A 112,460-nucleotide genomic window follows, 5' to 3' on the forward strand; every position below is an offset into this window, starting at 1 on the left:
GTAACTATTTGGCCGCCCGCATCAATGAGGCCAAGGCGTGTTTGTTGAGCTGACGGCTTCTGTCGGATCTAGGCGATCATTGTGCCAGGGGAACGTTACCCGATGTGTTAAGTGCAAAGCTGAGCAACCAACGATTCCCACGTTCAATCTTCGAAACCCGGTGTTGGTAGAGATCTGGTCGAAACAGGTATACCCGGCCAAACAAGTTGAAAATGTTCTTTTCGCAGATGAACTCACCGCCTGCTTTGGGCTTTACCAGAACACAATTGAGTTTGTACAGCCGGCCTTCGGAAGTCATGTCCAGGTGCGGTCCCACCTTGTGACCTTCCGGGTAGCGGACGAGGTACAGGTTCAGGCGTTTGGAGCGGAACAAAATCCGGGTTTTGACGTTTGCGGGCATTGAATGTGCGTTCTATCTTGGGAGGGTTGAGCCGTTAGTTTGTGCGGTTTGTCGGGTAGCCGTCAACCGTCGCTCCGAATCGTAACTTTCCTGCTACCAAAGTCCTGGCAGTTTCGTGATTTCGTATCATGTACAGCAAACGGGTGGCTCTGGGAAGGTGGTGTTTAACCAACGAACGGGGGAGATCGTTATGACTCAGTACCAGGGCAGTTGTTTTTGTGGCGCTGTTAAGTTTCAGGTATCTGGCGCACCCGAAGCGATGGGATATTGTCACTGTGATTCCTGTCGTCGCTGGTCGGCCGGGCCGGTGAATGCGTTTTCTCTGTGGCCATACGACAGCTTCGAGGTGTTAGCGGGTGCCGATCACATTGGCGAATTCCATCTCACGGAACAAAGCTATCGCAAGTGGTGTAAAAAGTGCGGTGGTCATGTGTTTACCGATCATCCGGCGTTAAGTCTTATGGACGTCTATGTTGCCAACCTTCCGGACCTGGCGTTTGAGCCCGCGGTCCATGTGCATTACCAGGAATCGGTACTGCCGATTCGCGACGGGCTACCAAAGATGAAGGATGTTCCGGCCGAGATGGGCGGGTCAGGCGACACTTTGCCAGAGTGATTTGATGAGAGCGGGGCGGGTGGCGCATCGAATTTCCACTTATGCCTATATATCCAATTCAATAAGCATGCTAAAACGTCTCGCCCGGTGCTCGCTCGCTTTTTTCGGGCGCCGGGTACTCTTCCATTCATCGAGATTTCAGCATGTCAGACAAGTTCTTCTACAAAGGCCGGCAGGACGCGCGCCAGCACCACACCGCCCATGGTGGCTTCCAGACCAAGGCCAGTCAGAAGAGTGGCAGCAAGAAGTTTCCGCTAACACTGGTGGTTACCAGTGAGGCGCGCAGGCAGGAGGTCGAAGCTCAGGTGGCGGAAGCCAATCTGCATGCCAACATTACAGTGGATGCCCGCGAGGGTGCGGTTGAATCCATCACCGAACTGACGGCACTCCTGAACAAAGGGGCGACGGTGACCACGGCGAAACTGCCTTCCCGCAATGATCCTTGCCATTGCGGGAGTGGTGCCAAGTTCAAGAAGTGCTGTGGTTGACCACGCGTTTCTCAATCGCTCTGTTTCAGACCCATTTCCCAGAAATCGATTTCCAGCCGGGTGGCGTCGCTGAATATCCGGGTAAGCTGCTCGAACCTGGCGGGGGATACATCCGCCAGTCGTTCATCCAGCCACTGGATTTCCGCGTGCATGGCCTGCTGGAACTCGTCGCTTTCATACATGGCGATCCAGGCGTCATACGGGTTTTTGTCTCCCCGAATGGTTTCTGCCCGTTTGTTCAGCCAATTGGCGATTTCCCCGTAGCCCACCATGCAGGGTGAGAGCGCAACATGCAGGTCGAGCAAATCGCCGCGGTTGCCCGTGTCGAGCACATAGCGTGTGTAGGCAAGGGTGGCGCGCGCTTCCGGCAGGTTGGCAAGTTCTGCTTCTGAAATGCCCCATTCCTTGCAGTAGCTGATGTGTAGGTCCAGCTCTACATCCACGATGGCCTGCAAGCCTTCCTTTGCCTGGCGGAGATCCAGCAAGGTTGGGCTTTTGTAGGCCGCCAGGGCGAAGGCGCGGGCAAACTGGATCAGGAACAGGTAATCCTGCTTGAGGTAGTGCTGAAACGCTTCGGGAGCGAGCGACGCATCGCCTAACTGCTTTACGAAACTGTGTTCAATGTAGTCGCGCCATTCTGTCCGGCAAGCCTTCCTTAGGTCTTCGAACTGATACGTCATTGTGAATATCCTTCGTCAGATTGAATGTGTTTGGGTCAGGCAACTCAACGACAAATCCTTTTCCAGCCGATAGGTATCAAAATCCTGCGCCAGAAACAGTTGGCCCTTGTAGTGCTGCATGGCTTCGGCCGCCAGTTGGTTGATGTGGGGCGCGCCTCCCGGCCCGGACTGGTAACGTGAGCTGAAATGGGTCAACACCAGGTTGGGCAAGTGAGCTTGTTGGGCGAATCGGGCGACCTGTTCAGCGGAGCTGTGTTGTGGCCAGGGGCCGACCCGGTCGGCCACGTCCTGGGTATAGGTGGCTTCGTGGATCAGCACGTGGGTGCCGTTGCAGGCATCGGCCAGCAGGTCTGGGGTGTCGTTGTCGCCGGCGACGATCAGGCGGCGGGCCGTGCGGGGAATGTGTGTGTAATCGTCACTTCTGAGCAGGCGGCCATCCTCCAGCGTTATATCGTTGCCTTTCTGCAATTCGCCCCAGCCGGGTCCGGGCTCGATGCCTTCCGCGCTTAATTTGTCCCGCAGTAGTTGTCGCTCCAGGCTTTGCTCGGTGAACACATAGGCGCGGCAGTCGACACGATGGGACAGTGCCACATTGGTAACCCTGACGTGCTCATCCTGCCACTGGAAATCCGATGCTTCGGAATCGATAAAGTTTAGCGAGTAGCTGAGACTGGAGTCGCTGTTTGCGAGCACTGCGCTGATGAAGCGTTGTACCTGGGTGGGGGCAACGATGTCCAGCGGTTCCGTGCGGCCAAGCATGGAGGCGCTGGTGAGCAGCCCTGGAAGGCCGAACGTGTGATCGCCGTGGATATGGGTGATAAAGATGGCGCGCAATTGCACAACCGAGTAGCGGGTGCGAAGCAACTGGTGCTGCGTGCCTTCACCGCAGTCGATCAAATACCAGGGTTTGGGACCGGAGTGACACAAGGCCAAGCCGCTCACATTTCGTGACCGTGTCGGGGTGCCGGCGGATGTGCCCAGGAAGGTGAACTCCATTGTTAATCCGCCCATTGCCAGGGTGGCGCATCCAACAAACCCTGCCCCAGGACGATGGTTTCGCCAAGGTCCTTGTTCAGGGCGATGGAGTTACAGTCGCCATCCTGTTCCAGAGTTGCCACCAAACGTGGTGCGTGGGAAACGACCCACACCTGGGTTTCACGTGATGCTCGATTGATCAGGCGCCCCAAGGCAGGCAGCAAGTCCGGGTGCAGGCTGGTTTCCGGTTCATTAAGCACCAATAGTGACGGTGGTCTTGGCGTGAGTAGTGCGGCTACCAGCAACAGGTAACGAAGCGTGCCGTCCGACAGCTCCGCCTGGTTTAAGGGGCGCAGCAACCCCTCCTGCAAAAACTGCAGTATGAAACGGTTGCCGGAGTCTGCCTCAAAGTTGATGGTTGCCCCGGGAAAGGCATCCTCAATGGCATCGTACAACGCCGCCCGGTCGCCAATCTCGTGGATGGTCCGCAGAGCCGCGACCAGGCTATGGCCGTCGTGATCAAGCACCGGCGTTCGCGTACCGATTTGGGGAGTGCGGATGATGGACTGGGGATCGGTTCGGAACTGGTCGTAGAAGCGCCAGTTGCGGATGGTTTGCCGGACAGCATGAACCTCGGGCACAGCCACCGGATCGCTGATTTCGTTGAGGATGCTTTCGTAGGTGTTGAGGTGGGCGTTGTAGACTTCCCATTTACGACCGTTGCGCACTTTCACCACAGGCCCGACCCGGTCAATCAGGCAACTGCTGGGACGGCAGACGTCTCCCGCCCAAATGCACTCGCGCTTGATTTCCGGGTCAAACTGAAACATGGACGGGTCCTGGTAGCCCGCAAATCCCTGAGGGGCGGGCATACCCAGTGAGATGGCGTAGCCGAAGTCTTCACCCACGAAGCCGAGTCTGAGCCGGCTGTTCTGTTTTTTGGCAGAGCCCTGTACGGGATCGACACCGTCTTTCATGCCTTTGGTAAAGGTCTCCGGCCCTGCCCAGAACGTGTAATCCAGCCCGCCTTCCTGCGCGATCGACGAGATTAAGTTGCCCTTTGCGGTTTCAGCCAGTAACCGCAGAGACTTGTAAAGGTTGGATTTGCCGCAGCCGTTGGGCCCGGTTACCACATTGAGGCCGGTCAGGGGCGCGACGATACTCTTGAGGCTGCGGTAGTTGGATACGGCAAATGCGTTGATCATAATCTCAAGATCACTGAGTTTGGTAAAAAAGTCTCGTTATCTCAAGCGCTCTCAGCCGCTTGAATTCGGTTTCGGCCGCTCTCTTTGGCTTTGTAGAGTGCGGCATCGGCGGCAAAGACCAATTCTTCGAGACTGCTCTTGTCATCGGGAACGATGGTGGCGCAGCCCACGCTGACGGTGATGCAATCTCGCGCCGTTGAATGGTCGTGCCTGATGTCCAATGCTTCGATGGCAACGCGGGCATTTTCAGCGACCTGTATCGCACCATTTTCGTCAGTATTGGGGAGTATCAGAATGAACTCTTCTCCCCCGTAGCGCGCCACCATGTCGGTTGAGCGCTGCAGTTGCGCCTGCAGTGTCTCGGCAACCCGGATCAGGCATTCGTCACCCATCTGGTGGCCGTAATTGTCGTTGAAGTGCTTGAAGTGATCCACATCGAGCATAACCACAGATAAGGGCTGGGGCTGCCTTCTCAGGCGCAGCCAGGTGTCTTTGAGGTAGGCGTCACCGGAACGCCTGTTAGCGACGCCGGTCAGGCCATCGCGGTCGGCCAGGCGTTGCAGTTCTTCATTGAGTTCTTCCAGCTCTGCCGTGCGTTCAACCACTTTCTCTTCCTGGAGCCGGGAATGGTCCTGTACCTGGGTGTAGAGCCGGGCGTTTTCGATGGCGACAGCCGCCTGGGCGGAGAGCAGTTGAATCAATTCCACCCGGTCGTCGGTGAAGACGGCGTCGGTCAGGTTGTTCTCCATGTAGACCGCCGCCTCAAAACGTTCCCGCACGATGATAGGGACACACAGTACTGATCGTGGATGCAGGTGAACAGTGTAGGGGTCGTTCACAAACGGGCCGTCGGCCATGGCATCGTGCAGGACCACGGCTTCGCCCCTTTGAAACACCTGGCTGATCACGCTCATTGGCAGGGCGAGGGCCTTGCCCTGACGATCGCTGAGTGTTGAGTGGGTAGGGATCTCAACCTGTGGTGACGGCTGCTCTGGCCGGATTATGGCCTCGACACTGAACGCACCACCGGCCCGGACAATCAGGCAGCCCCATTGCCCACCGGCATTTTCCAGCAGAATCGCCAGGGTTTTCTGCAACAGCTGGTCCAGCACCATCTCGCCGGAGATCTCACGGGAGGCTTTCATAACCGATGCCAGGTCGAGACTGGCCAAATGGCTTCCTGGTGGGCTGAGGTGGGCCTGAACCCACTGACGAAGCACCGGGAACTCGTCTTCCAGCTGTTCTACCTTGCGTTGTGCGCCCCAGCGGTTGTATACCCCGTGGGCACCACGGAGATAACCCTCGGCTGAACGCCGTTTACCCACTGCCAGCAGGTGCCGTGCGGCGCGCTCAAAGGCAGTGGCCTCATCGCGCAGGAAGCCGTTTGCCCGTGCCGTGTCGATGGCCGTGTCATAGAGCTCCAGTGCGGCGTCGTGCCTGCCATCCAGGCGGGCGAGTTCTGCGGTCATCAGCCATTGAAGGTGGCGGAAATTCGCTTCGCAATTGTCCGCCCAACGGGTCATGCGCGCCAGGTCCCGTTCCAGGCGTTCTCGTGTGGCCTGTTGGTCAGCCCTGTTCATGGTGGGGAATAGGGTCGTGAGGGTGAGGTTGGCAACAATGTAGAAACGCACGAGCTGGGGCAGGGACATCGCGGACTTGATTAGCTTGTCCTGCTTTCTGACAAAGTGCAGTGCCTGTTCGTAGTTCCCGTAGAGCAGGTTGATCTCGGCACTGTAGATATGATGATTGGCAATGCCGGTCATGAACTGGCGCGTACTCATTGCCTCGAGACACGCCTGGTCATCAAAATCATCGGTGCTCAGACTGGCCGGTGAGTGGGTGGTGCCAAGAAAATTGCGCTGCATCTGTAGGAAGAGGGAACCGGAGTCCAGCGAATCCTGGTAGGCGCACTCGCGAACGATGTTGAGGTTTTCCTGATGCAACTGGCTTGCGGTTTCCAGATCCATGCCCGGGTCCCAGATCACGCAGTCCTGGGCACTGTAGGCCAGATAGAGCAGGTCGCCGGATTGATAGCCGGCTTCGATGCCCTTGCGGAACCAGGGCGTGAGCGTTGCCCAGTGGTTGCTCCAGTGATGAACGAACATGGCGTATACATAGATAACGCGCGCCCTCAGGCTGAGGTCATCAAGCCGTTCATTGATGGCCAGGCCAACCTTGGCGTACTGATAGCCCAGGGCGGGCTCGTCCAGCTCACCACACAAAAGCATGCCGTAGGCGGCATAGGCAAACGCCGATTCCGGGCAGTTGCCCCGATGCAAAGCCAGGTTAACCGCTTTTAGCACCAGGTAGCTGAACAGCTTGCTGCCGGAGAGAAACGCGGCCGCAAAGATTTCCATCAGCAGACGCATGGCGGTCAATGTGGCTGGGTCTTCGATGACAGGAGCATCAACCAGGTCGGTGATTTCGCGGCCAGCCAGGTTCGTCAGTACCCGTTGGCGTTCGACATCGATATCGTGCTGGCTGGGGTGTTCGGTGAAATTGACACCCAATAGTGCCAGCCCCTCAATGGCAGCGTGAATAGACGCCTCCATTCTACCCAGCGTGGCATTCTGCCGGGTACGTATGGCGAGAATGTCGGCGCGATGCAGCCGGGAGTCCGCATGGTCCAGCATCTGCTCCAACCAATGGTCGGCCTCTTCGGTACGTCCGGTGAGGTAGAGGCAAAGCTGTATCTCTGACGCCAATGTGGCCATCAGTGAGGGCATCTGTGACCAGGCGTCGTCTGGCAGCAATTCCTCGGCGACCTGCAAGTAGTCGAGTGCCTGTTGATAGGCCGAGGTTTGTCGGGCGCGACTGCCGGCACGAAGGTTGAACTCGGCCAGTTGAAGGCGTTCTGACCCGGACTGGATCAGCGCGCGCCCCTGATTGAGATGATTCACGATATCAATCAATTGGTCATCGGCGACCTGCCCGCCGCCGTGTTGTAACATCAGGCGCCCGACCGTTAGGTGTACCCTGGGGAGCTCGTCGGTCGCAATGAGGTTGTAGGCAGCCTGCTGCACACGGTCATGCTGAAAACGATAGCTGGGGTTGAGCACCCGCTCTTCGTCCTGGTGTCTCGCCAGGCGATAATCACTGTGTAGCGGCAGCACGGTGTACTGTTTCAACGCCGGCAGAAGGGCCCGGGCGGTTTCCGCAACGGTATGCTCGTAGATGGTGGCGAGCGTTTGCAGGGTAAAGGTATTCCCGATGCTGGCGGCCAGTTGAAGTACGTTCTGTGTTTCGTCCGGGAGCTGTCGCAGGTTATCCAGCATGAACTCAACCACGTCATGGCTGGTTTCATCCCAACTGGCCCTGTCGAGCTGCCAGTGCCATTGGCCACTGCCCGAATCTGACCAGATTGCCCCCTGGGCATGGAACTGTCGCAGCAACTCGTTGGTAAAGAAGGGGTTGCCCTGGGCGCGGTGAAACAGCATCTCGCTCAGTGTGCGGCTCGTTTCCGGCTCGCAACGCAGGGCATCGGCCACCATTTGGTCCACCGACGATTCATCAAGCGGCCCCACAGGGATCTGATGAATTCGCCGATGGTTGTTGAGGTCATCCAGGAGCAATCTGAGCGGGTGCCCAGGGCCGACTTCATTGCTGCGATAGGCGCCAATCAACAGCAGGTGGCTCTGGTCCCTGGAGGTGACTATACGGCGTATCAGGTCGAGGGTTGGGGTGTCGCTCCACTGCAGATCGTCCAGGAACAGCACGACCGGATGGCCTTCGCCGGCAAACACTCGCAGGAATGCGGTCAGTACCAGCTGCAACCGGTTACGGCTCTCTGAGGGTGGCAGCTCGGTCACAGGGGGTTGTTCGCCGATAATCAGCGCCAGCTCCGGTACCAGGTCGATCACCAGGGCGCCGTTGGGCCCCAGCGCACCAAGCAGTTCGGTGCGCCAGCAGTCAAGCTGGTTGTCGGGCTCTAGCATGATTTGCTGCACGAGGGCACGAAAGGTGGCTGCCAGTGCTGAGTAGGCTTCGCTTTGCTGGAACTGGTCGAACTTGCCCTGGACCAGGAAGCCGCGTTCGCGGATCTGGTAGCGATCAATTTCGTTGACCAGTGCCGACTTGCCAACGCCGGAGTAGCCGTGAACCAGGCAGAAGCGGGATCGTCCCTCCACCGCCTGCTCGAACAGGCCCAGCAGCTCCTGCAGCTCGCGCTCACGGCCGTAAAGTGCCTGGGGAATCAGAAACTTCTGCAGATGATCCTTTTCACCCAGTGTGAAGGGCAGCAGTGGCAGATCCTGTTCTATCGACGTGGCGCAACGGGATAGGTCGTGCAGCAGGCCCAGGCTGCTTTGATAACGTTCTTCCGGGGATTTGGCCAGAAGCTTCAGCACAATGTCTGAAAGGGCCTCGGGTATGTCCTCAAACACGGTGTGAGGCGCCGGAGGCAGACGACTTATGTGGCTGTGTACCCACTCCAGGGTATTGTTGGCTGTAAACGGAGGTTGGCCGGTCAGAAGTTCAAACAGCAGCAAGCCGAGGGAATAGTAGTCCGAGCGGTAGTCGAGGCTCCGATTCATGCGCCCGGTCTGTTCCGGCGACATGTAGGCCAATGCCGCCTCGGGCTGATTGGGCAGCTGTTTGGCCTGCCGCTCCTGCCCCAGCTCCGATGCTATATTGAACCCCGACAGCACCAGTGCGCCACTTCTTGAGTCAAACAGGACGTTATGGGGTGTCAGCGACTTGTGCACGATGTCCTGTGCGTGGATGTCGCTCAGAATCTGTACCAGGGCCTGGGCTATTTTCAGCGCCTGGGGCAGGGGCGAGCGTCTGTTACGGCTCTCGGCCATTACCGAGGCAAGCGAACGCTCACAGGGATCGGTGATGAGCGCCAGGTTCCCACTACCGTGTGGCAGTATGTCATGAACCCTGCGTACGCCTTTCACGCCGTCGAGCCGTGAAGCAATGCTGGCTTCGTGATTGAGCGTGGCCACCTGCCTGCGGTCGGGATATTCGGTATCAAGGGTTTCAATGCAGACGTCTGCACCGTCCGAGAGTCGCCGTGCGCGATAGACCGCCCGGCCTGCTTTTCTCCAGAGGCAGAAGGAGATTGTGTATCCGGGCAGCTGTAATTCGCTCTGCATCAGGTGCCGCTCCTGGGGATCACGCCTGGCAATGGAACACTCGATCGAAGGTGGCGCTGAAGTCCTCTTTGGCGTTGTCCAGTAGGGGTTGGCCATGGCCACAGAGAACGTGTTTGAAGTTCAGTGTTTTGAGGCGGTTAAAATCCTCGGCAGCAGGTTCCGCCGCCTGCAGCCAGACTGGGCCAATGTTGGCGGGTGTGAAGAAGCCCATCTGCTCCATTCGCTGTCGCGAGGCGTCGCAGAAGTGCTCGTCGGGTTTCAGCCAGTTCTGCAGGGCGTCACAGGCTATCAGGATGCCGCCATCCCGCTGGAGGTGGAGTACGCCTTCAGGAAGTTTGGTAGTTTGGAACTGAAATAGCGATGCGTCACTCAGGGGCAGCGTCTGGCCGAGGACGTTTGCCTCTCTTTCAGACCCGCTTTGGTCCTCCGGTTCCAGACCTGGCATCACCCAGTACTGCGCCTGGTAACGGTCAACATAGAACGCATCGTCACGCCCATGCAGAGCGCCAAGCCGAATCACGTCGGTTACTTTTCCCAGTCGGTCCAGTTCCGCCAGGCCGTCATCATCAAGGCGGACCGTATTGATGAGGATCAGCCGTTCACCGTCACGGACGATGGTCATGTTGCGGCTGAATTGCCAATCCAGGTCCATAAGGACGGTTTCCATGGCACCACTGACAAAAAACAGATCCGGCAGGATCTCTTCGATGGCATTGTGTGCCAGGGCTGGCGGGAAAGACGGCATGAGAACTCCTCAGTCTTTATCATAGTTATAGCGGCCGACGTAGCGATACTCTCTGGCGTATTCGTTCAGATAGGCGTTGAGGTATCGCTTCTGGGCCTTGTTGAGGCGTCCGTTCCGGATATCGTCCATGGTTTCATCAACGTTGCTGCTGTCCAGCCGTCTGAGGTGAAAAAGCGTCATGTCCCTGCCTCCAAAAAAGCCTTTGAGGAAGTGGTGCAGAGGCCTCGCCTCGGACATATCAAACACGGCCCCGTAGAGGGCCGTGTACAGCGGCTGTTTTGCCAGCAACGCCCGGTCAAATGTTGGGTAGTCTCCGGGTGGTGCCGCGAACGTTGGGTACTCATCAAGTTGATGAATGGGCTGATTGGCCAGTGACTCCAGGTATTTGCCATCCAGTCCGGCCTGGCGGCCTCCCTCCAGAACGATGTTCAGGTAACGACGGCTTGGTCGGCAGTCGTTGTCGATAAACTGGGGCATGCCCACATAGGTGAGAGCAGAGACTTTCGGGGCCATTGCCGCGCTAGGGTTATCCGGCTCTACCTCGATCTCTATGCGGTTATAGCCATGCCCGTAAGCTTCGGCCTGATCCAACAGAGAAAGCGCCTCGTCCGGGCATTCATGGAGCACGCCGAGAACCCGGTCGTCCGGGTGGCCGGTGTTTTCGATGTTGCCAACACCACCCTCATGGCGGAAGAAGTGCTGCACGTTGAAGCGTAACCGCCATCCGCGCAGCACCGCTTTCGTAGATGCCCGAGGCTCGACACCCTTCGCTCTCAGCGAGAGCATGCTCATGTTGGAGCCAAAGCCAAAGTAGTAAAACATAGATTCAATAGATTACAGGTTAACCTGCCCTCAGGTACTTTTCTATAACCTGCCACGGCAAAGGCGGTGGCAGATTGGCTTATCAGCAATACGGCCAGGTATCGGTTTTCGCGGAGCTACCTTTACCCCGGGATATTGGGGCTTAATGGTAGTCTATATGGCATCATTATTTATGATCTCGCGTTGAAGTTATACCCGAGTATTGAAAGTGCCAAACCCCGTTCCCTTTAGCCTGAAACCATGACCTCTCTTTATTCACTATGATTCAGCATCTCACAGAAGCCCTTGTCCCTCTGCTGTCTTTGATACTCCTCGGGGCCATTCTTGGCCGAAAAACCGATTTTTTTGACGGCAAGGCATTGGCTGGTCTGGTTACCACCGTTGGAATCCCCGCGTTGCTGCTCCACTCCGTATTGAGCATGGATATGGACATTTTAGGAATGGGTGCCCTTGTAGGCATTACCGTGGCCTGGCTGTTCGTCATGGCGATGGTCACTGCACTGTTGCTTACGCTAGCTGGCCTGCCGGTGAGGTCCTATCTTCCGGCGTTGGTGCACCCGAATACGGGCAATATGGGGATTCCGGTGTGCTTTGCGCTGTTTGGTCCGCAGTCGCTTGGGCTGGCGGTGGTGATTTCCTCGGTGATTCAGGTCAGTCATTTTACGTTGGGAATCGGCTGCCTGTCCGGGCGGTTTTCCATCAGGGCAATGCTGAAGAACGGGCCCGTCTTGGCATTGATCGCAGGTGCTTTTCTGTTGGCGACAAACATTCGCCCGCCTGGACCGGTGATGATAACGCTGGATATGCTGGGCTCGATTACCGTACCGATAATGCTAATGCAATTGGGCAGCTCTATTGCCAACCTGCGGCTGTCAGGCGCGCGGGATATGCTAAGGCCTCTCGTGTTCAGTCTGTATCGGCCATTGGGTGGTCTAGCCCTTGCGTGGGTGCTGTTGCTGATTTGGCCGTTGAGCGCCATGGAAGCGCAGGTTTTCCTGATTCAGTGTGCGATGCCGGTGGCGGTAATGAGCTACGTACTGTCGGTGCGCTATCAAGGGCCGTCGCAGGAGATCGCTTTGACTATTCCAATGTCGTTGCTGGTTTCTTTGGGGATTGCCGTAATTTTTGCCCTGTTTGCGTAGTGGGCAGCGCCCGGGATTGCTGCGGCGAACATCAGGTCGGCTTGCGGCTCCAACGTATTGACGGTGCCCAGTTTCCGCAGTCACCCTGAATGAACCGTGTCTACCAGCAATCGTTTGGCCGGGCGGGAGAGTATTCTGACTGATCACACGCCAGAACAATCCGGTGACCGCGCGCCAAGAAGTGCAATGCTTGTAGCGCTTGCAGCCCTTTTCTGGGGGCTTTCGGGTGGTATCGGCGCCATCCTGCTCGCAGAAGGGTGGGGCTCGTTCGTAGTCTCGTTCTACCGGGGGATTGTCGGCCTGCTGTTTGTACTTGTCTGGCTGATTCTATGTCCTGGGAACAGCGGATTGGCCAAGCCGCGGCTCTGGTTCTGGGCGGCGGTGGCCGGCCTTGGCGTGGCGGGCAACTTCTCCTTCTATTTCCTCAGTATCTCCGAGGGCAGCGTTGCCGTCGCGGTGACCCTCATGTATTGCGCCCCGGTGTTCGTGTTTCTGGTTTCCTTTGCCATCGGGCTGGAGCAGCCGACGCCGTTCAAATGCGTGGCCATTGTCATCGTTATTGTCGGCATCGCTCTACTCACGGGTATCTATGACGTTGGCGGTAGCAGTATTACGTGGGTTGGCGTGGTTGCCGGCCTGCTTTCGGGGTTGTCCTATGCATTGTTTATTTTCGGCTTCAAGTTTGCTGCCAGGAACGGCAGCCCTCAGGCTGCTCTGGTGATCGCGTTTGCCGTGCTCGGTATTGTTCTGATCTGGCCAGCCAGCCTTGTGCAGGTCATTGCTGTGCTGGGTGCACCGGAATGGCCGATGTTCATTGCGCTGGGGGTGCTCGGTGGTGGCGTGTCTTTTATAAGCTATATCGTGGGTCTCAAGCACACCGTACCAACCGTCGCTGCCGTTGTAGCGATGGTCGAACCTGTTACCGCTACGCTCTTCGGCATTTTATTGCTCAATGAGAGCTTGGGCGGCGTCCAGTTCCTCGGCATGGGGCTCATCCTGGTCACAGTGACGGCCTTGAGCGTCTATTCGAGCAAGTCCCAGTAGTAATCAACCGGGATTTCAGCGTTCTCTGGCGATAGCCATTTGCCTTCAGAAGCATGAAATCTCGCCCACAATTTGGCGTGCCGTTCGATTAGCTCCTATGTTGTCGGAAAGACTCGGGGAGGAATCGTCATGGAAGCTCTCGCAAAAAAGTTGGGTCTCAGGACCAACCCGACCATCTTTTTCACGTCCGCTGGGATCATGATCCTGTTTCTGGTCGTGCTCCTGATTGCGCCCGGCCCAATCGGAGAGGCCTTCGGAGCGGGGCGTGAATGGATTGTTACCAACCTGGGTTGGTTTTTCATTTTCGGGGTGACGAGTTGGGTAGCGTTCCTCTTGTGGGTTGCGCTCAGCCGATTCGGCGCCATCCGGCTGGGCGGCAACGACGCGAAACCGGCCTACAGTAATATTTCCTGGTTCACCATGCTGTTTGCCGGCGGCATCGGTACCGTGCTGATGTTCTGGGGCGTGGCCGAGCCCATCTCGCACTTTTCTTCCCCGCCGAGGCCGAATGTCGAGCCCTATTCGGTCGAAGCCGCCGACGATGCCATGAGCTTCGCTATCTACCACCTGGGGCTGCACACCTGGGCGATCTTCACCATGCCGGGGCTTGCCTTTGCGTATTTTATCTATCGTTACGACCTGCCGATGCGCTTCAGTTCGGTGTTCTATCCGTTGATCGGCGACCGCATATACGGGCCTCTCGGCAAGACTCTCGATGTGTTTGCGATCCTCGGCACGCTGTTCGGTGTGGCGGTGTCAATCGGGCTGGGCACGCAGCAGATCAACGCCGGGCTGACTGAGTTGTTTGGCATTCCGGATGCGGTAATCACCAAGGTGCTGATCATTGCCATCCTGACGGCCGTCGCTGTGGGGTCGATCGTCGCCGGGCTGGACTCGGGTGTGAAGCGGTTGTCCAACATCAATATCGGTATGGCCGTTGGCCTGATGGTATTCGTGCTCTTCACCGGTTCGACGGTTTTCCTTCTGCGAGCCGTGGTTGAGACGTTTGGCCTCTACATATCGAACCTGCTGCCCATGGCCTTCTGGAACGACACACTTGCAAGCTATACCGGCGACGATGGCGGCTGGGGATGGCAGGGCAGCTGGACGGTATTCTACTGGGCCTGGACGGTGACCTGGTCGCCCTTTATCGGCATCTTCGTGGCGCGGATTTCACGGGGGCGGACCATCCGTGAATTCGTGCTCGGGGTCCTGTTCGCGCCATCAATCTTCACCCTGATCTGGTTCGCCATTTTCGGCTGGTCAGCAATGCAGATCGATGGCATTGGGCCGGAGGCCAGGGAGGCGCTGGGCGAACAGGCGGGGGTGTTGTCACAAGCCGTAGGGGAGAGTGTTCCCCTGGCCATGTTCGCGTTCTTCGAAAACTTTCCGGGGGCTACGTTGATCCAGGGCCTGGCGGTTGTGATTGTCGCCATCTTCTTCGCGACCTCATCGGACTCCGCTTCCCTGGTGGTCGATATGTTATGCACGGGCTCGCCGGACCCGGGCCCCTGGCATCAACGCGTTTTCTGGGGTGTGTCTGAAGGCATGCTGGCAGCGATGCTGATCGTACTTGCCGGTGACGCCGGGCTGACCGCGTTGCAGGAAGTGATCACCGTGGTTGGCCTGCCGATGTTCATCCTCGTATTCGCCATGATGTTTGCCCTGTTCCGCGGCCTGGCCCAGGAGAAACTCAGCGAAGTGAGGGTGGGCAGTCCACCGCGGCCAGAGCAGTTGTGAACTGACCTGAATTGGTTGCTGATCACTGTTGATGGCTGGCCGAGGCCAGCCATCCTGGAGTCAGGAAAGGTGATGAACGTTTTCCATACCGTACACTGGCGTGTCGATGCTCTCTTTTCGGGCTTTCAGTTGAAGTGCGAGATACAGCGAGTAGTGGCGTGACTGGTGCAGGTTGCCCCCGTGGAACCAGAGGGCTTCCTGTTGCGTTGGCTTCCACATATTGCGCAGCTCACCTTCCCAGGGGCCAGGGTCTTTGGTGGTATCTGATCCCATACCCCAGCACTTTCCAACTTTATCGGCGACCTCCTGGGATATTATTCGTGCCGCCCAGCCATTCATGGAGCCGAAGCCGGTGGCGTAAACAATCAGATCGGCCGGCAGTTCGGTGCCATCCGTCAGGGTGACAGATCGGGGGTTGATGCGTTCAATACCGACCCCGCTTTTAAGCTTGATTTCGCCCTGGGCGACAAGTTCGGATGCACCGACATCGATGTAATAGCCTGAGCCACGGCGCAGGTATTTCATGAACAGCCCTGAGCCATCATCGCCAAAGTCCAGCAGGAACCCTGCTCGCTTCAGCCGACTGTAGAAGTCCGCATCCTGTTCGGCGACCTGCTCGTAAACCGGGATGTGCATATCGGGCATGATTTTGAAGGGCACCGACGCAAATGTGAGATCGGCCTTTTCTGTGGTCATGCCGTTCTGTACCGCCTCTTCGGAGTAGAGTGGGCCTAGCACCAGCTCCATCAGAGTGTCGGACTTGATGATGTGGGTTGATGAACGCTGAACCATGGTGACGTCGGCGTCGTTCTCCCATAACGCAGCGCAGATATCGTGTGCGGAGTTATTTCCGCCCAGGACTACGCACTTCTTGCCTTTATAGGCAGCGCCACCGGGGTGTTTGCTGGAGTGGTGTTGCTCGCCTTCAAAACTGTCCATTCCGGGAATATCGGGTATGTTGGGGATGCCCGACATGCCGGTAGCCAGCACGAGCTGCTTGGGGCGAAGGGTGACTTTCTCGCCGTCCCGAACCACCTCCACGACCCATTCCTGACCGGCCTCATCGTAGCGCGCCCCCGTGCACTCTGTTGAGCTCCAGTAGTTGAGCTCCATGATCTTGGTGTACATTTCGAGCCAGTCGCCGATTTTGTCTTTCGGCGCGAAAACGGGCCAGTGGTCCGGGAACGGCAGGTAAGGCATGTGGTCGTACCAGACCGGGTCATGCAGGCAAAGAGACTTGTAGCGGTTGCGCCAGGAATCGCCTGGATTCGGGTTTCGCTCGATCACAATCGTTGGCACGTCCAGTTGCCGCAGACGGGCGGCCAGGCCAATGCCCCCTTGTCCACCGCCGATGATCACGCAGTAGGGCTGGCGGCTGTATCCCAGTTCCTGTTCTTCGTCCTGCTTTGCCTCAAGCCAGGTTTTCCGTGACTTGGTCGCTCCATGCTGAGCGCCTTTGGGTCGAAGAAAGTTTTTCTTCTCGGGAAACTCCTTTAATTCCTGCATGGTGGTCAGCAGGGTCCAGGCACCGCCATCGCGAAGCCGGATGTGCCCTTTACCCAGAGCATCCCTGGTTTCGAAGGTAATCCAGGCTTCGGTCACGCCGTCCTGTTCTGTCGCGTCTTCGGCAACCTTCCAATTGCTGGGGAGGACATGTTTCGAGGTCTGTTCCAGCATGTCGCGGATATGGTCCCGGCCCTCCAGGGTTTTTATGTTCCAGGTTATTGCAACAAGATCTCTCCAGAAGCCGTTTGCTTCAAACAGTTCCGCCGCCCTTCCAGGATCGCTCGACTGCAGTATCTCGCTGAACCCGTCAAGCCACTGCTGAACTCGTTGGGTGGGGGTGATTTGGGTTTCGGTCATCACGGTTCTCCAGATTTCCATTGTTTTTGTTGGCGGGGAGTCTTTGATCCCCGGTGCGTTGTTGAACACGCTAATAGGAACGGAGCAGATGACGTGCCACATCGGTCTCCAAGGGCTTTTTATTTTCCAGGTATCTGAAATAAAGGGGTTTCAGGGATTTTTGTGAAAGGAGGAGGGGGTGGCGGAGCTATGTGGCAGAAGGCCCTGGCATTACGGCTGTAATGCGATTGCCTGTAAATGCGTTACAGGTGTAACGATCACTCAGGCACTAAAGGAGGATGTTGATGCCGGGTAATCCGGTATAGGCTGTCAGAACGACGAAGCAGTATCTCATCGTAAATGACAACAACAATATCAGAGCAATGCAGGAGCTTGGCATGACGATGCAACAGGCACAGCGGCGCCACATAGATACGATTCTAAGTTATACGGATGAAGGCGTGTGTGCGGCTTTATCTCCGGAGTCCGAACTGATTGGTCGCTCATGGAAGCGATGTATTGACGAGTACGGACTGGACCCGAGCCAGCCGCGTCGTGCCCGGATCGTGACTCATCAAACCCTGAGGGAGCATCAGGACTCGGTCGATGAATTTCTCAACGTGGCTCGGGCCGGCGTTGAGCAACTGTATATGAATATCGCAAAGCTGGGTTATGTGCTGTTGTTGACGGATCACCGGGGCATTACCGTGCAGTTTCTGGGGGATCGGCGTTCTGACCAACGTTTGCGTAAAGCCGGTTTGTACCTGGGGGCCGATTGGAGTGAGAAGTACGCGGGCACCTGTGCTGTGGGTACGTGTATTGAAGAGGGGCAGGCCCTGACATGTCACCGGGTCGACCATTTCGATGCAACCCATATAAGCTTGACCTGCACCTCGGCGCCCATTCTTGATCCGCTGGGCAACCTGCTTGCGGTACTCGATATTTCGGCTCTGGATTCGCCTGATCCACACAGCAGCCAGACGTTTGCACTGCACCTTACCCAGCTCTACGCCCGCATGATTGAGGACGCCTATTTCCTCCGCCGTTATCGCAATCAGGCGGTCTTCCGGTGTGATGCCTCGCGGGAGTTTGTGCAGGTAAATGGCCAGTACCTGTTCGCCATTGACGAGGATGGGTGCGTGGAGGCCGCCAATACAGCCGGTCGTTCACTCATGTGGAGCCATGGAAACGGCAGCGATACCAAGCTGACCAGCCTGTTTGAATGCGAGTTAAGGGACATCTGGAGCATCCCTTACGATCAGGATGATCAGGTCAGGGCGTTCAGGCACTGCATCAGTGGCAATACCTTTTTTGCAGCGTTGATCCAGCCTAGGATCAAGTCGACGGCTTCCGCATCTTCTGACGCCCTGCCCACTGATGAATCTGTGCCTGAGCTAGATGCGCTGGCAGCGGATGACCCCGTCATGAGGCGAACTCTTGGTCTTGCCAAACGACTGAGGAACAGAGATGTCGGGCTGCTGGTGCTGGGTGAGACCGGCACGGGCAAGGAAGTGCTTGCCCGGGCAATACACCAGTCCAGCCACCGCTCCCGACGGGCGTTTGTTGCCGTAAACTGCGCAGCCATTCCCGAGTCACTGATCGAGAGCGAGCTTTTCGGGTACGTGGCGGGCGCGTTTACCGGTGCGCGGGCCAGAGGAATGCGGGGAATGATCCAGCAGGCGGATGGTGGGACATTGTTCCTGGACGAAATCGGGGATATGCCCCTGCAGCTCCAGACCCGGCTGCTGCGGGTGCTGGCGGAAGGCGAAATTCTGCCAGTGGGCGCCGACAGTCCCGTGAAAGTGAACTGTCGCGTGATAGCCGCCACGCACCAGGACCTGGGCCAACTGATTGAACATGGTGCGTTCCGCGCTGACCTCTATTACCGGCTGAATGGGGCCACGCTGCGCTTGCCCTCTCTGGGAGAAAGGGCTGACCGACAGCATGTCATTAACCGGGTACTCACACACCTGATCGACCAGGGACAGCTGCCCGATGTTCGAATCCGGGCAGATGCGATGAGTGCGCTGCTTGCCTACGACTGGCCGGGTAACATTCGTCAGCTTGTTAATGCACTGGCGTTTGCAGAAGCTACCTGCGACGATGGACAGATCACGGCCAATGACCTACCAGACGAGTGCTTGAGAGATCCTGCGATCGCGGCAACGAGCGTTGAGCGGGATGTCGACCCCGACGAGAGCGATCCGTTATTGGCGGCACTAAAGAAATACCGCTGGAACGTCTCTGAGGTCGCACGTCGTTATGGAGTGTCACGCCCGACTATCTATCGCTGGATGCAGCAGCAGGCGATTGAGGCGCCGAGGTTCCAAAGCAAAATATAAGTCTACGCTGCATTATATCTGCTTGTAGACCACCTCTGACAACCGGCTGCGGTTGCCATCCGTATCCAGAGTGCGGATAGCAAAGTACCAGGTGCCCTCGGTGAGTTCGTCCACCAGCAACTCGTCGATAGAGGCGTCGCCAATGGCCAGGCTTTGGTCCACGTTGTCCTCGCTGTTGCCGTAAACCACCTCAAAGCCGGCAATTTCGCCCATCGCGAGACTGTCACCATTTTCTCTGGTGAGCGGCGCGGTCCAGCTTAGCAGGGCTGCGTTGGTCGGAACGGTGTCCTCGGGGCTTGGCTCGGGGGCCGGCGGTTCGCTGGTGTCGTTGTCCGTTCCGTTGTCGGCGACAGTATCTCCAGTGCTGTTGTCGTCACTGGTATCGGGCTCTGGTGTATCGACAACGCTTGTGTCGTCTTCGCCGTATACCTCTGCAATGGTCTTGAAGCGTTGTACGTAGCGGTATTCGGCCACCACGAGTCTTTGGCTGATGACGCTCGAGTCCACCTCGGCCTGCAGCTCAGAGGCCTGCACTGCCGCGGCAGACACGAGATCGGCCAGAGCGATGTTTTCGCCGTCGCCCATCAGGCTGATCTGGCCGGTTTCGAGAATCTGGGTTGCCACGTTGTTCAGGACATCGGAAATGTTGTTCCATTGGGCGTTGTTGTTGACCAGGGCAAGGAAAGCCGCATTGGCAACGGCGACCTGCAGGGCATCGGCAGACACGCCGTTAAACTCGTCCAGGCGAGTCAGGTCTGGCGGGTCGAGGCGCAAGGAGCCTGCTGCCAGGCCAAACCAGCCTTCAACCCTTTCATAGGCCCCAGAGAGTGCATCGGGGGAGAGCCCGTTCTCGCTACGCTCAGCCAGCGCCACGGCCAAATGGGTCAGCGGCGTGAGGTTGACGGTCTCCATGCGAAGATCACCGGCTCCGCGCAGACTGAAACTATCGTCCAGCATCATGGTGTCGCCAAAGGCAACCGGCTCGGCGCCGCTGCGTTCGCATTGGGGAACGACGTTGCAAGTCATGCGAGTATTACTGTCAGCGGTAAGTTCTACCAAAGCCCAGCTGTCCGCCTTTCCTCGCAATTGCCACACATAACTACCGTCGTTTGCTGTCAAAACCGGTTTTGCGGCCTGTCGCTGTGGAGCATAGTAGCCGTCTTTGTCGGATATCAGGCGAGTGGCGGTCACCAGGCCTTGTTGAATAACGCCTTTCATGGCGGCGCCGGCAAGCTCAACCGTTTCAGCCGCCGGAGTGGTTGACGCTTCTGACTGTGGTGTCGTGGCGTTGTCTGAGGACGTCATGTCGAGACCGCAGCCCGAAAGCAGAACCGCTAAAGATAGAGTCAGCAGTCCATGCTTCGTTAGATTATTGCCGCAAGTTGACATTGTTTCGCACCAATTCATTGACGAGTTCGGACGAATCTTACAGCGGCATTTTTCGGTTATATGCGGTCTGGTTCAGGGTTTTTCGGGTGAGAATCGTCAGGAAGTTGGCGCTTACAGAGCGATACACGGTGAGACTGAGCGTTACATGGTCTCGGGGCGATTTTGGTTTCTTAAGTTTCTGTTATTTATAACGTTTATACTAACGCCTGTATGGTCAGACCTGTTGATTGGGCGCGGCGCCGTTATTGGCAATTACAAATTTAAACAGCAAATGGCGCAGTGTCTTTCAGAACAGCCCCATCTGTGGCTGGGTGGCGTCAAGGCACAACGCGTCCACTGTAGGCACACGTTTTTTCAGCAACTCATTCCAGAGCGCCGCCAGGGAAAGGGCATCGCCCTTGTTCGGCATGTGCATGAAAATATAGGGACGTTTCCCTTCCTCGATCCACGCAGCTGCGCGCTCAACCCAGGGTGCGAGAAACGGACGGTTGGCCTCCAGGTCGGGATGGCCGACAAAGCGGATCACCGGCGCTGCATCCACAGGGAGCAGATGCACTGGTACTCGCGGCTTTTTGCGCTGTGCATCGCGTGTTTCCTCGTTATCCGGGGTCGCGGCAAAGAGTGCCCGGCTGTCCATGCACACCCGTGCAATGCGGCGTTCTCTCAAGCCACGATTCAGGGCTTTCTCGGCCTCCCCCTTGTCAAAGAACGCACTGTGGCGAACCTCAACGGTGCAGATCAGGGTCGGGGGCAGGGCATCCATAAATCGCCAGAGGTTTTCCAGACGCTCTGGCCCGAAACTGGCGGGAAGTTGCAGAAGGATGGGGCCAAGCACATCGTTGAGTGGCGCAATTATCTCAAGAAAGTCAGATACTTCGCGGCCAGCGCCACTCAGTAGACGGTCATGGGTGATCAGGCGTGGAAACTTCAACAGGAAACGAAAGTCATCGGGCACCTGTGACCGCCACTGTCGGCACTGTTCCTGGCTGGGCGTGGCGTAAAAAGTGGTGTTGCCCTCCACGCAGTTGAGGGCACTGCTGTAACGCGCCAGCGGGCTCTGACCGGGAGGGAGTCGGTCGTTCCAGTCGGGATGTTGCCACTGCGGGCAGCCAAGGAAATAGGGTTGTGCCATGGTCCCGTTTTACCACCGTTGATCAAGGGTCTGCTAAAAATTAGTCTCTGCATGTCACAAACATCAGGGCTGCCCTGGCCTGGATCGAAGCATTGACAAACGTGGCTGACACCGGTGCTCCCAGTCAGGATTCCGAGCAGGGGCGAGTGTATTTCACCGAGAAATAGTTCGTCGACCTGACGTTTCTGATCGGAGCGATCAACGTCTGGAACCCATTGCCATGAATGAACAGCCCGCGCATCAGTTTAATCACTGGCACCATGCCGGTCACTTGCCAGAGTTGCGTGTTTAGGGTGTTACACCGGCGCCACCCCAATGAGCCATTGGTGAGCCCATATTACCAGCACCACATAAACTGCAAGACCGCCAACAACCGCTATGGCATCGTTCGCTTTGCTGGCCGGCAGGGTCGCAATCGGCCGCTGGGTTCTGCGTTTCAAGGAGATCCGATCCACCACGGCCCAGGCCAGGAAAGAGCCGAACAGCAACAGGTCGTGCAGCATCCCGTTCGCGAGTAAGTGAGCCAAAGCCCAGAGCTTGACCGCGACGAGCATTGGGTGCCCAAGTTTTGCCTTGATCTTGCCCGGAAAATAGGTGGCCAGCAGTAGGGGAAAGACCGGAATCAGAAGGAGCATGGCCAGGTGCCGGAGCCAGCCTGGAGATGTGTAGATGACGGTCGGGTCGAGGCGGGCGTTGCCATACCCCCAAACGATCAGAACCAGACCGACCAATGCGGCCAGCGAGTAAAGCCCCTTGAACGCCCCTTCGCCAAGGGAGTTATGCAGGCGATTGCGCAGCGGTTCGTTGACGATGGACAGAGAGTGCACGCCAAGAAATAAAACCAGACCAACGATCAGTGTTGCCATTTACCCATGCTCCGTTGAGAAATTCCAGACAGTATAGTTGCGCAAACCGGGACAGGGCAGCCTCAAGCGTTTATCATCCGGAGCCTGTTTTACCGGATTGAGAAGGCCCCATGAAGTTTCCAAAAGTCACGGTCGTATTGGTTTCCGCAGCCCTGTTGTTCGTACTTTGGGAGCAGACCCGGGAGCGCCCGCAACCCGCGGATGCCCGCCGTTTTGCCAACCTTGCGGATAATCCAGTCGAACTTAGCGTAGCCATGGACTGGGTCGTTCGCCAACTCCCCGTGTTGTGTGAGGACGCGACTGGACAGGATTCGGACTCCGGGGCTCATTCGACGTGCGTCAGTGAAGGGGAGACCCGTACATCGGCCTGCCGACGTGCGGTTTATGATCGTTTTCCGAGTGTGATCGCCTCGGAACAGGTGTTCCGAGATGTCGCCCTCAGCGCGATGAACTGCCTTGTCCCGCAGTCCGGATTGGTTGAATAAGCTTTTAACCAATGACGTACAGGATGTATGGACGGTGTTTTATGCGAGTATCCCGGACGAACACCTGAATCGGCACTATAGTGGGGTAACATCAACACCATAGTGAGTTTCCGTGTTCTGTGGCCAGACGATGACCCGTACTCAATGCCTCGATAGTGTCCTCCGGCTCCAAAGCCGAGCCCTCTTTATTGCTGGGACTCTCTCTTTCAGTCAGATCGCTTGGGCGCAAATTGACACCGACAATTGTATTGTCAGCGAAATCCAGCCGGACGCCATTGATCTTGACCAGCCCCGGGATCAACTGGCTCGCCAGAGCGACTTGGATATTCCGGCAGGTGCCAGAATCGGCCGAATAAACATTATTCGGCGCCCGATCTTCGATACCAGCGATCCGGAACAGGATAACTTTCTTTATCGCACGCTGAACGCTCTAAATACCCCGACCTGGAAATCGGCCCTGCGTGCCCAGTTGGTGTTCGACGAAGGTGACGTTTACCAACCGGGTACGCTGGACGAATCCGAACGTATATTGCGGCAGAGTGAGTACCTGACGGCCGCGTGGATCGGTGTTACCCGCGTTTGCGGGAATGAGCTGGAAGTCACTGTCTTTGCACGTGACACCTGGACGTTACTGCCGAGCGTTGGTGCTTCCAGGACGGGAGGCGAGAATAAAACCAACACCGGCCTTTCTGATCCGAATTTCCTGGGTTCCGGCAAGAGCGTGGGGATTTCCCACAAAAAAGATGCCGACCGCAGCGAGACCAGTGTCGATTTCGATGATCCGAACGTGCTTGGCTCCCATTGGCAGGCAGGCCTTTCCTACGATAAGCGCAGTGATGGGCGCGGTCGCAGTGCGTACCTTGACGTCCATTCTACAGTGAGCTGGCGGAGTGGCGATTTGGCCTGAGTGGTGAGGATGACATTCGCGAACAATCCCGCTATGTGGGGGCGGAGGCAATTGCGGACTATCGGCAGGACCGCGATTTTGCCAGTGTTGATGTCGGCTGGCGACTGGCAGAACGCAATGGCAGCCAGTTAAGGCTGCTTGCCGGTTTTCGCTACGATGCTCGGGCGTTTGAGCGCTTACCGGATGAAACCAATCTGGACCTTCTGCCCGATGATCGGACACTGAGCTACCCATGGGTCGGGTTTGACTACCGTGAGAACCGCTTCCGGGAAATGACAAACCTGACTCGTCTGCAACGGGTCGAGGACGTGCGGGACGGCTTTGTGTGGCGTACCGAGCTGGGGTACTCCTCGCCGGGACTTGGAGCGACGGAAGACCGCGCCGTACTGAATATGGACTTCCGGGATGCTTTGCTGGCCACTGACACCAACTACGCCAGCTACGGGTTCAGTCAGAGCGGCACCTGGCGATTTGACCAGCACCGTTTCGAGAACCTTATCGGAACCCTGAGCCTGGAGTACTTTCATGGCGGGGCAGTGGATTGGAACAGTTGGTACACCAACCTGTCGTTCACGGCAGCGCACAATTTGACCGTGGATCAACAGCTTCTTATTGGCGGTGACAATGGCCTTCGTGGTTATCCGAGCAACTACCAGCAGGGCAACAGAAGAGCGCTGTGGACACTGGAGCGCCGTTACTTCCCGGACTGGCACCCTTTCGAGCTGTTTCGCATGGGGGGTGTGATTTTCACCGATGTAGGCAGAGCCTGGTTTGATGATGGTCGCAATAACGGACCCGATGACGGCGTACTGACAGATGTGGGTTTTGGCCTCAGGTTGGCTTCAAGCCGGATAGAAGTACAGCGAATGCTGCACCTGGACTTTGCCTTCCCGCTGGCGGGAGGCGACAGCGTTGACCAGGTGCAGGTGCTATTGCGGGGGCGGTCGCGGTTCTAGACCGATAGTCATGTTGCCTGTGAGCAGCGATTGGTGAAAACGATCTGATTCTAAAGCGAGGTAGTGCTAAAGACTCATAGAAACGGCTTCTTCGTCTCATAGACTGCACGAGCCATATCGAATACGCTCGTGCTTTAGAACCAAACGCCGGACGCTGGAGAACACCAATGACCTCAGCATCAACAACGCTCAGAGAGCTGAACGGCCTTAGCCTGGCCCCATCAAGTCTTTCCGAATCTGCTCTGATCATGATCGACTACCAGAATACCTACCTTGAAGGCGTCATGAAGCTTGAGGGGGCTGACAAAGCCATGGAAGAGGGCCGGAAACTTCTGGAACTGGCCCGCGGCGAAGGTATCCCGGTGTTTCATATTCGCCACGATGCTGGCCCAGGCTCACCCTATGACGTTAGTGCTCGCATTGGCGCCATTGCTGACGCGGTTGCGCCGAAAGACGGCGAGCCGGTTATTACCAAAAACTTTCCAAATTCGTTTGTGCAAACCGATCTGGATGAACAGCTCAAAGCTAAGGGTATTAAAAACCTCATCCTTGCAGGGTTTATGACGCACATGTGCATCAACTCAACCGCCCATGGTGGGTTCAACCTGGGGTATGCACCTACCGTGGTCGCCAGTGCAACGGCCACCCGCTCCCTGAAGGCGGCAAATGGCAAGGTACTGTCCGCGCAGGAAGTGCATGACGGCGCATTGGCTTCAACGAGGGATCTTTACGCCGCAGTTGTGGACAAGATAACGGATTTACCTGCTTGATTGATCAATGGCTGGGCGCTTGGTGAGTTAGCGAAACACTTGAACGCCCAGCTCATACTAAGAGCTGGGCCAGCCACCCAGGAACAATAAGCCTATGGCTGCAGCAGGTTGCAGAGCTCATCGAGCGCCTTGGGAATTGATTCGGCAAAAGCGTCCATTTCGCTGGCAACCGTATTCGCTGTGCTTAAGTAGATTCTGAGACTGCCTGGCAGTAATACATATCCCACCCCAATGCAGGTTTCACTGGTTGAACCAAACCCAAAATGTTGAATGTGTTCTGAAGGTGCCGAGCTGGTACTCAGGGCGTCTGTTCTCATTGTGAGCCAGCCCGGAGAGTCATAAAGTGCCAGTGGTCGGTGCGCGCCGAGACGCTTGCCATCGCGCTGTTGTATGAGCTGTAGTTCCCATAAAAGCTGTTCCGGTGCGTCACCCATCTGGCAGGATTTTGCTCTTGCGACATGCGCTTTTGCTGCTGCCACTAGTGCGCTGCAACATTCTTCGTCGCTGGTGTCGCAGCTTTCCATAGCCATGACAAGCTGAAGTATTTCAGGAGTGACGACGCGCATGGCCTCGGTCCGCCCATGACGGTACTGACGGGTGGCGATTGACTCGTAAGTGGGCCCGATAAAACCTTTCGCACGGTAATGGGCGAGTTGGAAAGCCAATTGCACCAAAGCATCCGGAGAGACGTGAAGCTGTTTTGCTCGATTGGCTCCAAAAGTGTCCAGTGAAACCGTGGTAGATGTCATGCTAGCTGCGTAATGTGAGAATTCTGTAGCGGCTTCCCGAATGTCTTTTCTCAATGCGTCATTCAGGACGAATTCAACGGGTGATATCAGCGTAGGGGAGCTGTCGTTGTCCTGCCCCAATGAGTTCGATGGGTTTGTAGGAGTCTCCATTAGACTGTCTACCAAGCTTAGTGCGGTCGTGCCATCCAGTTCACAGTGTTCGATGTTGATGCCGGCGTTACCGTCCTCCATGACTACCAGGGATAGAGATTTGTCGAACCAGCGATTACCGCCATTACCTCTGAGCAACTGGTTGCACGCTTCAAGGGTGGTTTGGGGCTGAATGTCGTCCAGGCACAGACAGAACAAGGCACGTTCAATACTGTCCAGAGACTCGCCGTTGATCGGGGAAATGCTCAGCAGCTGTTGCCGACTTTCTGCCCATTCGGCACGGGCTTTGGTCGTCAGATGACCAACCGACATGTCCACAGCTGCATGTGTCTCTGAAGCCGCCAGAATAATCTCGATTGCGGACTGAATCTTACGCTGTGGTATTTGTTGACCGTCGACGTCCAGCACGTCCATTCGAAACATTCGCCCGTAACGGAACACCAGAATATGCCGCGCACTGGACGGCCCCGGCCACTCTGGTGTGTATGGCGCGCGTACGGTATCAAGCGGGTCCCCGGGGATACGTGTGGTTGAAAACAGAAACTGGTGCTGGCGCATGGATAGGGGAGCTCCCCGCTGCATGTGCACCGGAACCTGACCTGAATCAAGCGCTTGTTTATAGGCTACCGCACGATCAACCAGCGTTGCCGCCCGATGAACAGAAGGTTCTCCGGTTTCCTTGAAAAGAAAGAAGAAATTGGCGTTGAGGGCGATTCGGTCACGCCGTCCCAGATATCGGTATTGCCAGAACTTGTCGAGCCAACTGTATACGTCGCTGCGCTGATCGAACGCCTCAAGTGCTGAGTACAGTGTGTGTGAGGGACTATCAGACTTCAGGAATTCTGCCACGGATGTAACGGTTTCCTGATACTCTGCGCTGGTGAGCAAGGGGCGACACCAGTCGAGAAAGTGCTCCGCACTCTGGTGCAATCCAGGAAGTTTAACTCGGGGCAGGTCTGCCTCTTTGGAAAAAGTCCCTGGCATGTTGGCTGTTTTGTCAGGCTTTTGCATTGCTATTCTCTTGTGTCGGCATGGATCGGTTTTTCGTTGGCTGGCATTGAGATATACAGTTCTGCATAGAGCCAACCATCATCCTCAACGCCCCGGTAATCAACGCCTGCCTCCGCCAGCGCGGCAAGCACCCGCGCCTGTTCCTGTGGGACAGCGAATCGACGTTGCCTGAAAACGCCGGCCACTTTTCTGGTTTCGTAGCCCCGTACAGTCAACGCGTCAGCAACCGCTTTGAAAGAGAACATTCTCAGAACAAAGTGCGCCATCCAGGGGCGTTTTTCTCCGGAGGCATCGATAATTCGCGTGATGGTTTTTTCCGTCACATACCCCACACAACCGGTCGATAGAACGATGTCCGTGTTCTCAAGTTGCGCAAGCTGCTCTGCCGTGGGCTGGTCATGCTCAAAGTCCGCGTTTATCACATCGTTTAACAGCCCTGCGTCGATCGCGTACGTTAGTGCCGGGGCTGAGCAGTCGAGACCAATCCATCGGCTGTGATCTTTTGACGATTGCGCCGTCAGGCACATTCGGTCGCGTTTGATCAATGCGTCCCTGCACAGAGCCCCAGCGCTCTGGCAGCCGTAGTGTTTGTAAAGCCTGTTCATGTTGGTGCCGTAGCGAATCAGCGCGGCATTGATGCCATAGGAGCTGCCAATGTCGACAATGGTTGGCGTCGACACTCGCCTAGTCCGGCGATAAGCGTCAATCAGGTTGGTAAAGTGGGGCAGCGCCAGTTGAGGGATGCAATAACCAAGCCGCTGGAGCGTTATGAAATAGTCACGGGGGTCCGGTGCGGTATAGATGTGATCCAGTGAGACTTTGCCGGTGTTGTCCAGTTGCGATGTATCGTTCATTGCGCCTCCGTTAGCAAAAGCCTGTTGATAGCTAATCCAGCAAGTGATCGTTTCTTACCACAGCTCTTGCCGTATGGACTGGCGCCAGTCGTCCGAATAGCTGAAGGGTTCGTGTAGGGCTTCCAATAACACCCCTGCGTTCGCTGTACGCAAAGATCGCGGAGTGTCGAGTGGTCGCGCCTTCGACTCTGCTTACACGGTGCAGGGAGTAACGCCCCATGAAGAGCTGTAGGTCGCCGGGACACAGGTTGATCTTACGAATACGGCCGCTACGTGAGCCCCTGAGAACAGCGTTGACGTCTCTGAAGTGCTCTTCCTGAGCTGTGCGGATGTGCGGGCAATATTCAAATAGGCCACCCGCCTCTGGCGACTGGGTAAGCAGGCTGACAGTAAATTCATTCGTATCGAAGTGCCACGGATGCTCTTTGCCGGGAGCGATGACATTGAGTACGAGCCCGGAAAACGGGTCAGCCAGCTCGTGGACGCGTTTAAGCTGGAAGCAATCTGCGATGAAACTCTGGAACAGTGGGTTGGTGTAGAGTTGCTGGATTATAGCCGTTGAGGGAATCTGGTCTCGTGCAACAAATGCGTTGCCACGTTCCATGGTCAGGTTGCCAGGGTGCCAACGGGGGAGCACCGTATTGATATCGATGTTGTAGGCGTTAACCATCTCCGTCCTGTAGTACGCGTTGATCGCCATTGCTGAACTTTCAGCCTCAAGACGTACCAGAGCTTCCGGCAAAATAAAGGATGAAAGAATGGCGCAACCTTCCCTCGCCAAATCCTGACGTATACCGTCGATGGTGTCGTTCCAGGCACTGTCACCTGGCAGGGTCAGCGGGTACTTGGCGAGGTTTACACAGTTCTTGATGATGCTGTGCTGGAAACCGAAGAGGTTCACGGTGGCGCTCCTCATACGAAAATACTCAGCGGCATCGAAATGCCATATACGATGCGTTGAGTCTGGTTATCGCTGAGCCTAAACCACGCTTCAGTTACGAATAACTGACATTTCGTCGGAACGCGCTGAGTATTTGGTCTTACTCAGTAGGAGGGGGCCACAGGCACAATGGGTTGTGCCTGTGGCTATCGTCTACTGCACTCGCTCAATTTGTACTCGCGCAATAGGGTTATCCCAGCGCTGATTGCCTCCCAGTGTGGAGGCATTCAGTCCATCGTCTTGGGTAACGACTCCGGGGTGAACGTAAACGGCATTTCTAACATCGTCCCTATCGGCGTTGAAACCCTCGGCCAGTCCACTGGCAGCAGGACCGGGCACGGTGTCAGCGGATTCGGTATTGGCTTCGGTGCCGGCGTCGTAGGCGTTCAGGTTGTAGGTGTAAGTGCCAGGTAGGGTGGGCACTGTCAGGCTGTTGAGAGCCAGAAAGCCATCGTTGGTGGGCAGCAGCATGGCCACGACGGAAAGCTGTGTGTTGGCTGTGGCGTTGTTGGTATTGACGATTGCCGTCGTGGTCTCTCCTGGCGCTAACAGTCCCGCAGCGGGATTGGCAACCGTGGTGGCGCCCGCTGAGTCCGAGGCGGTAACCAACGGCATAATGTCACCATTTTTGGCGGCGTGCGCTACTTGGCCGGTCACTATTAGGAGCGGAAGGGTTCTCTACGGCACAATACCTTTGGAACGCTTCTCTGAACCTGCCATGGGCCCCGAAAACACGTGCTGACTCTGGACGAACAAACTGCGCAACGAATTGTCGACCGCACAATGCAAGCGATTGGTTGGTCCGTCAACGTGATGACGCCGGACGGTATTATTATCGCGTCCGGCGAGCCTCGCCGGGTCGGTGATCACCATGAAGCTGCGAAGCTTGTCGCCAGCAGTGGGCATCCACTGATCATTGATGACTCTCGCTCCGGCGCGTACTCGGGAACCCGTCCGGGTGTAAATCTGCCCGTCACCGTTGGCGGGGAGATGGCGGCTGTTGTTGGTATATCCGGTGCGCCTGAAGAGGTCTCCCAGTACGCGGATCTGGTTCGTATTACCGCTGAGCTAATGCTCGAGCAGGCGGCATTGCTGGAAGCAGGGCAGCATCGACGCCGACAGATTGAAGACGTGCTGCTGGCGGCGTGTGAAGGCAAAACCGTGCCGGAAATCTGGTTCGAGCAGTTGGGTATTGAAGCTGATTGTCCGAGGATAGGACTGATACTCGAAGCAACAACCCAGGTTGCGGTGGAGCAGGTGCTTGTGCCGTTGGCACCCTATCTCGAGCAGCATCATCGAGCAGCGCTTGCCGTTCGCCTGTCGCCAAGGCAGCTCCTGATTTTCGCGGAAACCGGGCCAGGCCAGTCTGAGTTCAAAAACCTGCTGGCAACCTTGGCTGCCCGTGGCAAAGACGACGTCATTCTTGCGACAGGAAAATCATTCACCAGGAACTTCGTAGCCGGTTATCAGTCCGCTACCGCGACGCTGGAAGTGGGGCGCAGGAGAAAACCGGGAGCGAGCATTCTCCGCTACGAAGAGCTTCGAACTCCGGCGCTCTGGCAGAGTCTTGCGCCACACTGGCAGCAAGCTGAATTGCAGTCACTGATTGAGCCCCTTGTTGAGCATCGGCAGGGAGAACTCTATCTCAAGACGCTGTCACGGTACATTGATTGTGACGGCGAAATAAAGCGATGTGCTGACCAGCTAAGCATCCACCCCAATACGGTGCGTTATCGGCTGCAGAAAATCGAAGCGCTCACCAGGCTGTCTCCGTTTGTGCTCCGGGATTTGCTGGTGCTCCAGTTCGCCCTGGAAACACGTTAGAAAAATTGTTCAAGTCCACAATTTAATGTACTAAATTAGCAAAAAAATTGTTCTCGTCGCTAACGACCAGGGTGCTGTCAACTTTTAAACTAGCTGCCGAGGAATGCCGACCCCTACGCATAGAAAACAATACTGAACGGAGAGTATGAATGCATCTGGTCCTGATTCTGCTGGTATTGATCGTCTTTATCGTATTTGCCACCAGCAAGCTCAAGCTGAACCCCTTCATTACCCTGTTACTGGCCTCTTTCCTGGCCGCATTTGCTTTTGGCCTGCCAATCGACACCATCGAGAGTACCATCAGGTCGGGTTTCGGCGGCATTCTGGGATACATCGGTTTGGTGATCGTTCTAGGCACCATCATCGGTGTCATACTTGAGCGCACCGGTGCAGCCATTGTCATGGCGGAGAGTATCGTCAAACTGCTGGGCCAGCGTTTCCCGACGCTGACGATGTCGCTGGTTGGCTTTATCGTGTCCATCCCGGTGTTTTGCGACTCGGGTTTCGTGATCCTGAACAGCCTTAAACGATCCATGGCGAGGAAGCTCAGTGTGTCACCGGTAGCCATGACGGTGGCCCTTTCCACAGGGCTGTTTGCAACCCACACTCTGGTTCCACCCACGCCAGGCCCCATCGCGGCAGCCGGCAATCTGGGGCTGGAAGACAACCTGGGGCTGGTTATTGCCGTTGGCTTTGTGTTTGCTTTGATTGCCGCGCTGGCAGGCCTGTTCTGGGCGAGCAGGAGCCGGAATCTGGGCAGCACAGAGCTTGAGCTGGCAGAAGAGGCGTTTGAGGAGGCCAGAGAGCACTATGGTGAGCTGCCGACTCCCTGGGCTGCATTTGCACCGATCTTTGTCCCGATACTATTGATTTGTATGGGGTCGGTTGCGAGCTATCCGACGGCTCCGCTCGGAGAGGGAGCTCTGTACGAGACGCTGAATTTCCTTGGTAAGCCTCTGAACGCATTGATGATTGGCCTTGGCTTTGCGTTGATGCTTATTCAGGGCAAGCAAAAGCTGGATGAATTCGCCCGTCATACGCAAAAGGGCCTGGAGGTATCTGCTCCCATTATCCTGATCACCGGTGCGGGCGGGGCCTTTGGCAGTGTGCTGGCTGAAACGGCATTGGGGGATTATCTTGGAGATACGCTCTCGACACTCGGGTTGGGTGTCATCATGCCGTTCCTTGTCGCTGCCGCGCTGAAATCCGCACAGGGCTCTTCAACCGTTGCGCTGGTCACGACGTCGGCGCTTGTGGCGCCCCTGATGACGCAACTGGGGCTGGACTCGGAATTCGGTCGCGTGTTGACGGTGATGGCCATCGGTGCTGGCGCCATGACGGTTTCCCACGCCAACGACAGTTATTTCTGGGTGGTTTCCCAGTTCAGCAAGATGGATGTGGCTACGGCCTATAAGTCCCATACCACGGCAACACTGATTATGGGGCTGGTCACGATTTCGATGGTTTGGCTGACCTCACTGGTAGCACTGTAATATGCGGATCCTCATCGCGCCCGACTCATTCAAGGAGTGTCTGCCTGCCAAGGAGGTGGCGGCTGCGATTGCGCGCGGTTGGAGTCGGGGGGCGCCGACGGATGAGGTGGTGCAGGTTCCGCTCGCCGATGGCGGTGAGGGAACCACGGTGGCCCTGGTTGAGTCGCAAAACGGGACGCTGCATTGCGCTGACGTAACAGGGCCACTGGGTGATCCAGTAACGGCGCAGTATGGTCTGGTCGCCGACGGCCGCACTGCTGTTGTCGAAGTGGCGGAAGGCAGTGGGTTGCACCATGTGCCTGCCGGCCGAAGGGATGCCATGAAGGCAACCAGCCGGGGGACGGGAGAGCTCATCAAGGCCGCCATGAAGCATAGACCGGACACCCTGGTGATGTGTCTGGGTGGCAGCGCAACAACCGATGGTGGAGCTGGCATTCTTCAGGCTCTTGGCGCCCGGTTGCTGGACTCCCATGGTCAGGAGATTCCGTCAGGTGGCGCCGGCCTGGCTTTGTTGTCGAGTCTCGACGTGTCCCCCGCCGTTAAAGCACTGGAGAACACTCGCCTGGTTGTCGCCTGTGATGTCAGCAACCCTCTGAACGGCGCCGATGGCGCCGCAGCCGTGTTTGGCCCCCAGAAAGGGGCCACTCCTGCACAGGTGGCCGAACTGGACCGTAACCTGAGCCGGTTTGCGGACATTGCGGGCAAGTCCGGGTACGACATACGTTCGTTCCCGGGCAGCGGTGCTGCAGGCGGGATTGGAGGTATGGTTGCGGGTATTCTGGGCGCCAGCCTGAAGTCCGGAATCGAGCTGGTGATGGAGACCGTGGGGCTTGAGACACAGATGCGTTCGGCGGATCTTGTGATCACGGCGGAAGGGGCGATTGATGGCCAGAGTGCGGCAGGGAAGACACCAGCAGGTGTATCAGCTTTGGCCCGAAAGCACGGAGTGCCGGTTCTTGGCCTGGGTGGAAAAGTGGGCAGTGACTTGACGGCCCTTCATGACCTGGGATTGGCCGCAGCGTTCTCTATTGTGCCAGAACCGATGACGCTTGATGAGGCCATGCGGGATGGACAGAAAAACCTGGAACAATGTGCAGAACAGCTAGCCCGGCTGGTTCATGCCATTCGTGGGCAATGACGCCCGGGCCACAAAAAAGGGCCACTCCTGAAAGTGGCCCTCATCGTTAAGTGGATGATGTAACGAGAAGGGTTACTTGATCCACTTGTCACCCCAATGGGTAATGTCGCGTTGCGGCTCTGCCTGCAGTGCGCGAGCACCGGCCGCAGGTTCCGCTTCTTCCGCTGCGGCGATTTCCTCGTCAATCACTCGGGTTGAGAGTGACAACCAACTGGTCACGAAGGCTGCGGCATCGCCATTGATTTCAAGGGCGAGCTCGTCAACATTGGTGATGTCGTCACAGGCTGAGTGGTAACAGGGGTCGAACGCGACACCGGCTTCGCCACCGAATTTGGCGGCCTGCTCTTCGGTTTTCAGCACTTCAGCGCCGGTAAACAGCCCGCCAAACGCTATGCCGTCCTCGAAGAACTGAGCGTAGTCTGAGCGGAAGCTGATTTGCGTGCCCTCTGAGGCAATTTCACGCAGATTGAAGTACTTCTCGAACAGCGCCTCCGTGGCGGCTGACCCGGGAGGACCTGCCAGATCGAAGTCGGAACCATCGCCATCGTAGATAAAGTTGCCGAAGTTGGGCGAACCAATCATGTCGTAGTTCAGATAGACCTTGATCTTGTCCTTCTCTTCCTGGGAAAGGCTGTTAACGTAGAACGTTGAGCCAACCAGGCCGGCCTCTTCCGCACCCCACCAGGCAAAGCGGACCTGATTACGAGGGTGAGCCCGTTTCATTTGCAGCGCCAGTTCAATTAACGCAGCGCTGCCGGAGCCATTGTCGTTGATACCAGCCCCTTCAAACACTGAATCCAGGTGAGCGCCCGTCATCACGACATTGTCAGGGTTACCCCGATTAGTTTCGGCAATCACGTTGGACGTTTCGGTTTGCTCTCTCACCACGTTGGTCACGACTCTGAGCTGGAGGTCCTGCTGCTCAACCCAGCCAGCGCCAATGTCGTAGGTGGTGAACACAACCGGAATGCCGCCAGCGTAGTCGTCGCCCAGGGTGGCGTTGGTCAGGCCTTTACGGTCTTCTGTGTTGCCCTGGTTGAAAATAACCACACCTGTGGCGCCGGCATTGGCGGCGTTGGTTGCTTTCTGCCCGAAGGCGCAGGCTCCCCGTTGGATGACGGCGACCGAACCGGCCGGAAAGTCGGTAAAGTCTTCAGGTTCGCAACCACTGGTGGAGGTGTTGTCGGGGCCGAGTTGAACATCGACGGCGACGGCCATGCCTGTCACATCGCCCGGCTCGGTCTGCGACAGGTAAGTAAAGTCCTCCTCCCAGACATAGTCGGTCGGAGTAGGTGCCGTGGCCTGCAGAATGCCATCCCCGGTCGGGTAGAAGGCATTGAAAGGAAACTGCTGGATGGTCACGTCATAGCCGGCACTCTCCAGTGTGGTTTTAACGTAATTGACCGTCGCCTGGTATCCAGGTAAGCCGGCAGCGCGATTGCCATCGTTGGCCTCGGCAATGCCGTATAACCGGTCCAGGTGGTATTGGATGTTGCTTGCCTGCATACATCGGGGCAGGCCGAAGGGGGTGCTGTTGAGAATGCCAAAGCGACATTCGAACGGGCTGATGCGATCCGGGCTCCAGAAATCATTGAGTAAATCAGCGGTGGATTTCTGGCCGGGTGCGGCGTGTGCGGTTATTGCAAAGAAAAGAGATCCTAAAGCCATGGTGCGGCTTGCGGTGCTGATATGCATTTGTTTTCTCCAATCCTGGGAGTTTGTTGTTAGATCCGCTTGTGGCGGATTTCAGCGAGGGCCACCTGAAAGGATGGGAAACAGGGGCCCGGGCATCACTACTTCCTTCGATGCTTATCGCAAGACTAGTCGTGGAATATTTGTCTATCCATCCCAGAAACATTACAAAACGTTAGGGTTTTTTGAGGCGGTCATCAGCGTGATTCCTTACCGCGCTGATGACCGGGTCGGGAGGCGGATTACCAACTTTGTATCAGTAGTCAGAATCCGTAAGAACGGGAGATGGTCGCTTTTTCACCGGACTCAACCAGCTCCTGGTAACCTCTGTTGAGCGCCTGAAGAATCTCGGCGGAGGTCTCTTTGTGAACGGCGAGATACATCGGGGTTTCACGGAAGGTCAGAACGGGCTCAAGCCCCGTTATATCGGAGGCATCAGCGGCCAGGTAGGGGCCAGCAAGGCCGTCAGCCACCCATAGGTCTATCTGATTTTCTGCCAGGCGCCGGGCGTTCAGGCCATTGTTGCTAATGGCCGAAACTTCAAAGCCTTTGTCCGCCAGGTAGTTCGTCATCACATCGCCTTTGTAGCCGCCGATCCGATACTGACGGGCGTCTTCCAGCCGCTCGAGTTCAATGGGCGAGCCAGGCTTGGCGAATAAGGTCCACTTGATGGAGGACAGCGGCCCCACCCAGTCAAAAAATGGCTCGCGATCGTCTGTTTTGGACACGCAATAAATGCCATGGTCAGGATGTCGTTCGACACGGCTGAGCCCATAGCTGAGGTCCCGAAGCTTGATGCTGTAATCCAGCTCAGCCTTTCCGAGGAGTGCTTTCACAACGTCGGTACAAAGGCCGGTAATATCTGCCTTCGAATGCGCAAATGGCTGACCATTGGTGGTCATGTTGTACGGAGGATATTGTTCTGTGTAGATCCGCAGTTCTTCAGTGGCGGTCGCACAGCCTGCCGTCACGAGCAGGGCCATTAACAGCCCGAATTTTCCTTTCATGAACACACTCCACGTTGATAGTTACGTATTTATCGAGTGCGGCATGGTATTGATTGGGGAGCCAGCATGGCATGCTGGAATCCTCTTCTTTACATTTTGGCAATGTAGTGAAAGTCGCAGGTAAGGTGGTCAGGATCTGACAGGCTTTCTCCCTCGCACTGCCATAAGCTTGGCCACTTGATCCACCGCTGCGTCACTTATTAAAGGGAAATACTGCTATGCCGATTTCTGTGCACTATGGACTGACGGTGTTGATATGGGGCCTGACCTGGACGGCTATTCGCCTACAGGTTGAGTCTGCACCGGTGGATGTTTCGGTGTTCTATCGCTTTTTGATGGCTTCCGGTGTAGCCCTGGTAGTGCTTGCATTGCTTGGGCGCCTGCAGACGTTGACGCTCAAGCAGCATGGGTGGCTTTTTTTGCAGGGGCTGACGCTGTACAGCGTGAACTTCCTGCTCATATACCGTGCTGCCGAGTCCATGACCAGTGGTTTGCTGGCGGTGGTGTTTTCACTGGCGGCGCTGTTCAATGCCTTGAATGGCTGGCTATGGTTGCGGTTGAAGCCCACCGCCCGTCTGTATCCCGCTGTGGCGTTAGGGATTACAGGCGTGGCGCTGCTGTTCTGGCATGATTTGCAGCTTGGTAACGCCACCGGTGCCAGCATCCTGTTTGCGGCTGCCGGCACTTTCTGGTTTTCCATGGGGAACCTGGTGAGTATCAAGGTTCGGCTGGCACAAATCCCTTTGTTGGTGGCGAACGCCTGGGCCATGGTTTACGGCGCGGTGATCCTCGGCGTCTGGTGCCTGTTGCAGGGCGTGGAGTGGGTGGTGCCAACCTCCGCGACCTTCTGGGGCGCAACGGTTTTCCTGGCGGTACCCGGTTCCATCATTGCGTTCTACTGCTACATTACGGTGATTCAGACCCTGGGAGCAGATAGGGCGGGGTACGCGACAGTGCTTTTTCCGGTCGTCGCCCTGAGTGTGTCGACCTGGCTGGAGGGGTTTGAATGGACAACAACCGCCGTACTGGGTGCGTTGTTGGCCATCCTGGGGAATTACGTACTGTTTCGTCGAGCCAGTTAATCTCTCGGGTGGTATCGGGAGCGCTTATTCTGAATGCCCCCCGGGGCGCGCAATCTGTTTCGAGAGCCGGCTGGGATCCATGGCCAGGATGTCCTGCAGCGGGCAGGGTTTGTGTATCCCAAAACCCTGGACAAGATCCACGCCGATCTGGTCGAGCAGCACCCTTGCTTGCTCTGACTCCACGTATTCCGCCACAGTGATCATATTCATGGTACGGCCGATATCGTGAATCGCTCTGACCATTGCAAAGTCCGTTTTATCGGTCTCGATGTCGCGCACGAACATGCCATCGATTTTCAGGCAGTTCACTGGTAACCGGCGCAGGTAGCCAAAGGATGACAGGCCCGAACCGAAATCATCCAGTGCAAAGCTGCAGCCCATCAGGCTCAGTCGTTTCATAAAGGACTGTATTTCCAATAGGTTATGGACGGCGGCTGTTTCGGTGATTTCAAAACAGATCTTGTCAGGCGGAACCTGATAGTGGCCGAACAGGTCCACTACGAAGTCTGCAAAATCCGCCTGGTCAAACGACCGTCCCGACAGGTTGATGTGGCATGCCTCCAGTGCCTCCAGGTGTTCCGGTACCTGAGATAGGTTTTGGAGGACATTCTCGATAACCCAACGGTCGATTCTGGCGGCCATGCCATAACGCTCTGCCGGAGGCAGAAAGGCGCTGGGAGGCACCACCGAGCCGCCGGCCGATCGCATGCGGACCAGAACCTCATATCGCAACCCATTGTTTTGCCGGTTGGTGGGGGTGATCAACTGACACTCCAGGAAGAGCAGGTTTTCCTGAAGAGCGGTCTGGATACGGTTGTGCCACTCCATCTGTCCTTGCTGGGATGCCATATGTTCGTCGTCCAGCGACATGACGGAAACACGGTTCCGGCCACTGTCTTTGGCGGCATAACAGGCGATATCTGCAGCCTTCATGAGGGCGCTGATGCCCGAACTCTCATTGTTAATCGGCACCACACCAATGCTGCAGCTGATGGTGTGGCTGGTTTCCTGCCAGGTAAACACGAGGTGATCGAGTGCCGCGCGTACCTTTTCAGCCACCTGACCGGCCGTATTGAGGTCGCAGTTCTGCAGAATGATGCCAAACTCATCGCCGCCCAGCCGCGCGAGGGTGTCGGCTTCACGCAGATTGTTGGCGATGATGTTCGCTACCTGGCGCAGGAGCTGGTCGCCAGCATCGTGGCCGGACGTGTCGTTCGCCACTTTGAATTGATCAAGGTCGACATAGCACAGCGCATGCTGTGTATTTTCGTTGCGGGCACGCCCGAGATGACTGGCAAGCTGGTGTTCGAATTCCCGTCGATTGATCAGGCCTGTCAGGCTGTCATGGGTTGCCATGTAGCTGAGTTCAGTCGACAGTCGATGGGATTCGGAAATGTCTTCCAGCACCGTTGTGAAATAAGCGGACGCACTGGGAGCATCCCACACACGGGACGCGGTGAGTCTGGCCCATAACAACGTGTTGTCTTTGCGAACGAGCCGATGTTCGGCGGTGTAACTGTCGATGGCCCCCGAATTAATGGCCCGCCGTTCTTCCCGGGCAACGTCCCAGTCTTCCGGATGAACCAGTTCCCAGTAGGGCCTGGGTACGAGTTCATCGGGCTGGTAGCCGAGAATGTCATAGGTGGCCCGGTTGGCGTTGACAATCCGGCCTTCGGTATCAATTCGGATAATGCCGATGGCGGACTGCTCGAAAATGGAACGAAAATTCTGTTCGGTGCGTTTGAGTAGTCTCACCAGCCGGAAGCCCAGGTACCAGGATAACAACGCCACGAGAATCAGAAATCCGGCGCTGACGACGGAGAGGAAGCTGGCAGACCAGCGGGATGCATCGCCCATGGCCAGACGGAATTTTCGGGCGCTTTTTTGCAAGCTCTCGTCCAGAACGGCAAGCCTTTCCCTCAGGGCGTCGAGTTTGTCGCGACTCGGAGAGGTCTTCAGCCATTCACGTTCCATCGCGTTGCCGATCTGGTCCAGCTCAAGTAGCCGTTCATCGGTTTCCGCCCAGGCTGCAATGGCACGTTCCAACTGGTCGAGCCATGAGAAAAGGCGGATCAGCAGTATCACCCCAGGTGTAGGCGGTGATTGCCGACTGCACTTGCACCACGGCGACCATGAAACACACGGTCAGGATGATCGTGAGGCACAGCCCTGCTACCAGCGCGGTCAGTTTCCGCTGAAGATTGGGTTGCTGTCCTTTGCTTCGCATGACTGCCGGTGCTCTCCACAAATCGCGCCAACAGATGGCTTTGTCTCGCTGGGTCTTCAGCTTACAGTGTATGCCCCAACAACCCCAGAACGCCGAGAATAATAAGATAACCCGCGACGATGTAGTTAAGCAGCTTTGGAAACACGAGTATGCCAATGCCCGCGCCCAGGCTGATCAGTGGCGCCAGTTCAAGGTGAAGTGTCATAAGAGTAATATCCCTGTCGAGTACGTTGGAGCGTGTTTTTCTATCTTTCATCGTAGTCGGTAAGTCTGCACAGTGCATCCACGCACGCCTCGATCTGTGACTCGCTCGCACTCGCGAATCCCATCACCAGCCCAGTTTGCGCGGTTCTTCCGATGTAGTGCTCGCTGAGGGCCGTGCTACCGAAACCCAGGTCTCTCAGTTGCTGGCTCAGGGCAAGGTCATCCACGTTGCCTTTCAGAACCAAATGCATTCCGGCACTTTCCGCTATGGGGACCAGCCTGCCGCCAAGCTTTTCGGTAACCCGTGCCTGAAAATGATGCCACTTATCACGATAGAGTTGGCGCATACGGCGCAGATGTCGTGTGAACTGGCCGCTGTCGATGAACTCGGCGATGGTTGCCTGGGTCAGTAATGGTGTCTCTCCGCCGCTGACACGCTTGACCCAGAGGAAATGGTCGACGAGTGCCTCTGGTACGATCAGGTAGCCGACGCGCAGGGCTGGCAGCAGTGTCTTACTGAAGCTGCCCACATAGAGAACGGGGGCGGTATCGAACATGCCCTGAATGGCTGCAAACGGTTTGTTATAGAAATGGAACTCGCTGTCGTAATCGTCTTCCACGATCCACGTCTGGTTTCGGCGCGCCCACTGTAGCAGTGCCATGCGCTGGGAGACATCGAGAATGCCGCCCATGGGGTATTGGTGAGTCGGTGTGCAGAACAGCAGTTTGGCGTCGCCAAGGCTGTCCAGAATGCCCACATCCAGAACCTGTTGCTTGAGTGGCACGGGTAGCAGTGGGTTGCCGTGGCGGCCAAGGGCGTATCGGGCGCCGCGGTAGCCGGGATTCTCAACAAAGACCCTGTCACCGGGTTCTAACAGCACGTCTGCAATCAGCGACAGCGCCTGTTGAGCCCCATTGGTCACGATCACTTGGTGTTCCTGGCAACGCACCCCGCGGGAGGCTCGCAAATAATCAGCAATGGCTCTGCGCAATGGCTGGTAACCCTGGGTTGTGTCATAGCCACGAAGGCTTCTTCGGCTCTCCTGATGGTGCAGTATTCGGTTCCAACTGCGAATGGGGAAGGCGTTGATGTCGGGCAGCCCGGGTTGGAAGGGCAGGTTGGCGTCTTCCCCAAGCTGCAGACGGCTGACGGGAGCCGGCGGCAGTGGCGGCAAGGTCATGGCCTGTGTGGTTTGAATGGCCCCTTCGTTGGGTTGGTTGATGGTCTGGTTGAGGTCTTTATGCACGAATACGCCTTGGCCAGCCCGGCTTTGCAAGAAACCTTCGGCTTTCAACTGGTCGTAAACGGCGTTGACGGTATTGCGGCTGACACCCAGGTCTGCCGCCAGCTGACGGCTGGAGGGCAGTTGGCTTCCCGGCAGGTAACGTCGATGGATAATGCGCTGGGACAGGTGTTGATAAAGCTGCGTTTGCAGCGGTGTGGTGTGCTCGAACCGTATATCGTCAATCACCTTAACTGGTCCTATTGAAATCTGTAATCTGGATCTTTCCATGGTATCAGATGTTTCTTCTAATAGAGGCGTACTTTGCAAAAGGAGCATACGATGTCTCGGAAGGAAATCACGGATATCCCTTTATCACTAACGTTATCACCGCCGTCATCACCGCTGTCTTGCTGTCCTCGCAGCCGGGTGAAGCGCGCGGCCAGGAGAGCCAGTTATGAGCGGGCGCCGGCTTACGCCCTGATCGATAGATTAAAAACAGCGCATGTGGGTTTTGTTGAAGAAGGTGAGCCACGCATTATCCCGATCACAGCGTGGCGTCTTGCTGACGACCTTTACCTGCATACACTCAGCGGTGGCAGGTTGGCGCAGACGCTGGCATCGGGACAACAGTTGTGCATTTCATTTGCCGTGACCAACCAGTGGGTAATGACTAAGTCAGCGTTCCACCACAGTGCCAACTATGAATCGCTGGTGCTGTTCGGCAGGGCCTCGCGAGTGTCGGATGATCGTGAGTTCGACGCCGCATTCCAGGCCATCATTAATCAGATTGAATCGGGCCGTTGGGAGCAGGTGCGTGCCCCCAATGCAAAGGAGCGCAAGGCGACGGCATTGTTCCGGATTCCGATCAGGGAGGGCGCGTTCAAAAGCAGGGATGGCGGTCCTGGAGAGGAACCCGAGGATATGGCGCTCCCGGTGTGGCACGGTGTGCTGCCCGCGTAGGGTGAGTGCAGGCGTTGATGCCCCCGATCGTTGGCCGGCAGGTTATGATTGGGGGTCATTCAAGGTAAACTGTGTTCACAATCGTTTCACTTACTTGCCAGATAACACAGGCAGCAACGCATGTCCGATGTTGATCCCCTGAAAGCCTTGTCCGATATCGCCAGTGATGCACATACCCGCATCCAGGCTGCCCATGAGCACATCAACCCGGTGTTGGAAGTGCGCCGGGGCATGCGTGATTCGGGTATTCCTGCGGATGTCATGACCATTGACTGTCTGCGCACCCGGCGCCGCATAACGTTGATCCTGCACGACAACCAGCCAGGCGTGTTGTTGTATCAGTTTGTGACCATCGATGATGAAGTGGGTGATGAGTTCCAGGGCATGGCGTTGTCGGAGGTCAGTGCCCAAACGCTGGTGGACTGGATGCAGGATTATTTTGGCTAAGCGGGCCCTTATGTCGGGCGCCTGACACACGAGGGGCAGCATGGAAGCATTATTGATTATTCTGGCACTTGGTCTTGCGATACTCCTGCCGGTGGGTTCCGTGCTGGGTATTCTTGCGTTTTCCCGACGTCGTGATCAGTCGGAACGCCTTGAGTCCCTGAACCGGGAAGTGTCCCGTTTGCGCGAAGAAGTGACTTATCTAAAGCAACATTTGGGCGGAAAAGACCAAGACCAGCCGGCCCCGGAGCTGGAGCTTGAACTCGACGAAGCCGTTGTCGAGAACACGCCAGCCCCTTCTGAATCAAGCCCCTCTCCTGACACAAGCCCCTTTCCTGACACAAGCTCCCCGAGTGCGGATGCGACGTCACGCGATAAATCTCGCCTTGTCCAGGCCCTGAAGGATAACTGGATGGTCTGGCTTGGTGGACTGAGCGTTGGGTTGGCCGGTATTTTCATGGTCAGCCACTCCATCAACGCAGGAATGATCGGCCCATCGCAGCAATTGATGTTGGCGCTATTCAGCGGTCTTGCGTTGCATGCGGGAGCGGAGTACCTGCGTCGTCGCAACCGGGGTGCAAACGAAGTATTTGCGGCGCTGGCGGGTGGAGGCAGTATCACCCTCTATGCGGCATTGCTGGCGGGCGTTCACCATTACGGGCTGGTCGGCCCTACCGTGGGCCTGTTCGGGCTGGCTATTGTGTCTCTGGGTACCATGGTGCTGTCGCTGTTTCATGGCCCGTTGCTTGCTGTCATGGGGTTGAGTGGCGCCTATCTGGTGCCGTTATTGATCGGTGGCGATGATGGCAGCGTGGCTTTTGTGCTGTCTTACAGTTTCCTGATCACCGTCAGTTCGTTGATGTTGATGCGTTATGTCTATCGGGACTGGCTTTGGTACGCCACGTTATCCGGTGCGTTGCTGTGGTGGTTGGCCACGTCCAGCGGAGCCGCCATCGGCGCCTCAACAGCCTGGTACATCGCCGCCCTGTTTGTGGTGTTTGCCATGGTTCCGGTTCGCGCAAAGCAGGCGTTGCCGTATTTACGGGAAGTCTTGATATCCCTGCTGGTTGTCTGGGCACTATCGATGGTCGGGCAGGGCGACCGCCCGTTTTTCTGGAGCTGGCTTCTCATACTGCCAGCCGCAGCGCTGGTGCCGCAGAGCCGTGGAGCGCTCTGGTTCCTGCCCTGGGCTGCGGTGCTGGTCAGTGCGCTGGGATGGCTCGGATACGTTGGGCGCAATGGCACTGAGGTGACCTATGTTACGCAGATGGCGCCGGAGCATCAGGGTGGTTTGCTGTCCTACCTGATTGGGGCCGCCATACTCTCCACCGGGCTCGGGTTGTGGCACTGGGTTCGCCAGAATGATCGTCGCCGGTGGGCCTCCTTTACGCTGTTGTCGCCACTGGTTTGGGCGGTGCTGGGTTGGCTGTTAATACACGGCCACCAGACCTCGTCCGCCTGGTCGGTCGCGATGTTGCTGGTTGGCGGCGTTTACGGCGTGCTCGCGTGGAAGCTCGAAAGCATGCAGCGCTATCGGTTGGGCGTTGTCTGGGCAGTGATGGCGGCACACGTCAGCTATTCCCTGGCGGCGGTCATGATTGCCCGCGAGGCGTCACTCACCCTGGCCCTGTCTGCTCAGTTTGTCAGCCTTACCTGGCTGGCGCGGCGTTATCAGATGCCCGAGCTCTATCTGTTACTGAAGGTGGCCCTGGCGTTGGTGGTGGCACGGCTGACGTTCAACCCCTGGCTGCAGGATTACGATACCGATCTTCATTGGTCACTCTGGAGCTATGGTGGGGCGACGCTGTTTGCCGGCATTGCCACCTGGCTGGCGGGGAAGGATCGTGCCATTCGTCCTTGGTTGGAGGGGGCAACCCTGCATCTACTGGTGCTGTTCCTGGGTGCCGAGATGCGCTACTGGCTTTACGATGGCGATATTTTTTCCCAGCAGTACAGCTTTACCGAGGCCGCAATCAACACACTGCTCTGGGGTGCACTGGGCGTGACCTACACGGTGCGTGCCGGGGCGAGTGAGTCACTGGCCTGGTTGTACCGGTTGTTCTCGCGGATACTGGTTGCGCTGTCGACGTTGAGTTATCTCGCTCTGGTAACGCTGCACAATCCCTGGTGGGGCGGCGGCCCTATTGGTGATACACCGATCATCAACATGCTGCTTCCCGCCTACGGTGGCCCCATTCTGTTGGCGCTTGCGGTCAGCCGGTTTCCCTCGCTTGCGCCCCGGTTCTGGTCGTTGTGCGTGGCGTCTGCCGGTTTTCTGCTGTTCACCGCGCTGGAAATCCGACAACTCTGGCAGGGGAGTGACATGGGGCTGTCGTTCGGTATGTCAGAGGGTGAGCTCTACAGCTATTCGGTCGTCAGTCTTTTCTATGCCATTGGCGCTATTGCCTATTCCGCCAAGCGTGACAATGCGATGCTCTACAAGGCAGGTATGGCTCTGTTAGGCTTGGTGATTGCCAAGATTTTTCTCATCGATATGGCCGGTCTACAGGGGCTTTGGCGAGTGGCGGCCTTTATGGGGCTTGGGCTGGCGTTATTGGGATTGGCGTGGATGTATCGGAAAGCGCAGGGTATTGTGGCCCCACCGTCTGATTAGGCGGGGCCGTGAGAGGCCCCACCCTGTTAATTGCCGGTCAATTACTTCGCTGTGATGGTTTTCATCACAAGCTTGCCGTCTTTCTTGATGGGGCCGTCTTCCTTGGCGCCCAGGGTGTATTCGAAAATGCCGGTTTTCATGCCACCGTCTTCGCTATGAAGCATCAGCATCAGCATGTCGCCGGATTTGACGTCTTCGGTCAGGATGGCGGCCACGTCTGTGTTTTTACCCTTGCGAAGGGGAGCGTGTGCCACGACCGGGCCTGGCTTGCCACTCTCATCCGTGCGGTGCACCACGAGCCAGCCATTTTTCTCGGCAACCACTTTCTTGGCAGTCACGGTGCCGTCCGCTACTGACTGATTGTCTCCCCAAACCCCGACTTTCATGTTGTCCATTGCCAATGCGGAACCAGAAGCCAGAGTTGCGGCTAGAAATGCGCTTGTCATCAAATGCTTCTTCATTGTGTTCTCCTTGCTTTCGGGTTGATCCCATCTTGATGTCTTGTTCGATGGGTGTAACCACAGCTACGGGGTGTGATTCCCAAAAGTTTCAGTAAGGAAAAAAGAATCAGTGAGAGGGGTCGGATGTGGCATCAGCAACGGGATAAAGGTAGCCATGTATGGCCGGCCCGGTGGGCTGGCCAGTAGGTGAGCCGCCTTCGGGCTCTACGCTGATACCGAAGGTGGCTTTCTTCAGTAGTTCAGGATCGTAGTCACGAAGGGCTGCACGCTCCAGCTCAAAGTTGTCGTTGAGTACGCCCAGGGAGCGCGGATTCGGCCCGAGTGAATCGGCCTTTATCCACATCTGGTAGGATTTTCCCTGCATGGGTTCGGCTGTTACCGGACGAATCTGCATTTGACGGTTGTTGAGGTCTACCGAGAGCATGAAGGCCGGCTGCTGGTCATTCTGCTGGAACACGGCCACAAAAGATTGCGGGCCCTGCTCTGGCGCAGGTTGGAATATGAGAACGGCCACCAGCACCATGGCAGCGGCAGACGCCAGGGCCGTACTCCACTGCCAACGCCGGAGGCGCTTGTGCAGGGAAATCACGTTGGATTTATCGAGGCTGTCAGTATCGACACCTGCCCGGCGCGTCTCGAGGGCATCGATATCTTGTTCAATCCGCTGATACAGCTCGGGGTCTGGCGTGACCGGCGTTACTTCATCAGCCAGTGCAGACAAACGCTGCTCCCAGGCAGAGATCATCTCGTCGAGATCCGGTTCGCTTTGCCGACGCACGGCCACAGCGGCCCGCTCCCGGGCATCCAGTGTGCCCAGGACGAACTCTGCTGCCAGCATGTCCAGATCGTCGCGGTCGGTCATGGTGTGAGACACCCTTTCAGTTGTTTCAGCGCCCGGTGTAGCCAGGTTTTGACAGTATTCACCGGTTGATCGAAATGCGTGGCCAGGTCTGCTCTGGACCAGCCGTTAAGATAGGCCAACCGCACCATGTCGCGGCGATCTTTTTCCAGCTCCTCCAGGCATAGGTTCAGTCGGTTCACGGTCTGCTGGCTTTCCACTTGTGATTGGGCATTGGGTTCTTTGCTGGCAAGCTGCTCCAGCTCATCTTCCGGTGCCTTGCGACTTGCCGGCTGCTTTCGCAGCTCGTCGATAGCACCGTTGCGGGCAATGGTGACCATCCAGGTAATCGCAGAGGCCTTGGAAGCGTCGAACTGATCCGCTTTTCGCCAGATCTTGATATACGTATCGTGCACGACTTCCTCGGCCCAGCCCCGGTTATTCAAGATACGGGTGATGGTACCAAGAAGTTTCGGCGCCGTTGCTTCATACAGTGTTGCAAACGCTGCGCGGTCTTTTGCGGCAACGCCCATAAGAAGCTGGCTGAGTTGGTCGGGGGACTCTGACATGGATGGCGACTCCGCGCCTGATGGGGCGCGGCCAGTGGTGGATGAACTGAACGGTTCAGACATGCAGGAGTCGCCAACGGGTGTGTGAAAAGTTGCCTCGTGATACGCAGATTGCCGTGTTCGGGTTTATTTCGTCAAGCAAGTTTGTGTGTGAGCCCTTCACCAACGGTAGCGGACGCTGGCAACCACGCTGCGGGCTTCGCCGTAGTAGCACCAGTAATCACAGCTTGCGACGTATTCCCGGTCCGCAACATTGGTGACGTTCACCTGTGCCTGCCAGTTGCGGGTTACATCGTATTGGGCCATCAGGTCCAGAACCGTGTAAGAGGGAACATCGGTCGTGCCGTCGCGAGTAGAGCCCACATAGCGTGCGCCGCCGCCGATTTTCAGGCCTGGCACGTGGTCGACGAAACTGTAATCCAGCCAGGCTGACGCCATATGTCTAGGGATAAGCGGGGCTGCGCGTTCGCTGTTGTCGGTCTCGGTTTCCTTGATCGTGGCATCGCTGTACGTGTACGCGGCGGTCAGTTCCAGTTGGTCGGTCAGGTAGCTGACACTCTCCAGTTCAAAGCCAGCCGTGGTGCGCTCCCGGTCCTGGATCTGGAAACCGCTTTGGCTGGTGCCGAGGGAATTCTCTTCTTCGATCCGGTAAATCGCCGCTGTTACGTAGCCATCCAGATCGTCCGGAGCGATTTTGACGCCGGCCTCCAATTGCTTGCCTTTCCTTGGTTCGTAAAGGTCGCCAGTGCCATCAGTACCTGAAATAGGCTGAAATGATTCGGTGTAGGACACGTAGGGCGAGAATCCGTTGTCCGCCAGATACATCACACCACCGGAGAGGGAGAATTCATCAGCATCGGCTTCCTGGCGTGTGCCGGCCGTACGATTAACGCTGTCGACTTCGGCCTGGTCAAAGCGACCACCGGCCAGGAACACCCAGCGATCATCCAGGCGCAGTTGATGTTGGAGGTAGTAGCCTGTCTGCTGCTTGTTGATGTCCTGTACGATCAGATCTGTGGCGGTGATTGGCGTGAAGTTGCCGTACTGAGGGTCGAACAGGTCGATAGGACCGCCAAACGGAGTAGATCCCCCAGCGCCGTTCTGTTTGCCCTCGTTTTCAAGATCCTGATAGTCCACCCCGAACAGCAACGTGTGTTCGGTGCGGTCGGTAAACCACTTGCCCACCAGGCGATTGTCGATTGTCCAGCTGTTGATCTCGCCGTCCCGGTAGACCAGATAGCGCTGACCTTCCCGCGGACCTGTCTGGAAGAAGATAAAGCTGCTGCGTAACAGCAGGTCTACCTGGCTGTAGCGGAAGTCCTGCTCGAAGGTCCAGGTGTCGTTTAGGCGATGACTCAGTGAATAGCCGATGGCTGACTGGGTGCGTTCGTTGGTGTCGTAGCCTGGCTCGCTGTAGTTGGTGGACGGGTCCACTTTGCCAAAAGGCGTGTCGTCTATGGTGCCAAATGGCAGCTTGAACGGATTGGTCGGAATGGCGTCGTCCTTCTGGATACTTGCCAATAAGGTGAGCTCGGTGCTGTCAGACATCTCCCAGGTCAGGCTTGGGGCCAGGTAGTAGCGCTCGTTCTCGGTGAAATCCAGATCGCCTTCGTTATAGCGGTGCAAGCCAACCAGACGGTAGCTGAGATCGTTTCGATCGCCGACGGGGCCGGACGTATCGACCCCAAGCTGGCGATGCTCATCGGTTCCTGCCTGTAGATTGATCTGGCCCTGAACAGTATCGGTTGGTCGCTTGCTGATGGCATTAATCACACCACCCGGAGGCGCTTCGCCGTACAGAATGGACGCGGGGCCTTTGAGCAGCTCTATGCGCTCCAGGCCAAAGGGCTCTGGCAGCCATTGATAGAACCCCTCGCGATAGATTCGCAGGCCGTCCTGATAAGTCGACTGGTCGAAACCACGTATCTTCAACCAGTCGGTATCGTTGTCTTCACCATACTGTCCCGAGAGCACTCCGGCACGGTAGCGGAAGGTTTCATCAAGCGCCTGTACGTTGCGCTCTTCCAGTTCCTCCTGCTCCACCACCGAGCCGGGCCGGGGGGTTTCCATCAACGGGGCTTCCACTTTCAAAGCGGTTGCGGACACAACCAGCTCCCCCAGACTCGTTGGTTCGCTGGCATCGTCCTGCGCAGCCGCGATAGCTGGAACACAGATTGCGGAGCAGGTTGCCAAAAGGGTTAGTGTGCGCCTGATCGCCAGCGTGAGCTGGTGCGGGGTGGGAGACTGGGCCATCGAAAACCTCCGGAAAACGCTGGGAGAGAAATGAACGGATGTTCATGTTGGATGGCGGCAATCATATCAGCCGCATTAAATAATGCAAATCAATCTCATTATGATTAATAATTTAGGATGGCATTCTCACGCGTAGGTCTGTGTTCGGCGGCATGTCGTGACGAGCTGAGGAATGCACTTTTTGAGTAGCAAATTCGGAGTTTTGCAAATAGAGTTAAGGTCTTATCAGTCTTTTCGATACAGACTTCCAGGAGTATGCCCGTGTCTGAGTCAGAACAGTTTGCCAGTGATAATTACAGTGGCATTTGCCCGCAAGCCTGGTCCGCAATGGCCGAGGCGAATGGTTCTGACGAGCCGGCGTATGGGGAAGACCGCTGGACACAACGAGCCGCCGATGGGCTTCGGGGCCTATTCGATACCGACTGCGATGTCTTTTTTGTGTTCAACGGCACTGCCGCAAACTCACTGGCACTGGCATCCATGGGGCAGTCATTCCACAGTGTGATCTGCCACGAACTGGCGCACATCGAGACCGACGAGTGTGGCGGGCCGGAGTACGCTTCCAACGGTGCAAAACTGCTTTTGGGGCAGGGGCCGAACGGCAAGCTGACGCCAGAGAGTATTGAGCACCTGGTCACCAAGCGCACGGATATCCACTACCCCAAACCCAAGGCCCTGAGCCTGACCCAGGCAACTGAGGTGGGTACTGTCTATTCTCCAGACGAGCTACGCGCGATCCGGCAAACGGCTGATCGTTTCAACTTGAATATCCATATGGACGGAGCTCGTTTCGCCAATGCCGTAGCGGCGCTGGATGTGCACCCTTCCGAGATTACCTGGAAAGCTGGCGTGGACGTACTGTGTTTCTCGGGCACCAAGAACGGCCTGGCTCTGGGGGAGGCCGTTGTGTTCTTCAATCGTGCGTTGGCAGAGGACTTCGAATGGCGCTGCAAGCAGGCGGGGCAATTGGCGTCAAAGATGCGCTACATTTCCGCGCCCTGGTGCGGGCTGCTTGAAGGTAATGTATGGCTGGAGAATGCCCGGCACGCGAATGCCTGCGCAGAGCGACTGGCGAAGGGCCTGGAAGGCTTGCCGGGTATCGGGCTCCGTTACCCCAGGCAAGTGAACGGCGTATTTGTAGAAATGCCTGACCCGGTGCAGGCGGCGCTGCGCGACAAAGGGTGGAAGTTCTACAATTTCATCGGCGGAAGTGCCCGTTTGATGTGCTCCTGGTCGACCACCCCGGAGCAGGTTGATCGCTTTCTGGCGGACTTGCGGGCGCTGGTGTCCTGATTTTGGTGTCGGGCCTCTCGCCAGCGTCGTCGCTTCATGATATATCAGCACCCTGTTTGTCCCACTTTAAATTCCGGAATCCGTAGCAATGCCAAAAGCAGGTGAAATCAAAAAGAATTCGGCGATCGAGTACGAAGGTGGTGTCTACTTCGTAAAAGATATTGAGCGTTCTGTCCCGCAGGGGCGTGCCGGTGGCAGCCTGTATCGCATGCGCCTTTACGACGTTGTAACCGGCTACAAGATCGACCAGACCTTCAAGGACTCCGATATGCTGAACCTGGCGGATCTGGTCCGTCGGCCAGCAACGTTCTCCTATTCGGATGGCGAGGAGTACGTCTTCATGGATAGCGAGGACTATACGCAGTACAGCCTGAATGGCGAGGCCATTGCCGATGAACTGCTGTTCATCAACGAAGAGACTCAGGGCTTGATGGTGGTTCTGGTGAGCGATGCGCCAGTGGCGCTGGATTTGCCCCCTACGGTGGACCTGCTGATCGAAGAAACCGACCCGTCGGTAAAGGGTGGCTCGGCCACTGCCCGCACCAAGCCGGCCAGGCTCACCACCGGCCTGGTGGTGCAGGTGCCCGAGCATATTTCCACGGGCGACCGCATTAAGGTCAATGTCGATGAGCGGCGGTTTCTGGGGCGGGTTTGATCCTCGGCTTACCCGATAGCGGGGCTTTCGGTGCCGTTGTGGCTCATAGCCCCGCGTCTTTCACATTCTCCATGACCACAAACGTGCTGGTCTGCAACACATGGGGCAGCGCCGATATCTGCTCCCCCAGCACTTGCCGGTATTCTGCCATGTTCCGCGTGCGTACTTTCAGCAGGTAGTCGAAGTTGCCGGCAATCATGTGGCATTGCTCTACCGCTGAAATCTGCTTCACCGAATGGTTAAAGGCCGCAAGGGCATTGCTGCTGGTGTCGTTCAGGGTGACCTGGGCAAAGGCAATATGACTCTGTCCGAGTTTGGTCTGATTGATCAGGGCTGTGTAACCCGTGATATAGCCCTGTTCTTCGAGGCGCCTCATACGGACCTGGCAGGGGGTTTTTGACAAACCAACACGTGACGCCAGTTCGGTGACGGTCACCCGTGCGTGTTTTTGCAGTTCGCGGATGATGGAGTGATCGATCCTGTCCAATTCGACCATAACTTATTTCTCGATATGGATATACGGCTATACAAAGCCAAGAATATAATCAAATTGCCTGCATTTTAAAACTTTATGGGCAAAGAGTCTTTCGTGAGTTGTCTATACTGGGGATGTTCCGTCATACATGCCCCAGTTGATATCCCCGGAGATCTCCGATGACCCATTCCGATTCCCCTCAAAAGCAAACCCTCCTGGAACAGCTCTCCGAGGCGTTGGAGGGTGAGGACTACGACCCGGACGATTCCGGCCATCTGCGTGACGTTGTGGCGACGATGCTGGAGGAGTCCCAGTCCTGGGACGACGCGTTGCACCGCCGTTTGACCGAGGTGTTGGGCAGGGCCGAAGGAAAGCGCTGGGCCGGGATGTTCAGCGGCGGGTTCCCTTCGAGTTACCGATCGAGATTCTCCGTCGCGGAGGCCGCTGGCGATATCCAGCAAATCCAGTCCATTGCCCTCAGTTCTGATGTGCCCATGAGGTTCTACACATCATCGGAGCAGGGAGAGCAGGAACTGAACTTCAAGCTCTACAGTCAGGGCAAGCCGGTGATTCTGTCAGATGTGATTCCGATCCTTGAGAATCTTGGCATGCGAGTGTTGGGGGAGCACCCGTATCGTATTCGGCGGCGTGACGGCGAGCAGTTCGGTGTCAGTGATTTTACCGTGGAATGTCATTCCCGCTGCCGTGGCGCAGATGTCGAAGCGGCCAAACCGCGACTTCAGGAAGGGTTCCGGGAAATCTGGAATGGTTTCGCTGAAAACGACGACTTCAACCAGTTGATGATGGCGGCGGGTCTGAATTGGCGTGAAGTCAGCCTGCTGCGAGCCTACTCCCGCTACATCAAGCAGTTGCGCTTCGGATTTAGCCAGCCCTTTATTGCCGACACCCTGGCCCGGCACCTGGATATCACGGCGTTGCTGGTCGCCCTCTTCAGCGCTCGTTTCGATCCTGTTTTGGGCAATCGGGAATCTGAATCCGAGCACATCGAGAACCGGATTCTTGAGGCTCTCGACGCCGTAACAAGCCTTGACGACGACCGTATCCTCCGGCGGTTTTATGTACTGATCAAGGCCACCCTCAGAACCAACTATTTCCAACGCCAGGACACCGGCGAGTTCAAAGGCTATATCTCGCTTAAACTCGATCCTTCCAGCATCCCGGATATTCCCAAGCCATGCCCGCGTTTCGAGGTATTCGTGTGTTCCCCTCGGGTGGAAGGGGTTCATCTCCGGGGAGGCGCCGTGGCCCGTGGTGGTTTGCGCTGGTCCGACCGTAGCGAAGACTACCGCACAGAGATACTCGGGCTGGTGAAGGCCCAGCAGGTCAAGAATTCGGTCATCGTACCCGTGGGTGCCAAAGGGGGCTTTATCGTCAAGCAGCCTCCGGAAGGCGGCTCACGCGAGGCACTGAGAGAAGAGGGTATTGCCTGCTACCAGACATTCATCCGCGGTTTGCTGGACCTGACCGACAACCTGAATGAAGGCAGCGTAGTGCCACCGGTTGACGTGGTCCGTCACGACGCCGATGACACCTACCTGGTGGTGGCCGCCGACAAAGGCACGGCGACCTTCTCTGACATTGCGAACCGGCTTTCCGGGGAATACGGCTTCTGGCTTGGTGACGCTTTTGCCTCCGGCGGCAGTGAGGGGTACGACCATAAGAAAATGGGTATTACCGCGAAGGGCGCCTGGGAGTCGGTCAAACGTCATTTCCTTGAGAAAGGCATCGACACCCAGGCCGACGAATTCACCGTTGTGGGTATTGGCGACATGGGCGGGGACGTGTTTGGCAACGGTATGCTGCTGTCGGATCGCATTCGCCTTGTGGCAGCCTTCAATCACCTGCACATCTTTGTGGATCCGGAGCCGGATGCAGCGGCGTCGTTCGCCGAACGCAAGCGCCTGTTTGAAACGCCGGGATCGAGTTGGGAGGACTACAGTGCAGAACTGATCAGCGAGGGTGGTGGTGTGTTCTCACGGGCTGCCAAATGGATTCCCGTGTCGCCACAGATGCAGGCACGCCTCGGCATCCGTGAAACCCGCCTGCCGCCCAATGAGTTGATCAGTGCGCTGTTGCAGGCCCCGGTGGACATGCTCTGGAATGGTGGTATCGGCACATACGTGAAAGCGGCTGGCGAGACCCATGACGACGTCGGCGACAAGTCCAACGATGCCGTAAGGATAGACAGCCACCAGCTACAATGCGGGGTCCTTGGTGAGGGCGGAAACCTCGGTTTCACCCAGCTTGCTCGCATCGGTTTTGCCAGAACCGGTGGTGCCGCCAATACCGACTTTATTGATAATGCCGGTGGGGTGGACTGTTCGGACCATGAAGTAAACATCAAGATTCTGCTCAACGAGCGGGTGCGAAGCGGGAAGATGACGCTGAGGCAGCGTAACCAGATGCTCCGGGCAATGACTCCGGAAGTGTCGGAGCTGGTGCTGCGGAACAATTACCGTCAGGCCATGGCTCTGAGCCTGGCCGCCACGGGGGCGGTTGCCACTACGGACGAGTACGAACGCCTGATGCGGCGGTTGGAGGCAGAGGGGAAACTTGATCGGTCCCTCGAATTTCTGCCCGACGACGAGGAACTCCGCTCGCGGCGAGAGCGTGCTTCGGGGCTGACTCGCCCTGAGCTTTCGGTGTTGATTTCCTACGCCAAGATTGAACTGAAGCAGGCGTTGCAGGCTGCGCCTATTGTTCACGACGATCGTTTCTCCGCAGCCCTGTACTCCGCTTTCCCGGGCTCGTTGCTCAAGCGTTTTCCAGACGCGATCGATGCCCATCCCCTGCGCGGGGAAATCGCTGCAACGCAGATTGCCAACGATATGGTGAATCGCATGGGCATCAGTTGGGCGGACAAGCTGCGTAATGCCACCGGTGCCGACTGTGGCCGGATTGCCGCCGGCTACCTGATCTCCCTCCAGATCCATGACGTAGAAACCCAGTGGAAAGCGATTGAAGCGCTTGACGGGAAAATCAGTGCCGGCGTGCAGGCAGAGTTGTTCAGCGATGTGATTCGACTGGTTACCCGCAGTACCAGCTGGCTGTTGCACAATCGCCGGGCTGACCTGGACCCGGATGCCTGTATTGCCCACTATCAGAGGCCGCTGGCGGAGGTGTTGGCGTCGACAGAGAGCCTGGAGGCGGTGATTCCTGCAAGTCGGTGGCAGGAACGCTATGATAAATACTGTGAGCACCGTGTTCCGGAGAAACTGGCAGCCTATGCTGCCTCTGCAGAAAGCCGCTATTGGCTGATGGATATCATCGAAATCGGCCGTCAGTTGGATCGGGATCTTGAGTCGGTGGCCTGGGTGTACTTCAGCTTGGGTGAAGGTCTCAAACTGACCTGGCTGGACCGTCAGATGCGTGCCTTCAAGGCCCGAGGGCACTGGCAGGTACTGGCGACGCTTCATTACAGGGACGAACTGGACCACCAGTTGCGGAACCTGACCGCGAGTGTACTGTCCTTCGCGTCCGAAGGGGGCGGATCGATGTCTCCTGAGCAGTCGCTTGAACGTTGGCGTGAAGACAAGCAGGCTCTGTTGAGCCGTTGGCAAAAGATGCTGGCTGATATGCAAGCCGCGAGTGACGTGGATTGTGCCGTGTTCTCGGTGGCCCACGGCGTGCTTCGGGAGCTGGCTGCAAAGGCAGCTTAGTCATCTGTCAGGGTGTTTTCGTCTGAAAATTAATCATTTCACAGGAAAAATGTAAATTTTAATTAACCAAAAAAGCCTGAACGTCGCGCTTGTATGGTTTTTACAGTCAAATAGTCTTTGTCGTTCCCGGTAGAATGCGGGAAAGATAAACAACTGAGAGGGTTCAACCATGAGACCGCAGCAATCAGAGACTCCCACACTGGTCGATAGCCGGCAGGCCATCCGCAATTATTACCTCGCGGACGAACACAAGGTGATTAGTGAGATGATTGCTGGCGCCCAGTTGACCCGGGCAGAGCGCGATGGAATCTCGGAGCGCGCCGCCGATCTGGTACGCAGCGTCCGCAAGAATGCCAAGTCCACCATTATGGAAAAATTCCTGGCGGAGTACGGCCTCACGACCAAGGAAGGCGTTGCACTGATGTGTCTGGCTGAGGCGTTGCTGCGTGTGCCGGACAATATGACCATTCACGAGCTGATCGAAGACAAGGTCACTTCTGGCGCCTGGGGTACTCACGTAGGCAAGGCGTCCTCAGCACTGATCAACACGGCGACCGTGGCGCTGTTGATGACCAGCAATCTATTGAAAGACTCTGAGCGACACAGCGTGGGTGACACGTTGCGTAAGCTGCTGAAGCGTTTCGGCGAGCCGGTCATTCGCACGGTTGCCGGTCAGGCCATGAAGGAAATGGGCCGTCAGTTCGTGTTGGGCCGTGATATCGACGAAGCCCAGGACGAAGCCAAAGAATACATGGAAAAGGGGTATACCTATTCCTATGACATGCTGGGTGAGGCTGCCCGCACCGATGAGGACGCCAAGCGCTATTTCGACTCCTACTCCAATGCCATTGATAGTATTGCCAAGGCCTGCAAAGGCGATGTGCGCAAGAATCCGGGTATCTCCGTCAAACTGTCCGCACTACTGGCCCGATACGAATATGGCAATAAAGAGCGGGTGATGAGCGAACTGCTACCCCGCGCCAAAGAGCTGGTAAAGAAGGCCGCAGCGGCCAATATGGGGTTCAATATTGATGCCGAGGAACAGGATCGGCTTGATCTGTCCCTTGACGTCATTGAAGCCCTGGTCGCGGACCCGGAACTGGCCGGTTGGGACGGTTTTGGTGTTGTGGTTCAGGCTTACGGCAAGCGTTCAGCCTTCGCGTTGGATTGGCTGTACGGGCTGGCTGAGAAGTACGACCGTCGCTTTATGGTGCGCCTGGTGAAAGGCGCGTACTGGGACGCCGAGATCAAACGCGCCCAGGTAATGGGCCTGAGCGGTTTCCCGGTATTCACCCGCAAGGCCTGCAGTGACGTTTCGTTCCTCTCCTGCGCAACCAAGCTGCTGAACATGACCGACCGGATCTATCCGCAGTTCGCCACCCACAATGCCCATTCGGTATCGGCGGTGCTCGAGCTGGCAAAATCCAAAGGCGTGGATAACTATGAGTTTCAGCGCCTGCACGGTATGGGTGAATCACTCCACAACGAAGTGCTGAAAACCAGTGGTGTGCCTTGCCGGATTTATGCCCCGGTTGGCCCCCACAAAGACCTGTTGGCGTATCTGGTACGTCGCCTGCTGGAAAATGGCGCCAACAGTTCCTTCGTGAACCAGATCGTGGACAAGAGCATTACGCCGGAAGAAATCGCCAAAGACCCGATAGACTCCGTTAAAGAGATGGGCAGTAATATCTCAAGCAAGGCGATCGTCCACCCCTTCAAGCTCTTCGGCGAACAGCGCAGAAACTCCAAGGGTTGGGACATCACCGATCCGGTGACGGTTGCGGAAATCAACGAAGGCCGGGATGCCTATCGTGACCATCGCTGGAAAGGCGGTCCGATTATCGCTGGCGAAGTATCCGGTGCGGAAGTGCAAATGGTCCGTAACCCCGCCGACGCGGAAGACACGGTTGGCCATGTGACGCAGGCGTCCGAGGAGGACGTGAACACAGCGATCACCGCAGCTCAGGAAGGCTTCAAGGCCTGGTCGGCCCGGTCCGCCGAAGAGCGGGCCGAGTGTCTTCGCAAGGTCGCTGACCTGTATGAGGAAAATGCCTACGAGCTGTTTGCGCTGGCCACCCGCGAAGCCGGTAAGTCGCTGCTGGATGGCGTCGCTGAGATTCGGGAGGCGGTGGACTTCGCCCAGTTCTATGCCAACGAAGGTATTCGCTACAAGGACAGCGGTGAGTCGCGCGGAGTCGTGGTGTGTATTTCGCCCTGGAACTTCCCGCTGGCGATCTTTACCGGCCAGATTCTTGCCAACCTGGTAGCAGGCAATGCTGTGTTGGCCAAGCCGGCCGAGCAGACCTCGCTATTGGCGGTAAGGGCCGTGGAGCTGATGCACCAGGCCGGTATTCCGGAAGATGTGATCCAGTTGCTGCCGGGCACCGGTGCGACGGTTGGCGGGGCGTTGACATCCGATTCGCGGGTCGCCGGCGTTTGCTTCACCGGCTCGACCGCAACGGCTCAGCGCATTGACAAGAAAATGAGCGAGAACATGGCCCCCGATGCCACCCTGGTGGCGGAAACCGGTGGCCTGAATGCCATGATCGTGGACTCCACGGCACTGCCTGAGCAGGTGGTGCGTGATGTTCTGGCGTCGTCTTTCCAGAGCGCGGGCCAGCGTTGTTCGGCACTGCGCATGCTGTATGTGCAAAAAGACATTGCCGATCATCTGTTGGAAATGCTGTATGGCGCAATGGACGAGTTGGGCATTGGTGATCCCTGGTTATTGTCCACCGATGTTGGTCCGGTGATTGATGAAACGGCCAGGAAGAAGATTGTCGACCATTGTGACAAGTATGAAGCCAAGGGTCGTCTGACGAAGAAAATAGCGGTGCCGGAGAAAGGCAACTTCGTGTCACCTGCGGTGATCAGTGTCAGCGGCATCGAAGAGCTGGAAGAAGAAATCTTCGGCCCGGTGCTGCATGTGGCCACATTTGCGGCCAAGGATCTGGACAAAGTTGTCGATAGCATCAACGCCAAGGGCTATGGACTGACCTTCGGTGTTCACAGTCGTGTTGACCGCCGCGTTGAACGCATCGCCAGCCGTATCAAGGTGGGGAACACCTATGTTAACCGCAATCAGATCGGTGCCATTGTCGGTTCCCAGCCGTTCGGCGGTGAAGGGCTTTCAGGCACCGGCCCCAAGGCCGGTGGCCCGCAGTACGTGCGTCGTTTCCTGAAAAGCGAAACGGTTGAACGCCCGGCGGATGCCAGCGCCAAAACGGTGGATATCAAGAAGCTTGAAGGGCTGATTGGCAAGGTGGCGGATGTAAAAGCGCCCGCGCCGGAGCCACGAATTGAAGCCATGAAGCCGATTTTCGGAGATGTGCCAGCACCGCTGGACGCCCATGCCGAGGAATTGCCGGGGCCAACGGGTGAGCTGAACCGCCTGAGCAATCATGCCCGGGGTGTGGTGGTCTGTCTCGGTCCGGACAAGGAGGCCGCATTGGAGCAGGCCGCAACGGCATTGTCCCAGGGCAACAAGGTGGTTGTGATTGCGCCGGGTACCCAGGATACGGTTGATCGTGCTGCCAAGGCTGGTTTGCCGATTGTGGGTATTGAGGGTCTGTTGGAGCCAGAGGCATTGTCCCAGGCGCGTGGTTTCCAGGCAGCCGTAAGCTGCGCTGAGCCATCCTTGCTGAAAGAGTACCGTCAGGCTCTGGCGAAGCGGGAAGGTGCGCTGCTACCGCTGATCACCGAGCACAAGCTTGACCAGCGGTTTGTGATTGAGCGCCACCTGTGCGTGGACACCACGGCCGCGGGTGGCAACGCCAGCCTGATTGCGGCATCCGAGTAACGACCTGTCACCTCGCAACGCCCAGGGAAGGGCGTTGCGAGGGTTTTGGTCAGGCAGAGTCAGCGATCTCCCGGAACGCGTTGATCAGGGTGTCTGGCTCCTGCGCACCGGATATCAGGTATTTCTGGTTAATGATGTACGCAGGAACCGCTGACACCCCCGCCTGCTGATACTGCGTTTCTTCCTCTCGCACAGCCTCTGCATACTGGTCAGATGCCAGTACCTCGCGCGCTTGCGAGCCGTCCAGGCCAATCGTTTCCACACAGTGGATCAGCGTATCCGGATTGGAAATATTCTCACCGCGTCCGAAATAGGCTTCGAAAAACGCCAGTTTCATATCGGTCTGCTTGCCCTGTTCACCGGCCCACTTCACCAGCCTATGGGCATCAAAGGTGTTTCGAGTGTAGCGTTCCTGGAGTTTCTCGAAATTCAGTCCCAGCCCCTTGGCAATGTCCATCATCTGCGCCTGATTGGCTCTCATCTCGTCCTCACTACGGCCGTATTTGCGGCTCAGGGCGGGCAGGATAGGTTCACCGTCCCCGGATGGATCCGGGTTCAACTCAAAGGCATGCCATGCAACGGTGAAGTCCATGTCGTCTTTCAGGGCGTCCATCGCCTTTTCCAGGCGGGCATAGCCAATGGCGCACCAGGGGCAGGCAATATCGGAAACAATGTCGATGGCTATTTGGGTCATGGTGGCTCCTGTGTGTAAGGGCGAATAAGGGCAGGGTACCTGAAAGTTGAGCGAATGACTGCCCGTGCAGGCTCTTGGCCGTCCGGGCGCTCGGACACCCTGTCCGGCGTTCCGGGCATACCTTTACTCGGCCCCCTCCCTGGGATGAGGGAAATCAGCAACCTGCAATCCTGGCACGTATCTTTCAGTTCCAACACTGCCGAACAATAAATCCAATAAAAGGAGCTCAAGATGTTCCAACTCATCGCACGTCAGGTGCGTGGTGGCACGCTATCGGCATTGCTGGCCTCCGCCGCCCTGATGATTCCTGCTCTTCCTGCGTTCGCAGGCCAGACAGATTCCTATACCCTGCCACAGCAATCCTACAACCAGTCCAGAGCCCGTAACTACAAGGTGTACGTGCCCTCGAACGTGCAATCGCCTGCACCCATGGTGATGGCATTGCATGGTTGCAAACAGACCAACAACGACGTGCTCAATGACTGGGGGTTGAAAGCCGCCGCCGATGAGTACGGATTCATTCTGGTTGCCCCCTTCATTACCAGCTACGACGGGCTGCGTAATGAAAACTGTTGGGGCTTCTGGTTTGATCACCATCGCCACGAAGGCGCCGGCGAAGTGGAAGACCTGCACCAGATTGCACAGGCTGTTGAGGCCAATTACACCATTGACGCCAATCGCCGTTATATCACCGGCCTGTCTTCCGGCGGTGCCATGGCAACCGTAGCCTCGGTGGCCCACAACGAATACTGGGCGGCGGCCGCGCCTGCCTCGGGCCTGCCGTACGGTGAGGATTCTGCGTCTGTCTCGTTGTCCGGACAGTGTCCCGGCAGTGCGACGTTTCACAGCGTATCGCGGGTATCCTCCGACATGCAGTCGGAGGTGGACGACCAGTATCCAATCCCGCTCATGGTGTTGCAGAACGAGAATGACTGCACTGTGGTGAAAGAGGCGGCTGATAACACCCGGGATGCGCACCTACAGGTGTTCGGCGAGTCCGGGTTCAAGACTACGGGCCAAGCCTATGCTTCCTCTGTCGCCTGTTCGCCTTACTACCAGAACAACCACAGCTGCGAGCACATCCGTTATACCCAGGATGGCACCAGCGGAACACGTTCGGTGGTTGAAACCGTCTACCTGGATGGACCCTTGTCGACACCCAATACCCAGGACACCAACCATGGCCATTATTGGGTAGGTGGCGAGAATGGTAATAATGGCAAATGGTCCGTGAGGGTGGGGCCCAGTTATCCGGATATTATCTGGGATTTCTTTAACCGTCACAGCCGCGATGGAACCGAGCCTGAGGGTTTCCCGGTCATCACGTTGATCGGCGATAACCCGATGACGGTGGCGATCAACACCACGTTTACCGATCCGGGTGCCACCGGGCAGGATGCCGAGGACGGTTCATTGACGGTAACGGCTGACTGCAGTGGGGTGGATACGTCAACGGTTGGAACCTACACCTGTGACTACAGTGCGACCGACAGCGACAGCAACACCACGACAAAAAGCCGTCAGGTCGAGGTGTATGATCCCAACGCACCAACCGAGACCTGCGAGCAGGCGACAGCGTCGCCCAGTGCCCACATCTCGGCAAACCGGGCCTACGCTGGAGGTAACTCCAACCTGAGGGCCTATGCCAGTGGCGACGACATCGACATCGGGGGCTCCTTCGACACCTGGAGCAATGTCACCCTCTATGAGGGCGATCCGGGGCTATGGTATACGTCCGAACCCAGCGCCTGCAGCGGAACCGGCGGAGGCGGTGATGATGGCTCCGGCGGCGATGTCACCTGCCAGGACTGGAACGACACCCATCTCAACCATGATACCGCTGGCCGGGCGTACTATTCAGGGGGGTACTACACCACCGGTGGGAACGATTACCTGGGCGCGGTATCCGGCACCTACAGCTGGGTGAAGGAGACCGACAGCGGCGTCTTCGAAGCCGGCCAATGTAACTGATCGCCATCGAAGACCGGCGATCACAGGGGGCGGGAAACCGCCCCCTGTTTCGTTGTTATTCCAGAATAACTTCGCGGGTGGTGAGTGGTCGGAATTCCCCGGGCTTCAGCGTTGGGTCCAGTGTGATCGCGCCCATTTGTTCCCGGTGCAGGCTACTCACACGGTTGCCCGTTGCGTGGAACATACGCTTGATCTGATGATAGCGGCCCTCGTAGATCGTTACCCTGGATTCGTTGGCAGACAGCGGCTCCAGGCGCGCAGGCGAGGTGGTCAGCTGTTCGTATTCGAACCAGATTCCTTGTGCGAAGTGCTCTATGGCATCGGTTGAAACCGGTTCGACCGTGGTGACCCGGTAGACTTTGGGGAGCTTTCCCCTGGGCTCCGTAAGCCTTCGTGACCAGGTTCCATCATTGGTCAGTATCAACAAACCGGTGCTGGCGCGGTCGAGCCTACCGGCAATGTGAAGGTCTTTTCGCAGTTCCGGGTCGATCAGCTCCATTACGGTTTTGTGAACCTTGTCTGCCGTGGCACTGAGGTATCCGGCCGGTTTGTTCAGCATCAGGTAGTGGGCCAGGTCCCCGTGCTGGATTACACTGCCGTTGCAGGCTACAGTGCTGAAACGGTCGACTTCCCGGGCTGTCTCCCTGCAGATACAACCGTCCACTGTAACCGTTCCGGCGGCGACCAGAGCGTTGGCCTGCTTGCGGCTGACACCGTTTTGATTACTGAGAATTCGGGAAAGCTTCATAGTGGCAATGTTATAGTCTTTCCGACTTTCTCCGTGATTCCCAAACCTGCGTGATGATAACACCGTGGCTCAACGATCCGTGATCCAAAAATCCCTGCGTGCGCTTGCCTGGTTACTGGTGGGCTTTTTGCTGCTGATAATCGCATTGATTGTCTTGCTACGGTTCGTGAATCCGCCGACGTCCACCTTCATGCTGGGGCATCTGTTTTCCGGTTCCAGCCACGAGCTCAGACAAGAGTGGGTTAGCCTGGACGAGATATCACCCTGGGTACCGTTGGCAGTGGTGGCCAGTGAGGATCAACGCTTTCCGTACCATCAAGGGGTGGATTTCAGTGCCATTCGCAAGGCACTTGCGGAATATCGTGCGGGCCAGGGGTTGCGGGGCGCCAGCACCATCACCCAGCAAACGGCAAAAAACCTGTTCCTGTGGAACGGACGCAGTTTCGTACGCAAGGCGTTGGAGGCCGGGCTGGCGCTCGGTATCGACGCCATCTGGCCGAAGCGTCGGATCATGGAGGTGTACCTGAATATCGCCGAATTCGGCCATGGGATCTACGGTGTTGAGGCTGCCAGTTGGGCCTTTTTCGGCATCCCCGCCAGCCGGCTGTCGCAAACCCAGGCAGCACGGCTTGCCGCGGTTCTTCCCAACCCGAAAGTGCTCAGTGCCGCCAGTCCCTCGTCCTATGTATGGGAGAGGGTGGCCTGGATTCGTGGGCAGATGGCTCAGCTGTCGGGGTTGCATTATCTGCGTGGACTGTATAATTAAGAGTTTCGTTTCTCTTAACGTCCAATATTCTTTCAATGTAAGAGTCTGCCCGTGATGTCACTGAACCTGGCCTTGTTGTCTGCGTTTATCCCAACCTTCTTTGTGGTGTCCATTACGCCGGGTATGTGTATGACCCTGGCGCTGTCCCTCGGCATCACTATTGGCGTGAAGCGGGCGTTGTGGATGATGGCCGGAGAATTGGTTGGTGTGGCCGTAGTGGCGACTGCAGCGGCGGTGGGTGTGGCCACCTTCATGTTGAAATACCCAACGGCATTCGCTGTATTTAAGTATGCAGGCGGCGCCTACCTTGCCTGGCTGGGCATCCAGATGTGGCGGTCGCGGGGTAAAATGGCCATGCCGGAAGAGGATTCGCAACCGGTGGAGAGCTCACGATTACAACTGGCGCTCCAGGGGTTTGTGACCGCTATTGCCAACCCCAAGGGCTGGGCGTTTTTCATCGCGCTATTGCCACCGTTTATCGACAGTAAGCTGCCGATAGCACCACAACTTACGGCTCTCATCCTGATTATATTGGGATTGGAGTTCCTCTGCCTTCAGCTCTATGCCCATGGTGGAAAGACTCTGCGCAAGGCGCTAAAGCAGGGCGGTGGTGTTCGCACGGTTAACCGCGTGGCTGGCAGTCTGATGGTTCTGGTGGGCGCCTGGCTGGCGTTCGGTTAGGCCGGTCAGTTACTGGCGTAGCGCTGGTGAAGGATTCCAACCCGTTCCACGTAGGCGCGAGTTTCTGCGTAGGGTGGTATGCCACCATGGCGCCCGACAGCTCCAGGGCCGGCATTGTAAGCGGCCGTTGCCAGCTTGATGTCACCGTCGAAGCGCTTGAGCATACGGGCCAGGTAATTGACTCCACCGCGAATGTTCTCCGGGGCAACCATGGCATTACGAACACCCAGCTCCTCTGCGGTGGCAGGCATTAACTGCATCAGCCCCTGGGCTCCCTTGGGCGACAGGGCTTTGTCATTAAACGCCGATTCTGCATGGATGACGGCCCGAACAAGAGCGGGGTCAACGTTGAACTCCCTGGCGGCCGTCTTGATCTCATCCCGGTAGGGCGACAGGAACAGCGGTGTGGTGCGCCAATTCACGTTGGAATCCGGGTCACAGGCGTAGCAGTGGAACCGGATGACATCGAAATTCAAGCTGGCGGGCTGGATACCGCTATAGGCAACCACGCCATTGTCGTCGGTATAACGGTAAACCACTTCGTCTTTTGTCGACGCACGCTTCTCGCCACTGCCCTTAACGTTGGTGTACTCCACGGTACCGTCGGCGTGCACAATGCGTTTGATACTGTCCGCCAATACGGGCGCAGCGAAGGCCAGTAGAAGAAATGCCAGCGAGGGAGTGAAAAGGGTTTTTCTGCTTATCATCGTTGACTCTTGGAGTGCATGATCAAGAACGCCGCCCGCATTCGTGAATAACAACCATACCGCGGATTATACGGCGTTAATTGGCTGAAGAAACCGCAATGTTTGTCGGAAAAGTGTTACTTTTCTCAATATAGCCGCTCAATTCTCATTGTTGGCGAAAATCCCGGAGACCCTGTGCCCTTGAATACGTCCCGCAGCAACGTTGTACTCATCGGAATGCCCGGCAGCGGTAAAAGCACGGTTGGGGTGCTGCTGGCAAAACAGCTTGGTTTGGGGTTTATTGATACGGACCTGCTGATTCAGGAGGAAGCAGGCCGTACCTTACAGGACATAGTCGACGGCGATGGCTATCAGGCACTAAGGCGAATCGAGGAGCAGGTATTGCTGAGGCTGGATGTGCGGCGTCAGGTGATATCCACGGGCGGTAGTGCTGTCTACAGCGAACCTGCGATGACTCACCTGAAAGCTGATGGTCTCGTGGTGTTTCTTGATATTCCGCTGGAGGTGGTCGTTGCGCGGATAGGGGATTATAGCGCCCGGGGCATCTCCCGGCGACCGGATCAGTCGCTGGAACAGCTGTTTTGGGAACGTTTTGAGCTTTACTCGAGGGCTGCGGACGTGACGGTAAATTGTGTTGGCAAGAGTCAGGAGGATGTGTGCGATGACATATCGTCGGTGATACTGCAGATGCCGGCGACACGTTAAAAACATGCCGCCGGAAGCGAAGACTTCTAGGGTTTTGGTCCTTTGCCCCGAAGCGCGTTGGCCACCAGTGAAATAACCAGCAGAACCAGAAAGATAAAGAACAGAATTTTCGCAAACCCTGCGGCTGTCCCCGCGATACCACCAAAACCAAGTACGCCGGCGATTACCGCGACGATCAGGCATACAATAGCCCAATAGAGCATAGTATTTCTCCTGTTGTGTAACGTCACCTTCAAAGTGGCACATGGGCCTGAAAGCCACAAATAGTGGAAGTCCGAAAACGCTTCGCAAGAGAATGATTTGTGCTGCAAACGATTGTTTTGTTGGTCTAATTACCTTTATTGTCGGTTGATTAAGCTTTGCTAAGGTGCGGTTTTACGACAAAAGTTGTTACTGTCTACCAAATAATATCGGGAGAATTTCAATGCTCTTCAAACAACTCGGTTATTCTCTGGCTTTCGTTCTTGCACTTGGCATGTCCGGTTCCCTGCAGGCGGAATCGTCCGGGGATTCTTCGGTTGAGTCGCTAAAAAAAGAAACCCGCGAGCTTGGCCAGGCGTTGCAGGAGTTCGGTGCGGACCAGAAAGCAGAGGCGGAAACAGCCATTGAAAATACGCTCTCAGCTCTCGACAAGCGCATAGACACGCTACAGCAGGAACTGGATCAGAATTGGGACGACATGAGTGACACGGCCCGGGAACGGTCAAGGAAAAGCCTTGAGTCACTGCAGGAGCAGCGGCAACGCGTCCAGCAATGGTATGACGAGCTGCAGGCCAGTTCATCCTCCGCCTGGGAACGTGCCAAGCAGGGCTTCTCCAACGCCTACGACGCTTTGTCAGAACAGTGGAATGAAACCGAGCGCAAACTGATGGACGACTCGGACAAGAAGAACGACAGCATTTAGACGGCGTTTCGGAATTGCACCGGCCATACAGACCCGCCCTGAACATCTGTACTGGTTGTTAATTCCGTTTACTGTATCTGTTTTGTTTGTCAGTCACAGGTTACAGTGGGCAGACTCACATTCGTCTGCCTCTCGGTTAACCGTATGCCCCCGATTTTCTATTCGTTTTTTGTGCCGGCGCTCTTTGTTTGGCTGTGGAGCACGGGCTTCATTGGCGCCAAGTATGGTTTACCCTTCGCTGAGCCGTTTACGCTCCTGCTGATACGCATGCTGTTTACGCTGGTACTGCTCAGCGTACTCGCCTGGATAATGAAAACCCGCTGGCCTGGTTGGCGTGGTGCCGGTCATCTGGCGGTTACCGGCCTGCTGGTGCATGGCTGTTATCTGGGCGGGGTTTACTACGCGATTCAGGGGGGCATGCCGTCGGGAATCGTGTCGCTTATTGTCGGCCTGCAGCCGCTGGTAACGTCGGCCGTGGCCATTCTGGTGCTGAAGGAAAGTGTCTCGAGCCGGCAATGGCTGGGCCTGGCACTGGGCCTGGTCGGTGTAACACTGGTGTTGCTGGAAAAGTTCGGCGGTGGTGCTTCCGCCTCCGATTTCCCGCTTTGGACTCTGCTTTGGGCTGCGCTGTCCCTGGGCGGAATATCCTTGGGCACGGTGTACCAGAAACGTAACGGCACCCAGTCGGATCTCGTCGCAGGTACGTTCATTCAGTACAGTGCTGCGGCAACGTTTTTCGCCGTTGGTGCCTTTGCGTTTGAAACCCGTGAGGTGGTGTGGGCTCAGCCGTTGATCTGGTCGATGGTCTGGCTGGTGTTCGGTGTTTCCATCGGGGCGATTCTGCTGTTGATGTGGCTTATCAGGCGCGGTGCTGCCTCACAGGTGGCCAGTCTTTTCTATCTGGTGCCACCTGTCACAGCGCTGGAAGCGTACTGGCTGTTTGATGAAAGGCTGGGCGTGCTTGCGATGATTGGGGGTGTTATCTCCATCACCGGGGTTGCCCTGGTGGTAACGCAGCAGCGAAAACAGGCGGCCTAGTTCCAGGGGTCTACCCGGAACAGGGTACCCAGGCCGGATTGCGGGGTCAGTTTGCCGCACAGCCTCAGCCCCTCCCAGAAGCTGACCTGATTAGCGGTCAGTACCGGCTTGCCCGCCGCTGCCTCCAGGTCTTCCAGCCAGGCGGCGGAATGCAATGCGGTATCGGGAATCAATAGCGCATCTGCGTCCGGGTGGTCATTGTCCGTCACGAACCTCAATACGGCCTCTTTCTCCAGCGTGCCCACCTCCGCTGCGGTAATAATGCCGCGGCAGTTTATGTGCACTACCTCGATATCGAAGTGCTCCAGAAAGGTTTTGAACAGCAGGGCTATGTCCCGCGGGTAGGTAGCCGCGATGGCGACCCGCCTGGCGTTGATGGCGGTAACCGCCCTGGCGAATGCCATGGCCGTGGTAGAGGCCGGGATATGAAGCAGGTTTTCGAGCGTCTCGATCTGTTCCCCTATACCGTCGATGCCACGAACGAAACTGGCACTGGTGGAGGTCCATAGAACGGCTTCCATATCCGCACTTTCAAGGTGTCCGGCTCCTTCCGTAAGGCGCGCTGGGCTTCCCATTTCGGTGAGTGCGTCAACGGTATGAGCATCCTCATCGAACGCCGTATGTACGACTCTCACCTCAGCCGGTGGCGAGATCATTCCGGCCAGACGTGGGTAGTCATCCTCGGCAGCGTGTCCAGGATAAAGAAAGGCAAGGCGGGGAACCGGTGTGTTCTTGTCCATGCCTGAACAGTATTAGAGTTCAGGCAGTGTTGGCAACAGGATTGCGGGATGTCAGAAGGTGGTGTCCAGTACGGTGCCCATTTTTTTCTGACCCAGTGCATTGTCGAACGACGTTCCGTGCCACGCTGGATGACCTGCGATCATCACCAGGGGCACCACACCGTCGGTGCGGTTAACCAGTTGTTCGTGCTGAAATGCCTCACGGTACTGACGTTGCACCGTATTGTTGTGGTCCATGCGGCGCAGGGCTGACGGGTCTACCAGGATAAGGTCGGCCTGATCGCCCACTTCGATGCCGCCCCCTTTGACGCCAAACACGCGAGCGGGGTCTCGGGTGAGACGGCGTACCATATACGCTACATCTATATCACCGCCGTCAGAGGCCAGTTTCAGGGCTCTGAGGTTGCCGTCGTAAAAGGCCATGTTGGTGAGATGGGCACCACTGTCATTGAAGCCCGGCAGCAGTTGCCGATCCATCAGCAGGTTGCGGACAACGCGTTCGTTCCGATTCGCGGACACGGTATACCAGCTCAGATCACGGTCGAACGCCCGCAGCATCGCCAGCACGAAATCGCCTTCGTCCTTCACCCCAGAGAAGTGGTCTTTCAGCAGGGCCCGTTCCGCATCGCTGCCTTCGAGTGGTTTTCCTGCGTTGGCGGCATTCACCCGAGCGAAGACATCGGCAAAGGTATGGCCTTGCCATTCTCTCAGGGGGCATACGTCGATGGTCATGTCCGCCAGGGTACGGTTGAAGGCGTAGTCCTCCAGGCGTACCAGCCGTTTGAGGCGCTTGAGGCCAAAACCGGTTTTGCCGCTCATCCACATGGCTTTGAACGACGCGATGTAGGCTGGATCGTTGAGGATTTTCAGCCGGCTTTCACGGTCCTCCAGTTCGGTCTCATTGAGAATACGCAGTTCCTCAATCTCCTCGGAGAGCGGCGTTACGGCGCCGTCGGACCATACCTTGAAGGGGGCGGCCAGGGCCTGCAGGTGGAAGTCACCCCGCAAAAGTCGGGAATTGAGAACCCGGGCCAGCAATCTCGCCAGCCGCACGATCTTGCGGTTGCTTTGCACATCCAGGGCAGCCACCACCGTTGTTCTGAGTGGTTTGCCGTGGAGTAGGCCACAACTGAGCAGAAAGGTCTTGATGGTGCCCATGGTGCTGTCTTTCGGTGGCGTGGCCTGCCAGACACCGCCCTTGCGCCGTACCACGTCCGTCAGCCGTTTGATTTCCGGGTACTTGGCGAACTGCGTGGGTATGGTCTTGCGGGTGTTGGGCTGGTTGGCCAGGTAATGGAACGGCAGGGCATCGGTGGAGAATCCGGCATAGCCGTCATCCATGGCCTGCTCCAGCAAGGCCTCCATGGCATTGAGTTCGTCTTCCGTGGGGTCACGGGAAATGCTGGCGTCAAACCCCATGACCTCAATCCGCAACATTGAGTGCGGCACCATGGTGACCAGATTCGGGCCCAGGCTAAGTCTGTTCAGATGCTGGATGTATTCCTTCGGGTTCTTCCAGTCCACTCGATCGGCGGTCGCCCGCAGGACGTCCTTGGGAATGTTCTCCACTCGGGCGTAACAGTCCACAATCGGGTCTGCACCGTCCTTGCGCTGTGCGCCAAACGCCAGCCCCAGGCTACAGTTGGCAATGACAACCGTGGTGGTGCCATGGCGCACGGATTCGGGCAGGCCAGGGGCAACCTCCAGCTCCAGGTCGTAGTGGGTATGAATGTCAAACAACCCTGGCATGGCCCAGCGTTCAGTGGCATCGATGACCTTGTGCGCTTTTTGCGGATCAAGGTCCGGCCCTCGTGCTGCGACCCTGCCATCTGCGATGGCGATGTCTTCGCGGACCGGTAATTCGCCAATACCGTCGAAGACCTTGGCACCCTGGATCAGATAGTCCCAGACTGTATCGGGTGTGGTATCGCTCATGCGTGCCTCATGGTTTGTTGTTATGGTTCTCCCTAGAAGCCAGACGGGGTGCTAGGGCCTGATCTCGGTGGTGCTACCGGCCGGATTGGCGGGCTCATCCTTGGCTATAACATAGATGGCGCCGAGCACGATGGCCAGGGCTGCGATCAGAACGCCGGCGGCGCCGATAATCATTTTGGGCCTGGAGCTCTGAAGGCTCCCGCATTCCGGGCATTTAGGCGTTTCGGTGGGAAGGCTGGCTCCGCAGTTGGAGCATTGGGTCTTTGCCATGTTGTCTGTCCTCTTGGTGATGACGGGTCACAGGCATAGGGTGACATGTACCGAGTTAAGGCCAGAAAGCATTGGGGATAAATCCGTAGTGACCCTGAGTCAGAGCGCAAATACCGCCACAAGGGCGGTGAATACTGCCAGGGTGCCCACGATCACCAGGAATTGCATCCAGGGGAACCGCGGCTTTTGCGGAACGTTCAGTTCGGTTTCCAGGTGCTCCCTGAGCAGTTGGGTATTCCGGACATTGGCCTTCCAGGCGAAGTCGAAGACGTCGCCAATGACCGGAACAAGGCCGCCGAAAAAGTCGATCAGCATGTTCCTGACCATTTGCTGTTTGACCCGGGGGCTGGCTCCGGCACGGTGCGCTTCCAGGAGTACGTAGCAGGACATGAGCAGCCCGGCCAGGTCGCCGAGTACCGGAACAAGGCCGATGATGGGTTCCAGCCCGATCCGAAAGCGCGTGAAGGGTATGCCAATAGCGTTATCGGCCATCTGACTGAATCGGTTCAGGCGGGCCAGAGCTGCCTGTTTCTCTTCCTGGCTTACGGGCGTTGACATCCCATCAATCCCAGGATTTTTCCTTGAGCCGATAGAACTCCTCGACCACGGCATCCATGGCACCGGCGTCATAGTCACGAAGGCCACTGACCACAAGCTTTTTGGAAACCTCGCCGGCAACGTTGCCGTCTGAGATCAGCCGGTAGTCCAGTGAGACATTGCCACGCTTTCCGTCCGGCTTCAGCTCCGCGTTATGGAGTTCAAGGTCGGGGCTTGGCGCATCAAGCGTATCCAGGGCCAGGCTCATGCTTTGATACATGATCATTGGCCGGTCCGGATTGAACATCACGCCAGCATTTTCCATTAGCGGTTTGAGCGTATGGGGGAAGTTCTTGCCGGACGCGGCCACGTAGCAGCGAGTGAAGTTCTCAATCACGGTGTCATCGTGAGTCCGCTCACCACTGCGTTCCACCTCGATGTAGACCTTGTCATTCTGATCGTAGACGCGAATCAGGCCGTCGTCGTCCTCGCGGAAGTCCAGTGGAACATTTTCGCCGAGCAGGCTGCGAAAATGGAAGGTCATCTGTCGGGACAGGCCGAAGTGTGACAATAGCAGGGCAAACAACAGGTCTCCGGGAACACAGAAACGCCGGGCATCCGGATTGTGGATCGGATTAAAATCACCGGCCACTTCCTTGGCAAATCGACTGGCCTGGGTCGCGCTGATCAGTACGAGTCCGTTCTGGGTGGCGTGGTAGCGTTCAAGAAACATGCGTTGCCTTTTCGTTTTCGCAAATAGAGATGCCATGATAGTGGCCTGAAACGTCCTTTGCAGCAAGACACTACGAAACCAATGTCTAAGGCCTGGACGTAAATAAATGGTTTCGCTATGTCGCCCGGCGATGATGGCGGCCGGTTTGCATGTACACCAGAGTGCTCAGGCTGTGGGTACCCCGTCGGTATGGCCGAGTGATCGATCGGGCGAGACTTCATTTCGAACCAGTTGCTTCAGTTCCCGGATGTCGGGGAAGCCTTGCTGTTCCTTACGTGACCAGATGCGTTTGCCATTGACGTGAATTTCAAAAATTCCGCCTGTGCCCGGTATCAGGGTCAGTTCGTTCAGCTCCTCTTCAAAGGTGCTCAACAGTTCCTGGGCTATCCAGGCGGATCGAAGCATCCACTTGCAGCCCGTACAGTACGTGATTCTTACGCTGTTTGGCATGGGTGGTCTCCCGTTGATTCGGTGATTGTGGTGTTTCAGGCTTTTGCGGTGGCCCCCAGACTATCCATCCGCCGGGGTTTTGCAATACAGAATCCCTGCCCGAAATCTACCTGGATCTCTTTAAGCAGCTCTAATGTCTCCATATCTTCCACATATTCGGCGATGGTTTTCATGTCGAGGAAATGACACAACTCGGTGATGGATCGAACCAATGCGTAGTTGGTCAGGTTACTGGCCATGTCACGGACGAATATGCCGTCCACCTTGACGTAGTCCACCGGTAGTTTTTGCAGGTAGGCGTAGGAGGACAGGCCGGTTCCGAAGTCGTCCAGTGCAAACCGGCACCCAAGCCGCTTCATCTCGGTCATGAAATCGGCGGCGTAATGCAGGTTGGTAACGGCGGACGTCTCGGTGACTTCGAAACAGATCTGATGGGTGAGGGCGTTGTGCTGCTTCATCCTCGTTTCCAGGGCGAACAGAAAGGCGTCGTCACTCAATGATGCGCCGGAGAGGTTGATGTTGAACGTATGGATGCTCTCCATGGCGCCTGGGTGTCCTTCCATCCAGTCTATTGCTTCGTCAATCACCCAAAGGTCAACACGGGAACTCCGGCGGAACTGTTCCGCGGCCTCAATGTAACTTTGTGGGGAAATTTCCTGGCCGGAGGAGTTCTGAAGGCCTAGCAGCAGTTCGTACATGTCACCGTTGCTGCCATCAGTCAGGGGAAGGATCCGCTGTGCTCTCAGGTACAGGCTGCCATCGCGTATGCTGCGGTCAATTTCGGGTACCCACTGGGGGCCCGAGGTGGGCACTTGCTGGGATTGGTCCCGAACCAGTTCAACGCTGTTTCCGCCTTTCTTCTTGGCGGATTTGAGCGCCAGGTTGGCCTGGTTCATCAGTTCGCCGGCAGAGCGTAGGGTGTCTTCGAAAGGGCACACGCTCGCACTCAGGGTGGCGGAGAATTCGGTGTCGTCAACGGTATGTGACTCGGTTCGAAAGGCGTCACGCAGCCGTTCGGAGAAATCCAGTCCTTCCTCCACCGGCATCTTTTGGGCCAGCAGTGCGAATTCGTTACCTCCCAGTCGACCGATGCAGTGATCGCCGGAGTGTCCCGAAGCCTGATCCTGAAGCAGGGAGGCAAACCGTTTCAGGAGCTCGTCGCCGACGCCGGTGCCATAGGTGGCATTGATCACACTGAATTCGTCGATGTCGAACACCATCAGGGTATGACTACCGGGTTTGCCGTCCATTACGGACAGGGCCTGGGCCAACTGCTTCTCGAAATCATGCCGGTGAAGACATCCCGTGAGGGCGTCGTGAGTGGCTTCGAAGTTGAGCTTGCTGTAGACCCCCTAAACGATGTCGAACAGGCTCTGGTCGACAAAGGGAATGTCTCCCTGCTTGACGAGCCACGCGTCACCGCGGGCCAGTCTCGACACGAATTCGGAATATTGATAACTCACCTCACCCAGTCCCTGGGGCGAAAGGAACACAAAGCGAAAGACATCCTTGCCGCCCCAGACCAGTCGCATGCGCCGTTTTTCACCATTGTCGAGGACAATCTCAACCCAATCGCCCACGCCAATTTCCTGGGCACGCCGGGCCCAGCGGGTGTCAACTGACTCTGTAGAGGCCTCCGCTTCCTCCTGCTGGCAGGAACCCGGAGGATAGGCGTCGAGGGTTACTGTTTCGGTCGATACCTGCTGATGCAATTCCCGGGTCAGCCTCGCCACCACATCGCGGACTGGCGACACTTCGCCAACCGTACGTAGTTCCCTGTCGATAAGCTGGATCAACGCGTCGCTTTCCAACTCCCGCTCAAATGCGAGATCCTTGCTGGTTTCTCCGCCCGATAGCCAGAGGCGGATCTGCTCAACGATGTTAATGAAACTTGTGGCGGTTTGGCTCTCAGCGCCTTCCCGCAATACCGCCAGTACGATCAACTGCTCCCAGCCTGCGTTCAAAAGATCAAGCAGTACTGTTGGCACGGCTTTATCCGCCAGGATCATGTTCAGGCGTCGCTGCACGCCGAGCCGCGTCTGCCGCAGGCGTTCCTTGCCTTCCAGGGTCTTGGCGATACGTTCGGAGTTCCTCAGGAACGATTGTTCCTGGCGTTCTACCAGGCCCTGCAACCGGGTACCGATGGACCTGTAAAAGGCTTCATCCCGTTCTTCCGTCTGGATGAGTTCATCGATAATCCCCGTCACCGTCTGTTCCAGGTTGCGGCTTGAACTCCGCTCGGCCAGGCAGAGGCGCATAAGATCGTTGACGATGGTCCTGGCCGGGTGGTTGTCACGGTCAAGGAATTCAGAGGTCTCGAGCAGGACCTCCAGAACCGGAAGTCTCAACTGTTCAAGCTGTTCCCTCAGCGTTCTGTTCAGCCCCTGTTCATGCTCCAGTGGGGCGAACAGACGATCCACGAGGGTGACTTTGTCCCACGTACCGTCATCAAGTGCCTGTTCGAGATCCGGATTGGAGGATGCCAGGTTTCGAATGGCTTCCTCCATGCTGGGGCCGGGCTCGCCCAGCACCTTGCGCAGATCATCTCTGTGCGGTCGCAGTTCGGCGGTAAACTGTGGGTTGGTGCGTGGCCAGGTATCCCGCACGTTACCCGGATCCTGTTGCAGGCTCATGAGGCGCAGTAACGAACGCCCAGGGGCAGAGGCGGGTGCCGCGTGGGGCGTGGAATCTACCACCGATGCTTCGGGATGGGGCGTCTCCGTTGGTGCTTCCCGGGCCTTATTGGATTCCCTCAGTGACCAGTTGGAAGGCAAGCTGGTCAGATCGAGCGCCAGCAGGCCCGCTGCACGAAGGTCGCGGTTCAGCGACTCTGCGGCTCGGGGCCAGAGGTCGTCCAGCACGGTCTCGAAAGCAAGGTAGAGCGTGCCGCGATGCTGTCGGGCAATACCGAGTCGATCAATGGCGAATTGCAGGCAGGTGCACAGTGACAGTGGTGAAAGAGGGTTGCTGCGGTCGCTGATATCGCAGGAAAAAAGCTGGTTGAGCAACTGGCTGAGCACGAACAGCGTATTGGTGTGTTTGCTGGCGAGCTCGGATGCCACCATCTGGAGTTCCAGCCAGTCCTCAAAAACATGCTGCTCCACGACCCTGAGTTCGCCGTTATAGCTGTTGTTGTCCTTACTCGGGTTGAGCTGGTGGTCGAACGCTTGGAATTGCAGCGTGAAATCCCGGTATATCTGCTCCCCCCGACTGTTGAAGATAAAGCGCATGTCCTTCAGACGGGTGATCTCACGCACTTCCGCCGCTTGTTCAAGGTCGTTCCCGATACCCTCGCAGGCGTGGTCGATGAAGTCGGCTACCAGGGTGCCCAGCAGGCGCCGGGTGTGTTTTTGGTAGGTATCTCGCAACGACGGCAAGCTGGCGGAGGGTGGGGTGAGCTGATCAGGAATCCTTTGTGGCAAGCGTCGCAGATATTCAATGGTTTCCGCGTCGTGGGGATCACTGGTCATCCGCACACTGTCCCCAGCGGCAGCTTGTAGACCACCACTCACACGCGTGGGGTGATTGCCGTCAAACAGAAATAGTTCGGCGGGAGTGTGGTCCGACCCATTCAGGTGTTGTATCAGACCAGGCGAAGTGAGGTTCGCCAGTGTCAGTTGGGCGCCGTCGTCGCCGGACGAGGCCGCGACCAGTTCACATCCACAAGGAATAAAACCGCGAACAACGATGAGAGCGTTTTGACGGAGGCCGGTGATACGGGTCTGGCTTTCTGTCATAAACGGGGTCCCTGGGCAGGCCGGCTGCCAACAATTCCATAAACATGCATTCAGATTTTACACTTCTTCACACCTCACGGTAGACCAGTTTCAGCGGAAAATCTGTTTATTCCGATGGATAAAGGTATTGACGGGTGTATTGGCATTATTGCTCAAAGTGACTAGCCTAAACTACCAATACCCCTACCCATTGCGACGAGGACAAAAGCATGCCAGCCAAACCAGGCCCAGAAATGACCGGCCCGTTGAAGTTCATTAGACCGGTCTTGCAAGGCCTCCTTATGCTGGCGGTGGTGTCGTCGGCCGTTGCTGACGAGAAGCTGTATATCTTCACCGAGAACTACCCACCCTATAACGCGTCAACCACGGGGCAGGGCTTCGCCCATAATGAAGACGATATCACCGGTATCTGTACCGATATGGTTAAAACCATGATGGAGCGGGTGGACTACGAATACGTCATGAAGATGCGGGACTGGAGCCGTGCCTACGAATGGGTCCAGGGGCGGGAGAACCATGCTCTGTTCTGCACCGCCAGAACCGAGGAGCGGGAAGACGAGTTTCAGTGGGTCGGCCCGCTGGCGTCGATCAAGTGGACCCTGTTTGCCGCGCCCGATTCCAACATCCAGTTGGAGTCCCTCGAAGGTGCCCGGCAGTACAAGATTGCCGGGTACAAGGGTGACGTCATGTCGGACTATCTGGTGAGTGAGGGGTTTGATCTGGTCATGACTGTGTCCGGTGAGCAGAATCCTCGACGTTTGGTGCTGGGCCAGGCCGACCTTTGGGTGACAGATGGTCTCGTGGGGCCTCTGGTGGCGGAGGAAGAGCACGACATCACTGGCCTGAAACCGGTTCTCGTTTTCCGTGAGACGCCGATGTACCTGGCGGTCAGCAACGAAACGGCCCCGGCCATTGTGGAGGACCTTCAGGCAGCGCTTGATGAAGCGCGAGACAGCGGCGCCCTGGACAGTATCGCTCAACGCTACGAGCCTTGAGCGGTGGTAACAAATCCTTAACGCAACCAGTGGGGGTGTGGACAGCAGTAATGGCAAGCTTGTGCTAGCTTTTAACGTGTTTCCCGACGAATGCGGTGGCGTTAATGAGCAATCCCAAGCATACCCTTTTCTGGATGACGCTGTTCCTGGTGGTCGTTGTGGTGGTTTGTGCATTGATCCACAAACCATTGCAGGCCGCGTTTATGGCGAACTGGGTGTTCAACCTGTTAATTGTTTGTGTGCTGCTGGTTGGCATTGCCATCACCTATCGCCAGGTGTTTGTGCTGTTTCCGGAATTGCGCTGGATTGCGCAGTTCCGCACCGGCAACGCCGGGCTCTCCGTATTGCAGGAACCCCGTCTTCTGAAGCCGCTGGCGCGACAGTTGGATGACGACTCCAAGCGTGACCGCTTCTCGTTGTCCACCATGTCGTTGCGTACGGTACTGGATGGCATCCACAGCCGCATGGACGAACAGCGCGAAATCACCCGCTATTTCATCAGTCTTCTCATCTTCCTGGGATTGCTGGGCACCTTCTGGGGCCTGCTTGGAACCATCAATTCCGTAGGCGCCGTCATTGTAAACCTGGACATGAGCCAGGAGGACTTCGGCAAGGTGTTTGCGGGCCTGCAGTCTGGGCTGCTGGAACCCCTGGAAGGCATGGGAACGGCGTTCAGCTCGTCGCTGCTGGGGCTTGGCGGCTCCTTGGTCCTGGGTTTTCTGGATATCCAGGCGGGCCACGCCCAGAACCGGTTTTATGACGGCCTTGAGGAATGGCTGACTGGTGTAACCAACCTCGTGGACCGGGTTGACGATGATCCGCGATAGCAGGCCAGCCCCATGATCGGTTCCCGGCGTCGAACCCGCAGCAGCATCAACGTATGGCCCGGATACGTCGATGCGTTGTCGGCACTGCTGATGTTGATCATCTTCATGCTGCTGATTTACGTGGTCAGCCAGCTGTACCTGTCGCAAACCCTCTCGGATCGGGATTCGGAACTGGCCAGGCTCAATAGCCGCTTGCAGGAAATTTCCCGGTTGCTTGGTCTTGAGCAGGAAGAGACCGCCGCCCTGGAAAACGAGATGGCGGCGGTCCAGAACCGCTTCAGCGAAAGCCTCGCGCTGAACGATACACTTCGTGAGGAGCTGGAGGAGGAGAAGGCCCGGCGGTTGGAGCAACAATACAATGCCGAGGCCCAGGCCCTGCGGGTTGAAGATCTTGGCAAGGCCGTCGCCAGGGCGGAGTCGGAGTTGGAGGATGAAGAGCAACTGACGGCTTCCCAGCGCACAATCATCCAGCAGCTTTCGAACCAGATTGCGGCGCTGCAGGATCAGCTCGGCCGCATCACCGCTGCGTTGCGTTTACAGGAGGACCTCACCGCCGAGAAGGAAGCCGAACTTGAAGAGGTGGGAAAGCGCCTGAATACATTGCTTGCCGAACGAGTCAATGAACTGGAGCGCTATCAGTCGGAATTCTTCGCCAGGCTGCGGGATATTCTGCAGGACAACGAGAACATCCGCATTGTCGGCGATCGCTTCCTGTTACCTTCGGAATTGCTGTTTGCCTCCGGCTCCGCCAGCCTTGGGCAGGAGGGTCAACAGGAGCTGGACAAGCTGGCAGAAGTGCTGCTGGACGTGGTGGACGCCATTCCCGAGGATATCGACTGGATTCTGCGCATCGACGGCCACACCGACCGGATTCCCATCAATACCGAAGCGTTTCCCTCGAACTGGGAACTCTCCACGGCCAGGGCAGTCGCCGTCGTGCGCTACCTTGCCTCTGCAGGCGTTCCCCAGAACCGCATGGTAGCTGCCGGTTTCGGGGAATTTTTCCCGGTTGCTTCGGGCGGTTCTGCCGAGGCGCTGCGACAGAACCGACGTATCGAGATCAAGCTGACAGACCGTTAAACGCTAGAGGCTGTGTCAGCCTGTCCGCCCGAAGAAACGTTCGAAGAACCCGGTTTCCCGCACGTCGGGAATGGGCAGGTCGGCGTTATCCTCAAGCGCCTTGCGCCAGAACTTCTCGGGGTCATCGAGGTGGGCAACTTTTTCCCGTTCCTGTGTGCTGTAGGAATTGTGGTCTCCACTGAGCCCGTGTTCCATGAGTTCCTGTTCCCAGAGATACAGGGCGCAGCGAACAACGCGAAGCAGCTTGTTATAGCTGTCCCTGCTGATGGCAATGGCCAGTTCGGCGGTCAGGTTGATATGCGCCTGAAGCGTGGCCATTTCCTCTTTGTCGAAAACAATACGGTGGCCCGTGCCTTTCTTGCAGGCCATACAGGTTTTTTCCAGGGATTTGATGCCTTCTGGCATGTCTCGATGGCCGAAGTCCTGCTTCTGCTTGTCGTCGACCGGGGCGGGGATCCAGCCATACTGGGGTGAGCGGGCCACGATATGGCCGGGAACATCGCGCCGGTAGGGCGGGAGTTCCGAAGTATCACTGTAGCCGTCAAACTCGATTCGCATCCACGACGCCATCGTCCGGTGGCGCAACATCATGGCCAGGGTGATGGCTGAGGGCATGATCTCCTCAAGTGATTCTCCGTCGTCCCGGAGCCGTTCGTCCAGATGATCAACTGCTGCTGACATGGCTGTTCTCCATTTACCACGGGCAGAAGGGCCCACCTCCTGCCTGGCTGTTGTTCTTGTCGGAAATTCTGTCCGGCGGCTTTACCGGAAGCATTGATTAAAAACTAGGCGCTTTCTGTCATTTCTTCCGTTGTAGAAAAGTAGCCAGTTTGTTACTGGAAGTAAGGGCTTCCCGGCAGGTATGCTCATACACCTTTGTATTCGCGAACCTGGCTCCCGGAACCTCGATACCTCTATGTCTGACTTGGCGTTGTACCAGTATGTCCTGATTGGCCTGATTTTTATCTGGAGCGGGTTTGTCCGTTCCGGGCTGGGATTCGGCGGGGCGGTGCTTTCACTGCCTTTCCTGCTGCTGGTGCTGGACGACCCGCTGGTGTTCCTGCCCATCATTGCAGTGCACCTGTTGGTGTTTTCCTCCCTGACCATCTGGATGAATAATCGCAAGTCGTCGGGTACGGGTGATGATGGCGCGGCGGTCGTGGGTACGGTCGATTGGCATTATCTCTGGCGGATTCTGGCGATCATGATCGTGCCCAAGCTGATCGGGGTGTTCGGACTGATCACACTGCCGTCAGAGATCATGAGCACGATTATCTTTGTGATCGTGTCCCTGTACTCCATCTCCTACATCCTGGACCGGCCTTTTCGCAGCGGCAGCCGGACTGTGGACGCGGTGTTTCTGATGGTGGGCGGCTACATCAGTGGTACGTCCCTGATTGGTGCCCCGCTGATTATTGCCGTTGTGGCGCAGCATCTGCCGAAAGAGCGCCTGCGGGACACCCTGTTCGCACTCTGGTTCATCCTGGTGGTGATCAAAATGGCGGCGTTTATCTGGGTGGGCGTCGACCTGCAGCTGATCCACCACCTGTGGCTGTTACCCTGCGCTGCCATTGGTCATGTCATCGGGCTTTACGTTCACGACCGCATGCTGAAGGCGGAAACACCGATCTTCTTCCGGGTGCTGGGCGTTGTGCTGTTGATCGTCAGCAGCATCGGTATGGCGAGGGTGTTGTTTCCCGGCTAACCCAGCGTGGCGTCAAGGAACATCATGATGACGAAGCCGCCCAGAAGCGAGAAGGTGGCCAGGGTCTTGAAGCGGCCACGATGGGTCTCGGGGATGATCTCATCACTGATAATGAACAGCATGGCACCGGCCGCGAAGCCAAGGGTCCACGGCATGATGGGTTCTGCCAGCCATACCATGGTGCTGCCGAAAAGCCCGCCAACGGGCTCGAGCAGCCCGGTCAGCACCGCGATCCCGAAGGATTTCAGGCGTGAGTGCTCGATGGCCAGCAGGGCCACGGCCACGGCCAGGCCTTCGGGGATGTTCTGAAGCCCAATGCCCACCGCCAGGGCCACCCCATTACCGATGTCACCACCGGCAAACCCGACGCCAACGGCCATGCCTTCAGGGAAGTTGTGCAGGGCAATGGCGATGATGAACAGCCATATCCGGCGTATACGTGCGCTGTCAGGGCCTTCCCGGCCCAGGGTGAAGTGTTCGTGGGGTAGCCGCTGATGAATGCTGAAGAGCAGGCCTGCGCCCATGAGAAGACCGGCGATAACCATCAACGCGGCGCTCCAGGTAGCGCCGGTGAGCTCCTCGCCGTATTCGATGCCCGGGAGTAGTAGCGAGAAGAACGACGCCGCCAGCATGACCCCCGCAGCTGCGCTGAGCATGCTGTCCTGCAGCTGTGGCGTGAGCTTTCTGACCAGGAATACACCCAGGGCGCCGACACCTGTCCCAAGGCCTGCCAGCAGGCTGGCAATCGACCCCAGCCAGACAACATTGACATCTTCCAGCATCGGTCTCCCTTAGTTCGTCGGTGGCGGCGTTACAGCGCCGTTAAACCTTGACCATGTTGATGGCAAGTTCCGCTACCATGGCTTATACCTTAGTACGTCAAAAATCCAAAACAGACTCAGGAAGACGGTATGCAATGGTTTACTGGTTGATGGCCAACCCCAACGCCGGGGAAAAGGACAATCGTGGCGCTGAGTTCTGGCGAAATTACCTGGAAAGTGCGGGCATTGTCGATATCCGGGATTGCAGTCTTGACGATAAGAGTTGGACCGAAGAGGTGGGCCCCAGGGACTTCATCCTCGCGGCTGGAGGCGATGGCTCAGTAAATGCGGCGGCCGGTTTTTGTCTCGATACCGGCGCTACCCTCGCGGTTCTGCCTTCCGGGACCGCCAATGATTTTGCCCGCAACCTGGGGCTGCCTGACGATCCCCAGCATGTTTGCAATCTGGTCTCGGCAGGACGGACCCGTATGCTGGACGTAGCCACCACCGATAACGGTCTGTTTCTGAACGTGGCTCATATCGGACTCGGCACATTGCCGGTTCGAGAGTCGTCGGCGGACGCCAAACGACTTCTCGGTCGCTTCAGCTATGGCGTAGCGTTGCTGCAGAAACTGCGGGTGTATCGGGGTTTCCATGGCCTCATCGAAACCGAGAAGGGAACCGTAGCCGGGCGATGGCTGACCATTGCGGTGTCCTCCGGTGCCTTTTTCGGCGGTGGCAACGAGATTCCCCAGGCGTCGGCAGGGGATGGTCAATTGGATGTCGTGGCCGTGAGGCCGCGTTCGCTGTTCCAGCTTTTCATGACTTTTTTGACGGTGCGGTTGAGCCGTAACTCTCCGAAACGAACCAGCACAGTGGTTCACCTCAAAAGCCCGACCGTGTCGATCACCACCCGTTCGCGCCGAACGGTCACCATGGATGGGGACATCGCCGGCGATACACCACTTCGTGCTCAATGCAGGCCAGCCTGCCTGAAGGTCATCTGTGAGGAACTGGTAACGACCTGAAGGCTTTGTCCTTCAGGTTCGGCTGTCCGTGCTCTCGAAAATCTTGTCCGCCGAGGCGGCAACAAAGCCACTGTAGAGCTCTCCGTCAGGCTTGGCATAGCGACGTGCGAACTCGTAGAAGCAGCTTGGTATGGCCGCCGTCTGATCCGTAAACCGGACGTCGGCACGGTCCGCCATGGTGGAAGATTGTTCCAGCAGCTCTTCCGGAGAGCCTTTGATCTCACCTCCGGAACTGTTCACACGGTAACCGTTGTCTTTGAGGGTCTGATTGATTTCAGCCACGGTTTTGAATCGGCTGAGATGATTGATGCTCACCGTAAAGTGGTTGGCCCGATAACCCCAAGCCGCTACCCAGGCCGCGTATTCACTTTCCTCCAGCAGGGTCTGGTAGGTGGCGTGGTCGACATCCCAGTGACGACCGGAATAGAGAAAGTCGTCCCGGGTGACGGCGGTAGGGTCCATCTGGCTCACCAGGCCTTCCACAATGGATTGCAGCGACCCGGAACACTGATCAACCAGCAATTCGGAAATGAACACCTTGGGGGCAGTCGGATCTGGATGCTCGTAGTGTTTTGCGTACAGTTTCTTGGCGTCGAAGTGATAGTCGCCGCCTTCGTGATATCCCAGCGCCAGGAAGTGCGCGGCCAGTTTGTCCAGGTTTACCTTCTCGATGTTGAAGGTACGCAGGGCAATGTGGTCATTCACAATTTCGCCGCCCTGGGTGTCATCCAGCAACCGGTGGATATCCTGTGCCGAGGGTGTCACCTCGCAGTAATTGTTCCAAAGGTGGCGGAACAATGTATCTCTATCGGTGTGCATGGATGGCCTCCTGTTGTTGGCGCAGTGGAATGGCTGTGGTCGCAGCGCCGCTCTGTGCGGTTGCAAGTTCCATGAAGCGGACTTCTCCATCGTTGCGCAGATGAAGCGACTTTGCCAGTGCTGCCGGTACCTGCAGGAGATTGTGAGCAGGCAGGTATCGGGCAGCACTGGTGACGGTGGCGCGGAAATTCGCCGTTTCGGTATTGGTGATGGCCAACAGTCGGCCCTGGCCACCCCGGTTCCATTCCTCGAGCGTCGGTTGCACATCATCAACAATCTGGATACGGCAGCCGACGGACGTCGATACCGAGCGGATATCGGCCAGTCTCGCCTCAACGGTCGGGCCGGCATCAAACAGATCCACGTAACCATTATGGCGGAACCCTTCGGCTTCGAGCATGGTGAGGGCCGGACGGGTTTGCGGGTGTACCTGCCCGATAACAGCGCGGGCGTTTTCGTCCATCAAATGGGTGTAGAGCGGGTGTCGGGGCATCAGGTCGGCGATAAAGCCGTTGTCGCCCGTGCCCACCATGCGTGTCACCGTGCTGAAATCAAGATCCACGAAATGGGTCCGCAACCAATCCCAGAAGGGCGACTGCCCGCCTTCGTCCGAGATGCCCCGCATTTCAGCGATGACAGTCTCAGCAAAACGCTGCGGATGCTGGGCCATAAACAGAAAGCGAACCCGGGAGAGCAGCTTGCCCGCGTGCGCCCGCCGAAACCTGGGCCGCAAAAACAGTGTGCAGATCTCGCTGCAACCGGTGTAATGATTGCACATGTTGAGGACTTCCAGTCGGCGGAGCAGATTCAGTTCCGGCGAGTGGTGAACGACCTGGCTGCGATGATAATGATACAGAGGGCGTCGGATGCCTACAGAGGCTTCAATACCGGTGGTACCCATGATTTCGCCGGTTTCCGGGTCTTCCAACACGAACAGATAGCCTTCGTCGCCTGGGGTACCGGTATGGCGGTTAAAACTGTCCATGGAATGACGGATTTTCTGGGTCAGGAAATCACGGTCATCGACCAGTGAGGTGAAACCGGGGCCGGATTCCACGGCAATCTGCTGCAGAGCGGCGAGGTCTGAGAGGGCAACCGGGCGGATAATCATAGACATGTCCTCATCTGCTGACCGCTGGAAGCGGAGAGTGGTAGGGCCAGTATGATGGGGTGTAGTGCCATTTTGTAGCGTCAAAAAATGATAAATGATGATATATTATGGCAATTTGACCAGGAATGATGTCGATATGATCAGCAAGCAGGACCAAAGGCTACTATTACACCTGCGCCAGAATGCCCGTTGCAGTGTCTCGGACCTGGCCAGGGCACTGGACCTGTCGCGCTCAACGGTGCAGAACCGCATTGCAAAGCTCGAAGCGAGTGGCGTGATTCGCGGGTATTCCGTTGAGCTTGGAGGCGAGTATACGGCAACCCAAGTGGAGGCCCATGTGTCGATCAAGGTTTTCCAGAAGCTGACGGCTCGAACCAACGCAGCCCTGGAACAGATCAGCCAGGTATCCCAGTTGTATTCTGTCAGCGGCGAGTATGATCTGATTGCCATCGTCCAGGCTCAGTCCCTGGAGGAGCTGAGTGCGGTTCTGGACGAAATCGGCAATCTTGAGGGTGTGGAGCGAACCAATTCGGCGGTGGTTCTGGAGACGCGTTTCAGGCGTTGATACCAGTATTTCCGGAAATGGTTTGTAAAAGCTGTAATGAGTTTCAACATCTTTGCATATGCGACATATCGTCTGAGTGTTGATTCCTCGCCCAGGTCTGTACCCATTCAGGTGGCTGATTTTACGGGGCAATGCTATTTAGGGCTGAGATAGGGGCTGGTCATTAGAGCTCGAAGTGGAAAACGCCAAGGGCGTTCGGCTAAAAAGTGTCAGATTTTGATACGTAGGGTGTAAAGCAAACCAGAAAACTCTGTAAATGTGTTTAAAGTGCAGTGATTGTGTTGGCTCCTGTCTGCAAAAATCTCAAATCCGTACTTTTTCGTGCTCTCCTGAAAAAATTCCGTCGTCACCCGCTGTCAGCAATGTATGCAGGCGTGCTGTTTTCCGGCGGTCGTGGAAGTTGTCCAATGTTGGCTGTCGGTCCTGAATGTGCCTGGCTGTTGTTGTTAACTGCCTGTTTGAGCATGGGATTCCGATGGGCCCGTAGTTCGGTTTTTTCACTTGATATCTCGCTGGCATGGAAGCTGCTATTTCCCTGGGGCTCGTCGCGAAGGGCACGACGCCCTGGCCGTTGTTCGCGGCTTCGACGGTCTGAGGACCTGATAGTCCAAATGGGAGAGAGGAATGAATATCAAGGAAACGTTCGAAACGAGCGAAAAAACGTACAAGAAAGTCAACATGTGTCCCGGCCATGGCATGGGCGGACGGCACCCGTCACGCAAGGGGCTTGACCAGTTATCCGGCCACGATGACCCAGGCATGTTTGGTCGTATGTTTCCGGGCCTGTCGGCCCTGGATGTGCCAGACAACAAGTTACAGGCGCTGGCGGAAGCCATGCTGGATCCCGATCCGACGGACAGTTCACTGGACAATCCGGGCATTCCGGGCGGTTACACCTACTTTGGCCAGTTTGTCGACCACGACATCACGCTCGATCTGAGCTCTTTGTCCGATAAGAAAAGGGACCCGCTGGGACTGGAGAACTTCCGTACCCCGGCGCTGGACCTGGATAATGTCTATGGTCTCGGCCCTGACGGCTCACCCCATCTGTATGCCAGGAACCCGGCGGACCCTTCGCAACGTGGTCCCAAGTTGGTGATTGGCCGGAACATCAACGTCGATTTTGGTGGCATCACCGGCGATTTTGCCAACGACCTTCCCCGCAGCCCGGAAGGCGTGGCATTGATTGGTGACCCGCGCAACGATGAAAACCTGCTGGTTGCGCAGACCCACCTGGCCTTCCTGAAGTTCCATAACGCTGTGTGTGACAAGCTGCAGAGCGAGGGCGTAGCGGCTGAACAGCTCCTGACTGAAGCCAGGAAAACCGTGACTTACCACTATCAGTGGATGGTGCTCCACGACTGGATGGAGCGTCTGTGCGGGGAAGGTGCGACCGACCGAATTCTCAACGATGGCCGGCAGTACTACCGGTTCAAGAAAACCCCTTACATGCCGGTGGAGTTTTCAGTGGCGGCCTATCGTTTGGGGCACAGCATGGTGCGCCAGCGCTATAGCCACAACCGGATCTTCGCTGATACCGGTTTTGATCTGTTGTTTGCGTTCTCCGGACTGTCTGGGGACATTATTGGAAATCTCGCACCGCAGCCTCCCACCGGGCCAACGCCAGTCAGTGTGTTGCCCAGCAACTGGATTATCGACTGGCGGCGCTTCCACGACCTTGACCGTCCATCGTCGATGCCATTCAATCCGTCGCGGAAACTGGACCCGTTGTTGGTGGAGGAACTTCATAATCTGCCGGGTGGTGGCGGTAACCTGGCTTTCCGTAATCTCAAGCGCGGCGTGAGCCTGGGCTTGCCCTCCGGCCAGGATGTGGCCCGTGAAATGGGCGTAGCCAATGCGTTGACTGCCGATGAAATTGCGACCGGGCCGGATGGCGAGGAAGCCAAGCGCCAGGGGCTGCATGAGTCAACACCGCTGTGGTACTACATCCTGAAGGAAGCGCAGGTGAAAGAGGCCGGTGACCGGCTGGGCCCGGTTGGGGCAGCCATCGTGTCCGAGGTGTTCGTGGGGTTGATCCACGGTGATCAGCAGTCGTTCCTCTGGCAGGAGGGCAAAGACTGGAAACCATCCCTGCCGGCAGCCACGCCAGGAACCTTCACCATGGCGGATATGTTGAGGTTTATTGGGGATATCAATCCCCTGGGAGACTGATCCGCGCAGACGTACCGAGGCGGGGAGGCGTGTGGTGAATGAGCGCCTCCCCGCCCATTCTGGGTTATGCGTCGGTGGTTTCGTTCAGCAATGAGGGTTTTTTCAGGGCCTTGGCGAACAGGTCCTTTTCCTCGGCAATGGCGAGTGCCGCTTTTTCCGCCATGGCTTCATCCAGGCCCTCAACTCGCGCCTGTAGAAACTGGGTGATTTCCTCGGCCAGTTCCAGGACTTTGTCCCGGGCATCGGCTTCCGCTTTGGACGAGAAGAGCATTGTGTCGGGGTGTTTCAGTGCCATCTCCAGTCCATCCCTCTCCGAGTAATACAGCGCTTGTACGGCCATGACGTTCTCCAGTGTGTTCCCGCACGTTGTCGTGTCTGGTGGGGTTCATTGAATCTGCGGTGAGTATACTTAAGGCATCTGTATATGTATACAGTGTTTTCGGCCGCCTGGGCGGCAGATGTCGGGCGGAAAAATGTGATAGTGTTTTAGGCCGGCGATGACCAGACCCACCATCAAGGAACCGATACGCTATGCACGACCGACCCATGGCCAGCCCAGGCCGAACGCCCTTTCAGCTTGCTGCTCTGGCCTTGCTGGCCATGCTGCTCACCGGCTGCGGCATCAACAACATTCCAACGTATGACGAGCAGGTTAAATCAGCCTGGGCGCAGGTGGAGAACCAGTACCAGAGGCGGGCGGATCTGGTGCCGAACCTCGTTGAAACGGTGAAAGGTTTTGCGGATCAGGAACAGGAAACCCTGACAGCAGTCACCGAAGCGCGCTCGAAGGCTACCTCTATTCAGGTCGACGAAAGCATTCTCAACAACCCCGAGAAGCTGAAACAGTTCCAGCAGGTTCAGGGTGAACTCAGCAGTGCGCTCAGCCGCCTGATGGCGGTTTCAGAGCGCTACCCGGATCTGAAGTCAAACCAGAACTTCCTGGCGTTGCAGTCGCAACTGGAAGGTACGGAGAACCGTATCTCGGTCGCAAGGCGTGACTTTATCCAGGCGGTTGAGCGCTACAACACGGAAATCCGGACCTTTCCAGGCCGTCTCTGGCACAGCATGCTTTACAGCGACCTTGAGTTGAGGGCCAACTTCGAGGCCACTACCCCCGATGCCCAGGAAGCGCCACAGGTGGAGTTCTGATGCCTGTTCGTTTCCACCCCGTTATCGTTTTTCTGGCCTTGATTGTGCTGTGCCAGGCCAATGCCCAGGCGCAATCCACTCCTGATTTCCCCGACCTGACCGGTCGCGTGGTGGACCGCGCCGACATGCTGCCCGCCAAAGTTGAACGTCGCCTCAGCCAGATGCTTGAGGCCCACGAGCAGTCAACGACCGAACAGGTGGTTGTGGTGACGCTGCCGAACCTTCAGGGCTATGCCATTGAAGACTTTGGCTACCAGTTGGGTCGTCACTGGGGAATTGGCCAGGAAGGTGAAGACAACGGTGCGTTGCTGTTGGTAGCCAAGGATGAGCGGCGGATTCGCATCGAGGTTGGCTACGGCCTCGAAGGTCGACTGACCGACGCCACATCCGCCACGATTATTAATCAGATCATTACCCCGGCGTTCAGGCAGGGGGATTTTGCCACCGGCATTGCCAACGGTGCTGCGGCCATGGTTCAGGTATTGGGTGGTGAGCCACTTGCGGTTCCGAAGTCCAGTCGCCAGGCAGCCGAAGACGATCGGCCCCATCCGGCGTTGGGCATCCTGTTTTTCGTCATTGTGCTGATTGCGTTCTTTAGAGGCGGTGTCGGCGGGGGCCGTGGTGGCCGCAGTGCCCTGCTGGCCGGTGCGCTCGCTGGTGGTCTTGGTGGAGGTCGCGGCGGCGGTTTTGGCGGTGGTGGCTTCAGCGGCGGAGGCGGTGGCTTCGGCGGCGGTGGTGCCTCCGGCGGTTGGTAAACCAGCGACTCAACGCGAGTAGACAGCGAACCTATTGATTCAGCAACACCGGAACGAACATGACGTTACTAACAGACAGTGAGCAACAACAGGTGGCTTCGGCCATCACAGAGGTGGAGCGTGAGACCGACGCGGAACTGGTAACGGTTCTTGCCGCAGCCTCCGATGATTATTCCTATATCCCTCTGCTCTGGGCCGGGGTTATTGCACTACTGGTGCCCGGAGCGATCAATTACTTTACCGGTTCGTTGGGCGCGGACTGGTTGCTGGTGGTTCAGTGGGTGACCTTTATCCTGTTATGCCTGTTGTTTCGGTTTCCGGGTGTGGGGCATCATCTGGTTCCAAAGGCTGTTCGCTTCTGGCGGGCGTCCAACATGGCCCGGCGGCAATTCCTGGAGCAGGATCTTCATCACACCCAGGGCGGCGTTGGCATGCTGATTTTCGTCTCGGAAGCGGAACACTATGTTGAAATTCTGGTGGATCAGGGCATTGCCGATAAGGTCAGCGACGGCGTTTGGGAAGAGATTGTCGGCACCTTTACCAACCAGGTTCGCAGTGGCGATACCCTGGCCGGCTTCCTCGGTTGCATCGAAAGTTGCGGCCAGCACCTGCGGGAGCAGTTGCCCGCAACCCGCGAGAAAAACGAATTGCCTAATCATCTGGTGCTAATACCGAAACGTTCTTAATGCCTGCCGCCGGTCTGCCGATAAACAGGGGCAGGCTGCGGAAGCATCCCATGTCCTGCCTGCAGACAGCGCTGATGAGGGGTGAGGGTATGGTTTCTCCAATTAATATTCCCGGTTCCGGAATGCCAGGTCGCTCCGGCGCGGAGCCATCGGGAAGCCGGTCGACAAACAATGCCCCCGAGCCTACCAAGGTCCGGGAACAGGGCAGGGGGGCGATCCGCACGCCCGAGGATGCTATTAACGCACTTCGAAGCAGGCTTGAACAACAGCTTCAGCAACGACTCGGGGCATCCGGCCCCGACGCATCTGCCTCCACCCGAAATCGATTCGAACCGCCGACAGCCGCCGACGTGGCCAGCCGCGTGCTGGGCTTCGTCCAGCAGCGCCTGCAAAAGGAAGCGGCTGCCGGTGCAGACTCGGAGCGCCTGGCAGGCCTGCTTTCCGATGCACGCCGTGGTGTTGAGCAGGGGTTCTCCGAGGCGCGGGAGCAGATCGAAGCCCTGGGGTTGATGACGGACACATTGAGTCGTGATATCGACGACAGCTTCACGCGCATCCAGGACGGTTTGTCTGATCTGGAATCGCGGTATCTGCAAAACGGGATGCCGTCAGAGAGCCGGGTAGCAGCGGCGATGGTGGAGAGCGCCAGCAAAGAGTCTTTTGCGTTTGAGGTCACCACCCGTGACGGCGACCGTGTGACCGTTCGCATGGAGGAGCAACGCTACTCGGCGATGTCGGCAAGTGCCCGCGAGAGTGATGGCGTCCGGTCTGAAGAAGTACGCTCGGCCAGCCTGTTTTCGGGGCGTTATGCGTTCTCGGTGGAGGGCAGTCTGGATGACGGCGAGAAGGCCGCGCTCGCGGATCTTTTTGGCAAAGTGCAGCAAGTGTCTGGCCGTTTTTTCGACGGCGATATCCAGGGTGCCTTTCAAGCGGCCCAGTCGTTGAGTTTGGGCGGGGATGAACTGGCGAGCTTCAGCCTGAACCTCTCTGCTACCCGGATGGTGTCTGCCGCTGCTTACGAGTCTGTATCCCGTGAGCCTTCATCCGAGCCCTCCGCAAACATGCAGTTGCGACCGCTTGGCAGTCTCGCCCGGGATATCCAGGGGCTTGCTCAGGAGTCGGTTGCCAAAGGCATGGACCTTCAGGCAATGGAAGGGCTCATGCAGGAACTGCTGGACGATATCCAGCGGCTCCAGAACGAGCGGGGCGGCGAAAACAACCCCGCGCCGCGCTCGTTAATGGATGATTTCCTGTCTTCAGTGTTGGCCGCTTTCGAAAGTGCCGGCCAGAAGGGCGAGCCGGCTTGAGGCATCAGGCCGGCTTGATTGCATAACCCTGTTTCGGGAAGTGGACATGGACCTGCCCGACACGCGCGTGGGAACGCTCCAGAATCAGGGTTTGCTCATCTGCGAACACCAGGCGTCCTGCGACCGGGTCGCGCCCGTAGTCATCGGGTGCGACTTCGACATTCTTTCCTGTTAACTCATTACCACCGGCAGACTCAATGGCTCGCGGCGTTTCATTGCGGGCAATGTCCAATGCCTGGTCAGCGGTGATCTCACTAGGTTTGCCGTGTCCGAAGGCTTTCATTCGCTCCAGCCACGCTGCCACGTTGGGAGTGTCCCGCAGCCAGGGTTTGCCCGCCAGATCGCAGACAAACCACAGGCCATGGTAGGCCGAAAAATCAGCGATGCAGGGAGTATCGCCGAACAAGAAGTCTTTCTCCAGCATCGACTCCATGGTTTCGATGTGCGCCATAACCTTGGCTTTTGCCTGCGGCCCTCGTACCGCTTTCACGCGGGACTTTGTGCCCATGGTGATGCGGTCCTTGAGGAAGCGTAAGGCGTTCAGCAGCGACGTGTCGCGGATCAGCTTCCGCAGCATGCGGCCATCGCTGGCGGCAATCACGCAGGCAAGAAACACCTCAAGGTCCGTGGTGTGCACAAAGTCGATGACTGCTTGCGGCTGGTTGGCCAGGCTCAATTCCGGTTTGCCACTCAGGCGTGCGATTTCGTCAGCGATGGCGCGGCTGTCGCAGAACACATCGGCGCCACTCTGGGCCACGGGAACTTTGCGGTAACCACCCGCCAGCGCGGAAAGCATAGGCCGGGGCGGCATTTCCCGGACGATAACAGACTGCCAGGAAAGGCCGGCGTAGCCGAGCATGGCCCTAACCTTTTCGGAAAAAGGCGACATGGCGTAGTGGTACAGAATGAACTCTTGCATGGGGAAACCCATCCTTATTTGGCAATGTTATCTGGCGCGATCCGGGAGGTTACCCTGCAATCCTGTCGGGCGAAAGGCCGGGAGTTGTCCGTGTGGGCCAGCTGGCCCGTCACCATCGCCCAGGCTTGAGGAAACGGGAAATACAGGTACTATGCTTTAGTTGCCCAAAAATAACGTCAGAAAAGACGACAACAATAAGGAGCCCTTGATGGCTGCAGACAGCAACAAGCAAACGTCCCTCCACTGCCTGTATTACTGGGCAAAGCAAACCCCCGACAAGGTATACCTGACCCAGCCATTTCCGGATGGCACCACCGAAGACATTACCTGGAAACAGGCCGCCGACCAGGTGTCCCGGATGTCGGCTCACTTGGCAACACTGGGCCTGCCGGAACGCAGCAATGTCGCCATTCTTGGCAAGAACAGTGCGCACTGGATCCTGTCAGACCTCGCCATATGGGCTGCCGGCCACGTTTCAGTTCCGCTATATCCGACGCTCAATGGTGAGACAGCTGCGTATGTGCTGGAGCACAGTGAAGCGAAACTGCTGTTCCTGGGGAAGTTGGACGGCAAGGCGGACGGCTGGAACGATATCAAGGGCCACATTCCCGGAGACCTGCCGGTTATTTCTTTGCCGATGTCGCCCCGGGACGACACGCCGAAATGGCTGGACGTTATCGCCCAGCAGCAGCCGGCCGAACCCAGCTTGCCGGACCCTGATGACCTGGCCACCCTGGTTTATACGTCTGGAAGCACCGGTCGCCCGAAAGGCGTTATGCACAGTTTTCGCACCATGATTTCCGTCGCCGATGGGCTGCAGCAGATATTCCCTGTCACCCAGGATGAAAGAATGCTTTCCTATCTGCCTCTTGCCCATGTTGCTGAACGTGCGGCGGTGGAAACCCAGTCGCTTTATTACGGATTCCACCTGTATTTTGCCAATTCCCTGGACACCTTCCAGGAAGATCTGCAAAGAGCCCGGCCGACCCTGTTCTTCTCGGTGCCCAGGCTGTGGATGAAGTTCTACCTGGCCATCAACAGCAAGTTGCCGCCGAAGAAGCAGAAGGTGCTGTTCAATATTCCGGTACTGAACAAACTGGTGAAAAAGAAGGTATTGAAGCAGTTGGGCCTGGATCACTGCCGTGCGGCCCTCACGGGGGCGGCACCGCTCTCGGGTGAAATTATTGGCTGGTACAGGAACCTTGGGCTGGAGCTGCTGGAGGTGTATGGGATGTCGGAAAACTTCGGCTATTCTCATGCCAATCGCCCGGGCCGGGCCAAGGTGGGTACCGTGGGTGTCACCAATCCTGGTGCGGAGCATCGTCTGGCTGAGAATGGCGAAGTGCAGGTCAAGAGCCCCGGCCAGATGCTGGGCTACTATAAGAACGAAGAGAAAACCCGCGAGGACGTTACCGAGGATGGCTTCCTTAAAACCGGGGATATGGGAGAGATCGACAGCGAGGGGTATCTGCGCATCACTGGCCGCGTGAAGGATCTTTTCAAAACCTCCAAGGGCAAGTATGTGGTGCCAGTGCCCATCGAAAGCCGTTTTAATCATCCCAAGGCAGAGGTTGTGTGCGTGGCGGGAGCCAACCAACCTCAGCCCTGCCTGATGGTGCTGTTATCCGAAGAAGCACGGGAAGCGCTGGAAGCAGGAGGCAGTCGTGATGAGCTGGAGAGGGAGCTGGCTGCGGAGCTGGACGCCGTTAACAGTGGGTGCGAGGCTCATGAGAAGCTGGCGTTCGTGGTGGTGGTGAAAGAACCCTGGACCATGGAAAACGGTATGCTCACACCCACCATGAAGATCAAGCGGAATGTGATCGAGGACTTCTACAACCGCAAAATGGACGAGTGGTTTGGCAAGAAGCAAAAGGTGATCTGGGAGTTCTGATCCCCAAAACGAAAACACCGGTGAGCCTGGGTATCCAGGGCCACCGGTGTTTTCGAAATCTGTCTTCCCTTACTTTCCCATACAGGGACGGGCTTAGTGCTCGCCCTGCATCATCTGGGGCATCTCCGGCGACGCGGTTGCTGCCCTTTTTCTCCAGGAATTCATCTTCCGGCTGATAACCTGTACGGCTTGCTTTGCAGCTGCACGGGTATATTGGCGCCTGACCTCAGTACTGTTGTGGAGGATACTGGACGGCAGCGGGTGTACGGTTGCGATATGGTCTTGAGTCATAGCGCCTTCCTCCTTATCTGGTGGATTAAAATATTGGTTAGCTGACTATATAAAGAAGTTTACGGCTTCGTATTTGCAGTTTAAATACGTTAAACTCCGTACTCACGTTGCAAATATGCAGTATCTATGGATTGGGATTATCTTCGATATATACACGCCCTGGCAATAGGGGGAACCCTTGCCAAAGCCGGTGAGATGCTGGGCGTTCACCAGACCACGGTGCTTCGTCGCCTGGATCAGATGGAAGAGCAGATGGGCGTTCAGTTCTTTGAGCGCAACCGGGATGGTCTGCAACTCACACCCGTGGGTGAAACCGCATTCCGCGAAGCCGAAAGGCTGGCCGCCGATATGGAAAATCTTGAACGGCAGTTGGTCGGGCAGGATTCAGCGCCCGTCGGTAAGGTCCGGTTGGCGGCCACCGACACCATGGTGAATGCCCTTATCAGTCCGATGATTGCAGAGCTCGTCCGGGAATACCCGGACATCGAACTGGAAGTGCTCACCGACAACGATGTGCTGAACCTGAGCCACCGCGAGGCAGACCTGACACTGCGGCCGGTAAACAAACCCCAGGCCACACTGGAAGGGGAGCGAATAGGCACGATCGAGTCGGCTATCTACGCTGCTACCAGCTACCGTAAGCGTCATACCGACCTGGACCTTGAGCATTCGCCGGAGCAGGCGCTCTGGATTCTGCCGGATGAGAGCTTTAGCCACCTGGCAACGGGGCGGTGGTATCGCAAGCACCTGAAGAATGCGTCGTCCATCATCCGTTGCAACAGTCTCCAGGCAATGCACGCCCTGGCGCGGGCCGGGGCAGGGCTGGCGGCATTGCCCTGCTACCTGGGCGACAGTACCAAGGAGCTGACGCGCCTGTCGGAGCCACTTGAAGGCGAGGGCGTTGACCTGTGGCTGATGGTGAACCACGACACGCAACAGATGGCACGGGTACGGATTGTAATGGAGTTCCTGACCGCCAGGCTGACCCAACTGACACCCCAGGTGGAAGGCGAGAGCTGACGCCGAATCATTGTCTGGGCTTACCAGTCACCACAGAAGGGCCAGAACTGGTAGAAACGCCAGCACTGGAATTCTTCCTCGCAGGTCTGGAGCTGGCGGTCATAGCGGAAGGCCCGGTTCTGGACCCGAGTGGCCAATGACCTTACCTTCGGCTTGGCGAGGTAGCTCTGTCGCTGGTAGCCGGTCCTGCCTTCGTGGTAGGCGAGGTAAAGTTTCTCGGGGCTGGTGAGAGGAATGCCCACTTCTCTGCGGGTCAGGTGGTTATACCAGCCCACGAAATCGAGTGCGTATTTCATGTTGGTTCGTACCACGGACAGACCGTCTCCGTTTGCGGCCAGGTACTCGGCCCACGCCGGGTCGAGCGCCTGGGCGTAGCCGTAGGCGGATGTTGGCCGGCGCCAGGGAATGAACCCCAGCAGGCGGGTCCGTGGTGGACGGGCATGACTGCGAAACGACGATTCGTAGTAAACAAAAGCCATCTGCGTTGCAATCGGGGTGCCCCAGCGCTCCCGTGAACGGCTGGCATAGTCGTACCATACCGGATGCTCACGGAAGATCTCACAGACGTCGTCCGGGTTTGCCGGTGGGTCTGGCTCCAGCAGGCTGAAACGCATGATGGCGACAATGGCGATTGCCAGCCCCAAGCCCAGTGTTGGCAGGCCATACCACCGCATTCGGGACTTCCAGATTTTCACCCGGTTGCTTTTAAGTCGTCCAGGTCGTCTGTTTTTCGGTCGATTACGGCGTTTCTTCATGGGCGGGACCGGGCCCTGTCACTCCACACTACAAAATGGTCATCTGTTACTGGCCGGCTTTGCTTGCAGCTCTCGCCAGCTCCATGGCATAACAGACCCTCGTTATCAGAGGATACTAGGTTCATGCGCACACTATCCCAAGTTAAACCGGCATTACTTTTTCTTTTGCTGGTCTGTGGTTCTGCCACCGCAAGCCCTTTGGCGGACTCGGTGCTCCGGGTGTCGCCCATTGATGAGGTTGTCGCCCAGTACCCGGCGATGATGAGCCAGGGCATCCGCCAGGGCCTGAAACAAAGCGGGCGGGTTGAGCCGTTTGTTGCCAACACCATCAGCAGTGTTGTGAGTAATGCGTTCAGTGTTGCCGAGATTCGCGCGCGGCTGGTCGAGGACCTGGACCAGGGGCTCAGCGAGGGGCAGTTGAACTCGGTACTGGCCTGGTATGAAACGCCGCTGGCGGAGAAAATTTCCCAGGCAGAGGTGGCTGCCTCAAACCCCGACTCGTGGAAGCAGGTGGAAGCCAATGCCGCGGCGCTGCAGGAGCAGTACAAGGGCAGCGAACGGGCCAAGCTGTTCACTCGCTTTGACCGGGCTGCCCGTGCAACGGAGAGTGCCGTGGACACCACCGTCGCTGTCCAGTTGGGTTTAGCCTCTGCCATGGCAGCGTTCAACGGTAGCAAAGGCCCAACCTTCGAACAGCTTCAGCAACAGATCGAGAACCAGCGTGGCATGCTGCGGGGCATGGTCGCCCAGCAGGTCTACGATGGCTACCTCTACACCTATCAGGATCTCAGCTCTTCCGAGTTGAAGAAGTACATTGAGTTCCTCGAAAGTGATGCCGGCTCGGCATTCACCCGCGTGGTTACCAACAGCGTTCAGCGCTCGATCACGGACCCTGTGGAGTCCATAGGGAACCAGTTGGGGCGCTTTTTTAATCGGCGGTAACACCGCGAAAGATTGAAAAGCCCCTGTTTTGGGTCCAGTCTCCAGTAGTCACTTTCCGTAACGGAGACGGCCCCATGGATTTCAATGCCTACCAGCAAACCCTGGCCACCGAACTCAGGGGCCGGGAATGCCCCTTTCCTGAGGCGGAGTACCAGCAGCGTCTCAAACACCTTCGCGCCAGGATGCATGCGGACGGTCTCGGAGCTGTTCTGTTAACCGACCCGTCCGATCTGTTTTATCTGACCGGTTACAGTACCTTTGAAGTCTCCGTTCACGTCGCACTGGTGGTCACCGCCGATACGCTTACCCTTCAAGTGCCCTCCATCGAAACCGGTCCCGCCATGGTTACCACACGGGTCGATCACGTTATCGGTTACCGTTGGGAAGGCGTGGGCGATGTGTTGGATCCCCTGGCACACGCGCTGATAGGGCATGGCAGAAAGGTCGGCGTTGACTACTGGCATGGCTCGCTCCGCCAGGGGGTCCTGGAAGGGCTCAAACAGCGACTCCCAGACACACAGTTTGTGGATGCTTCAGGCCTGTTGAAAAGCATCCGTATTGTGAAATCAGCGGCCGAAATTGATTGCCTGCGGCACAGCGCCCGTATTACCGGGCAGGGCATCGAAGCCGCAGCAGCGGCCATCCGCCCCGGGATGACCGACAACGACATAGCGGCCATCGGCGCAGAAAGCCTTCTGGCGGGCGGCAGTGAATTCATGAGTATGCAGCCTATCGTAACGGTGGGGCTGCGCAGCAGTGTCATCCATACCAATCACAAGCGGTGCAGGATCGAAGACGGCGATACGGTGTTCCTCGAATTTGGTGCTGCCTGGCAACGTTACACGGCACCGATGATGCGTACTCTGGTGGCGGGTCAGCCGTCGGCCAGGATGCGGGCCGTTTTTGATGGTTGCCGTCGCGTGGTGGATACCCTCCAGGCGTTTATGGTGCCGGGCCAAACTTTCGATTCCGCTGCCAGGGCTGCGGAGCAGGTTATGGCACCACTGGCCAGTGAGGTGTTTTTCTCCGGGGTGTTTGGCTACACGGTGGGGGCACAGTTTCCTCCATCATGGGTGGAAGGCTCCGGTTTTATAGCCCGGGGGGAGTCGACGGTGTTCCAGCCGGGAATGGTGTTTCACTTGCCCATATGCCTGAGAATTCCGGGGCAATGGGGCATGGGGTGCAGCGATACAGTAATGGTGGGTGAGCACGGCGGCGAACCGCTGACGGCCAACCCCTGGCGGCTGGACTGAGCTCAGTCGGCTATTTTCCTGCTTTGTTCAGTGATGCCTGGGGCTTGGTTTCAAAATAGGTGTCGTAGCGGCCATTTTTCCTGAATATCTGCAGGCGCTTGTTGAATACCTCTCGCAGGGTTTGTGTTTCCGGTTCGTTGGCTGGAAACAGCAGGAAGCTTTGATTCTCCAGAATGGGCTTCGGGTGGTGGGTAATCCGGAGGGTTTGCTGTGGGTCGGTTTCCCGGCGAAGAATGTAGTAGCCGACGTTGATTTCTTCCGGGAACGCATCAATCCGGCCAAACAGCAGGCGGCGGAAATTAAGTTCCGTGGAGGCGACCCATTCCACGTTCAGAATACCGTTCTCGATTGCGCTATCGAACTCGGGGCCGTAGCTGTACCCGATGCTTCCCCCAAGATTAAGGTTGGCAAGGTCCTGCATCTGGTGCCATTGAATGGGTGTGTCCTTGCGGTAGAACAGCACGAAGCGCTCGTTCATCACCGGCTCGCTGTAGAGAAAGTCTTTCTGTCGGTCGGCTGTGTACATCCAGATCGCGGTGGCATCGTGTTCGCCGTTTGCAGCTTCACGATAGGCGCGTTTCCAGGGCAGGAAGTGAAACTCCACGCTGTAGCCTTCCATTGCGAAGATGTCTCGGACCAGCCGGGCAACCGTACCCTGACCAGGCTCACTTTCCACGAAAAAGGGAGGCCAGTCGCCAACGCTAATGCTCAGTTTTCGCTCGTCATCATCCGCTAATGCCAGAGTCGACCACAGCACAACCAGCGCAACCAGGTACGCTTTTGAAGCCTTCATACAATCGCCTACACACAGATGTTGCAATAATAGGCAAGGGGATACCTTACGGGCGCTTCTCCTTTTGAAAGTAGACCAGGGATGATGATCCGTCATTCCAGCCGAATGTCACGCAGGTAGAGTGTCTTGGGCTCTGGCAGTGCAACCGTGAACAGAATCAGTCGTCTGATGGCCTGCATATTCATTGATCGGCCTTCGGGGGCTGCCCTGACCCTGTCGAGGTCCAGTTCGAATTGGTTGGGGCCGGGAGCCAGGGAGAGGCGGGTGTTGAAGCGGTCATTGTAGTCGTTGTCGCCCAGGTCATGCTCTATGTCGTTGATTCTTAGAACCATCGGCAATGGGTGGTCCTGAGGGTTGTACAAGTCGATGACGAGGCGGTCATAGTCGCGCCAGTCTTCGGGTAAATTGTGTAGGGAAACTCCGGAATAATGCGCTGTGGACAGGGATATCCTGAGTGCGCGCTTGTGGGCGTTTATGGCATGCTCGGTTACGGGCGCTATGACGCCATCCCAGAATGGTGAGGGATCTGGCTGGCGGAAGTCGTAGAGTGCCGGCAGCAGTTGGCTGACGTGGTACTGCTGAATGGCGACCCTTGCCGTGGCACCGATTTCGGCGGCCAGTAGCGCAGCCACGATGAGCCTCAGTGGCCAGACCACCGGCCGTGACTTCCGGGTGAGTGAGGCCCGTGGCCGCAGGGCCAGGATGGTCCATACGCCCACCTGGTTGCGGAGGATATCCTGCCAGTCCATCTGGCGGCTGGTTCCGTGTTGTAGCAGTTCGATACCGGTGCCAAGCAGGAGTACGGCAAGTGTGCCGATGCCCCAGAGAGTCCAGCCCGTCCAGATCCGCCAGGGCTGGATGGCCAGGGTCAGCAGAGCAAAGAACAGAATATGCCCGAGATTCCAGGCTGATTTGAACAACGGCCCATCGGACCAACCGGGGCCGCCGACAAAAAACAGAGGGGCAATCAGAATCATGCCCGCAAAAGCCAGATACCGGAGTATCTGGGTATTGCGGGCGGGCCGGTACGCTGGCAGGTTTAAAGCCATCAGCTCCGGCTGGTCACTTCCAGCAGGTGGTAGCCGAACTGGGTTTTCACCGGGCCGAGCACCTTGTTCACTTCACCACTGAAAACCACCTTGTCGAATTCCGGAACCATCTGGCCCGGGCCGAAAGCGCCCAAGTCGCCGCCGTTGCGGCCTGAGGGGCAGGATGAATGTTGCTTCGCCACTTCCGCGAAGTCCTGGCCGCCTTCAATGGCTTTCTTCAGTTCTTCACATTTTGCTTCGCTGTCTACAAGGATGTGACGCGCGGTTGCCTGTGTCATGGTGTGTTTCCTTTTTTCGAATGAGGATCATGTTGCGATCACCGAGGGTGAAATGCTGCCCGCACTGGGCCGTTGAGGCAAGCGCTTTTTATCCGTGTTTTTGCTGTCTCACGGTTTTGGCCACAAACCTGTACAATGCCGGCTTTTCCTTCGCCGGCCCGTGCCCGGTCTTCACTCTCAGCAGGTCTATTCTTGATATCCACCGCGAACATTACCATGCAGTTCGGGGCCAAACCCCTTTTCGAAAATGTGTCCGTCAAATTCGGCAATGGCAACCGCTACGGTCTGATCGGCGCCAATGGCTGCGGCAAGTCCACGTTCATGAAAATCCTTGGCGGCGACCTGGAACCGTCGGCCGGCCAGGTCATGGTGGACCAGAATCAGCGGCTGGGTAAGCTGCGCCAGGACCAGTTTGCCTACGAGGACTGCTCGGTGATTGATACGGTCATTATGGGCCACGAAGAGCTCTGGCGTGTAAAAGCCGAGCGTGATCGTATCTACTCGCTCGCTGAAATGAGCGAGGAAGACGGCATGGCCGTGGCGGACCTGGAAGTGCAATTCGCCGAGATGGACGGCTATACCGCCGATGCCCGCGCTGGCGAACTGCTGCTGGGCCTGGATATTCCCCTGGAACAGCACAACGGCCCCATGAGCGCTGTTGCGCCGGGCTGGAAACTGCGTGTTCTGCTGGCCCAGGCGTTGTTCTCTGATCCTGATATCCTGCTTCTGGACGAGCCCACCAACCATCTGGATATCAATACCATACGTTGGCTGGAGAACATCCTGGTGGCTCGCAACAGCACCATGATCATTATTTCCCACGACCGCCACTTCCTGAACAGCGTGTGCACACACATGGCGGATCTGGATTATGGCGAGCTTCGGCTGTTCCCTGGCAATTACGACGAATACATGACCGCTGCCACCCAGGCCCGCGAGCGCATGCTGTCGGATAACGCCAAGAAGAAAGCCCAGATTGCCGAGTTGCAGCAGTTTGTCAGTCGCTTTTCCGCCAACGCTTCCAAAGCCAAGCAGGCAACCTCCCGCGCCCGTCAGATCGACAAGATCCAGTTGGAAGAGGTCAAACCGTCCAGTCGGGTAAGCCCGTTCATCCGGTTTGAGCAAACCAAGAAGCTGCATCGACAGGCGGTAACGCTGAAGGAATTTACCAAGGGCTTCGATGGCAAGCCCCTGTTCGACAAAATGAACCTTCAGATCGAAGCGGGTGAGCGAGTGGCCATCATCGGGCCCAACGGCATTGGCAAAACCACACTGATGCAGTGTATGGCCGGCGCCATGACGCCTGACAGCGGCGATGTTAAGTGGACCGACAGTGCCCAGGTCGGCTACTACGCCCAGGATCACGGCGCCGACTTTGATGAGGACATGGATCTGACCGAGTGGATGTCGCAATGGACCACCGGCGGAGAACAACTGGTTCGGGGAACCCTCGGCCGCATGTTGTTCTCAGGGGATGATATCGGTAAATCGGTGAAGGTCATTTCGGGCGGAGAGCAGGGCCGTATGCTGTTCGGTAAGCTGATCCTGGAAAAGCCCAACGTCATGCTGATGGACGAGCCCACCAACCACCTGGACATGGAATCCATCGAGGCCCTGAACCTGGCGCTGGAAAATTACCCGGGCACGCTGGTGTTTGTCAGCCATGACCGGGAGTTCGTGTCATCCCTTGCCACCCGAATTATTGAACTGAAGGCCGACGGCATAACCGACTTCAGCGGCAGTTACGATGACTACCTGCGAAGCCAGGGTTATGTCTGATCACTTTCGTCCAGGCGAGCCATCAGGGTATTGATCGCCCCCGCAAACTCAACCGGTGAGTCTTCCTGCAGGAAGTGTCCGCCGGTGAGAGTGGTGTGGGGCTGGCCCTTTGCGCCGGGAATTCTCTCCTGCATATAACGGTCGCCGCCCCGGGTGATCGGGTCGCCGTTACTGAAAGTGGTCAGGAACGGCTTCTTCCACTGCTCCAGAACCTTCCAAGCTTCGCGATTGGCTTCACTGGCAGGGTTGTCTGGTGTCACCGGCACCAGTTTCGGAAAAGCGCGAGCACCGGCCTTGTACTTCTTGTTGGGGAATGGCGCATCGTAGGCACGACGCTCGTCGGGCCCCAGGGTGCGAAAGCTTCCGGTATTGATAATGCGGGCAATGGGAAACCAGGGGCTGTACAGGGCGAAGTTCTTCCACAACTGGAACGCTTTTGGCACGGGCTGGTCGCCGGTAGGCAGCATGCCATTACCCACCACAATGGCACGGAACCGCTCCGGATTTTCCGCCGCCAGTCTCAGGCCGAGAAGAGATCCCCAGTCCTGGCATACGAGGGTGATGTTCTGCAGGTCAGTCTGTTCCAGAAACGCCTGCATCCAGTCCATATGGCTCTGGTAACTGTACGCGTTGATATCCGTGGGTTTGTCGGATTTGCCAAAACCGATCAGGTCTGGCGCGATCACCCGGTGCCCTGCCGCTGCACAGATGGGAATCATGTGGCGGTAGAGGTACGACCAGGAAGGTTCGCCGTGCATCATCAGCACCGGGCTGGCGTCCGAGGGGCCTTCATCGACGTAATGCATGCGCAGTCCGTCGACCTCCACGTAATGAGGGGCGAAGGGATAATCCAACAGGCGTTCAAATCGTTTGTCAGGTGTTCGCAGCGCGTTCATCGTGTTCTCCGGCAGCCATCGGTCACGGAATTATTGTAAGCTTGCTTAACGTATCATGACTTGCGCTGGCTGTGTCGGTCCTTTCAGGTCCTTTTCAGTCTTGTTCGGCGCTCGGGCAGCATTTTCGCCATCCTTTCCCCGCTTTTAACGTATGGGAGTTTCAACTTGGAGTGTAATACCGTTCTGGCCGCCACGCGGCGGTGGGTGTCAGAGGTGGTCATTGGTCTCAACTTGTGCCCGTTTGCCCGTCGGGAGTTGGTGAATGGGCGCATTCGATTTGTGGCGACGGATGCCAACTCGGAGGAGGGGCTGTTAACTGCACTGCAGGAAGAAATGATGCATCTGGAACAACATCCGGAGGTTGAGACAACGCTGCTTGTGCATCCCGACGTGCTGACGGACTTTATGGACTACAACGATTTTCTCGACGCAGCCGACGGCCTTCTTGTGCATCTCGAGCTGGACGGGGAGTATCAGATTGCCAGTTTTCATCCCGACTATCAGTTTGGCGGCACCAATGCGGCTGACGCCGAAAATTACACCAATCGCTCTCCTTACCCGATGCTGCACCTGCTGAGGGAACGCAGCCTTGAGCGCGCCATCGCCGGCTATCCCGGAACAGAATCGATACCGGAGCAGAACGTTGAGCTGATGAATCGATTGGGTGCAGACCACATGCGCAACCTGCTTATCCGGACTTTGTCCCCCGGATAAGAGCTCTGACGGGTAATGAATCGCTCAACTGTTATGGTCAAAAAACCACACTTCTGAATCTGTTTCACTGGCGGCCCGCTTTGTAGGATTGACGAGTAACGAATCGGTAACAGGGAGCTCGGCAGGGAACATGGAAATCGTATTAAGCGTATTGCTCTTCGCGCTGGTGTCGACGGTAACGCCAGGCCCGAACAACATCATGATCATGACATCGGGCGTCAATTTCGGGGTGTGGCGAACGCTACCTCACTACCTGGGTATCTGCTTTGGTTTTCCCGCCATGGTGGTAGCGATCAGTCTGGGCCTGGGGAAAGTGTTTGAAGCATTTCCGCAGTTACACCTGGTGATCAAGGTTCTTGGCATAACCTATTTGCTGTATCTCGCCTGGAGAATCGCGACCACAGCCACAGAGATCGACGGTGAGAAAACCAGCAAGCCGTTGTCGTTCCTTCAGGCGGCGGCCTTCCAGTGGGTGAATCCCAAAGCCTGGGTCATGGCGGTTGGCGCTTTGGCGACGTTCACCACGGTCAGTAGTGGCGAGGTGCTGCAGCAGTCGTTCTGGATCGGGCTGACCTTTTTGCTGGTCAGCGTGCCCTGTGTCGGTAGCTGGATGCTTGGCGGGGCAGGATTGCGGAAATTGTTGCGCAAGCCGTTATATCGAAGGATGTTCAACTGGAGCATGGGCGCGCTGCTTGCGCTGTCGGTAATTCCCATGCTCTCGGTGGAAACCGCAAAGCTGGTCTAGCCGGTTCCTGACAGCGGGCAGGTAGCCCGCTGTCAGATTTCGGTGATCGACCAGGTCGATATCAATCCACCCGGGTCAATGTCACATCGATGTTGCCACGGGTGGCGTTGGAGTAGGGGCACACCTGGTGAGCTGCATCGATCAGCTGCTTGGCCTGTTGATCGTCCATGCCCGGCAGAGAGATTTTCAGTTCCACCTCGATCCCGAAGCCTCCGGGAATCTGGCCAATGCCGACTACACCCTCAATAGACGCATCTTCTGGCATGGGAAGCTTGTCCCGGCCAGCGACGAATTTCATGGCGCCGATGAAGCACGCAGAATAACCGGCCGCGAACAACTGCTCCGGGTTGGAGCCTTTGCCGCCGGCACCACCCATTTCTTTCGGTGTTGTCAGCTCAACATCGAGGACGCCGTCCGAGGAGATGGCACGGCCGTCACGGCCGCCGGTAGCTTCTGCTGACGCGCGATAAACAACCTGTTCAATAGACATGTTTTCGACTCTCCTTCGTGCGCATTACAACGCATCGTGTGTTGATGACTTTATTTCATTGTTAATGGTTGCACAAAATTAAATTTTGCACAATGCAAATAGAATATTGTGCCCTCTTCAGAATCTTTTCCGGTTGTTACCATTGGCAGCGGTGGATTTGCTCCCTAAAGTAGAGGAGTTCCCAACGAGTGTGAGTGTGATGCCTGTCATTCAAAAACCTGTTAAAGGCGTAACAATGCCGGCCGCTGATCAGCCACTGGAGCTGCATTCTCCCGAGCAGGCGGGGGCCATGCTGGCGGAATTCATCCACCGGCATCCTGGCCTGATGATATTGACGGGAGCCGGCGTCAGTACCGATTCCGGCATTCCTGACTATCGGGATGGCGATGGCGCGTGGAAGCGCAAACAACCGGTCCAGCATCAGGACTTTATGACGAGCACGATGGTTCGCCAGCGTTACTGGGGGCGAAGTCTCATTGGTTGGCCAATCATTCGCAACGCCAGGCCCAACATCGCGCATCATCGTGTTGCCGAGTTGGAACTTCGCCGCTACAGCCGCCTGCTTGTCACCCAGAACGTGGATCGCCTGCATCAGCAGGCGGGTAGCCGTTCGGTAACGGATTTGCACGGCAGGGCTGACGAGGTTGTCTGCATGGATTGCGGATATCGCTGCAAGCGCGACGAGGTCCACGAGCGTTGCGCGGACATGAACCCGACTTTTGGGCACTATTCCGCCGGCGCCGCGCCGGATGGTGATGCCGATCTGGAAGTGGACTTTTCTGAGTTTCGCATCGCGGACTGCCCCTGTTGCGACGGCATTCTGAAACCGGATGTGGTGTTTTTCGGCGACTACGTGCCCAAAGACCGGGTGACGTCCACACTGGACACGCTCAAGACGTGTGATGGCCTGTTGGTGATCGGCTCTTCGCTGATGGTCTATTCCGGATTTCGATTTTGTCGCTATGCCAAAGAATGGGGTAAACCCATGGCGACACTGAACCTGGGGCGTACCCGTGCCGATTCACTGGTGGACCTGAAGCTTAACGCGGGTATCAGTGACACCCTGGCCTACACCCTCGGCCAGCTCTGACTCTTCGGCATCTACCTATACGCATCTGAAGCTGGTTTCATTAGCTTGCTTAGATGAACGTTCATACATATTCCTACCAGCTTCAACCCGAAAAAGTCCGCGCGGAGTTTTTCCGGCTTCTTCCCATCTCGTTATTTGTGGTGGCCTTTGGTGCTGCCTTCGGATTGGCGGCCATCCAGAAAGGATTGGAGCCACTGCAGGCAATACTCATGAGCACCACGGTATTTGCGGGCGCTTCCCAGTTTGCCGCTGTCGATATGTGGGGTAGCGAGGTGTCGCTGATTCCTTTGATGGCCGTCGTGTTCGCCATTAATTCCCGCCATCTGCTGATGGGGGCCTCCCTGTACCCCATGCTCAGGGATGTGTCCCCGGGTCGGCGCTATGGCTTACTGCTGCTCCTGACCGACGCCAACTGGGCCGTGTCCGCGCAGGAATACCAGAGTGGTAAACGGAACCTGGAGGTTATCCTCGGCGGTGGTCTTGTGCTGTGGGTGGCGTGGATTATCGGAACCTGGCTGGGGGTTTATTTCGGTGGCCTGCTGCAGAATCCCAAGTCTCTGGGCCTGGATATGGTGCTGGGTTGCTTCCTGCTGGCCATGGCACTCGGCGGCAACAAATCCCCCCGAACCCTTGTGGCCTGGACCGTCGCGGCAACCTCATCGCTGGCCGCCTGGAAATGGCTACCGCCCAATACCCACGTGGTTGTCGGTGCGTTGGCAGGTGGCGCTATTGGTTTTTTCTGGATGGAAAAGAAGTCTGAAGCACCGGAATCTGTTGAAGAGGGACGTTCATCATGACGGTTGAAACCACGGTTGCTGGCACTCTGGCCCTGATCGCCATCATGACGCTTGTCACCCTGGCGACTCGCTTCGGCGGTGTGTTCCTGATGTCGTTCGTAACGATCAACCCGCGCATCGAAAGCTTCATCAACACCATGGCCAGTTCGGTGTTGATCGCGATCATCGTCCCCATGGCGGTAAGCGGCGATGCCGGCTCATTGGCAGCACTGGTTGTCACCGCTGTTATTATGCTGGCAACGAAGAAGCCTCTCCCCGCTATCGCAGCCGGTATCGCTGCAGCAGGGCTAGTCCGCTATGCAGGAATCACCGCGCTCTAGGGTTTTCCTCCGAATCAGGGCGAGGCAGGGCAGGTCTCCCAAAAATGTGCGGAGCCATGGATGGCGGAGCCCAAGCGTACATGGATGTATTCAAAGCGTTTTTTGGGAGACCTGCCCTGCCTCGGCCGCCTCAGCGGCACCAGTTTGAGGCACAGCGTCGGTCTCAGGCTCAGAGTTCGAGCCAGACGGTTCATGCATCGGATTGGTGCTGCGGAACGCCAATTCGCCGACTCCGGGGAGTTTGATGCCAAGCGCCAACGGGTTGATGCCCATCGAGAGCCCCAGAATGTTCAATTCCAGTCCTTCCCGAACACCGGCCAGAATACCAAAATAACCACCGAGCGATAGTTGATAACCGCTGCCGCCAGGTACCTCGGACACAACGCCATTTCCCAGATAATCCTTGCCAATCGCGTGGTTGGGCAGGGCCACATCCATTTCCGGAATCTGACGGATCACCCAGGCGACGAAGGTGTTGCTGTTGGGGCCGGGCCAGGCGGTGTATTCCGTTGGGTATGGGTAGCGGTCAATCACCTCATTCAGCTGATCAATAATCCGCTCGGCCTGCTCACCGCGGATATCCGCAATCAACGTCGGCGGCGCGCCATACCAGGCACGATCCGGGTCGTCTGGCCGGGACTGGACCACGTAGTGACGCCAGCCCGTGACTTCATGAACATAATAGCCATCGGCGCCCGTCTCTTTGGTGCTGATCCAGGTATGCAATGAGAAATACCCCCGCCAGTTATAGGCACGGGCCCCGTAGACCTGAACCACCGCCGCTTGCTCCTGCTCCGGGCGTGGGGCAATGCCCGCGCTGGAGCGGTCTGCCGTTCGCCAGCTCCCTGAGTCCTGGAGGCCGGCGCAGGCGGCCAGGAACAGCGGGCCGGCGAGCAGAAGTGACAGTGTCAGGGTGAAACCGATAAAACAGCGTTTGAAGGTTTTCATCTGAATCCGGAAACGTTGAATGACCCATGTTTTGCGATGGTACGACGAAAGAAACTCAGAGTTCATTCATGCCGTAAAGTTCCCGTCGCCCGTGCTCTTGGTCATTTGATGGTCACGGTTTACTGGTATACGCTGAAAATACAGGCATTCGAAGCACTTGCCTGACACTTACAGCCTTGGAACAGGAGGCGTCATGTCCGACCATCATGTTTACAAGAAGGTGGAAGTGGTTGGCTCTTCGAAGAAAAGTATCGAGGATGCCATTGAGAATGCGATTGCCGAATGCAGCAAGAATCTTCGCAACATCGAATGGTTCGAGGTGCAGGAGACGCGCGGCCATGTGGTCGACGGAAAAGTCGGACACTATCAGGTCGTGCTCAAGATAGGCTTCAAGATTGAGGGAAGCTGACATCCGGTAGATGCCATCAGCTTCAGTGGATGACTATTCCGCATTCGACGCTACGCAACTGGAAGAGGAGGGCGCGGAACTGTGCTGAAACACCCCCCGGTTGTAAAAGAGACTGACCTGCCTCTGCTGGTGGATCTGTATGAGCTGGCTATGGCCCAGGCGTACTGGTCCGAAGGCATGAACGAGAACGGGGTTTTCAGTCTTTTCTTTCGCACACTTCCTGAGAACCGTAATTTCGTTCTTGCCTGTGGCCAGCAGCACGTGGCCCATATTATTGAATCTCTCGCCTTTACCGACGAACACATAAAGCGCCTGGAATCCCTGGGCAGGTTCCAACCCCGGTTTCTGGACTGGCTGCGGGAATTCCGCTTCAGTGGTTCTGTACATGCGATTGCGGAAGGAACGCCGGTATTCCCTCAGGAACCCTTGCTGGAAGTGGAGGGGCCTGTTGCCGAGGTTCAGTTGCTGGAAAGCCTGGTGATGAACTACGTGCATCTGGAATCTGTGCTGGCCTCCAAGGCGGTCCGCCTGATATTCGCGGCGCAAGGCCGGCCGGTCGTCGACTTCGGGATGCGCCGCACCCATGGTATGGACGCGGCACACCGAGGTGTGCGCGCGTACCGATTCGCCGGCCTGGCCGGAACCAGCAATGTCCTGGCAGGCCTGGATTTCAACATGCCGGTATACGGCACCATGGCACACAGCTTCGTTCAAGCCTGTACAGGTGAGATGGAGGCGTTCAGAACCTATGCCCGGCTCTACCCGGGCACAACACTGCTGGTTGATACCTATGACACCCGCTCGGCGGTGGCGAGGATCATCGATTGGCTGCAAGAAGAACCGGAGGTGCGCATTGGTGGTATCCGCCTGGATTCCGGCGACCTTGCCTCGGACGCTGCTGAATGCCGACGTATGCTGGATGAGGCGGGCCTTGGCGATGTAAAAATCATGGCGAGCGGCGGTCTGGATGAATACAAGATCGCGACACTTGTCTCCGACAACGCCCCCATCGACGGCTTCGGTGTTGGCACTGCCATCGGGGCCTCGAACGACGAGCCGGCATTGGAGCTTGCCTTCAAGCTTACGGAGTACGCGGACCTGCCAAGAATGAAAAACTCCCCTGGCAAGCAGTCGTTCCCGGGCCGCAAGCAGGTCTACCGTCGCCTTGATCCGAACGGCCGCCTCGCGCAGGACGTCGTTGCCGGCCGGGACGAAGTGTTTGATGGCGAGCCGCTGTTGAAGCCGGTCATGAAGCGAGGCCTGATCATCGAAGGCGCCATTCCGACACTGGATAGTCAGGTGGACAATGCGAAGCGGGCGTTGGATGCCCTGCCGGGCCAGTTTCGCTCGCTGGAGCCTGCACATGAAAATCCGGTTGTGATCAGCGACTTTCTCAGGGCATTGCAGCGGGACACGCTGGCAAAGGTTCGGGGCTGACTGAAAGGCAGAGGTGCGAGATTCCGCGTGGCCCGGGATTACCGAAGCATGCGCCGTCTGATGGCGCCAACCAACTGGTTCAGCAGTTCGCGGGATTGGCCCTCGTAAAGCGTGTGAAACTTTTCTTTCTGCACCTCTCGTTCATGGCTGGTGTTCGACGACAGGGAATCCTTGCGCAGATCCATGAAGTGGCAGGCGGCCAGATGGGCTTTTATATGGTTGTCAATCAGTTGCGTAATGAGCCCATCGACGTCGTCATGGCAAAAGGGGCGTACGCGATTGAGGGTACTGCGTGCGTCCAGTGCCGCCTTGCGGGCTTCCAGACGTAATTCGCCGGCCGGTTCATCAGACTCCACAGAACGCAGGAACATGCCCAGCTTGTCGTGCAATAGCCAGACCAGAGGCCAGATGGCTTCGTAAGCGGCCTTTTCAGCAGAGAACTGCTCACTGGCAATCGGGTTTCTTCCGGCTTCCGTGGAGTCGGGGCCATTGAACTGGGACACGCGTATTTCGTCCATGTCATGCCACAGGCTTTCGACGCGCTGCTTCACGGTGTCACTCTGTTCAGCCGCGGCCCGCCTGGCGGCGGAGGCCGAAAACAGGGCGACAATTGCCACAACGAGTGCGGCAATTGCGATGAAGAACGTCAGCTGTGTTGTCGCGAGAAAGTCGAAAAGGTAGTCCATGTCCATGGCTGCCCGCTCCGGTAAGTGTCTGCACGACCCCTGGCTTGCTACTGGTTCTGCTCGGTCTGTCTGAATGGCAGCGCCTGCAGGGCATCTTCAGTATAGGCCATGACATGCTCCGCTTCTTCGCTGGTAAACCTTTCGATGGCGTCGCGAAAACCGGGGTGCATAACGCCATGCCAGGAATGGGTGATCACCGGCTCAAACCCCCGAACCAGTTTGTGCTCCCCCTGCGCGCCAGCATCGAAGCGTGCCAACCCCAGCTGTATGGCCAGTTCAATGCCTTGATAGTAGCAGGTTTCAAAATGCAGGTGGTCGAATTCCTCCAGGCAACCCCAGTAGCGCCCGTAGAGCGTATCCTCGCCCGTCAGGAATAGCGCACCGGCGATCATCTCACCCTCTTTTACCGCCATGACAAGGTGAAGATGCTCCGCTTGGCGGTCTTTCAGCAGGCGGAAAAAGGCCTTGTTCAGGTATGGCCGCTGGCCCCGTTTCAGGTAGGTGGCCTGGTAAAATACGTGGAAGGCCGCGAGCACATTATCCGGGATATCGTCTCCCGAAAAATGTCGGAATGAAATGCCCTGATCCGCAACCTGTCTTCTTTCCTTGCGGATTGATTTGCGCTTGCGCGACGTCAGCCGGGCGAGAAAGTCCTCGAAGGTGTTGTAGTCGTGGTTGTGCCAGTGGAACTGGCAGCCGATCCGGTGAAGCTGGTCGCTTCTGTCCAGCAGTGCCTGGTCCTGGCGATCCGGGAAAAGCAGGTGCCAGGAGTGGGCCCCCAGGCGTGTGGTGATGGCATCCAGCGCATCGTGGATTCGTGCGGGCGTCATCCACTGGCGAAGGGTTTCCGAAAACAACAGCCGTGGCCCCTGGCAGGGTGTGAACGGAATGGCAATCAGCAGCTTGGGATAGTAATCCATGCCATAGCGCTGATAGGCATCGGCCCAGGCCCAGTCGAAGACGTATTCTCCCATGGAGTGAGCTTTCAGGTAGGCCGGAGCCACTCCGGCAAGCCGGTTGTCCAGGTAGAACGCCAGATGGGCCGGTTGCCAGCCTGTCGCGGTGTTTGTGCAGCCAGACTCTTCCAGTGCAAGCAGAAACTCGTGTTGAAGAAAGGGGTTATAACGGCCGACAAACCCGTTCCAGTCTTGCGGATGGATGTCATCAATCGACTGGACGGGGCGGATTGTCAGTTCTGCGGTACCGGGTTCTGGCATGGTCGGGGCTTCTCCGTGGTTTACCCAGTACCATACGTCAGAACCCGGCCTGTGATCACTGCTCGGAAGTGCTGTTTTCCATGTCTTTGCAGCGCTTTTCCATTTTCTTTTGCCGTTTTTCCATCTTGGCGCTGTGTTTCTCTCGCCTTTCCTCGTGGATCTCGTCCCAGATCTCGCGTTGCTCGTCGGTCAGTTTCAGGCGATCCGCCATGTCGTTGCGGTGCTCTGCCCATTTTTCCTGGCGCTTTTCGTCATTGAACCAGCCTTTGCCCTCGCGCATGTTCTCGCACATCTCGGCTTTGTCGTGTTTGCCGCGGTGGTGTTCGCCGTGGTCCGAGGCCATCGCCATTGGGCTGGTCAAAAGAGTTGCTGCGATCAACGCGCTGGCAATGCGTCCGGAAGTGATGTGTTTCATTGGGTGTTCTCCTGTGTTGTAAATGAGCCTGCACGAGCAGGCCCGGTCTGAACTCACAGGGACTATGCTAGCGGAGGACGGTGTCAGGCGGCGTCAGCGAACTGTAAAGGTTATGCAAAGGAAAATGATGCAAATCAGTGGGCTTGTGGGAGCGTGTTAGACTGCATTCAGTCACAACGGAGGATTGCCATGCAGAACCGGGTGCTGTTGGTTGAAGACGACGAGGAGTTGCGGGAACTGCTGTCCCGCTATCTGACCAATCAGGGCTTCACCGTAAGAGAAGCCGCAAACGGTCAGGATGGATTGTCACTGGCGCTGGGGCAAAACTGCGACCTGGTGGTGCTCGATATCATGTTGCCGGATATCAGCGGCCTGGAAGTACTGCGTCAGTTAAGGGCAAAAACCCATCTTCCCGTTGTACTGCTGACGGCCCGTGGCGATGAGACGGATCGAATCGTGGGTTTTGAGGT

Annotated in this window: 105 protein-coding genes and 2 pseudogenes (2 of these 107 running past the window's edge); 52 read left to right on the top strand and 55 right to left on the bottom strand. The window is 57.1% G+C overall.

Annotation, left to right across the window (positions count from 1 at the left end; genetic code table 11):
- Positions 1-53, top strand: partial view of a DnaJ domain-containing protein gene (locus R1T46_RS09025; RefSeq protein ID WP_317308051.1) — the 3' portion only. Its footprint begins 670 nt before the window's first position; 53 of the gene's 723 nt are visible here — the last part of the coding sequence; its start codon lies beyond the left edge, outside the window; the stop codon is at positions 51-53.
- 23 nt (positions 54-76) lie between these two features.
- On the opposite strand, the gene R1T46_RS09030 is transcribed toward R1T46_RS09025, so the two are convergent.
- Complete coding sequence (locus R1T46_RS09030) at positions 77-400, bottom strand: 2OG-Fe(II) oxygenase (protein WP_007152700.1); 324 nt, start codon at positions 398-400, stop codon at positions 77-79.
- A 190-nt stretch (positions 401-590) separates the two neighbouring features.
- Between R1T46_RS09030 and R1T46_RS09035 the strand changes: the two genes are divergently transcribed.
- Together R1T46_RS09035 and R1T46_RS09040 are read left to right on the top strand one after the other, a co-directional pair.
- A complete protein-coding gene (locus R1T46_RS09035) occupies positions 591-1,016 on the top strand; it encodes a GFA family protein (protein ID WP_036209304.1) in 426 nt (141 codons plus the stop codon).
- A 143-nt stretch (positions 1,017-1,159) separates the two neighbouring features.
- Positions 1,160-1,504, top strand: coding sequence for a PBPRA1643 family SWIM/SEC-C metal-binding motif protein (locus tag R1T46_RS09040; RefSeq protein WP_085679529.1), 345 nt, complete (start codon positions 1,160-1,162; stop codon positions 1,502-1,504).
- An 11-nt stretch (positions 1,505-1,515) separates the two neighbouring features.
- Here the strand turns inward: R1T46_RS09040 and tenA are convergent, their stop codons facing one another.
- The 6 genes from tenA to R1T46_RS09070 are packed head-to-tail and all read right to left on the bottom strand — an operon-like array spanning position 1,516 to position 11,027.
- Entirely contained in the window at positions 1,516-2,184 is a 669-nt protein-coding gene (tenA, locus tag R1T46_RS09045; protein ID WP_007152696.1) for a thiaminase II, read from the bottom strand.
- Between the two features lie 15 nt (positions 2,185-2,199).
- Positions 2,200-3,180, bottom strand: a complete 981-nt coding sequence (locus tag R1T46_RS09050) for a ribonuclease Z (protein ID WP_286811887.1) — start codon at positions 3,178-3,180, stop codon at positions 2,200-2,202.
- 2 nt (positions 3,181-3,182) lie between these two features.
- Entirely contained in the window at positions 3,183-4,364 is a 1,182-nt protein-coding gene (locus R1T46_RS09055; RefSeq protein ID WP_007152694.1) for an AAA family ATPase, read from the bottom strand.
- Between the two features lie 41 nt (positions 4,365-4,405).
- Entirely contained in the window at positions 4,406-9,460 is a 5,055-nt protein-coding gene (locus R1T46_RS09060; protein WP_317308052.1) for a diguanylate cyclase, read from the bottom strand.
- A gap of 19 nt (positions 9,461-9,479) precedes the next feature.
- Complete coding sequence (locus R1T46_RS09065; RefSeq protein ID WP_075196979.1) at positions 9,480-10,205, bottom strand: hypothetical protein; 726 nt, start codon at positions 10,203-10,205, stop codon at positions 9,480-9,482.
- A 9-nt stretch (positions 10,206-10,214) separates the two neighbouring features.
- Complete coding sequence (locus R1T46_RS09070) at positions 10,215-11,027, bottom strand: gamma-glutamylcyclotransferase family protein (protein WP_007152691.1); 813 nt, start codon at positions 11,025-11,027, stop codon at positions 10,215-10,217.
- Between the two features lie 260 nt (positions 11,028-11,287).
- Between R1T46_RS09070 and R1T46_RS09075 the strand changes: the two genes are divergently transcribed.
- The 3 genes from R1T46_RS09075 (at position 11,288) to R1T46_RS09085 (ending at position 14,953) form a co-directional block, all read left to right on the top strand.
- Complete coding sequence (locus R1T46_RS09075; protein WP_286811885.1) at positions 11,288-12,169, top strand: AEC family transporter; 882 nt, start codon at positions 11,288-11,290, stop codon at positions 12,167-12,169.
- 96 nt (positions 12,170-12,265) lie between these two features.
- Positions 12,266-13,213: a DMT family transporter gene (locus R1T46_RS09080; protein WP_317308053.1), complete on the top strand. Its 948-nt coding sequence runs from the start codon at positions 12,266-12,268 to the stop codon at positions 13,211-13,213.
- A gap of 129 nt (positions 13,214-13,342) precedes the next feature.
- Complete coding sequence (locus R1T46_RS09085) at positions 13,343-14,953, top strand: BCCT family transporter (RefSeq protein ID WP_007152688.1); 1,611 nt, start codon at positions 13,343-13,345, stop codon at positions 14,951-14,953.
- Positions 14,954-15,013: 60 nt separating this feature from the next.
- On the opposite strand, the gene R1T46_RS09090 is transcribed toward R1T46_RS09085, so the two are convergent.
- Entirely contained in the window at positions 15,014-16,816 is a 1,803-nt protein-coding gene (locus R1T46_RS09090; protein WP_286811884.1) for a flavin-containing monooxygenase, read from the bottom strand.
- A 377-nt stretch (positions 16,817-17,193) separates the two neighbouring features.
- Here R1T46_RS09090 and R1T46_RS09095 point away from each other — a divergent pair, with 377 nt between their 5' ends.
- Positions 17,194-19,137: a sigma-54-dependent Fis family transcriptional regulator gene (locus R1T46_RS09095; protein ID WP_317308054.1), complete on the top strand. Its 1,944-nt coding sequence runs from the start codon at positions 17,194-17,196 to the stop codon at positions 19,135-19,137.
- A 12-nt stretch (positions 19,138-19,149) separates the two neighbouring features.
- On the opposite strand, the gene R1T46_RS09100 is transcribed toward R1T46_RS09095, so the two are convergent.
- From R1T46_RS09100 to R1T46_RS09110, 3 genes are all read right to left on the bottom strand, one after another.
- A complete protein-coding gene (locus tag R1T46_RS09100; RefSeq protein ID WP_317308055.1) occupies positions 19,150-20,442 on the bottom strand; it encodes a hypothetical protein in 1,293 nt (430 codons plus the stop codon).
- Between the two features lie 370 nt (positions 20,443-20,812).
- Positions 20,813-21,658 (bottom strand): DUF72 domain-containing protein, encoded by an 846-nt coding sequence (locus tag R1T46_RS09105; RefSeq protein WP_317308056.1) that lies wholly within the window; start codon positions 21,656-21,658, stop codon positions 20,813-20,815.
- 296 nt (positions 21,659-21,954) lie between these two features.
- Complete coding sequence (locus R1T46_RS09110) at positions 21,955-22,524, bottom strand: NnrU family protein (RefSeq protein ID WP_317308057.1); 570 nt, start codon at positions 22,522-22,524, stop codon at positions 21,955-21,957.
- A 110-nt stretch (positions 22,525-22,634) separates the two neighbouring features.
- On the opposite strand from R1T46_RS09110, the gene R1T46_RS09115 reads away from it, so the two are divergent.
- The 4 genes from R1T46_RS09115 to R1T46_RS09130 all read left to right on the top strand — a co-directional run bounded on the left by R1T46_RS09115 (position 22,635) and on the right by R1T46_RS09130 (position 25,642).
- Complete coding sequence (locus tag R1T46_RS09115; protein WP_126811825.1) at positions 22,635-23,009, top strand: hypothetical protein; 375 nt, start codon at positions 22,635-22,637, stop codon at positions 23,007-23,009.
- Between the two features lie 130 nt (positions 23,010-23,139).
- Complete coding sequence (locus R1T46_RS09120; RefSeq protein ID WP_286810360.1) at positions 23,140-23,916, top strand: hypothetical protein; 777 nt, start codon at positions 23,140-23,142, stop codon at positions 23,914-23,916.
- Between the two features lie 35 nt (positions 23,917-23,951).
- Positions 23,952-24,872, top strand: a complete 921-nt coding sequence (locus R1T46_RS09125) for a BamA/TamA family outer membrane protein (RefSeq protein ID WP_286810362.1) — start codon at positions 23,952-23,954, stop codon at positions 24,870-24,872.
- 167 nt (positions 24,873-25,039) lie between these two features.
- Complete coding sequence (locus R1T46_RS09130) at positions 25,040-25,642, top strand: cysteine hydrolase family protein (protein ID WP_199480758.1); 603 nt, start codon at positions 25,040-25,042, stop codon at positions 25,640-25,642.
- A gap of 92 nt (positions 25,643-25,734) precedes the next feature.
- Here the strand turns inward: R1T46_RS09130 and R1T46_RS09135 are convergent, their stop codons facing one another.
- From R1T46_RS09135 to R1T46_RS09150, 4 genes are all read right to left on the bottom strand, one after another.
- Positions 25,735-27,552, bottom strand: a complete 1,818-nt coding sequence (locus tag R1T46_RS09135; protein WP_317308058.1) for a choline/carnitine O-acyltransferase — start codon at positions 27,550-27,552, stop codon at positions 25,735-25,737.
- Positions 27,553-27,554: 2 nt separating this feature from the next.
- A complete protein-coding gene (locus R1T46_RS09140) occupies positions 27,555-28,406 on the bottom strand; it encodes a hypothetical protein (protein ID WP_317308059.1) in 852 nt (283 codons plus the stop codon).
- 31 nt (positions 28,407-28,437) lie between these two features.
- Positions 28,438-29,307 (bottom strand): hypothetical protein, encoded by an 870-nt coding sequence (locus R1T46_RS09145; protein WP_206512118.1) that lies wholly within the window; start codon positions 29,305-29,307, stop codon positions 28,438-28,440.
- Positions 29,308-29,499: 192 nt separating this feature from the next.
- Positions 29,500-30,003, bottom strand: a complete 504-nt coding sequence (locus R1T46_RS09150) for a spondin domain-containing protein (protein ID WP_286810367.1) — start codon at positions 30,001-30,003, stop codon at positions 29,500-29,502.
- Between the two features lie 78 nt (positions 30,004-30,081).
- On the opposite strand from R1T46_RS09150, the gene R1T46_RS09155 reads away from it, so the two are divergent.
- The 3 genes from R1T46_RS09155 to R1T46_RS09165 all read left to right on the top strand — a co-directional run bounded on the left by R1T46_RS09155 (position 30,082) and on the right by R1T46_RS09165 (position 33,801).
- Positions 30,082-31,170, top strand: a complete 1,089-nt coding sequence (locus tag R1T46_RS09155) for a CdaR family transcriptional regulator (RefSeq protein ID WP_286810368.1) — start codon at positions 30,082-30,084, stop codon at positions 31,168-31,170.
- Between the two features lie 149 nt (positions 31,171-31,319).
- Positions 31,320-32,663 carry a GntP family permease gene (locus R1T46_RS09160; protein ID WP_126811835.1) on the top strand — a complete coding sequence of 448 codons (1,344 nt, stop codon included), beginning with the start codon at positions 31,320-31,322 and terminating at the stop codon, positions 32,661-32,663.
- A gap of 1 nt (position 32,664) precedes the next feature.
- Positions 32,665-33,801, top strand: coding sequence for a glycerate kinase (locus R1T46_RS09165; RefSeq protein WP_286810372.1), 1,137 nt, complete (start codon positions 32,665-32,667; stop codon positions 33,799-33,801).
- A gap of 72 nt (positions 33,802-33,873) precedes the next feature.
- On the opposite strand, the gene R1T46_RS09170 is transcribed toward R1T46_RS09165, so the two are convergent.
- On the bottom strand, positions 33,874-35,496 hold the full coding sequence (locus tag R1T46_RS09170; RefSeq protein WP_286810374.1) for a M28 family metallopeptidase: 1,623 nt from the start codon (positions 35,494-35,496) through the stop codon (positions 33,874-33,876).
- Between the two features lie 260 nt (positions 35,497-35,756).
- Positions 35,757-36,500, bottom strand: a complete 744-nt coding sequence (locus R1T46_RS09175; RefSeq protein ID WP_286810376.1) for a substrate-binding periplasmic protein — start codon at positions 36,498-36,500, stop codon at positions 35,757-35,759.
- Positions 36,501-36,718: 218 nt separating this feature from the next.
- Between R1T46_RS09175 and R1T46_RS09180 the strand changes: the two genes are divergently transcribed.
- Positions 36,719-37,582 (top strand): DMT family transporter, encoded by an 864-nt coding sequence (locus tag R1T46_RS09180; protein WP_286810378.1) that lies wholly within the window; start codon positions 36,719-36,721, stop codon positions 37,580-37,582.
- 24 nt (positions 37,583-37,606) lie between these two features.
- Here R1T46_RS09180 and R1T46_RS09185 read toward each other — a convergent pair whose 3' ends face one another.
- From R1T46_RS09185 to R1T46_RS09195, 3 genes are all read right to left on the bottom strand, one after another.
- A complete protein-coding gene (locus R1T46_RS09185) occupies positions 37,607-39,667 on the bottom strand; it encodes a putative bifunctional diguanylate cyclase/phosphodiesterase (RefSeq protein ID WP_317308060.1) in 2,061 nt (686 codons plus the stop codon).
- A 203-nt stretch (positions 39,668-39,870) separates the two neighbouring features.
- Positions 39,871-40,014, bottom strand: a complete 144-nt coding sequence (locus R1T46_RS09190) for a DUF3096 domain-containing protein (RefSeq protein WP_007152669.1) — start codon at positions 40,012-40,014, stop codon at positions 39,871-39,873.
- 40 nt (positions 40,015-40,054) lie between these two features.
- On the bottom strand, positions 40,055-41,485 hold the full coding sequence (locus tag R1T46_RS09195; protein ID WP_286811451.1) for a PLP-dependent aminotransferase family protein: 1,431 nt from the start codon (positions 41,483-41,485) through the stop codon (positions 40,055-40,057).
- Positions 41,486-41,578: 93 nt separating this feature from the next.
- On the opposite strand from R1T46_RS09195, the gene R1T46_RS09200 reads away from it, so the two are divergent.
- From R1T46_RS09200 to R1T46_RS09210, 3 genes are all read left to right on the top strand, one after another.
- Complete coding sequence (locus tag R1T46_RS09200; protein ID WP_126811843.1) at positions 41,579-42,199, top strand: pyridoxamine 5'-phosphate oxidase family protein; 621 nt, start codon at positions 41,579-41,581, stop codon at positions 42,197-42,199.
- Between the two features lie 120 nt (positions 42,200-42,319).
- Complete coding sequence (locus tag R1T46_RS09205; protein WP_036209362.1) at positions 42,320-42,646, top strand: hypothetical protein; 327 nt, start codon at positions 42,320-42,322, stop codon at positions 42,644-42,646.
- A gap of 40 nt (positions 42,647-42,686) precedes the next feature.
- Positions 42,687-45,257 carry a DUF2339 domain-containing protein gene (locus R1T46_RS09210; protein WP_317308061.1) on the top strand — a complete coding sequence of 857 codons (2,571 nt, stop codon included), beginning with the start codon at positions 42,687-42,689 and terminating at the stop codon, positions 45,255-45,257.
- A 41-nt stretch (positions 45,258-45,298) separates the two neighbouring features.
- On the opposite strand, the gene R1T46_RS09215 is transcribed toward R1T46_RS09210, so the two are convergent.
- The 4 genes from R1T46_RS09215 to R1T46_RS09230 all read right to left on the bottom strand — a co-directional run bounded on the left by R1T46_RS09215 (position 45,299) and on the right by R1T46_RS09230 (position 49,378).
- Entirely contained in the window at positions 45,299-45,718 is a 420-nt protein-coding gene (locus tag R1T46_RS09215; protein ID WP_041334169.1) for a hypothetical protein, read from the bottom strand.
- A gap of 106 nt (positions 45,719-45,824) precedes the next feature.
- Positions 45,825-46,580: an anti-sigma factor domain-containing protein gene (locus R1T46_RS09220; protein WP_286811449.1), complete on the bottom strand. Its 756-nt coding sequence runs from the start codon at positions 46,578-46,580 to the stop codon at positions 45,825-45,827.
- A complete protein-coding gene (locus R1T46_RS09225) occupies positions 46,577-47,125 on the bottom strand; it encodes a sigma-70 family RNA polymerase sigma factor (protein WP_036209373.1) in 549 nt (182 codons plus the stop codon). Before R1T46_RS09225 ends, R1T46_RS09220 begins: the two co-directional genes overlap by 4 nt.
- Before the next feature lie 159 nt (positions 47,126-47,284).
- Positions 47,285-49,378 carry a TonB-dependent siderophore receptor gene (locus R1T46_RS09230; RefSeq protein ID WP_286811448.1) on the bottom strand — a complete coding sequence of 698 codons (2,094 nt, stop codon included), beginning with the start codon at positions 49,376-49,378 and terminating at the stop codon, positions 47,285-47,287.
- Positions 49,379-49,633: 255 nt separating this feature from the next.
- Here R1T46_RS09230 and R1T46_RS09235 point away from each other — a divergent pair, with 255 nt between their 5' ends.
- Positions 49,634-50,671, top strand: coding sequence for a threonine aldolase family protein (locus tag R1T46_RS09235; protein ID WP_036209376.1), 1,038 nt, complete (start codon positions 49,634-49,636; stop codon positions 50,669-50,671).
- 88 nt (positions 50,672-50,759) lie between these two features.
- On the top strand, positions 50,760-51,326 hold the full coding sequence (gene yeiP / locus R1T46_RS09240) for an elongation factor P-like protein YeiP (RefSeq protein WP_036209377.1): 567 nt from the start codon (positions 50,760-50,762) through the stop codon (positions 51,324-51,326).
- 43 nt (positions 51,327-51,369) lie between these two features.
- Here yeiP and R1T46_RS09245 read toward each other — a convergent pair whose 3' ends face one another.
- On the bottom strand, positions 51,370-51,822 hold the full coding sequence (locus R1T46_RS09245; RefSeq protein WP_007152658.1) for an Lrp/AsnC ligand binding domain-containing protein: 453 nt from the start codon (positions 51,820-51,822) through the stop codon (positions 51,370-51,372).
- A gap of 158 nt (positions 51,823-51,980) precedes the next feature.
- On the opposite strand from R1T46_RS09245, the gene R1T46_RS09250 reads away from it, so the two are divergent.
- Both R1T46_RS09250 and putA read left to right on the top strand, forming a co-directional pair.
- A complete protein-coding gene (locus R1T46_RS09250) occupies positions 51,981-55,481 on the top strand; it encodes an NAD-glutamate dehydrogenase (protein WP_317308062.1) in 3,501 nt (1,166 codons plus the stop codon).
- Positions 55,482-55,650: 169 nt separating this feature from the next.
- On the top strand, positions 55,651-59,280 hold the full coding sequence (gene putA / locus R1T46_RS09255; protein WP_317308063.1) for a bifunctional proline dehydrogenase/L-glutamate gamma-semialdehyde dehydrogenase PutA: 3,630 nt from the start codon (positions 55,651-55,653) through the stop codon (positions 59,278-59,280).
- A gap of 49 nt (positions 59,281-59,329) precedes the next feature.
- Here putA and R1T46_RS09260 read toward each other — a convergent pair whose 3' ends face one another.
- The gene (locus R1T46_RS09260) at positions 59,330-59,974 is read right to left on the bottom strand and encodes a DsbA family oxidoreductase (RefSeq protein ID WP_317308064.1); all 645 of its coding nucleotides are present in this window, start codon (positions 59,972-59,974) and stop codon (positions 59,330-59,332) included.
- 231 nt (positions 59,975-60,205) lie between these two features.
- Between R1T46_RS09260 and R1T46_RS09265 the strand changes: the two genes are divergently transcribed.
- Positions 60,206-61,945: a PHB depolymerase family esterase gene (locus tag R1T46_RS09265; RefSeq protein ID WP_317308065.1), complete on the top strand. Its 1,740-nt coding sequence runs from the start codon at positions 60,206-60,208 to the stop codon at positions 61,943-61,945.
- A 55-nt stretch (positions 61,946-62,000) separates the two neighbouring features.
- On the opposite strand, the gene R1T46_RS09270 is transcribed toward R1T46_RS09265, so the two are convergent.
- Positions 62,001-62,693 (bottom strand): pseudouridine synthase, encoded by a 693-nt coding sequence (locus tag R1T46_RS09270; RefSeq protein ID WP_317308066.1) that lies wholly within the window; start codon positions 62,691-62,693, stop codon positions 62,001-62,003.
- 64 nt (positions 62,694-62,757) lie between these two features.
- Here R1T46_RS09270 and mtgA point away from each other — a divergent pair, with 64 nt between their 5' ends.
- Together mtgA and R1T46_RS09280 are read left to right on the top strand one after the other, a co-directional pair.
- Positions 62,758-63,459 (top strand): monofunctional biosynthetic peptidoglycan transglycosylase, encoded by a 702-nt coding sequence (gene mtgA, locus R1T46_RS09275; protein ID WP_317308067.1) that lies wholly within the window; start codon positions 62,758-62,760, stop codon positions 63,457-63,459.
- A gap of 54 nt (positions 63,460-63,513) precedes the next feature.
- A complete protein-coding gene (locus R1T46_RS09280) occupies positions 63,514-64,140 on the top strand; it encodes a LysE family translocator (protein WP_317308285.1) in 627 nt (208 codons plus the stop codon).
- 5 nt (positions 64,141-64,145) lie between these two features.
- On the opposite strand, the gene R1T46_RS09285 is transcribed toward R1T46_RS09280, so the two are convergent.
- Entirely contained in the window at positions 64,146-64,847 is a 702-nt protein-coding gene (locus tag R1T46_RS09285) for a lytic transglycosylase domain-containing protein (protein ID WP_317308068.1), read from the bottom strand.
- A 180-nt stretch (positions 64,848-65,027) separates the two neighbouring features.
- On the opposite strand from R1T46_RS09285, the gene R1T46_RS09290 reads away from it, so the two are divergent.
- Positions 65,028-65,552 (top strand): shikimate kinase, encoded by a 525-nt coding sequence (locus R1T46_RS09290; RefSeq protein WP_317308069.1) that lies wholly within the window; start codon positions 65,028-65,030, stop codon positions 65,550-65,552.
- Positions 65,553-65,578: 26 nt separating this feature from the next.
- Here R1T46_RS09290 and R1T46_RS09295 read toward each other — a convergent pair whose 3' ends face one another.
- The gene (locus R1T46_RS09295) at positions 65,579-65,755 is read right to left on the bottom strand and encodes a DUF1328 domain-containing protein (protein ID WP_007152648.1); all 177 of its coding nucleotides are present in this window, start codon (positions 65,753-65,755) and stop codon (positions 65,579-65,581) included.
- Between the two features lie 221 nt (positions 65,756-65,976).
- Here R1T46_RS09295 and R1T46_RS09300 point away from each other — a divergent pair, with 221 nt between their 5' ends.
- Both R1T46_RS09300 and R1T46_RS09305 read left to right on the top strand, forming a co-directional pair.
- Positions 65,977-66,456 carry a hypothetical protein gene (locus tag R1T46_RS09300; RefSeq protein WP_051947025.1) on the top strand — a complete coding sequence of 160 codons (480 nt, stop codon included), beginning with the start codon at positions 65,977-65,979 and terminating at the stop codon, positions 66,454-66,456.
- A gap of 144 nt (positions 66,457-66,600) precedes the next feature.
- Positions 66,601-67,494, top strand: coding sequence for a DMT family transporter (locus tag R1T46_RS09305; protein WP_075197011.1), 894 nt, complete (start codon positions 66,601-66,603; stop codon positions 67,492-67,494).
- Here R1T46_RS09305 and R1T46_RS09310 read toward each other — a convergent pair.
- From R1T46_RS09310 to R1T46_RS09350, 9 genes and pseudogenes are all read right to left on the bottom strand, one after another.
- Positions 67,491-68,234, bottom strand: a complete 744-nt coding sequence (locus R1T46_RS09310) for a maleate cis-trans isomerase (protein WP_317308070.1) — start codon at positions 68,232-68,234, stop codon at positions 67,491-67,493. The genes R1T46_RS09305 and R1T46_RS09310 overlap by 4 nt on opposite strands.
- 51 nt (positions 68,235-68,285) lie before the next feature.
- Complete coding sequence (locus R1T46_RS09315) at positions 68,286-70,169, bottom strand: amidohydrolase family protein (protein WP_317308071.1); 1,884 nt, start codon at positions 70,167-70,169, stop codon at positions 68,286-68,288.
- A gap of 51 nt (positions 70,170-70,220) precedes the next feature.
- Complete coding sequence (locus tag R1T46_RS09320; protein ID WP_126811866.1) at positions 70,221-70,439, bottom strand: hypothetical protein; 219 nt, start codon at positions 70,437-70,439, stop codon at positions 70,221-70,223.
- A 99-nt stretch (positions 70,440-70,538) separates the two neighbouring features.
- Positions 70,539-70,997 (bottom strand): DUF4112 domain-containing protein, encoded by a 459-nt coding sequence (locus tag R1T46_RS09325; RefSeq protein ID WP_286811438.1) that lies wholly within the window; start codon positions 70,995-70,997, stop codon positions 70,539-70,541.
- Positions 70,998-71,001: 4 nt separating this feature from the next.
- The gene (locus R1T46_RS09330; RefSeq protein WP_036209399.1) at positions 71,002-71,709 is read right to left on the bottom strand and encodes a DUF3581 family protein; all 708 of its coding nucleotides are present in this window, start codon (positions 71,707-71,709) and stop codon (positions 71,002-71,004) included.
- 165 nt (positions 71,710-71,874) lie between these two features.
- Positions 71,875-72,159, bottom strand: coding sequence for a SelT/SelW/SelH family protein (locus R1T46_RS09335; RefSeq protein ID WP_286811437.1), 285 nt, complete (start codon positions 72,157-72,159; stop codon positions 71,875-71,877).
- A gap of 35 nt (positions 72,160-72,194) precedes the next feature.
- A complete protein-coding gene (locus R1T46_RS09340) occupies positions 72,195-72,971 on the bottom strand; it encodes an EAL domain-containing protein (RefSeq protein WP_317308286.1) in 777 nt (258 codons plus the stop codon).
- Positions 72,972-73,004: 33 nt separating this feature from the next.
- Positions 73,005-73,484 (bottom strand): annotated as a pseudogene (locus R1T46_RS09345) (GGDEF domain-containing protein); the annotation flags it as partial.
- 27 nt (positions 73,485-73,511) lie between these two features.
- Positions 73,512-75,896 (bottom strand): DUF1631 family protein, encoded by a 2,385-nt coding sequence (locus R1T46_RS09350; protein ID WP_317308072.1) that lies wholly within the window; start codon positions 75,894-75,896, stop codon positions 73,512-73,514.
- Between the two features lie 209 nt (positions 75,897-76,105).
- On the opposite strand from R1T46_RS09350, the gene R1T46_RS09355 reads away from it, so the two are divergent.
- The 3 genes from R1T46_RS09355 (at position 76,106) to R1T46_RS09365 (ending at position 78,798) form a co-directional block, all read left to right on the top strand.
- A complete protein-coding gene (locus R1T46_RS09355) occupies positions 76,106-76,891 on the top strand; it encodes a substrate-binding periplasmic protein (RefSeq protein WP_127401747.1) in 786 nt (261 codons plus the stop codon).
- A 104-nt stretch (positions 76,892-76,995) separates the two neighbouring features.
- Positions 76,996-77,718, top strand: a complete 723-nt coding sequence (locus R1T46_RS09360; RefSeq protein WP_036209409.1) for a hypothetical protein — start codon at positions 76,996-76,998, stop codon at positions 77,716-77,718.
- Between the two features lie 12 nt (positions 77,719-77,730).
- On the top strand, positions 77,731-78,798 hold the full coding sequence (locus R1T46_RS09365; RefSeq protein WP_127401746.1) for a peptidoglycan -binding protein: 1,068 nt from the start codon (positions 77,731-77,733) through the stop codon (positions 78,796-78,798).
- 15 nt (positions 78,799-78,813) lie between these two features.
- On the opposite strand, the gene R1T46_RS09370 is transcribed toward R1T46_RS09365, so the two are convergent.
- The gene (locus tag R1T46_RS09370) at positions 78,814-79,479 is read right to left on the bottom strand and encodes a hypothetical protein (protein WP_286811435.1); all 666 of its coding nucleotides are present in this window, start codon (positions 79,477-79,479) and stop codon (positions 78,814-78,816) included.
- A gap of 235 nt (positions 79,480-79,714) precedes the next feature.
- On the opposite strand from R1T46_RS09370, the gene R1T46_RS09375 reads away from it, so the two are divergent.
- A complete protein-coding gene (locus tag R1T46_RS09375) occupies positions 79,715-80,503 on the top strand; it encodes a TSUP family transporter (protein ID WP_075197021.1) in 789 nt (262 codons plus the stop codon).
- Here R1T46_RS09375 and R1T46_RS09380 read toward each other — a convergent pair.
- Entirely contained in the window at positions 80,500-81,285 is a 786-nt protein-coding gene (locus tag R1T46_RS09380; protein ID WP_286811434.1) for a ZIP family metal transporter, read from the bottom strand. The two genes, R1T46_RS09375 and R1T46_RS09380, sit on opposite strands and share 4 nt — an antisense overlap.
- A 134-nt stretch (positions 81,286-81,419) precedes the next feature.
- Between R1T46_RS09380 and R1T46_RS09385 the strand changes: the two genes are divergently transcribed.
- Positions 81,420-82,292, top strand: coding sequence for a diacylglycerol/lipid kinase family protein (locus R1T46_RS09385; protein ID WP_041334184.1), 873 nt, complete (start codon positions 81,420-81,422; stop codon positions 82,290-82,292).
- 12 nt (positions 82,293-82,304) lie between these two features.
- Here R1T46_RS09385 and R1T46_RS09390 read toward each other — a convergent pair whose 3' ends face one another.
- Positions 82,305-83,111, bottom strand: a complete 807-nt coding sequence (locus R1T46_RS09390; protein ID WP_286811433.1) for a DUF1338 domain-containing protein — start codon at positions 83,109-83,111, stop codon at positions 82,305-82,307.
- Positions 83,098-84,228 carry an arginine N-succinyltransferase gene (locus R1T46_RS09395; protein ID WP_199480698.1) on the bottom strand — a complete coding sequence of 377 codons (1,131 nt, stop codon included), beginning with the start codon at positions 84,226-84,228 and terminating at the stop codon, positions 83,098-83,100. The genes R1T46_RS09390 and R1T46_RS09395 overlap by 14 nt, the downstream gene beginning before the upstream one ends.
- Before the next feature lie 130 nt (positions 84,229-84,358).
- On the opposite strand from R1T46_RS09395, the gene R1T46_RS09400 reads away from it, so the two are divergent.
- Both R1T46_RS09400 and R1T46_RS09405 read left to right on the top strand, forming a co-directional pair.
- Positions 84,359-84,787: an Lrp/AsnC family transcriptional regulator gene (locus R1T46_RS09400; protein ID WP_040474313.1), complete on the top strand. Its 429-nt coding sequence runs from the start codon at positions 84,359-84,361 to the stop codon at positions 84,785-84,787.
- A gap of 624 nt (positions 84,788-85,411) precedes the next feature.
- On the top strand, positions 85,412-86,959 hold the full coding sequence (locus R1T46_RS09405) for a peroxidase family protein (protein ID WP_085679639.1): 1,548 nt from the start codon (positions 85,412-85,414) through the stop codon (positions 86,957-86,959).
- Between the two features lie 64 nt (positions 86,960-87,023).
- On the opposite strand, the gene R1T46_RS09410 is transcribed toward R1T46_RS09405, so the two are convergent.
- Positions 87,024-87,299, bottom strand: coding sequence for a YebG family protein (locus R1T46_RS09410; RefSeq protein ID WP_007152627.1), 276 nt, complete (start codon positions 87,297-87,299; stop codon positions 87,024-87,026).
- A gap of 206 nt (positions 87,300-87,505) precedes the next feature.
- Here R1T46_RS09410 and R1T46_RS09415 point away from each other — a divergent pair, with 206 nt between their 5' ends.
- The 4 genes from R1T46_RS09415 (at position 87,506) to R1T46_RS09430 (ending at position 90,856) form a co-directional block, all read left to right on the top strand.
- Positions 87,506-88,108: a LemA family protein gene (locus R1T46_RS09415; protein WP_164732149.1), complete on the top strand. Its 603-nt coding sequence runs from the start codon at positions 87,506-87,508 to the stop codon at positions 88,106-88,108.
- A complete protein-coding gene (locus R1T46_RS09420; protein ID WP_036209438.1) occupies positions 88,108-88,863 on the top strand; it encodes a TPM domain-containing protein in 756 nt (251 codons plus the stop codon). The genes R1T46_RS09415 and R1T46_RS09420 overlap by 1 nt, the downstream gene beginning before the upstream one ends.
- A 59-nt stretch (positions 88,864-88,922) precedes the next feature.
- Positions 88,923-89,549 (top strand): TPM domain-containing protein, encoded by a 627-nt coding sequence (locus R1T46_RS09425; protein WP_036209441.1) that lies wholly within the window; start codon positions 88,923-88,925, stop codon positions 89,547-89,549.
- Between the two features lie 89 nt (positions 89,550-89,638).
- Entirely contained in the window at positions 89,639-90,856 is a 1,218-nt protein-coding gene (locus R1T46_RS09430) for a DUF5610 domain-containing protein (RefSeq protein WP_317308073.1), read from the top strand.
- A gap of 4 nt (positions 90,857-90,860) precedes the next feature.
- Here R1T46_RS09430 and R1T46_RS09435 read toward each other — a convergent pair whose 3' ends face one another.
- Positions 90,861-91,775 (bottom strand): glutathione S-transferase family protein, encoded by a 915-nt coding sequence (locus tag R1T46_RS09435; protein WP_286811429.1) that lies wholly within the window; start codon positions 91,773-91,775, stop codon positions 90,861-90,863.
- Between the two features lie 208 nt (positions 91,776-91,983).
- Between R1T46_RS09435 and R1T46_RS09440 the strand changes: the two genes are divergently transcribed.
- On the top strand, positions 91,984-93,666 hold the full coding sequence (locus tag R1T46_RS09440) for an AMP-binding protein (protein ID WP_036209447.1): 1,683 nt from the start codon (positions 91,984-91,986) through the stop codon (positions 93,664-93,666).
- A 93-nt stretch (positions 93,667-93,759) separates the two neighbouring features.
- Here R1T46_RS09440 and R1T46_RS09445 read toward each other — a convergent pair whose 3' ends face one another.
- Positions 93,760-93,957 carry a hypothetical protein gene (locus tag R1T46_RS09445; protein WP_036209452.1) on the bottom strand — a complete coding sequence of 66 codons (198 nt, stop codon included), beginning with the start codon at positions 93,955-93,957 and terminating at the stop codon, positions 93,760-93,762.
- A gap of 126 nt (positions 93,958-94,083) precedes the next feature.
- Between R1T46_RS09445 and R1T46_RS09450 the strand changes: the two genes are divergently transcribed.
- Positions 94,084-94,977, top strand: coding sequence for a LysR family transcriptional regulator (locus R1T46_RS09450; protein WP_091640855.1), 894 nt, complete (start codon positions 94,084-94,086; stop codon positions 94,975-94,977).
- A 20-nt stretch (positions 94,978-94,997) separates the two neighbouring features.
- Here the strand turns inward: R1T46_RS09450 and R1T46_RS09455 are convergent, their stop codons facing one another.
- Positions 94,998-95,651 (bottom strand): lysozyme-like domain containing protein, encoded by a 654-nt coding sequence (locus tag R1T46_RS09455; protein WP_197061343.1) that lies wholly within the window; start codon positions 95,649-95,651, stop codon positions 94,998-95,000.
- 204 nt (positions 95,652-95,855) lie between these two features.
- Here R1T46_RS09455 and R1T46_RS09460 point away from each other — a divergent pair, with 204 nt between their 5' ends.
- Both R1T46_RS09460 and R1T46_RS09465 read left to right on the top strand, forming a co-directional pair.
- Complete coding sequence (locus R1T46_RS09460; RefSeq protein ID WP_036209463.1) at positions 95,856-96,674, top strand: DUF2059 domain-containing protein; 819 nt, start codon at positions 95,856-95,858, stop codon at positions 96,672-96,674.
- A gap of 74 nt (positions 96,675-96,748) precedes the next feature.
- Positions 96,749-97,927, top strand: a complete 1,179-nt coding sequence (locus tag R1T46_RS09465; protein WP_317308074.1) for a Xaa-Pro peptidase family protein — start codon at positions 96,749-96,751, stop codon at positions 97,925-97,927.
- 10 nt (positions 97,928-97,937) lie between these two features.
- Here R1T46_RS09465 and R1T46_RS09470 read toward each other — a convergent pair whose 3' ends face one another.
- From R1T46_RS09470 to R1T46_RS09480, 3 genes and pseudogenes are all read right to left on the bottom strand, one after another.
- On the bottom strand, positions 97,938-98,720 hold the full coding sequence (locus R1T46_RS09470) for a substrate-binding periplasmic protein (protein ID WP_036209469.1): 783 nt from the start codon (positions 98,718-98,720) through the stop codon (positions 97,938-97,940).
- Positions 98,721-98,812: 92 nt separating this feature from the next.
- The gene (locus tag R1T46_RS09475; RefSeq protein ID WP_317308075.1) at positions 98,813-99,769 is read right to left on the bottom strand and encodes a succinyl-CoA synthetase subunit beta; all 957 of its coding nucleotides are present in this window, start codon (positions 99,767-99,769) and stop codon (positions 98,813-98,815) included.
- Positions 99,769-100,053, bottom strand: a pseudogene (locus R1T46_RS09480) (peptidylprolyl isomerase); the annotation flags it as partial. The gene R1T46_RS09475 and the pseudogene R1T46_RS09480, both read right to left, overlap by 1 nt.
- Before the next feature lie 186 nt (positions 100,054-100,239).
- Between R1T46_RS09480 and R1T46_RS09485 the strand changes: the two are divergent.
- Positions 100,240-101,826 carry an ABC-F family ATPase gene (locus R1T46_RS09485; protein WP_036209478.1) on the top strand — a complete coding sequence of 529 codons (1,587 nt, stop codon included), beginning with the start codon at positions 100,240-100,242 and terminating at the stop codon, positions 101,824-101,826.
- Here R1T46_RS09485 and R1T46_RS09490 read toward each other — a convergent pair.
- Entirely contained in the window at positions 101,817-102,722 is a 906-nt protein-coding gene (locus R1T46_RS09490; RefSeq protein WP_286810299.1) for a haloalkane dehalogenase, read from the bottom strand. The genes R1T46_RS09485 and R1T46_RS09490 overlap by 10 nt on opposite strands.
- A gap of 165 nt (positions 102,723-102,887) precedes the next feature.
- Here R1T46_RS09490 and R1T46_RS09495 point away from each other — a divergent pair, with 165 nt between their 5' ends.
- Both R1T46_RS09495 and R1T46_RS09500 read left to right on the top strand, forming a co-directional pair.
- Positions 102,888-103,436, top strand: a complete 549-nt coding sequence (locus R1T46_RS09495; RefSeq protein ID WP_085681968.1) for a DUF1415 domain-containing protein — start codon at positions 102,888-102,890, stop codon at positions 103,434-103,436.
- A gap of 130 nt (positions 103,437-103,566) precedes the next feature.
- A complete protein-coding gene (locus tag R1T46_RS09500) occupies positions 103,567-104,181 on the top strand; it encodes a LysE family translocator (protein WP_041332348.1) in 615 nt (204 codons plus the stop codon).
- A 61-nt stretch (positions 104,182-104,242) separates the two neighbouring features.
- On the opposite strand, the gene R1T46_RS09505 is transcribed toward R1T46_RS09500, so the two are convergent.
- A complete protein-coding gene (locus R1T46_RS09505; protein ID WP_075197036.1) occupies positions 104,243-104,671 on the bottom strand; it encodes an organic hydroperoxide resistance protein in 429 nt (142 codons plus the stop codon).
- 235 nt (positions 104,672-104,906) lie between these two features.
- Here R1T46_RS09505 and R1T46_RS09510 point away from each other — a divergent pair, with 235 nt between their 5' ends.
- From R1T46_RS09510 to R1T46_RS09520, 3 genes are read left to right on the top strand one after another with little or no spacing between them, the layout of a single operon-like run.
- Entirely contained in the window at positions 104,907-105,761 is an 855-nt protein-coding gene (locus R1T46_RS09510; RefSeq protein ID WP_087148971.1) for an NAD-dependent protein deacetylase, read from the top strand.
- A gap of 53 nt (positions 105,762-105,814) precedes the next feature.
- The gene (locus tag R1T46_RS09515) at positions 105,815-106,558 is read left to right on the top strand and encodes an AzlC family ABC transporter permease (RefSeq protein WP_085679660.1); all 744 of its coding nucleotides are present in this window, start codon (positions 105,815-105,817) and stop codon (positions 106,556-106,558) included.
- Complete coding sequence (locus R1T46_RS09520) at positions 106,555-106,878, top strand: AzlD family protein (RefSeq protein WP_036209492.1); 324 nt, start codon at positions 106,555-106,557, stop codon at positions 106,876-106,878. The genes R1T46_RS09515 and R1T46_RS09520 overlap by 4 nt, the downstream gene beginning before the upstream one ends.
- 90 nt (positions 106,879-106,968) lie before the next feature.
- Here the strand turns inward: R1T46_RS09520 and R1T46_RS09525 are convergent, their stop codons facing one another.
- Positions 106,969-107,826: a DUF3750 domain-containing protein gene (locus R1T46_RS09525; RefSeq protein WP_213479515.1), complete on the bottom strand. Its 858-nt coding sequence runs from the start codon at positions 107,824-107,826 to the stop codon at positions 106,969-106,971.
- Between the two features lie 193 nt (positions 107,827-108,019).
- Here R1T46_RS09525 and R1T46_RS09530 point away from each other — a divergent pair, with 193 nt between their 5' ends.
- Positions 108,020-108,235 carry a dodecin gene (locus R1T46_RS09530; RefSeq protein ID WP_007154494.1) on the top strand — a complete coding sequence of 72 codons (216 nt, stop codon included), beginning with the start codon at positions 108,020-108,022 and terminating at the stop codon, positions 108,233-108,235.
- Between the two features lie 81 nt (positions 108,236-108,316).
- On the top strand, positions 108,317-109,672 hold the full coding sequence (locus tag R1T46_RS09535) for a nicotinate phosphoribosyltransferase (protein WP_075197041.1): 1,356 nt from the start codon (positions 108,317-108,319) through the stop codon (positions 109,670-109,672).
- A gap of 38 nt (positions 109,673-109,710) precedes the next feature.
- Here R1T46_RS09535 and R1T46_RS09540 read toward each other — a convergent pair whose 3' ends face one another.
- From R1T46_RS09540 to R1T46_RS09550, 3 genes are read right to left on the bottom strand one after another with little or no spacing between them, the layout of a single operon-like run.
- The gene (locus R1T46_RS09540; protein ID WP_036209499.1) at positions 109,711-110,364 is read right to left on the bottom strand and encodes a hypothetical protein; all 654 of its coding nucleotides are present in this window, start codon (positions 110,362-110,364) and stop codon (positions 109,711-109,713) included.
- Positions 110,365-110,405: 41 nt separating this feature from the next.
- A complete protein-coding gene (locus R1T46_RS09545) occupies positions 110,406-111,575 on the bottom strand; it encodes a GNAT family N-acetyltransferase (RefSeq protein WP_213479517.1) in 1,170 nt (389 codons plus the stop codon).
- Positions 111,576-111,630: 55 nt separating this feature from the next.
- Positions 111,631-111,990 carry a hypothetical protein gene (locus tag R1T46_RS09550; RefSeq protein WP_213479518.1) on the bottom strand — a complete coding sequence of 120 codons (360 nt, stop codon included), beginning with the start codon at positions 111,988-111,990 and terminating at the stop codon, positions 111,631-111,633.
- A 189-nt stretch (positions 111,991-112,179) separates the two neighbouring features.
- Between R1T46_RS09550 and R1T46_RS09555 the strand changes: the two genes are divergently transcribed.
- On the top strand, positions 112,180-112,460 hold the start of the coding sequence (locus R1T46_RS09555; RefSeq protein ID WP_317308076.1) for a response regulator transcription factor. The gene runs 406 nt beyond the window's last position; 281 of the gene's 687 nt are visible here — the first part of the coding sequence; it begins with the start codon at positions 112,180-112,182; its stop codon lies off the right edge, out of view.

The organism is Marinobacter salarius, assembly GCF_032922745.1.
Classification (GTDB): Bacteria; Pseudomonadota; Gammaproteobacteria; order Pseudomonadales; family Oleiphilaceae; genus Marinobacter.

Excerpts from the sequence above, each read along its gene's own strand:
- R1T46_RS09030 (WP_007152700.1), bottom strand. The coding sequence starts at position 400 with ATGCCCGCAAACGTCAAAACCCGGATTTTGTTCCGCTCCAAACGCCTG.
- R1T46_RS09035 (WP_036209304.1), top strand. The coding sequence starts at position 591 with ATGACTCAGTACCAGGGCAGTTGTTTTTGTGGCGCTGTTAAGTTTCAG.
- R1T46_RS09040 (WP_085679529.1), top strand. The coding sequence starts at position 1,160 with ATGTCAGACAAGTTCTTCTACAAAGGCCGGCAGGACGCGCGCCAGCAC.
- tenA (WP_007152696.1), bottom strand. The coding sequence starts at position 2,184 with ATGACGTATCAGTTCGAAGACCTAAGGAAGGCTTGCCGGACAGAATGG.
- R1T46_RS09050 (WP_286811887.1), bottom strand. The coding sequence starts at position 3,180 with ATGGAGTTCACCTTCCTGGGCACATCCGCCGGCACCCCGACACGGTCA.
- R1T46_RS09055 (WP_007152694.1), bottom strand. The coding sequence starts at position 4,364 with ATGATCAACGCATTTGCCGTATCCAACTACCGCAGCCTCAAGAGTATC.
- R1T46_RS09060 (WP_317308052.1), bottom strand. The coding sequence starts at position 9,460 with ATGCAGAGCGAATTACAGCTGCCCGGATACACAATCTCCTTCTGCCTC.
- R1T46_RS09065 (WP_075196979.1), bottom strand. The coding sequence starts at position 10,205 with ATGCCGTCTTTCCCGCCAGCCCTGGCACACAATGCCATCGAAGAGATC.
- R1T46_RS09070 (WP_007152691.1), bottom strand. The coding sequence starts at position 11,027 with ATGTTTTACTACTTTGGCTTTGGCTCCAACATGAGCATGCTCTCGCTG.
- R1T46_RS09075 (WP_286811885.1), top strand. The coding sequence starts at position 11,288 with ATGATTCAGCATCTCACAGAAGCCCTTGTCCCTCTGCTGTCTTTGATA.
- R1T46_RS09085 (WP_007152688.1), top strand. The coding sequence starts at position 13,343 with ATGGAAGCTCTCGCAAAAAAGTTGGGTCTCAGGACCAACCCGACCATC.
- R1T46_RS09090 (WP_286811884.1), bottom strand. The coding sequence starts at position 16,816 with ATGACCGAAACCCAAATCACCCCCACCCAACGAGTTCAGCAGTGGCTT.
- R1T46_RS09095 (WP_317308054.1), top strand. The coding sequence starts at position 17,194 with ATGACGATGCAACAGGCACAGCGGCGCCACATAGATACGATTCTAAGT.
- R1T46_RS09100 (WP_317308055.1), bottom strand. The coding sequence starts at position 20,442 with ATGACGTCCTCAGACAACGCCACGACACCACAGTCAGAAGCGTCAACC.
- R1T46_RS09105 (WP_317308056.1), bottom strand. The coding sequence starts at position 21,658 with ATGGCACAACCCTATTTCCTTGGCTGCCCGCAGTGGCAACATCCCGAC.
- R1T46_RS09110 (WP_317308057.1), bottom strand. The coding sequence starts at position 22,524 with ATGGCAACACTGATCGTTGGTCTGGTTTTATTTCTTGGCGTGCACTCT.
- R1T46_RS09115 (WP_126811825.1), top strand. The coding sequence starts at position 22,635 with ATGAAGTTTCCAAAAGTCACGGTCGTATTGGTTTCCGCAGCCCTGTTG.
- R1T46_RS09120 (WP_286810360.1), top strand. The coding sequence starts at position 23,140 with ATGACCCGTACTCAATGCCTCGATAGTGTCCTCCGGCTCCAAAGCCGA.
- R1T46_RS09130 (WP_199480758.1), top strand. The coding sequence starts at position 25,040 with ATGACCTCAGCATCAACAACGCTCAGAGAGCTGAACGGCCTTAGCCTG.
- R1T46_RS09135 (WP_317308058.1), bottom strand. The coding sequence starts at position 27,552 with ATGCAAAAGCCTGACAAAACAGCCAACATGCCAGGGACTTTTTCCAAA.
- R1T46_RS09140 (WP_317308059.1), bottom strand. The coding sequence starts at position 28,406 with ATGAACGATACATCGCAACTGGACAACACCGGCAAAGTCTCACTGGAT.
- R1T46_RS09160 (WP_126811835.1), top strand. The coding sequence starts at position 31,320 with ATGCATCTGGTCCTGATTCTGCTGGTATTGATCGTCTTTATCGTATTT.
- R1T46_RS09165 (WP_286810372.1), top strand. The coding sequence starts at position 32,665 with ATGCGGATCCTCATCGCGCCCGACTCATTCAAGGAGTGTCTGCCTGCC.
- R1T46_RS09170 (WP_286810374.1), bottom strand. The coding sequence starts at position 35,496 with ATGCATATCAGCACCGCAAGCCGCACCATGGCTTTAGGATCTCTTTTC.
- R1T46_RS09175 (WP_286810376.1), bottom strand. The coding sequence starts at position 36,500 with ATGAAAGGAAAATTCGGGCTGTTAATGGCCCTGCTCGTGACGGCAGGC.
- R1T46_RS09180 (WP_286810378.1), top strand. The coding sequence starts at position 36,719 with ATGCCGATTTCTGTGCACTATGGACTGACGGTGTTGATATGGGGCCTG.
- R1T46_RS09190 (WP_007152669.1), bottom strand. The coding sequence starts at position 40,014 with ATGACACTTCACCTTGAACTGGCGCCACTGATCAGCCTGGGCGCGGGC.
- R1T46_RS09200 (WP_126811843.1), top strand. The coding sequence starts at position 41,579 with ATGTCTCGGAAGGAAATCACGGATATCCCTTTATCACTAACGTTATCA.
- R1T46_RS09205 (WP_036209362.1), top strand. The coding sequence starts at position 42,320 with ATGTCCGATGTTGATCCCCTGAAAGCCTTGTCCGATATCGCCAGTGAT.
- R1T46_RS09210 (WP_317308061.1), top strand. The coding sequence starts at position 42,687 with ATGGAAGCATTATTGATTATTCTGGCACTTGGTCTTGCGATACTCCTG.
- R1T46_RS09215 (WP_041334169.1), bottom strand. The coding sequence starts at position 45,718 with ATGAAGAAGCATTTGATGACAAGCGCATTTCTAGCCGCAACTCTGGCT.
- R1T46_RS09220 (WP_286811449.1), bottom strand. The coding sequence starts at position 46,580 with ATGACCGACCGCGACGATCTGGACATGCTGGCAGCAGAGTTCGTCCTG.
- R1T46_RS09225 (WP_036209373.1), bottom strand. The coding sequence starts at position 47,125 with ATGTCAGAGTCCCCCGACCAACTCAGCCAGCTTCTTATGGGCGTTGCC.
- R1T46_RS09230 (WP_286811448.1), bottom strand. The coding sequence starts at position 49,378 with ATGGCCCAGTCTCCCACCCCGCACCAGCTCACGCTGGCGATCAGGCGC.
- R1T46_RS09235 (WP_036209376.1), top strand. The coding sequence starts at position 49,634 with ATGCCCGTGTCTGAGTCAGAACAGTTTGCCAGTGATAATTACAGTGGC.
- yeiP (WP_036209377.1), top strand. The coding sequence starts at position 50,760 with ATGCCAAAAGCAGGTGAAATCAAAAAGAATTCGGCGATCGAGTACGAA.
- R1T46_RS09245 (WP_007152658.1), bottom strand. The coding sequence starts at position 51,822 with ATGGTCGAATTGGACAGGATCGATCACTCCATCATCCGCGAACTGCAA.
- R1T46_RS09250 (WP_317308062.1), top strand. The coding sequence starts at position 51,981 with ATGACCCATTCCGATTCCCCTCAAAAGCAAACCCTCCTGGAACAGCTC.
- putA (WP_317308063.1), top strand. The coding sequence starts at position 55,651 with ATGAGACCGCAGCAATCAGAGACTCCCACACTGGTCGATAGCCGGCAG.
- R1T46_RS09260 (WP_317308064.1), bottom strand. The coding sequence starts at position 59,974 with ATGACCCAAATAGCCATCGACATTGTTTCCGATATTGCCTGCCCCTGG.
- R1T46_RS09265 (WP_317308065.1), top strand. The coding sequence starts at position 60,206 with ATGTTCCAACTCATCGCACGTCAGGTGCGTGGTGGCACGCTATCGGCA.
- R1T46_RS09270 (WP_317308066.1), bottom strand. The coding sequence starts at position 62,693 with ATGAAGCTTTCCCGAATTCTCAGTAATCAAAACGGTGTCAGCCGCAAG.
- R1T46_RS09280 (WP_317308285.1), top strand. The coding sequence starts at position 63,514 with ATGTCACTGAACCTGGCCTTGTTGTCTGCGTTTATCCCAACCTTCTTT.
- R1T46_RS09285 (WP_317308068.1), bottom strand. The coding sequence starts at position 64,847 with ATGATAAGCAGAAAAACCCTTTTCACTCCCTCGCTGGCATTTCTTCTA.
- R1T46_RS09295 (WP_007152648.1), bottom strand. The coding sequence starts at position 65,755 with ATGCTCTATTGGGCTATTGTATGCCTGATCGTCGCGGTAATCGCCGGC.
- R1T46_RS09300 (WP_051947025.1), top strand. The coding sequence starts at position 65,977 with ATGCTCTTCAAACAACTCGGTTATTCTCTGGCTTTCGTTCTTGCACTT.
- R1T46_RS09305 (WP_075197011.1), top strand. The coding sequence starts at position 66,601 with ATGCCCCCGATTTTCTATTCGTTTTTTGTGCCGGCGCTCTTTGTTTGG.
- R1T46_RS09310 (WP_317308070.1), bottom strand. The coding sequence starts at position 68,234 with ATGGACAAGAACACACCGGTTCCCCGCCTTGCCTTTCTTTATCCTGGA.
- R1T46_RS09315 (WP_317308071.1), bottom strand. The coding sequence starts at position 70,169 with ATGAGCGATACCACACCCGATACAGTCTGGGACTATCTGATCCAGGGT.
- R1T46_RS09320 (WP_126811866.1), bottom strand. The coding sequence starts at position 70,439 with ATGGCAAAGACCCAATGCTCCAACTGCGGAGCCAGCCTTCCCACCGAA.
- R1T46_RS09325 (WP_286811438.1), bottom strand. The coding sequence starts at position 70,997 with ATGTCAACGCCCGTAAGCCAGGAAGAGAAACAGGCAGCTCTGGCCCGC.
- R1T46_RS09330 (WP_036209399.1), bottom strand. The coding sequence starts at position 71,709 with ATGTTTCTTGAACGCTACCACGCCACCCAGAACGGACTCGTACTGATC.
- R1T46_RS09335 (WP_286811437.1), bottom strand. The coding sequence starts at position 72,159 with ATGCCAAACAGCGTAAGAATCACGTACTGTACGGGCTGCAAGTGGATG.
- R1T46_RS09350 (WP_317308072.1), bottom strand. The coding sequence starts at position 75,896 with ATGACAGAAAGCCAGACCCGTATCACCGGCCTCCGTCAAAACGCTCTC.
- R1T46_RS09355 (WP_127401747.1), top strand. The coding sequence starts at position 76,106 with ATGCCAGCCAAACCAGGCCCAGAAATGACCGGCCCGTTGAAGTTCATT.
- R1T46_RS09360 (WP_036209409.1), top strand. The coding sequence starts at position 76,996 with ATGAGCAATCCCAAGCATACCCTTTTCTGGATGACGCTGTTCCTGGTG.
- R1T46_RS09365 (WP_127401746.1), top strand. The coding sequence starts at position 77,731 with ATGATCGGTTCCCGGCGTCGAACCCGCAGCAGCATCAACGTATGGCCC.
- R1T46_RS09370 (WP_286811435.1), bottom strand. The coding sequence starts at position 79,479 with ATGTCAGCAGCAGTTGATCATCTGGACGAACGGCTCCGGGACGACGGA.
- R1T46_RS09375 (WP_075197021.1), top strand. The coding sequence starts at position 79,715 with ATGTCTGACTTGGCGTTGTACCAGTATGTCCTGATTGGCCTGATTTTT.
- R1T46_RS09380 (WP_286811434.1), bottom strand. The coding sequence starts at position 81,285 with ATGCTGGAAGATGTCAATGTTGTCTGGCTGGGGTCGATTGCCAGCCTG.
- R1T46_RS09385 (WP_041334184.1), top strand. The coding sequence starts at position 81,420 with ATGGTTTACTGGTTGATGGCCAACCCCAACGCCGGGGAAAAGGACAAT.
- R1T46_RS09390 (WP_286811433.1), bottom strand. The coding sequence starts at position 83,111 with ATGCACACCGATAGAGATACATTGTTCCGCCACCTTTGGAACAATTAC.
- R1T46_RS09395 (WP_199480698.1), bottom strand. The coding sequence starts at position 84,228 with ATGTCTATGATTATCCGCCCGGTTGCCCTCTCAGACCTCGCCGCTCTG.
- R1T46_RS09400 (WP_040474313.1), top strand. The coding sequence starts at position 84,359 with ATGATCAGCAAGCAGGACCAAAGGCTACTATTACACCTGCGCCAGAAT.
- R1T46_RS09405 (WP_085679639.1), top strand. The coding sequence starts at position 85,412 with ATGAATATCAAGGAAACGTTCGAAACGAGCGAAAAAACGTACAAGAAA.
- R1T46_RS09410 (WP_007152627.1), bottom strand. The coding sequence starts at position 87,299 with ATGGCCGTACAAGCGCTGTATTACTCGGAGAGGGATGGACTGGAGATG.
- R1T46_RS09415 (WP_164732149.1), top strand. The coding sequence starts at position 87,506 with ATGGCCAGCCCAGGCCGAACGCCCTTTCAGCTTGCTGCTCTGGCCTTG.
- R1T46_RS09420 (WP_036209438.1), top strand. The coding sequence starts at position 88,108 with ATGCCTGTTCGTTTCCACCCCGTTATCGTTTTTCTGGCCTTGATTGTG.
- R1T46_RS09425 (WP_036209441.1), top strand. The coding sequence starts at position 88,923 with ATGACGTTACTAACAGACAGTGAGCAACAACAGGTGGCTTCGGCCATC.
- R1T46_RS09430 (WP_317308073.1), top strand. The coding sequence starts at position 89,639 with ATGGTTTCTCCAATTAATATTCCCGGTTCCGGAATGCCAGGTCGCTCC.
- R1T46_RS09435 (WP_286811429.1), bottom strand. The coding sequence starts at position 91,775 with ATGCAAGAGTTCATTCTGTACCACTACGCCATGTCGCCTTTTTCCGAA.
- R1T46_RS09440 (WP_036209447.1), top strand. The coding sequence starts at position 91,984 with ATGGCTGCAGACAGCAACAAGCAAACGTCCCTCCACTGCCTGTATTAC.
- R1T46_RS09445 (WP_036209452.1), bottom strand. The coding sequence starts at position 93,957 with ATGACTCAAGACCATATCGCAACCGTACACCCGCTGCCGTCCAGTATC.
- R1T46_RS09450 (WP_091640855.1), top strand. The coding sequence starts at position 94,084 with ATGGATTGGGATTATCTTCGATATATACACGCCCTGGCAATAGGGGGA.
- R1T46_RS09455 (WP_197061343.1), bottom strand. The coding sequence starts at position 95,651 with ATGCGGTGGTATGGCCTGCCAACACTGGGCTTGGGGCTGGCAATCGCC.
- R1T46_RS09460 (WP_036209463.1), top strand. The coding sequence starts at position 95,856 with ATGCGCACACTATCCCAAGTTAAACCGGCATTACTTTTTCTTTTGCTG.
- R1T46_RS09465 (WP_317308074.1), top strand. The coding sequence starts at position 96,749 with ATGGATTTCAATGCCTACCAGCAAACCCTGGCCACCGAACTCAGGGGC.
- R1T46_RS09470 (WP_036209469.1), bottom strand. The coding sequence starts at position 98,720 with ATGAAGGCTTCAAAAGCGTACCTGGTTGCGCTGGTTGTGCTGTGGTCG.
- R1T46_RS09475 (WP_317308075.1), bottom strand. The coding sequence starts at position 99,769 with ATGGCTTTAAACCTGCCAGCGTACCGGCCCGCCCGCAATACCCAGATA.
- R1T46_RS09490 (WP_286810299.1), bottom strand. The coding sequence starts at position 102,722 with ATGAACGCGCTGCGAACACCTGACAAACGATTTGAACGCCTGTTGGAT.
- R1T46_RS09500 (WP_041332348.1), top strand. The coding sequence starts at position 103,567 with ATGGAAATCGTATTAAGCGTATTGCTCTTCGCGCTGGTGTCGACGGTA.
- R1T46_RS09505 (WP_075197036.1), bottom strand. The coding sequence starts at position 104,671 with ATGTCTATTGAACAGGTTGTTTATCGCGCGTCAGCAGAAGCTACCGGC.
- R1T46_RS09510 (WP_087148971.1), top strand. The coding sequence starts at position 104,907 with ATGCCGGCCGCTGATCAGCCACTGGAGCTGCATTCTCCCGAGCAGGCG.
- R1T46_RS09515 (WP_085679660.1), top strand. The coding sequence starts at position 105,815 with ATGAACGTTCATACATATTCCTACCAGCTTCAACCCGAAAAAGTCCGC.
- R1T46_RS09520 (WP_036209492.1), top strand. The coding sequence starts at position 106,555 with ATGACGGTTGAAACCACGGTTGCTGGCACTCTGGCCCTGATCGCCATC.
- R1T46_RS09525 (WP_213479515.1), bottom strand. The coding sequence starts at position 107,826 with ATGAAAACCTTCAAACGCTGTTTTATCGGTTTCACCCTGACACTGTCA.
- R1T46_RS09530 (WP_007154494.1), top strand. The coding sequence starts at position 108,020 with ATGTCCGACCATCATGTTTACAAGAAGGTGGAAGTGGTTGGCTCTTCG.
- R1T46_RS09540 (WP_036209499.1), bottom strand. The coding sequence starts at position 110,364 with ATGGACATGGACTACCTTTTCGACTTTCTCGCGACAACACAGCTGACG.
- R1T46_RS09545 (WP_213479517.1), bottom strand. The coding sequence starts at position 111,575 with ATGCCAGAACCCGGTACCGCAGAACTGACAATCCGCCCCGTCCAGTCG.
- R1T46_RS09550 (WP_213479518.1), bottom strand. The coding sequence starts at position 111,990 with ATGAAACACATCACTTCCGGACGCATTGCCAGCGCGTTGATCGCAGCA.